At 33.8% G+C, this 84,463-nt stretch carries 78 protein-coding genes, 3 pseudogenes and 1 other annotated feature; of the genes and pseudogenes, 15 read left to right on the forward strand and 66 right to left on the reverse strand.

The window, feature by feature from the left end:
• Positions 1 to 254 precede the first annotated feature (254 nt).
• Positions 255 to 486 (reverse strand) — a binding site (T-box leader).
• Positions 487 to 719: 233 nt separating this feature from the next.
• Positions 720 to 1,358, reverse strand: a complete 639-nt coding sequence (locus tag DT250_RS17685; protein WP_088608616.1) for a pyridoxamine 5'-phosphate oxidase family protein — start codon at positions 1,356 to 1,358, stop codon at positions 720 to 722.
• Positions 1,359 to 1,438: 80 nt separating this feature from the next.
• On the opposite strand from DT250_RS17685, the gene DT250_RS17690 reads away from it, so the two are divergent.
• Positions 1,439 to 2,047 (forward strand): NUDIX hydrolase, encoded by a 609-nt coding sequence (locus DT250_RS17690; protein ID WP_149213432.1) that lies wholly within the window; start codon positions 1,439 to 1,441, stop codon positions 2,045 to 2,047.
• Between the two features lie 88 nt (positions 2,048 to 2,135).
• On the opposite strand, the gene DT250_RS17695 is transcribed toward DT250_RS17690, so the two are convergent.
• The 4 genes from DT250_RS17695 to DT250_RS17710 all read right to left on the reverse strand — a co-directional run bounded on the left by DT250_RS17695 (position 2,136) and on the right by DT250_RS17710 (position 5,607).
• A complete protein-coding gene (locus DT250_RS17695; RefSeq protein WP_149213433.1) occupies positions 2,136 to 2,963 on the reverse strand; it encodes a peptidoglycan-N-acetylglucosamine deacetylase in 828 nt (275 codons plus the stop codon).
• A gap of 117 nt (positions 2,964 to 3,080) precedes the next feature.
• Positions 3,081 to 3,953: an aminoglycoside 6-adenylyltransferase gene (locus DT250_RS17700; RefSeq protein ID WP_149213434.1), complete on the reverse strand. Its 873-nt coding sequence runs from the start codon at positions 3,951 to 3,953 to the stop codon at positions 3,081 to 3,083.
• Between the two features lie 122 nt (positions 3,954 to 4,075).
• Positions 4,076 to 4,747, reverse strand: coding sequence for an O-methyltransferase (locus DT250_RS17705; RefSeq protein ID WP_098856698.1), 672 nt, complete (start codon positions 4,745 to 4,747; stop codon positions 4,076 to 4,078).
• Between the two features lie 140 nt (positions 4,748 to 4,887).
• Entirely contained in the window at positions 4,888 to 5,607 is a 720-nt protein-coding gene (locus DT250_RS17710; protein WP_000818985.1) for a 3-ketoacyl-ACP reductase, read from the reverse strand.
• A gap of 196 nt (positions 5,608 to 5,803) precedes the next feature.
• Here DT250_RS17710 and DT250_RS17715 point away from each other — a divergent pair, with 196 nt between their 5' ends.
• A complete protein-coding gene (locus DT250_RS17715; protein ID WP_149213435.1) occupies positions 5,804 to 6,391 on the forward strand; it encodes a DUF3139 domain-containing protein in 588 nt (195 codons plus the stop codon).
• 23 nt (positions 6,392 to 6,414) lie between these two features.
• Here the strand turns inward: DT250_RS17715 and hitS are convergent, their stop codons facing one another.
• The 3 genes from hitS to DT250_RS17730 are packed head-to-tail and all read right to left on the reverse strand — an operon-like array spanning position 6,415 to position 9,953.
• On the reverse strand, positions 6,415 to 7,488 hold the full coding sequence (hitS, locus tag DT250_RS17720) for an envelope stress sensor histidine kinase HitS (protein WP_149213436.1): 1,074 nt from the start codon (positions 7,486 to 7,488) through the stop codon (positions 6,415 to 6,417).
• Positions 7,485 to 8,162, reverse strand: a complete 678-nt coding sequence (hitR, locus tag DT250_RS17725) for an envelope stress response regulator transcription factor HitR (protein WP_218951295.1) — start codon at positions 8,160 to 8,162, stop codon at positions 7,485 to 7,487. Before hitR ends, hitS begins: the two co-directional genes overlap by 4 nt.
• 30 nt (positions 8,163 to 8,192) lie before the next feature.
• Positions 8,193 to 9,953 (reverse strand): ABC transporter ATP-binding protein, encoded by a 1,761-nt coding sequence (locus DT250_RS17730; RefSeq protein WP_149213437.1) that lies wholly within the window; start codon positions 9,951 to 9,953, stop codon positions 8,193 to 8,195.
• Between the two features lie 240 nt (positions 9,954 to 10,193).
• Between DT250_RS17730 and DT250_RS17735 the strand changes: the two genes are divergently transcribed.
• Positions 10,194 to 10,958, forward strand: a complete 765-nt coding sequence (locus tag DT250_RS17735; RefSeq protein ID WP_088063066.1) for an alpha/beta fold hydrolase — start codon at positions 10,194 to 10,196, stop codon at positions 10,956 to 10,958.
• Positions 10,959 to 11,056: 98 nt separating this feature from the next.
• On the opposite strand, the gene entFM is transcribed toward DT250_RS17735, so the two are convergent.
• Positions 11,057 to 12,319: an enterotoxin EntFM gene (entFM, locus tag DT250_RS17740; protein ID WP_098221780.1), complete on the reverse strand. Its 1,263-nt coding sequence runs from the start codon at positions 12,317 to 12,319 to the stop codon at positions 11,057 to 11,059.
• A gap of 699 nt (positions 12,320 to 13,018) precedes the next feature.
• Between entFM and DT250_RS17745 the strand changes: the two genes are divergently transcribed.
• Positions 13,019 to 13,189, forward strand: a complete 171-nt coding sequence (locus tag DT250_RS17745) for a hypothetical protein (protein ID WP_048543210.1) — start codon at positions 13,019 to 13,021, stop codon at positions 13,187 to 13,189.
• A gap of 41 nt (positions 13,190 to 13,230) precedes the next feature.
• Here DT250_RS17745 and DT250_RS17750 read toward each other — a convergent pair whose 3' ends face one another.
• The gene (locus tag DT250_RS17750) at positions 13,231 to 13,833 is read right to left on the reverse strand and encodes a nitroreductase family protein (protein WP_170968397.1); all 603 of its coding nucleotides are present in this window, start codon (positions 13,831 to 13,833) and stop codon (positions 13,231 to 13,233) included.
• Positions 13,834 to 14,077: 244 nt separating this feature from the next.
• Positions 14,078 to 15,031, reverse strand: coding sequence for a D-alanyl-D-alanine carboxypeptidase family protein (locus DT250_RS17755; protein WP_149213438.1), 954 nt, complete (start codon positions 15,029 to 15,031; stop codon positions 14,078 to 14,080).
• 188 nt (positions 15,032 to 15,219) lie between these two features.
• On the opposite strand from DT250_RS17755, the gene DT250_RS17760 reads away from it, so the two are divergent.
• Complete coding sequence (locus DT250_RS17760; RefSeq protein ID WP_149213439.1) at positions 15,220 to 16,221, forward strand: S66 family peptidase; 1,002 nt, start codon at positions 15,220 to 15,222, stop codon at positions 16,219 to 16,221.
• Between the two features lie 91 nt (positions 16,222 to 16,312).
• Here the strand turns inward: DT250_RS17760 and DT250_RS17765 are convergent, their stop codons facing one another.
• From DT250_RS17765 to DT250_RS17835, 15 genes are all read right to left on the reverse strand, one after another.
• Positions 16,313 to 16,759 (reverse strand): DUF6376 family protein, encoded by a 447-nt coding sequence (locus DT250_RS17765; protein ID WP_087982909.1) that lies wholly within the window; start codon positions 16,757 to 16,759, stop codon positions 16,313 to 16,315.
• Between the two features lie 90 nt (positions 16,760 to 16,849).
• Entirely contained in the window at positions 16,850 to 17,071 is a 222-nt protein-coding gene (locus DT250_RS17770) for a hypothetical protein (RefSeq protein WP_087982911.1), read from the reverse strand.
• Between the two features lie 128 nt (positions 17,072 to 17,199).
• Positions 17,200 to 17,766, reverse strand: a complete 567-nt coding sequence (locus tag DT250_RS17775) for an acyltransferase (RefSeq protein ID WP_149213440.1) — start codon at positions 17,764 to 17,766, stop codon at positions 17,200 to 17,202.
• Entirely contained in the window at positions 17,759 to 18,889 is a 1,131-nt protein-coding gene (locus DT250_RS17780; protein WP_088063063.1) for an aminotransferase class I/II-fold pyridoxal phosphate-dependent enzyme, read from the reverse strand. The genes DT250_RS17775 and DT250_RS17780 overlap by 8 nt, the downstream gene beginning before the upstream one ends.
• A gap of 19 nt (positions 18,890 to 18,908) precedes the next feature.
• The gene (locus DT250_RS17785) at positions 18,909 to 21,470 is read right to left on the reverse strand and encodes a glycosyltransferase (RefSeq protein WP_149213441.1); all 2,562 of its coding nucleotides are present in this window, start codon (positions 21,468 to 21,470) and stop codon (positions 18,909 to 18,911) included.
• A 106-nt stretch (positions 21,471 to 21,576) separates the two neighbouring features.
• On the reverse strand, positions 21,577 to 22,725 hold the full coding sequence (locus DT250_RS17790) for a hypothetical protein (RefSeq protein WP_149213442.1): 1,149 nt from the start codon (positions 22,723 to 22,725) through the stop codon (positions 21,577 to 21,579).
• A 161-nt stretch (positions 22,726 to 22,886) separates the two neighbouring features.
• Entirely contained in the window at positions 22,887 to 24,611 is a 1,725-nt protein-coding gene (gene cydC / locus DT250_RS17795) for a thiol reductant ABC exporter subunit CydC (RefSeq protein ID WP_149213443.1), read from the reverse strand.
• Positions 24,612 to 24,613: 2 nt separating this feature from the next.
• Positions 24,614 to 26,329, reverse strand: a complete 1,716-nt coding sequence (cydD, locus tag DT250_RS17800) for a thiol reductant ABC exporter subunit CydD (protein ID WP_149213444.1) — start codon at positions 26,327 to 26,329, stop codon at positions 24,614 to 24,616.
• Entirely contained in the window at positions 26,329 to 27,345 is a 1,017-nt protein-coding gene (gene cydB, locus DT250_RS17805) for a cytochrome d ubiquinol oxidase subunit II (RefSeq protein WP_000950075.1), read from the reverse strand. Before cydB ends, cydD begins: the two co-directional genes overlap by 1 nt.
• Positions 27,332 to 28,735: a cytochrome ubiquinol oxidase subunit I gene (gene cydA / locus DT250_RS17810; RefSeq protein WP_000448888.1), complete on the reverse strand. Its 1,404-nt coding sequence runs from the start codon at positions 28,733 to 28,735 to the stop codon at positions 27,332 to 27,334. Before cydA ends, cydB begins: the two co-directional genes overlap by 14 nt.
• Positions 28,736 to 29,352: 617 nt before the next feature.
• Positions 29,353 to 30,408 (reverse strand): LLM class flavin-dependent oxidoreductase, encoded by a 1,056-nt coding sequence (locus DT250_RS17815; RefSeq protein ID WP_087982925.1) that lies wholly within the window; start codon positions 30,406 to 30,408, stop codon positions 29,353 to 29,355.
• Positions 30,409 to 30,489: 81 nt separating this feature from the next.
• A complete protein-coding gene (locus tag DT250_RS17820; RefSeq protein ID WP_001205523.1) occupies positions 30,490 to 30,933 on the reverse strand; it encodes a MarR family winged helix-turn-helix transcriptional regulator in 444 nt (147 codons plus the stop codon).
• A gap of 264 nt (positions 30,934 to 31,197) precedes the next feature.
• Positions 31,198 to 31,521 (reverse strand): carboxymuconolactone decarboxylase family protein, encoded by a 324-nt coding sequence (locus tag DT250_RS17825; RefSeq protein WP_046959147.1) that lies wholly within the window; start codon positions 31,519 to 31,521, stop codon positions 31,198 to 31,200.
• A gap of 1 nt (position 31,522) precedes the next feature.
• Complete coding sequence (locus DT250_RS17830) at positions 31,523 to 31,930, reverse strand: tautomerase family protein (RefSeq protein ID WP_149213445.1); 408 nt, start codon at positions 31,928 to 31,930, stop codon at positions 31,523 to 31,525.
• A gap of 42 nt (positions 31,931 to 31,972) precedes the next feature.
• Positions 31,973 to 32,521 (reverse strand): DUF4865 family protein, encoded by a 549-nt coding sequence (locus DT250_RS17835; RefSeq protein ID WP_149213446.1) that lies wholly within the window; start codon positions 32,519 to 32,521, stop codon positions 31,973 to 31,975.
• A gap of 120 nt (positions 32,522 to 32,641) precedes the next feature.
• Between DT250_RS17835 and DT250_RS17840 the strand changes: the two genes are divergently transcribed.
• Positions 32,642 to 33,430: a LysR family transcriptional regulator gene (locus DT250_RS17840; RefSeq protein ID WP_149213447.1), complete on the forward strand. Its 789-nt coding sequence runs from the start codon at positions 32,642 to 32,644 to the stop codon at positions 33,428 to 33,430.
• A 92-nt stretch (positions 33,431 to 33,522) separates the two neighbouring features.
• Here DT250_RS17840 and DT250_RS17845 read toward each other — a convergent pair whose 3' ends face one another.
• From DT250_RS17845 to DT250_RS17895, 11 genes are all read right to left on the reverse strand, one after another.
• Positions 33,523 to 34,476: a branched-chain amino acid ABC transporter permease gene (locus tag DT250_RS17845; protein WP_149213475.1), complete on the reverse strand. Its 954-nt coding sequence runs from the start codon at positions 34,474 to 34,476 to the stop codon at positions 33,523 to 33,525.
• Between the two features lie 49 nt (positions 34,477 to 34,525).
• Positions 34,526 to 35,386, reverse strand: coding sequence for a branched-chain amino acid ABC transporter permease (locus DT250_RS17850; RefSeq protein ID WP_000382797.1), 861 nt, complete (start codon positions 35,384 to 35,386; stop codon positions 34,526 to 34,528).
• A gap of 21 nt (positions 35,387 to 35,407) precedes the next feature.
• Positions 35,408 to 36,109 carry a branched-chain amino acid ABC transporter ATP-binding protein gene (locus DT250_RS17855; RefSeq protein WP_073518033.1) on the reverse strand — a complete coding sequence of 234 codons (702 nt, stop codon included), beginning with the start codon at positions 36,107 to 36,109 and terminating at the stop codon, positions 35,408 to 35,410.
• The gene (locus DT250_RS17860) at positions 36,087 to 36,860 is read right to left on the reverse strand and encodes an ABC transporter ATP-binding protein (protein ID WP_149213448.1); all 774 of its coding nucleotides are present in this window, start codon (positions 36,858 to 36,860) and stop codon (positions 36,087 to 36,089) included. Before DT250_RS17860 ends, DT250_RS17855 begins: the two co-directional genes overlap by 23 nt.
• Positions 36,861 to 36,949: 89 nt before the next feature.
• Positions 36,950 to 38,167 (reverse strand): substrate-binding domain-containing protein, encoded by a 1,218-nt coding sequence (locus tag DT250_RS17865; protein ID WP_149213449.1) that lies wholly within the window; start codon positions 38,165 to 38,167, stop codon positions 36,950 to 36,952.
• A 181-nt stretch (positions 38,168 to 38,348) separates the two neighbouring features.
• Positions 38,349 to 39,344 carry a 3-oxoacyl-ACP synthase gene (locus DT250_RS17870; protein ID WP_149213450.1) on the reverse strand — a complete coding sequence of 332 codons (996 nt, stop codon included), beginning with the start codon at positions 39,342 to 39,344 and terminating at the stop codon, positions 38,349 to 38,351.
• Complete coding sequence (locus DT250_RS17875) at positions 39,344 to 39,760, reverse strand: MaoC family dehydratase (protein WP_149213451.1); 417 nt, start codon at positions 39,758 to 39,760, stop codon at positions 39,344 to 39,346. The genes DT250_RS17870 and DT250_RS17875 overlap by 1 nt, the downstream gene beginning before the upstream one ends.
• A gap of 4 nt (positions 39,761 to 39,764) precedes the next feature.
• The gene (locus DT250_RS17880) at positions 39,765 to 41,255 is read right to left on the reverse strand and encodes an o-succinylbenzoate--CoA ligase (RefSeq protein WP_149213452.1); all 1,491 of its coding nucleotides are present in this window, start codon (positions 41,253 to 41,255) and stop codon (positions 39,765 to 39,767) included.
• A 15-nt stretch (positions 41,256 to 41,270) separates the two neighbouring features.
• Complete coding sequence (locus tag DT250_RS17885; protein WP_149213453.1) at positions 41,271 to 41,876, reverse strand: TetR/AcrR family transcriptional regulator; 606 nt, start codon at positions 41,874 to 41,876, stop codon at positions 41,271 to 41,273.
• Positions 41,877 to 42,005: 129 nt separating this feature from the next.
• The gene (locus tag DT250_RS17890) at positions 42,006 to 42,929 is read right to left on the reverse strand and encodes a CobW family GTP-binding protein (protein ID WP_179952852.1); all 924 of its coding nucleotides are present in this window, start codon (positions 42,927 to 42,929) and stop codon (positions 42,006 to 42,008) included.
• Between the two features lie 103 nt (positions 42,930 to 43,032).
• Complete coding sequence (locus DT250_RS17895; RefSeq protein ID WP_149213455.1) at positions 43,033 to 44,469, reverse strand: flavin monoamine oxidase family protein; 1,437 nt, start codon at positions 44,467 to 44,469, stop codon at positions 43,033 to 43,035.
• 201 nt (positions 44,470 to 44,670) lie between these two features.
• On the opposite strand from DT250_RS17895, the gene DT250_RS17900 reads away from it, so the two are divergent.
• Positions 44,671 to 45,615 carry an L-lactate dehydrogenase gene (locus DT250_RS17900; RefSeq protein ID WP_149213456.1) on the forward strand — a complete coding sequence of 315 codons (945 nt, stop codon included), beginning with the start codon at positions 44,671 to 44,673 and terminating at the stop codon, positions 45,613 to 45,615.
• Positions 45,616 to 45,700: 85 nt separating this feature from the next.
• On the opposite strand, the gene DT250_RS17905 is transcribed toward DT250_RS17900, so the two are convergent.
• From DT250_RS17905 to DT250_RS32310, 3 genes are all read right to left on the reverse strand, one after another.
• Positions 45,701 to 46,714, reverse strand: coding sequence for an AI-2E family transporter (locus tag DT250_RS17905; protein ID WP_087980217.1), 1,014 nt, complete (start codon positions 46,712 to 46,714; stop codon positions 45,701 to 45,703).
• 178 nt (positions 46,715 to 46,892) lie between these two features.
• Positions 46,893 to 48,503: an amidase family protein gene (locus tag DT250_RS17910; protein ID WP_149213457.1), complete on the reverse strand. Its 1,611-nt coding sequence runs from the start codon at positions 48,501 to 48,503 to the stop codon at positions 46,893 to 46,895.
• A gap of 105 nt (positions 48,504 to 48,608) precedes the next feature.
• Positions 48,609 to 48,743 carry a hypothetical protein gene (locus DT250_RS32310; RefSeq protein WP_088121878.1) on the reverse strand — a complete coding sequence of 45 codons (135 nt, stop codon included), beginning with the start codon at positions 48,741 to 48,743 and terminating at the stop codon, positions 48,609 to 48,611.
• Positions 48,744 to 48,925: 182 nt separating this feature from the next.
• Between DT250_RS32310 and DT250_RS17915 the strand changes: the two genes are divergently transcribed.
• Positions 48,926 to 49,345 carry a GNAT family N-acetyltransferase gene (locus DT250_RS17915; RefSeq protein ID WP_149213458.1) on the forward strand — a complete coding sequence of 140 codons (420 nt, stop codon included), beginning with the start codon at positions 48,926 to 48,928 and terminating at the stop codon, positions 49,343 to 49,345.
• Between the two features lie 151 nt (positions 49,346 to 49,496).
• Here the strand turns inward: DT250_RS17915 and DT250_RS17920 are convergent, their stop codons facing one another.
• The 4 genes from DT250_RS17920 to DT250_RS17935 all read right to left on the reverse strand — a co-directional run bounded on the left by DT250_RS17920 (position 49,497) and on the right by DT250_RS17935 (position 52,299).
• Positions 49,497 to 50,099 (reverse strand): nitroreductase family protein, encoded by a 603-nt coding sequence (locus DT250_RS17920; protein ID WP_088121876.1) that lies wholly within the window; start codon positions 50,097 to 50,099, stop codon positions 49,497 to 49,499.
• A gap of 57 nt (positions 50,100 to 50,156) precedes the next feature.
• Positions 50,157 to 50,807, reverse strand: coding sequence for a DsbA family oxidoreductase (locus DT250_RS17925; protein ID WP_088121875.1), 651 nt, complete (start codon positions 50,805 to 50,807; stop codon positions 50,157 to 50,159).
• A gap of 70 nt (positions 50,808 to 50,877) precedes the next feature.
• Positions 50,878 to 51,309, reverse strand: a complete 432-nt coding sequence (locus tag DT250_RS17930) for an Rrf2 family transcriptional regulator (RefSeq protein WP_088121874.1) — start codon at positions 51,307 to 51,309, stop codon at positions 50,878 to 50,880.
• A gap of 120 nt (positions 51,310 to 51,429) precedes the next feature.
• Entirely contained in the window at positions 51,430 to 52,299 is an 870-nt protein-coding gene (locus tag DT250_RS17935; RefSeq protein WP_149213459.1) for a LysR family transcriptional regulator, read from the reverse strand.
• A gap of 97 nt (positions 52,300 to 52,396) precedes the next feature.
• On the opposite strand from DT250_RS17935, the gene DT250_RS17940 reads away from it, so the two are divergent.
• Positions 52,397 to 53,302 (forward strand): DMT family transporter, encoded by a 906-nt coding sequence (locus DT250_RS17940; protein WP_000192803.1) that lies wholly within the window; start codon positions 52,397 to 52,399, stop codon positions 53,300 to 53,302.
• 42 nt (positions 53,303 to 53,344) lie between these two features.
• Here DT250_RS17940 and DT250_RS17945 read toward each other — a convergent pair whose 3' ends face one another.
• The 7 genes and pseudogenes from DT250_RS17945 to DT250_RS17975 form a co-directional block, all read right to left on the reverse strand.
• Complete coding sequence (locus tag DT250_RS17945; protein ID WP_088121871.1) at positions 53,345 to 53,965, reverse strand: YcnI family copper-binding membrane protein; 621 nt, start codon at positions 53,963 to 53,965, stop codon at positions 53,345 to 53,347.
• A 34-nt stretch (positions 53,966 to 53,999) separates the two neighbouring features.
• Positions 54,000 to 55,649, reverse strand: coding sequence for a copper resistance CopC/CopD family protein (locus DT250_RS17950; protein WP_149213460.1), 1,650 nt, complete (start codon positions 55,647 to 55,649; stop codon positions 54,000 to 54,002).
• A 480-nt stretch (positions 55,650 to 56,129) separates the two neighbouring features.
• A pseudogene (locus tag DT250_RS17955) lies at positions 56,130 to 56,261 on the reverse strand (glyoxalase); the annotation flags it as partial.
• A 36-nt stretch (positions 56,262 to 56,297) separates the two neighbouring features.
• Entirely contained in the window at positions 56,298 to 57,311 is a 1,014-nt protein-coding gene (locus DT250_RS17960; protein ID WP_098856673.1) for a CgeB family protein, read from the reverse strand.
• A 251-nt stretch (positions 57,312 to 57,562) separates the two neighbouring features.
• Positions 57,563 to 57,982: a VOC family protein gene (locus tag DT250_RS17965; RefSeq protein ID WP_149213461.1), complete on the reverse strand. Its 420-nt coding sequence runs from the start codon at positions 57,980 to 57,982 to the stop codon at positions 57,563 to 57,565.
• A gap of 83 nt (positions 57,983 to 58,065) precedes the next feature.
• Complete coding sequence (gene brnQ, locus DT250_RS17970) at positions 58,066 to 59,421, reverse strand: branched-chain amino acid transport system II carrier protein (protein ID WP_149213462.1); 1,356 nt, start codon at positions 59,419 to 59,421, stop codon at positions 58,066 to 58,068.
• A 236-nt stretch (positions 59,422 to 59,657) separates the two neighbouring features.
• A complete protein-coding gene (locus DT250_RS17975; protein ID WP_149213463.1) occupies positions 59,658 to 60,350 on the reverse strand; it encodes an FMN-dependent NADH-azoreductase in 693 nt (230 codons plus the stop codon).
• 295 nt (positions 60,351 to 60,645) lie between these two features.
• Between DT250_RS17975 and DT250_RS17980 the strand changes: the two genes are divergently transcribed.
• Complete coding sequence (locus DT250_RS17980) at positions 60,646 to 61,602, forward strand: arsenic resistance protein (RefSeq protein WP_149213464.1); 957 nt, start codon at positions 60,646 to 60,648, stop codon at positions 61,600 to 61,602.
• A gap of 133 nt (positions 61,603 to 61,735) precedes the next feature.
• Here DT250_RS17980 and DT250_RS17985 read toward each other — a convergent pair whose 3' ends face one another.
• Positions 61,736 to 62,983, reverse strand: a complete 1,248-nt coding sequence (locus DT250_RS17985) for a DUF4153 domain-containing protein (protein ID WP_088063035.1) — start codon at positions 62,981 to 62,983, stop codon at positions 61,736 to 61,738.
• Between the two features lie 268 nt (positions 62,984 to 63,251).
• Positions 63,252 to 65,396, reverse strand: a complete 2,145-nt coding sequence (topB, locus tag DT250_RS17990; RefSeq protein WP_088063034.1) for a DNA topoisomerase III — start codon at positions 65,394 to 65,396, stop codon at positions 63,252 to 63,254.
• A gap of 333 nt (positions 65,397 to 65,729) precedes the next feature.
• Here topB and DT250_RS17995 point away from each other — a divergent pair, with 333 nt between their 5' ends.
• The gene (locus DT250_RS17995; RefSeq protein WP_149213465.1) at positions 65,730 to 66,281 is read left to right on the forward strand and encodes a hypothetical protein; all 552 of its coding nucleotides are present in this window, start codon (positions 65,730 to 65,732) and stop codon (positions 66,279 to 66,281) included.
• Between the two features lie 418 nt (positions 66,282 to 66,699).
• Here DT250_RS17995 and DT250_RS18000 read toward each other — a convergent pair.
• From DT250_RS18000 to DT250_RS18020, 5 genes and pseudogenes are all read right to left on the reverse strand, one after another.
• Positions 66,700 to 68,409 (reverse strand): annotated as a pseudogene (locus tag DT250_RS18000) (SH3 domain-containing protein).
• A 139-nt stretch (positions 68,410 to 68,548) separates the two neighbouring features.
• Positions 68,549 to 68,713, reverse strand: a complete 165-nt coding sequence (locus tag DT250_RS18005) for a sulfite exporter TauE/SafE family protein (RefSeq protein ID WP_149213466.1) — start codon at positions 68,711 to 68,713, stop codon at positions 68,549 to 68,551.
• A 218-nt stretch (positions 68,714 to 68,931) separates the two neighbouring features.
• Positions 68,932 to 69,023 (reverse strand): annotated as a pseudogene (locus DT250_RS18010) (BlaI/MecI/CopY family transcriptional regulator); the annotation flags it as partial.
• Between the two features lie 432 nt (positions 69,024 to 69,455).
• A complete protein-coding gene (locus DT250_RS18015) occupies positions 69,456 to 71,111 on the reverse strand; it encodes a multicopper oxidase family protein (RefSeq protein ID WP_149213467.1) in 1,656 nt (551 codons plus the stop codon).
• Between the two features lie 117 nt (positions 71,112 to 71,228).
• The gene (locus DT250_RS18020) at positions 71,229 to 72,512 is read right to left on the reverse strand and encodes an aminopeptidase P family protein (RefSeq protein WP_149213468.1); all 1,284 of its coding nucleotides are present in this window, start codon (positions 72,510 to 72,512) and stop codon (positions 71,229 to 71,231) included.
• A 221-nt stretch (positions 72,513 to 72,733) separates the two neighbouring features.
• Here DT250_RS18020 and DT250_RS18025 point away from each other — a divergent pair, with 221 nt between their 5' ends.
• Together DT250_RS18025 and DT250_RS18030 are read left to right on the forward strand one after the other, a co-directional pair.
• A complete protein-coding gene (locus DT250_RS18025) occupies positions 72,734 to 73,717 on the forward strand; it encodes a F510_1955 family glycosylhydrolase (protein ID WP_149213469.1) in 984 nt (327 codons plus the stop codon).
• A 15-nt stretch (positions 73,718 to 73,732) separates the two neighbouring features.
• Positions 73,733 to 74,452 (forward strand): urease accessory protein UreH domain-containing protein, encoded by a 720-nt coding sequence (locus DT250_RS18030; RefSeq protein WP_222124026.1) that lies wholly within the window; start codon positions 73,733 to 73,735, stop codon positions 74,450 to 74,452.
• A 46-nt stretch (positions 74,453 to 74,498) separates the two neighbouring features.
• On the opposite strand, the gene DT250_RS18035 is transcribed toward DT250_RS18030, so the two are convergent.
• A complete protein-coding gene (locus DT250_RS18035) occupies positions 74,499 to 75,422 on the reverse strand; it encodes a hypothetical protein (protein WP_142293458.1) in 924 nt (307 codons plus the stop codon).
• Between the two features lie 246 nt (positions 75,423 to 75,668).
• On the opposite strand from DT250_RS18035, the gene DT250_RS18040 reads away from it, so the two are divergent.
• Positions 75,669 to 75,899: a DUF896 domain-containing protein gene (locus tag DT250_RS18040; RefSeq protein ID WP_088063027.1), complete on the forward strand. Its 231-nt coding sequence runs from the start codon at positions 75,669 to 75,671 to the stop codon at positions 75,897 to 75,899.
• A gap of 50 nt (positions 75,900 to 75,949) precedes the next feature.
• Here DT250_RS18040 and DT250_RS18045 read toward each other — a convergent pair whose 3' ends face one another.
• From DT250_RS18045 to DT250_RS18075, 7 genes are all read right to left on the reverse strand, one after another.
• On the reverse strand, positions 75,950 to 76,429 hold the full coding sequence (locus DT250_RS18045) for a CcdC family protein (protein ID WP_088063026.1): 480 nt from the start codon (positions 76,427 to 76,429) through the stop codon (positions 75,950 to 75,952).
• 217 nt (positions 76,430 to 76,646) lie between these two features.
• Positions 76,647 to 77,042: a cytidine deaminase gene (locus DT250_RS18050; RefSeq protein ID WP_087982988.1), complete on the reverse strand. Its 396-nt coding sequence runs from the start codon at positions 77,040 to 77,042 to the stop codon at positions 76,647 to 76,649.
• Positions 77,043 to 77,075: 33 nt separating this feature from the next.
• Entirely contained in the window at positions 77,076 to 78,377 is a 1,302-nt protein-coding gene (locus DT250_RS18055; protein ID WP_001983022.1) for a pyrimidine-nucleoside phosphorylase, read from the reverse strand.
• 36 nt (positions 78,378 to 78,413) lie between these two features.
• On the reverse strand, positions 78,414 to 79,595 hold the full coding sequence (locus DT250_RS18060) for a NupC/NupG family nucleoside CNT transporter (RefSeq protein ID WP_000876170.1): 1,182 nt from the start codon (positions 79,593 to 79,595) through the stop codon (positions 78,414 to 78,416).
• 102 nt (positions 79,596 to 79,697) lie between these two features.
• Positions 79,698 to 80,369, reverse strand: a complete 672-nt coding sequence (gene deoC, locus DT250_RS18065) for a deoxyribose-phosphate aldolase (RefSeq protein ID WP_001017444.1) — start codon at positions 80,367 to 80,369, stop codon at positions 79,698 to 79,700.
• A 307-nt stretch (positions 80,370 to 80,676) separates the two neighbouring features.
• On the reverse strand, positions 80,677 to 81,624 hold the full coding sequence (locus tag DT250_RS18070; RefSeq protein ID WP_000356574.1) for a sugar-binding transcriptional regulator: 948 nt from the start codon (positions 81,622 to 81,624) through the stop codon (positions 80,677 to 80,679).
• Positions 81,625 to 82,011: 387 nt separating this feature from the next.
• The gene (locus tag DT250_RS18075) at positions 82,012 to 82,602 is read right to left on the reverse strand and encodes a TetR/AcrR family transcriptional regulator (protein WP_098856664.1); all 591 of its coding nucleotides are present in this window, start codon (positions 82,600 to 82,602) and stop codon (positions 82,012 to 82,014) included.
• 675 nt (positions 82,603 to 83,277) lie between these two features.
• On the opposite strand from DT250_RS18075, the gene DT250_RS18080 reads away from it, so the two are divergent.
• On the forward strand, positions 83,278 to 83,931 hold the full coding sequence (locus DT250_RS18080) for a CPBP family intramembrane glutamic endopeptidase (RefSeq protein WP_149213470.1): 654 nt from the start codon (positions 83,278 to 83,280) through the stop codon (positions 83,929 to 83,931).
• Positions 83,932 to 84,463: the final 532 nt, after the last annotated feature.

Consider the following 84,463-nt stretch of genomic DNA (forward strand, 5'->3'; position numbering starts at 1 on the left):
GTCAATAATTACTAGATTACTCGTTCACTATTGAAGTTCAAAGGTGGTAAAATCATTTCTCGTGTTAGGAAGCTCACACCCTTGGCTTCCCTCTCTGTAAACCGTAAAAATGATTCCGTGTCCTTATCGTTACTTTTTCGTTCATGTTTATTTGTTAACTCATTATACTCGTATAAACAACAAAATCAATACTATTTTTTAATTATTTTTAATTTTCAATCCCTAATTCAATAAAAAAACACACTCATCCCTAGGAAAGGGACGAATGTGTTTTCGTGGTTCCACCCTTGTTCCAATCCAGACTTATTTCCTTCTAGATTGCTCAAGTTCAGATAACGGCTGATTCCGTCAATAATTACTAGATTACTCGTTCACCATTGAAGTTCAAAGGTGGTAAAACCATTTCTCGTGTTAGGAAGCTCACACCCTTGGCTTCCCTCTCTGTAAACCGTAAAAATGATTTCATGTCCTTATCATTACTTTTCGTTCATGTCTATTTGTTAACTTATTATAGTTATCAACTTTTTAAAAAGCAAGCCTATTTTTACTAACTATTTTCAATATCATTTTTTATTATATTTCACAATAACATTTTACAATTGCCGCTCGATTTACCTATTTTGCTATTTCTCCATTTTGTAAATCAACAGTTCATATATAAATATCCCATTCTAAAATACGTAGATATTCACCTTACAAAGATATATTAATAAAGTTTTTTAATACAATCTTTTCGTATAACTTTCTTCTAAAGAACGTGCAACATCTTCTTCTGAAGCATTCACTTTCGCATGCTCCAGCAACATTTTTGCTGCTGAAGGTAATTCTTTTTTATTTAACCAAAATTCTGAATCCCACATCTTAGAACGAATAAAAGCTTTTGCGCAATGAATATAGCATTCCTCTATTTCAACAACAATTCCAAGTAACGGATTGCGTCCATTTGCCTGCATTTCTTGCAAAATTTCTTCATCGTTTGTAATGAATGCTCGGCCGTTTATTCGGAGTGTCTCCCCAAGACCAGGGATCAAAAAGAGTAACCCTACGTGCGGATTTGAAATAATATTCAAAATGGAGTCTATACGACGGTTGCCTGGTCTTTCTGGAATAATAATTTTATTATTATTTAATACGTATACAAATCCAGGTGCGTCTCCTCTCGGCGAAGCATCACACTCTCCTAATTTATTTGCAGTAGATAATACTAGAAAAGGAGATTTAGACAGAAAATCTATGCAATGATGGTCTAATGATGAAATAACTTTTTTCAAAGCTCGCTCACTTGGTCGCCCCAATATTTTTCGTAACTCTTCCTCTGTTGAAATAATCGATTTTATTTCCTTATTCTCTATCCCCACTTATACTCACCCTTTTTCTTTATTTTCCCAAAATTCAATACAAATATTGTATAATAAAATTTGCAGAAAGGGGAATTTAAATGACAGAGTGGTTAACAATATTTGATACTGAAAGAAATATACTTGGGAAGAAATTACGTGATGAAGTGCATCGTGACGGTGATTGGCATGAAACATTTCATTGTTGGTTTGTAGAAAAAGATGCTGAAGATATGTTTTTATATTTTCAATTACGCTCTAAAAATAAAAAAGAAGCTCCGAGTATATGGGATATTACTTCAGCTGGACATATTATGCATGATGAAGATGTACAAATTGGCGGTCTTCGTGAAATTGAAGAAGAACTAGGACTTTTCTTTCAAACTACCGATTTAGCATACAAAGGTATCTTTAAAATAGATTATGAAATTTCAAATCTTACTGATCGTGAATTTTGTCATATGTATTTTCACAATGTCATCAATACACTTTCATTTGCACCAGGTGAAGAAGTAGACGATGTGATGAAAGTACATGCAACTTCTTTTCTACAACTATTAAAAAGAGAGATTTCATCTTTTACGGCTATTTCTGTTTTAAGAAATAAACCGATAACAATAACATTTGAAGATATTTATCCATATGATCTTGCATACTATGAATTTGTTATAGAAAAAGGAAAAGACTTACTAGAAAATCATAGTTTATAAATAAAATAGGACTCCCATTTTAAAGTACTTGGGAGTCCTATTCTTTATAGTGGATGATTGACAATACCCGACCGATTTAAATTCCAGTTTATTTTCTCTCTTTCGATGTTTGGAACATACTTGGCAGCGTTACAAAGCGTGCCCCTTTCGTTTTTAACTGCGGAATAATTTTGTCTAGTGCCTCTACAGATCCTTGCAAATGCCCACCTGGAGTCGAATGCTGGAGTATGACACTGCCAGGAAATGAATTCCCTAACACATTATTTGTAATCGTATCAGCGCTTACTCCTTTCCAATCAACCGTATCAACACTCCATTGTACAATCATAAAATTTTGCTCTGTTGCCCACTTCAATTGATTTTCAAGTATTTCACCGTATGGCGGACGAATAAATTTCGGTGCATAACCAGCTAAACGATTTAATATTTCTTCGGTTTTCATAATTTGATTACGGTACTCAGCATCATTTACTTTCGCTAAATTTGGATGGCTATACGTATGATTGCCAATTACATGCCCTTCATTCGCAATACGTTTTACTACATTCGGAAACTTTTCTGCATTTTCACCAAGCAAGAAGAAAGTCGCCTTCACATTATGTTGTTTTAACTTATCTAAAATTTCCGGCGTAAATTCTAAATCTGGTCCATCATCAAATGTAAGAGCGACTTCCGCTTTATTGTACGGCCCTGAAAATGCGTACGCATATTTTTCGACCCACGAAAATGGTGTCCACGATCCACGCTCATATGCTTTCATTTGTACTGTATATTTTTGAGGGATATATGTGTATGGCAATGAGCTCATATAGTCTCCATAATAAAATGAGTGATATGGCATATAGGCGTACGAAACATCTCGTTCTAGTCCCCATTCATATGGGGCAAACATTTCTGACGAATAAAAATAATACATGATAAAAACCTCCCTAAAATTTCATATGTGATTCATCTGCACTTTGTTAGAGAAATTATTATTCATGAACAAAAATAAGACTGTCCATAATTAGGACAGTCTTACTGCTTTATACAATTAATAAATCGATGCACTATCTTTCGGCAAAGCTTTTACATGTTTTAAATAGCTCGTCACTCTGTCATCATCACCTTGCGGGTATTGATACCCATATGTGTTAGCAATTTCATTCGCTACTTCCCTAAATAAATTACCCATGACAAAGAATGACTCCCATATGTTTTCATATTCTGCATTAGAAAAAGTTCTTTTAAATTGCTCCCACATATCTTTTTCAATATATTGCTCGAAATGCTTCCCAAACTTTCCTGCATTACCTGTAAAGTCTGTTTTCATACCAATATGCCATTCTAGCATTACGATGAACATATCTCGTACTGGACCATCAAGCATCCCTTTCGCATAAGAAAGTTCTTCTCTCCATAGTCCTTTTGCCACATTCGTACTACACCACCAAAATTCATTACAGCAATCTAAAAACTCTTTTTCTGTAGGCTTTTTTATTAAGTAATCTTTATCGCTTGCTGGTGGAAATTCAACAATACAATTATCTTTATCAAGAAGCAGTTTACTTAAACTATCTTGTCCAACAAACTTATTTATCAAATCAAATGGAACGAGCGTTAAATCAATTCGATTTCCATCCATAAACTGCATTAAATACGGAAAATTCCCGTCTTCGTCCGCTGGAATTAATGACATTTCTTCTGGCATTTGTACAATCATTATTTCTCCAAATCTATGAATCCAATTATGATTAGACGTAAAAGATTGTATATCATTTACAACATACATAATATCATAGTCTTGAAAACAATCTCTTTTCACATTTGGATTTACACGTGATCCATTCATGATAACTGCTCGGATTCTTTCATCCTCTTTTGCTGTATTTATAATTAAGTCTAACATTTCTTTTTCAGTTCTCATCTATTCCTTACCTCCAATTTTTATATAAACTTATATTTCCAAGTATGTTGGAGGTCCACGAGGTAGCTGTGTTGTACACGATACATGTTATAATTTTTGAAACATCTTTTTACCACCTTCCGTCATTCTTTTACGACTACCATTACAAACCCATCGTATCCTTTACTTCCGACAGTTTGAAGCGCAGTAGCACTTACACGTGGCTCTGCAGCTATTAATTCATAGAAGCGACGTATCCCTTGTACGCGAGGATCGTTACTCGTATTGTCAATAACTTCTCCTTCACGTACTACGTTATCACCAATAATTATAGTACCAGGGCGTGATAGTTTCAGTGCCCATTCAAAATAAGTAGGATTATTTTGTTTATCGGCGTCTATAAAAATAAAATCAAATGGTTCATAATTCTCATTTTCGATTTGCTGTAAAGAATCTAAAGCTAATCCTGTTCGCACTTCAATTTTATCATTCAAATTGGCACGCTCAATATTGCTACGTGCAATTTCAGCATGCTTTTCACTTGCCTCCAATGTAACAACTCTGCCTCCTGATGGCAATCCCCTTGCAAGCCATACCGTGCTATATCCGCCTAGAGTACCAATTTCCAAAATGTTTCGAGCTCCTTGAATTTGTACTAATAGTTGCAAAAACTTCCCTTGCGTTGGCGATACATCATGTGCTGGTAAATTAGCTGCAGCGTTTGCTTGAAGTACTTCTTCTAATGTAGAATCTTTCGGTATTAATACATCACTCACATATTGATCAACAGCCGTCCATTTCTCAATCGTACTCATGTAAATACCATCCCTTTCAATACTTTTCTACTATTCACATATTATTATACCGAAAATTATGTCTCATAAACAAAAATAAAGAAGGGACATCTACTCCATTACAGAATAAATATCCCTTCTTTTGTTTATGAAATTATCCCTTACGGATTAGTAGACCAAAGTCCTGCTGATTTAATAAATGTACGTTTATTTAATTTCAGCTGCGCTACGATAAACTCTGCAATATCTTCTGCTTGCATTACTTTATCTGGATTTCCATCAGTTAACCCTAAATCTACAGCCATATCAGTTGCTACTGTACTTGGAGTTAAAGCTGTTACACGAATATTATGCTTGCGAACTTCCATCGCTAACGATTCTGTTAAGCCAAGAACACCAAATTTAGAAGCACTGTATGCACTTGTTACAGGTGCACCTTTTTGTCCTGCTGTAGATGAAATGTTAATAATATCACCAGATTGTTGTTCAATCATACTTGGTAAAGCTGCACGAGTTGCATAGTATACACCCATTAAGTTTACTTGAATGATTTTCTCCCAATCAGCAACGTCTAATTCTAAAAACTTACCGAACTTAGAAATACCAGCGTTATTAATTAAAATATCGATAGATCCTAAACCATTTTTTAACGTCTCAATCGCAGTAGTCACTTCTTCGTATGAAGAAACATCAGCAGTCGCAATAACAGCTTTTACGCCTTCTGCTTCTACTTCTTTCGCTACAGCTTTTAAGTTTTCTTCTGAACGAGCTAAAAGACCTACATTTACGCCCTCTTTCGCTAATGCGATTGCTACAGCGCGACCAATTCCTCTACCTGCTCCTGTAATTAAAGCATTTTTACCTTGTAATAATTCTGCCAAGTATAACACTCCTTAATCATCTCAGTTATGTATTATATTAAAATTGTATCTGTGTTTATGTAAAAAGGCAATGATGCACTTTCATGTGCGTAGGTTACTTATAGGTAACTATGGAAAGTTTTTATTGATAAGTCTCATGTTTTTGCCATAATTCATGTAAAATAAAAATAAATCCAGCATAGGAGAGTGTATGTGTATGAAAAGAAAGAAATGGTTCTTGTCACTAACTGCAGTCGGACTATGTATCATATTTTTGGCTATGTACTTTATATTTGGTAATCCACTACATTATAAAGTAATAGAAAAAGATACTAGCGACTATCTCTATACTATACAAGGCTATAAGCAAAAAGAAATACAAAGCATAACCGGAAAATATACTCCCATTTATAATATCGGCTATTATGCAGAGGTAGTATATAAAGACGAACCTTATTTTACATACTCTTATACATACGATAATAATAAGAAAATAATACAAGACAACGGCATTTTAGGAAGACATACTGAGTCATTTAAAAATCTTAATTTAAACTGGTCATTGTTTGACAAGTTAGTAGACGGTATCCATACTAACTTGCAAGAAAGAGGTTTAAGCGAAAAGAAAGATTATTCTATACGCTATGTTCAATTCATTGATATCGATGATGATACAAACGGTGCAGAAGCATATGTTGACTTTAAGAAAGATAAAGAATCAGATTATTCATACCGTATGAATGGCCAAGGAACAGCTTATCAATATAGTTGCAGTAACGGGGAATGTATTTTTAAAGAAAAATAGTGTTAGAAGATATCCTCCTAACACTATTTCTCTTCATAATTCGAAATACACACAATAAATTCTGTTCCATTCCCTTCCTCACTCTCGACTTTTATTTCTCCTTGATGAAGGTCAAGTACCTTTTTTACAATGGCCAAGCCTAAGCCACTTCCTCCATAAGCACGATTGCGTGAAGAATCTGCTTTATAAAAACGTTCAAAAATATGTTGTTTCTGTTCTTCTGATATACCAATTCCCGAATCGCGAATACGTACTTCCACTACTTTCTCATGTTTTTGTAACTGGATTGTAATTGTGCCGCTACTTGGAGTAAATTTAATACTATTATGAATTAAATTAATCCAAACTTGACTCATACTTTCTTGGTCAGCAGTTATATGCACTTTTTCTAAACCAAGGTCTAATTCAATTTCTTTTTCAGCCCAGAGCGGTTCACTATTTAATACAATTTGTTTTAACTGTTGATCTAATCGATAAGTCACTCTTTCTGGTGTATACTCTTCTGACTCTAAAAGAGTTAGTTTAAGTAAATTTTGACTTAGTTTAGATAATCTCGTCGTTTCCGTTTCAATAATGGTAAGATAATGCTTTCGTTTTTCCTCGGAAAGATTGTTATCTTGTAGTGCTCTAGCAAATCCTTTTATAGATGTTAATGGTGACTGTATTTCATGAGAAACATTCGATACAAATTCCTGGCGCATTTTCTCCATCGCATTCAGTTCATCTGTCATATCATTTATACTTTTTACGAGTACACCAATTTCTCCATCATACTTTTCTTCATTTCGTATTTTTACGGAGAAGTCTCCTTTTGCAATTTTTTGTATCGGTTCAATAATAGTCCAAATCATTGCCTCTCGTTTTGGTCTCATTAATATCCCAATCAATGTCCAGATAAGAACAATAAATACAAAACCGACCATATCACTAATTAGAAAGGCCACAAACGACGATACGTTTACTTCAAAAGCATTCAATATACTAGTTGCTACATAAAATGCGATAGACCAAATTATAGTGAGAAAAGAAAAAAGCGCTAATACCGCTCCCGTTACTTTCAACATCTTCAACTTACTCATTCGTTTTCTTTTCCTCATTTACTTACCTCTAAGCGATACCCTAATCCTCTTATCGTTTTAATACTAAACTTCGACTTCTCTTCTTGAAACTTCTCACGTAGTCGATTAATATGAACGTCTAGTGTACGTTCATTCCCTTCAAAATCATATCCCCATACATCTTCAATTAACTGCTCTCTCGCACAAGTTCTTCCTGCTTTAGAACCTAAAGTAAAGAGCAATTCGAATTCTTTTAGCGGTAATGTGACTGTTTGTTCTCCAATTATAACTTCAAATGTTTTGCGATTTAACAGTACATTTCCAACTTGAATCGATTGCGATACTGTAATTTGGTAACGTTTCAGTAGTGCCTTAACTCTCACTACTAGTTCTATCGGATCAAATGGTTTTACAAGATAATCATCCGTGCCAAGGTGAAATCCTTTTACTTTTTGAGACGTTTCCCCTTTCGCAGTTAACATCAAAATCGGAATATCATAGTACTTCCTTAATTCAAAACATAAATCGAAGCCATCCATATTCGGCATCATAATATCAAGAATAACCATATCGACTTTCACTTCATCTATTTTCCGAAGTGCATCTAGTCCATCAATTGCTTCATATGTTTGAAATCCTTCCCGCTCTAAAAAAACAGAAACAAGTTCTCTAATATGCGGATCATCGTCCACTATTAAAATGTTAGGTATCAAAGAAACCATTTCCTTTCTAATTCGCATCCTTTATAATACGCCCTCTTTAATTTTCAATTGTTGCGTTGCAAACTCACGATACATATCATGCGTCTGTAATAATTCATCATGCGTACCACTTCCTGTAAGATTTCCTTTTTCAATAAAGATAATTTTATCTGCATCTACAACAGTAGAAAGTCTATGTGCAATAACTAATGTTGTTCTGCCTTTCATTAAGTTATTTAACGCTTTCTGAACGACAGACTCTGATTTACTATCTAGACTGGAAGTTGCTTCATCTAACATAAGAATTTGTGGATTTCGAAGTAACGCTCGAGCAATTGCAATTCGCTGTCTTTGCCCTCCAGAAAGCTTCACACCACGCTCTCCAACTTCTGTTGCATATACGTTTGGCAAATCATGAATAAATGCATCAACATATGCCATCGCTGCTACTTTTTCAATTTCTGCATCAGTCACTTCACCCTCAACACCGTAGCAAATATTATCACGAATCGTTCCATCAATTAACGGACTATCTTGTGATACGTAACCGATTTGACGTCGCCATGATTGCAATGAATAACTCGTAATTGAGTCTTTTCCTAATTTAATGGCACCGCTAGTTGGCTCGTAAAAACGTTCTAATAGTGAGAATAACGTCGTTTTCCCGCTACCACTTGGTCCTACAATCGCTGTTACTTTTCCTGATTCAATTGTGAAATCAATATTCTTTAAAACTTTCTCTTCTTCGTTATACTCAAAATGTACATTTTCAAGAACGATTGGCTGCTTAGCATTTGTGACTTTCACACCAGTTTCATGATCTTCTACTTCATATTCTAAAATTGTATTAATTCTTTCCGTTGCACCAATTGCCTTTTGGAATTGTGTAAAGAACATAGATAATTGACTCATCGGCATTATAATTTGAACTAAATATAAAATAAATGCTACTAGTTCTCCTGTTGTTAATGCACCGCTAGAAACTCGCATTCCACCATACCCTACGATAATAACAAGTAATGCCATTAAAACAAACGACATAACTGGTGAAATTAACGCTTGCACTTTTCCCTCTTTCAAGCCAAATTGTAATAGCTTTTCAATACCTTTATTTCCAGTTTCATATTCCTTTTTTTCTGTGTTCGAAGATTTCACTAAACGAATTTCTGATAACACTTGTGTTAATACACTTGTAAAAGAAGCCGTTTCATCTTGAAGTGCTTTTGAAATCTTATACATTTTTCGTCCAAGTGGAACTAAGATGAGTACTGATAACGGAATAACCGTTAAAAGTAAAAGTGTCATTTTCCAATCTAAAACAAATAGTACAATTAATGATCCAACAATTGAAATACCGCCTGTTAATAAATTTGACAAATGCTCAGAAATTAACGTTTTCACAACTCCTGTATCATTTGTCATACGGCTAATTGTATCGCCTGTTCTATTTTGATCATAATAAGTTACCGGTAAAATAAGCACCTTTTTCCACAAACGTTCTCTCAGTCCAGCTACAATCTTCTGTCCTATATAATTTAGTAAATATATAGACAATCCCGCGGCTATAGTTTGCATAATAAAGAATGCAATTAGCCCAACAATTTGTCCTGTACTAATTGACGAAAGTGAAAAATTATCTACTAAGCCCTTCGTTAACATCGGTATAAATAAACTTGCTCCAGTAGAAAGTAAACTCATTAATAACGCAAAAGCAAGAATCCCCTTTGGAGGATTTGTATCTTGAATAAGGTGTAAAAACTGCCTCCAGCTCCCTTTTTTCTCCATCTCATTTCTAACTTCCATTTTTGTTCATCTCCTCGTGTTCAACCAAACTGTTCTTTCTAAAAGTAGAATACAATACAAATGTAAACTGAATGTAAACACACTTTTTCTGTTTTTACAAAATATACATACAAACGCATCTTTACAACAGATATAAACATCTGATATTATTACCTGGTACTTAATATTATTCTATGTGAATTATAGATAACTAATTTACAATACTGTATAAATCTCCCGTTATTGAAAGGAGTATCCTTTTTGCAAACAAATATACATTCCGAAAAGGAAACAATCATTTTTATTCATGGATTAGTCGGCAATCGTCGTGCCTTCAAAAAAGAGCATAAGCGATTTTCCGCCTCTTACAACATTATTACTTATGACTTATTAGGTCACGGCGACGATAAAGGAGAAGCTATCGAATTTTCATTACAGCGCCTCGTAGATCAACTATTGAAATTATATGAAAAAGAAGGTATTACAAAAGCTCATATTTGCGCTCTAAGTTATGGCTGTTATATCTCTACAATTTTTGCACAAATGCACCCAGAAAAAGTATTAAGCATTTGTCATATTGGTGGACATTATAATAATCCATCCCTTTTATATAACGTATTTCAAAAATTTTGGGAGAAGCGCGGAGACGAATACTCTAAATGGCTCTCTCAATATGCAAATACCATTTTTCCAAGTGGCATACTAAAGGCAAATCCGTTCGCAGTCATTTCAAGAAATATTTATTACCGTTTCGGATTGCAATTACATTCATCAATTATTTCCCAATCATTACGGCATCGTTTAGAATTCGATTTAAAATCTAAATTAAAATCACTTCCCCACCCTATATTATGGGTAATGGGTGAACATGATCATCTCTATAAATCTTGTCTTTTTGATTTAAAGTCCGTTCTTCCTAACGTTTTATATAAAGAAATACCGTTAGCAGGACATGCAGCAAACTTATTTCGTCCCAACTACTTTCATGACCTATACGCTCGATTTTTAAATGGGAAGTTACAGTAAAAACTACTACATTCCCAATTTACTCAACTATAAAAAGGCTTCCCAAGTTTCCCTGGAAAGCCTTTTCTCTATACGAAAAGTATATAAACTACTTTTTCTTAGTATGCTTTTGTGTAACCTAACATGTGCTTGCTCCAGTAAGAGTTACTTACAGAACTAATACGTACACCAGTTGCATCAGTTTCTGCACTAATGAACTGACCGTTTCCTAAGTAAACACCCATGTGAGAAGGACCTGATTTATAAGTATTTTGGAAGTATACTAAATCACCTGGTTGTGGATTGCTAGTTTTTGTTTTAGAGCTCCAGTATCCAGCAACTGTTTGACGAGCGCCTTTATGACCAGTTTGATTTAATACGTAGTGAATGAATCCACTGCAGTCAAAACCAGCAGGTGTTGTACCAGCAGTTCTGTATGGTGAACCATTTAATGATCTAGCGAATCCAGCGATTGAAGATGTATCTCCACCTGTTGTTGGTTTTTGTACGTCTTTACCTGGTTGTTGAACGTTATTTGTAACGTTGTTTACTCCGCCTTTTACAAACTTAACGAAGTCTGCACTTACGTAACCTGTACGGCCGTTATGGTTAATTTTGTACCAACCATTTTCAGCGCCAGTAACGTTTAATACTTTACCTTGTGTTACGCCACCGATTACAGCGTTGTATGTAGCTGGGCCTGTACGTACTTTTAAAGCACCAGTGTTAACAACATAAGAACCACCAGTTTGAACTGTAGTAGTATTGTTGTTTGTAGTTGGTTGTTTTGTTTCGTTAGATACAGCAGAACCACCTTTTGTTACGAAGTCTTTGCTTACGTATCCAGTTCCACCATTGAAGTTGATTTTAAACCAATCTTGTACTTCTCCAACAACTTGTACTGTTTTACCTTTATTTACAGAGCCTAATACTGTATGAGATGTACTTGGGCCTGTACGTACGTTTAGTGAAGAAACGTTTACTGTGTAAGTACCAGTTCCTTGTTGAACAGTAGTTCCTGTTTTACCACCAGTCGTTACGAAATCACCACTTACATAACCAGTTTGACCGTTTACAGTTACTTTGAACCAACCGTTTTCTTGTCCAATTACTTGTAGTACTTGACCTGATTTCACTTTAGAAATAACGTTATGTCCTGTACCAGCACCTGAACGTACATTTAATACATCAGCTGTTACCGTGTATTTTAATTCAGAAGTTGTTTCTACCTTTTTTGTTTCAGTTACAGTCGTTTGAGTTTGAGTTTGTCCATTAATTTCTTTTAGCGCCTCATTTGAAACTTGTGCCTGAGCAGAATCCATACCTGGAACTGCAACACCCACTACAGAAGCTGCTGCTAAACCTGCAATTACTTTTTTCATAAGTTGTCTTTACTTCCTTTCCCTACTATCCTCTTAAAAAAACTTATAAACTTAATACATTACAATATTATCAAAGTAAAATATTCATTAAGTTCCATTTTTTAACAAGAGTTTTATTTTTCACACAGAGTTCATTTTAAATGAATGAAGTGAATTCCGTGTGAACTTCATGTGAACTTTACCATTAAACTTATTGTTTTTGCAATGCTTTTTTCAATTCTCTTATGTATTTCATTGAAAATTCGACATTTCATTCATTATCTTAATATACATTTTCTATCCACTTTGAAAAACTCTATTCATCGAATCCAATGCAAAGAATGTATTTTCTAGTAAAGTCCCTTACATAAAGCATACTCTTATCATGACAAAAAATGCTTTTTTAATCAATAGTATAATATTTTCAGAAAACTTTTTTTGATACTATCTATCACTTATAAAAGATTTGACGATTTGTAAGATTTAACTTCAAAAATTCTGTTCTAATTTGGCGAAAACACACACACCACTGCCTATTTTTCACTAACTATGGAATTTATAGGATATTTATATTATCATATATATAGTGGTATTTTAACCAATACAAATTTTATTTACCCTACACTGAAACCTATGGAACTTTTACAGGGCGGTACATTGAATTTTGAGATGGAAGTCTTATTGCCCGCAAATAATGGGATTAAAAAAGGAGGTATATTTATGAAAAACATAATAGATGATCCTATAAATAAAAATATAGAATTGTACTCTGCTTTTTTTCAATTCGTTTCAATTATTACCTTACAAAAAATATCAACTATTGAAACACGTAAAAACGAATTAAAAGATCAGATGAAAAATTCCTATCAAAAAAATCCTTATTACTTATAAAAGGTGAACAGGTTGTATCCCTGTTCACCTTTTATCTCGCATTATTTATAAATTTTCACACGATTTTCTAAAGGTTGGTATTCTTTTTCACCTGCAGGTACCACCGGTTTACCAAACGGCATTTGCGCAGTAAGTTTCCAGCTTTCTGGAACTTCCCATTCTTTTCTCACTTCTTCATCAATTAATGGATTGTAATGCTGCAATGTAGCACCAAATCCTTCAATTTCTAAAGCTGTCCAAATTGCAAATTGTAACATTCCTGAGGATTGCTGTGACCACGTTGGGAAATTCTCTTTGTATAATGCAAAGTTTTCTTGCAGTTCTTCCACTACTTGACTGTCTTCAAAGTATAAAACCGTTCCATAACCACTTTTAAATGCATTCATTTTTTCTTCAGTAGATGCAAAGTTATTTTCAGGTACAATTTTTCGTAACGTTTCTTTCGTAATATCCCATAACTTATCATGTTGTTCTCCTAGCAAGACGACAACGCGGGCGCTCTGAGAGTTAAAAGCTGAAGGTGTATGTTTTACAGCATGATAAATCACTTCTTGAATTTTTTCATCAGAAACTACTTGCTCTTTACTAATCGCGTAAATAGATCTTCTGTCTTCAATTGCTGTGTAAAAATCTTTTGCCATCATAATTCCCTCCAATTTTCATTTGAGGCTTTTTCATATGTATACATCATGTTCCGCCTCTTAAAACTTATCATTAATAAGCTTCTAACTTTATACTATCAACAAACAATAATAAACTCAAATAATAACACTCACATTTTTTACCTTTTACTTCCTAATACTAACAATAAAAAGGCAATTTATTGTTACCGATAATAAGTAACAACAAATTGCCTTGCTTATATGATGATCCAACTCAGTATTTCACTTAATTAACTAAGCCAAAAGCATAAGACATTAGCTTGTTCGTCTCTGTAAAACGCTGCGTTTTACCTTTCGTTCCCATTACAACAGTAATAATACGAGTATCACCTTGTTTTGCTGTACCCGTAAAACAATACCCCGCGCTATCTGTAAATCCTGTTTTTAATCCGTCTATTCCTTCTATATATAAAGCTTTATTATTTTTGTTTAACATATCATTTGTACTTACAACATTAATATTATTAAATGCTAACTGACTTTGACGTAAGTGAGTCACTTCTAATATTTCTGGATAGTCTTTTATTAGATGATACGCCAAGTTTGCTACATCAGCAGCTGTCATCTTCGTCTCACTTCCATCAGGTTCTTGTAGTCCTGACGCATTTGCGAATTTAGCATAATCCGACATTTTTAACTGCTTTGCTTTTTCATTCATAAGCTGAACGAAATCTTTCTCCGTCTTAGCCATATGTTCTGCTAAAGCCACAGCCGAATTATTTGCCGATTCAATCATTAATGCATGGTACAAATCTTTAACAGTTAATGTGTCATTCACTTGGACTGGGATTCTCGCACCCTCTGTTTGTGCCGCTTTCGCACTCATTTTCACCGAATCTTCCCAGCGAACTTTCCCATTATGTACATTTTCTAATAGAAGGTACGCTGTCATCATCTTAGACATACTTGCTGGCGCAAAAGCTTCTTTTTCATTATGTTGATAAATAACATCTCCATTACTCGCATCAATAATCATAGCTGCTTTTGCATCAATTTCCGGTGGTATGTACTTTGGTGGCACTACTTTTTCAGCTAATCCTGTTTTAGGTAGTTCTGCCACCTGTAAAGGTTGTCCCTCTATATTTGTTGCACTCTTTTGAGTTCCTTGGAATAAGAACCAACATATCCCTAAAATAATGACTACTAGGATCGTCAGCCTTCCCCATTTTAACCGCTTCATTTCAAAACTCCTTTAGCAAACCTTTTATACACTCACGTTTAACCATAACAATAATTACTTTATATCGTCAAGGTAAAAAGCATATTTATTCATCTAATACATTTATGTTACAATTAAAATACCGAAATATAAGAATATTCAATGTTATATTGTCGTAATTTAACTACTTAATAGAAAGGATTCTTACGATGCTACTTCCAAAAACATTAAAATACGGAGACACAATCGGTATTTATTCGCCCTCTTCACCAGCAACCTACACTTCTCCTAAAAGATTTGAACGAGCGAAATCTTATTTACAACAGAAAGGATTTCACATATTAGAAGGTTCACTAACAGGTCGATATGATTATTATCGCTCTGGCAGTATACAAGAGCGTGCCGAGGAACTGAATGCTTTAATAAGGAATCCTAATGTATCTTGTATTATGTCAACAATTGGCGGTATGAATTCCAATTCCTTATTACCTTATATTGATTATGATGCTTTTCAAAATAACCCTAAAATAATGATTGGCTATTCAGATGCAACAGCTTTATTGCTAGGGATTTATGCCAAAACAGGAATCCCTACATTTTACGGTCCGGCACTCGTCCCCTCCTTTGGAGAATTTGAGCCTTTTGTAGATTATACATACAATTATTTTGTAGAAACATTACTACATGATCAATCGCTTCCTTACAACATAAAACAGCCTTTATTTTGGTCAGATGAATTTATGAATTGGGAAGTGAAAACGAAAGAAAAAGAACTTAAACCAAATAATTGGATTTCCGTAACAAATGGACAAGCTACTGGACGTATTATTGGAGGGAACTTAAATACAATAGAAGGAATTTGGGGTAGTCCTTATATGCCATGTATTCAAAATGGGGATATTTTATTTATTGAGGATAGTTCAAAAGATGCAGCTACTATTGAAAGAAGCTTTTCATTACTTAAAGTTAACGGCGTATTTGATAAAGTTTCAGGTATTATTCTTGGAAAACATGAGCAGTTTGATGATTGTGGTACAAATCGCAAACCTTATGAAATATTATTAGAAGTACTGCAAAATCAAAGAATTCCTTTATTAGCTGACTTTGATTGTTGTCATACCCATCCGATGATCACTATGCCGATAGGTGCTCAAGTGAACATGGATGCAACTAATAAAACAATACATATTTTAGAACAATGGAAGATATAAAAAAACACTTATATTATAGGAAGAAAATATTATAAACTTTTCCATTAGAAAACATAAAAAAGCTCCGTTCATCACAAACGGAGCTTTTTTATTATTGTCCTAAATTTTGAACCTTCTCTTTCAAATCACGAACTTGATCAATCGTCTGCATAAGCTCAGAGTTTTTAAATTGCTCTACATCCACTTTTCCTTCTTCTATCTTCGTCATTGCCGTATCAATTAATGTATTTAACTTTTCGTTATATCCGACGATTTGCTGATGAAGATCCTTTGCTACATCAGGTGGTGTTAATTCATTGAAAGCGGGTATATCTTGTTTAATTTCACTAAGCTTCGTTTCTAACTCTTTTCGAGCTTCGCTATCATTAACAGCCTTTTCAGCTAATGCTGGTGCATCATTTGCAAATGCACTTATTTCATTTACATAGTCTGTCGCTTTTTGAGCATAATCTATGGAGTTCTTTCCTTGCTCTACTAGTGAACATCCCATTAAACCAATTGAAACTATACATACTAATAAAATTGATTTGATTTTCATTTTAGACTCCCTTCGCCTTTATAATTGTCTGCAATTTTCTCTATGCATAACTTCTAGCTAAATTACTTATAACCTTTTTCAAATAGCTATTTACCCTCTTACATGCCCTATTATCGTTACAGCATCTATTTCTATATTTACGCTAATAATATCTTCAATTATATCCATATATCCTTGTCCTATAGCTGTTCCATAGTGTAATGTAAGCCCCTTCTTTTCATACACTGACTTTGGCACCGAAAAAATAAACCTCCTCAAGTTACTTTCATCAGCTGGTTCCATAATTAAAACAATCCCATCCTCATCAAACATATATGCTCGCCCTCCAACTTTACATTCACTATGGCTCAGTATTGCCTTTGTCAGCTAAATTTAAAACATAATAAGTTAAGATACAACTTTGCTGTATCTTAAAAATAAAAAACATTAATTCTTTTTTGTTAAGAATTAATGTTTTTTAAAAAATCATTTTCTGACTCTAGCATCTTTTTTTGACGAGGTTTTATTTTTTTTACGGGAACTCCAGCATAAATATACCAATCATCTAAACTCTCCTTTACCATACTCATCGCACCAACTGCTGTGCCTTCTCCTACAGTTACATTTGGAAAAATAATAGAATCAGCACCAATAATCGTATGCTTTTTTAAAATAACTTTTCCTGTTTTCACATTCCTATATTGATTCGGGACAGTTGGCCCCATTAATGTATTTCCACTGAAATCATCTAGTACTGCATATACGATTGTTTTAGCTGAGATATTTGCAAAGTCATACATTTCAATCCCAACTTCCCCTCCATATAACGCTGTATACGCTGATATATGCGAATAACTTCCAATTGTGATTTTACCACTTAAAATACAAAAATCATCAATTCTTACATTATTACCAACTGATATAACACCTGGATTATATATACTTGCTTTTTTACTAATCAATACATTTTTCCCAACAGATAAAAATCCAATTTTCTTTAACTCTTCTTGACTATAAAAACTATTCATCTGCCGACACCACCTTCTGCCCTAAACAGATTACAATTTGTTCTACTATTTCTTTCGTCATTCCTTCCCATAAAGGTAAACTTACTATTCGTTTGGCTATTTTATTCGTTTCTATTAAATCTGTAGACTTATAAGTTCTAAAAAGAACTTGTTGGTGGCATGATGGTGAAAAGTATAATCTAGCTTCTATTTTCTGTTTTTTCAGTTCTTCTATTACTTGTATGTTGTGAACTTCTTCCGGACAAAGAATAGGCATAAATTGTTGAATAACTGCTTCTGTCTTTTGGAGTTTCCATCCTTTTTTCATTAATCCATTACTTTGTAACAATTGTTTATACCATTCAGAAATACGGGTGCGTTCTTTTAATTTTTGATTCCATTTTTTCATAGTCGCAATCCCAACAGCTGCCGCATATTCAGACATTTTACAATTAAACCCCATCATCGTACATTCACGATTTTTATCAAATCCGAAATTACCCATTCTTTTAATACGTTGTATATCTTCTTCCTTTTTACTATATATGAGCCCTCCTTCACCAATTCCGAACGGCTTTGTTGCATGAAAGCTATATACGATCATACCACTAAAATCCTGACCGTAATGCATACTTCCATTCATTAACCCAAATCCCGGTGCCGCATCTACGACAACCGGAATACCCTTTTTCTCTAATTCTTCATATTTTTCTAAGTCCATCCATGATCCAAAAGTTGCGTACGGGACAACAATCGCAACCTCTTCTTTTAATTCTTCAATCTTATCCCAAAGTACTGTTTTATCCATATACCAATCATCTATTGAAATATCAATAAAATAAGGTTCCAATCCACACCAAATAGCCGCTAATGGAGTCGCAGGGAATGTAAAACTAGGCATGAGGGCATATTTTCCTTTTCTTCTTTTCTTAAGTTGAATAGCGGCCATTAACCCTAATGTTGCGTTTGCCACCGTTGTAACAGCGCCCCTGTTCTGAAAAAATTCCGACATAATTGTTTCTTCAAAACGTTGATTTATAGGTCCATAATTCGTATATATGTGAGATGTATCTATTTCCTTCAATTCGTCCAAATACTCAATTACAGGTACAGTTGAAGCACGCAAAAAAGGAATATTCTCCATATCTATCTATTCCTTCCTATCATTTTCGGACAATATAGAGCGTATCTGTTTCAGATAATCCAAATTTCCTAGCACTTTTCATTCCTTTTCTTTCAGCTACGTTATATAATTCCACCTTAAACCCTGCATTCATTAATCGTTGAATGAATCCCGATTGATTATAAATTCTCACATGATCTTCTTGACCAAAAGCTAATTTTCTCAATTGTGGTGTTACAATTAATTTATTTTCTATAATAGAATCTACATTCATTACGATTGGTACTTGAATAATTCCCCATCCATTTGGCTTTAATACTCTATATAACTCTCGCATTGCTTTGCCATCGTCAAGAACGTGTTCTAATACATGGCTACATAAAATTACATCAAAAGTATTACTATCATATGTAATGCTTGTAACGTCAATTTCCTTCATTAATGGATCCTTTGGTTCTATATCCCCACATACATACGTAATATTTTTATACTCGTTAAACCAATCTCTTAACTTCTCTTCAGGTGCAATATGAAGCATAGTGTATTCTCTACTTAACAAGTCCGTTTCCATTTCAATGTACGCACGATACAACCTTTCACGATCCATTGAACTACAAACTGGGCATATCCCTGTATCTTTATTCCACATCTCAAATTTATATTTCGGAAAATCATAATGTGCTGGCCAAGGTGAAAATTTTTCAAATTGCTGATTGCAATATTGACAATAACAAGATTCTTTCTCAAACATATGAGCGACTAGCTTGTTTAACCCTTTTTTTATCTTTTCATTATAAATTTGATCTAGTTCCCCATTTCTTACCGCATCCTTAACTATAAATCCCGCATTTTCTAAACAATAAGATAAACTCTCTTTATAATCTCTCTCAGAACTTAAAAATCCACTATTATATGCATCTATAATTAATTCAATCCACTCTTCTATTGTCATTAAAATAAAATGTATTTGTTTTTGATTTTGTCCACTATGTTGTCTAAAATAACTAAGAGGTTCTTGTATATAAACTACTTTTCCTTTCCTCATCATATCTAGCCAAGTTGCAATGTCATTAATAGAAGAATAAGCCTTTCCTTTAAAATACCCAAACTTCCCTTCAAACAAATCTCGATTAAACAGAACAGTTGTCGGCTCACCAACTATATTTTTTAAATTTTTTAATATGTAATTTCCTAATTCTTTTCCTTCAAAAAGTGTAGTTTCTTTCGCAATTTTCATATTCAATGTTGAGGGTGGTAATATCTCTCCATTCTCATCAATCAGTTCACGATATGACGTCACAAATGAAATATTTTCTAACGTCAAAAAGTATTTCATCATTCTCTCGATCTTTTCATGATGAAATAAGTCATCATCTAATAAAAAGTTTATATAATCCCCGTTCGCAAGTTCTATACACTTATTAAAGTTTTCAGCAACTAACGGAGTTTCATTTTTAGCATATGTAATACACTCATATTCACGTAAATACGGTTGAATCATAGCATTAACTTCATTATTTGTACTGTCGTCAGAAATAATAATTTCAATATTTTCATATGTTTGATTCAGTGCGCTATTGAGCGCTAATTCCAAGTAATAAGGTCTATTGTACGCGGGAATAAGTATACTTACTTTTGGTAAAGGAGAATTATTATTTATATGTTGTTTTTTCTTTTCTATGTTTATTTTCTTTCTCCTAATTTTTTGATAATAGTCTAATGTATACAATATCGATGATGGAACTATCCTCCTTGCATAATCTAGAAAATTAGTTATCGCTTTGTCTAATTCTTTTTCGTCGGATAAGAAACCATATTTTTTTCCTGCTATAATACTATGTGAAAAATCTTCTAACCCATCCATCATTTTATTAGATTCATTTAACTGTTGATCTGGATGTAATCGAAAGTAACTAAGTGTCTCTGCTATATATACTGCTTTTCCTTTACTTAATAAAGATAACCATGAAGCTATATCTACGTTACATAGATACCGCCTCTTATCAAAAATCCCATACGGTTCTTGTAAATCATTTTTACGAAATAAAACTGTTGTCGGTTCTCCGATATAATTTTTTTGATCCACAATTACCCTATTTGCTAATTCTGTTCCCTCTATAATCGTATCCTCTTCAAATAAACGGACAGTTGAATAAATATGTCGTAGTTCTTGCCCTTTATCATCAATTACTTGGCGATGAGATGTTACAAGCTTAATTTCATTATCTAGATCATTCAAAAAATACTTCATCATTTTTTCAATTTTATTCAAGTGAAATATATCATCATCCATTAAAAAGTTTACATACTCACCGTTCGTTTCATTAAATAACATTAGCGCATTTTCAAATTGTCCGAGAGTTGACCTGTTTTTTATATAAATAATATTTGAATGATTACATAAGTATTTTTGTAACACCTTTTCTGTTTCGTCATTCGTACTATCATCTCCAACTATAATTTCTATATTAGGATACGTTTGTTCTAACACACTACATAACGCCTTTTCAAAGTAGCGAGGTCGATTATACGTAGGAATTAACACACTTACCAACGGAAGTTGATCTACCACCTCTACAGTTCTTTCAATACGAGTTCTCATTTTACTCTCTCACCTCTTCGCATATTATTTGTATACGCGATGCAAAAATCACATTACTTTAACTGTATGGAGCCTATATACTTTTATGCAAATATGAATCGAAATATCATACTTTTCGTTCCTGAATAAACATATTTAATAACGCGGACATTTTATTTGCACCTTTTTTATTCATATGATCACTATCATAAAAATCTTCATCATAAAATAATGGTGAATCAAATAGATCTATGATTTGAAAAGAATATTGTGCTTGAAAATCATTTATAACTTTATAAAAATCTTCTTTTAATTTCTTACTACTACAATTGAAATAATGTGAAGTAACAGGGAAGACAACAATTAGTGGCTTTATATCATTTTTTAACAGTAATTCTAAATATGTTTTAAAAATCGTTTTATTTTCAATTAAAGTATGAGGATACGACAATTTAGCATGTGAAGCTGCTCTCATTTTCCCATGTTCTTCAAAAGGAATATGAAGGGGAGTGGTATTCCATTCAGCATTTATCCAAGGGAGTATCAATGATTCATCTTTTAGTTCGTCTAATAAAATATATTCAAAATGCAAATTAAAAATAGAAAAAAGTTGTTTCGGACTATCTAGATGTGAGAATCCATCAGTGGGTAGAGGAGAATGAACTACAGTATGATGACCGTCTTGAAACAATGGATAATATACTTTGTGAATTCTATATGCTTCAGATGATAACGACATGTCAAAGTAAAAAGAGAAATAGGCTATTCCTATCAAACAATATTGAAATGAATGATCGTTTGATAGAAGTTGTGACGCTATTAAATAATCATAGTATAGATCTTGCGATGGAAGTGTTAATTTTATTGACTTTTTTGAGAGGAACTCCGTACTTATGCCACAATGCGGATAAGACAAGCCGGTAGCAAACAATTCATATGTGGGATCACTCTTTACTTTTTTCATAGACATGTATAAAAACATAAGATCCGGATTTATTTGATATATAGAAATTAATTTATTCCTCCATTCATACATGTATTTTGTTAAATTAATAATTTTTTTACTTTGCACGCCCTTGCTTATCAATTCATTTGTAAGTTTTTCTGCGTCCACTCTCCAAATGACTATATATTGAAAAGAATTTTCTATACGAACAATAGTTGAAACGTCTACAACATGAACTATTGTTTTACATTTATTTTTGTCTAATGCATTTTGAATCCTTCCCCCTGATACTTCATCACTTAAAACAATAATTTTATACTGCTCCTTCATGTATATCCCCTCCATTATATGTATAATATGAAATTCATTTTTCATTCATAATGATCATATACATCTGCAATCCAACATTAAAAAAGAATAGAATATTCATTTCAAAACAAAAATAGCTCCACCATTTGGCGTAGCTATTTTACAATTATTACTTATTCAAACTATATTCCTTTATCTAACTCATAAAGCTTTCGATACTTCTCGTTTTCTTTCAGAAGTTGTTCATGACTGCCTTGCATCACAATTTGACCACGATCAAGGAATATAACTTCATCTACATGTTCAATTCCTACAAGGTGGTGTGTAATCCAAATAACAGTCTTTTCTTCTGTTGCAGAAAACATTGTTTCTATTAAAGATAGTTCTGTCTTTGGATCTAAGCCGATCGTAGGTTCATCAAGTACAATAATTGGAGCCTCTTGCATTAGCGTTCTAGCAAAAGCAACCCGTTGTCTTTCTCCACCAGAAAACCTTTTCCCCATTTCATGCATTTTTGTTTGCAATCCATCTGGAAGAGAAGCTATATGCGAAGCTAATTGTGCTTTCTCTAAAGCTGTCCATATCTCTTCATCCGTAGCCTCTGGTTTACCGATTCGCACATTATTTCCAATTGTCGTATCGAATAAATGCGGCTTTTGATTCAATACAGAAATATATTTTGATAAAAGATTCGTATGAGCATGTTCACTATGCAATAAAACTTCACCATGTAACGGGCTTAGCGCACCTGCTAACAATTTTAACAAAGTAGATTTTCCTGTTCCACTTCTTCCTAAAATGGCGATTTTCTTTCCTGCCTTTATTTGCAGTGATACTTCTTTCAATACAAACTCATTACTATCTGGGTAACTATACGATACATTATTTAATTCAATATCCATATATTTCGATGCAACATAATCTTTATTCTCATGTAATTCCTTTTCATCCTGTAAAACATCATTAGCTTCTACTTTATTTAGACGATGAGCAGATTCTACATATGATGGAATTCGATCGATAGCATCTGAAAGTGGAATTAACGCATTTGTCACAGATAACGTCATTAAGACGAAAGCCGCAATAACGGTAGGTGCAATCTGTTCACTTGCTGCCTCATTTCCAGTCCATATGATCATTGAAATAACTACGATCCCCACTACTAATTGAATGATACTGTCCCGAATATGATTCCAGCGCTTCATTCTTTTTTCCGTTTTTAACAACTGAGCATTTTGCTCTACATACTTATCAATGAATTCATCTTTTCTACCACTTGCTTGCCAATCAGATAACCCAAAAACAGCGTCTGTTAGTTGTTGATACAAACGGCTTCTTCCTTGCTTTAAAGTAACATGATGTTGCTTCATTAAAAGTAATGATACAAACGGAAGAAGAAAAACGATAATAGCCAACATACATGCTGCAATAAGTGCAAATACTACGTCAAATGCTCCGATAACAAGTACGAATATGCTATATACAACTAATGCTAATAGACTAGGAAATATTGTACGTAAATATAGGTTTTGCAAATGCTCTATATCTTCGGATAATATACCTAACATATCGCCCGTTTGAAATCGTGAACGGAAAAATAACGCCTGCGGTTCTACTATTCTGTATAGTTTCGTTCTCATCTTTTCTAATATGCGTAGTACGACATCGTGTCCAACTAAACGCTCTAAATAATGAAATACCGCTTGTCCTATACTAAACGCACGTGTTGCAACGATAGGAACATATACAGCCATTACATTTTCTGGTCTAAGAGCAGATTTAGAGATTAAATAACCTGAAATGAAAAGTAACATCGCACCTGAACTAACTCCAAGAAGACCAAGGAAAATAGTTAAAGTCATTCTACCTTTATTTTGCTGTATATAAGGTTTAATCCAGTTACTCATCTCTATCCCCTCTCTTTCCTTTGAAAATGTAATGCCTCATTCTTTAAAAGTTCTTCATACGTGCCGCTTTTTATCATTTCCCCTTTATTTAAAATAAGAATATGATCCATCTGTTTCATCCAGTGAAGACGATGTGTTGCAAGAAATACTAGCTTACCTTCAAACAGACGTAACATCGCTTGCTTTATTTCAAATTCAGTTTCAATATCAAGATGTGCTGTAGGCTCGTCTAATAAAATAATTGGCTTTTTGCTTAAAAGTGCACGTGCCATAGCGACACGTTGTTCTTGCCCGCCACTAAGCATACGTCCACCTTCTCCAATTCTTTCATACATCCCGTTCGGAAGCGATGTAACGAGTGAACGAAGACCAACTTCATTAATAACGCTTTCCACTTCTGCATCAGTTGTATTTGTTTCATAGAAACAAATGTTATCTTTTAATGAAAACGGGAAAATATAAGGTTGCTGCGGAATATAAGCAATATTCTTTTGCCAATCTTCTCGAGTAGACCCGTCAATTTTCACACCATTTATTATCAGCTTTCCACCCGAAGGAGTTAAAAATCCTGCTAATACGTCAATTAACGTCGATTTCCCTGCCCCACTTTCACCAATTACACCTATAGCGCCGGTGCCTTTCCAAGTAAAATCAATTCCCTCTAATATAGCTTTTTCAGATTCATTATTCTTTACTTTTACATCTTGTAATTTCAAGTTACTAGAGGCATTCCATATTAAACCTACATTAGATTCTTTCATTCCTATTTCTTTTTGTTGCTGTAAAATCTCTTCTATTTGCTCCATTGCAAGTTGTCCATCTAACGTAGCATGATAATTCGCTCCAACTTGTTTAATTGGCAGAAAATATTCCGGAGCTAAAATTAAAATCGTAAGGGCTGGCAATAGTACAATTGTCCCATCTATTAAACGTATCCCTAACCCGACCGCCACAAATGCAATGGATAAGCTCGTAAAGAAATCTAATGCAAAAGAAGAAAGAAAAGCAACTCGCAAAGTACGCATCGTTGCTTTTCTATACCTTTTACTTACTTTTTCAATCTTTCCTTCGTGTTGTTTACTTTTCCCTAAATACTTTAATGTTTCTAATCCTTTTAACGTATCTACAAAATGATTAGAAAGTACTCGATATGTTTCATATTGGCTATCTGCCATTTTCTGCGCTGCTAATCCTAGTAGGATCATAAATGTAATTACGATAGGAATCGTTACAACTAAAATGATTCCAGACTCAATATCTAACGTAAAAACATATAGTACAATTAGTCCCGGTACGATACTACTTCTAATCATTTTAGGAATTGTTAATTCAATATATGTTTTAAATTTCTCAATACCTTCAATCGATAAGGTAACCAGATGACCTGTTCCAGCAGTTTGAACATACCGTGGACCTAATGTGAAATACGCCTCTATTAATTGTTTTCGCAGTAGCGATCCTGTTTTTTCAGCGAAACGTTCCACTAATATTTGCGAAATTCGAACTAGCATATGACGTACTGCAAACGTGATTCCAAAATAAACCGTTTCATTTAACACAGATTGCACTGTTTCTCCTTGAAATAAAAACGTAATAGCCCGTGCTAAAAACACTGTTTGCCCAATAATACTTATAGCTTCTAAAATGCTAATGATTGTTAACACTACATATAAAACTCGGCTACCAGGATACGACGGAAGTCCTCTTTTTCTTTTCATTAGTACTCCAAATCTTTATCTGACTTAACAGGTTGTCTAAACACATAGAAACTCCATATTTGACTTCCCAAAACAAATGGCAATATAGCAATTGAAAAATACGTCATCAGTTTTAGTGCATAATCTCCCGATGCTGCATTATAAATTGTTAAATCGTATATTGACCCTAACGAGCTAATTAAGACACGTGGGAACATGCCGGCAAACACACTCGCACTTAGTAAAATGATTGTTAAACTCGTCATAACGAAAGCCCAACCATCTCTTCTTCTTTTATTTAATAATGTTGACGCACATAATGCTACAAAAGCTCCAATCGGAACCATAATCCACTCTGTACCATGACCAGTGAAAATATCTGTTTTCCATAACCCTACACCGGCAAAAATAAGAAGTGCTATAATTGCAAGCGGTGCAATTTTCAACGCAGCAATACGTGCACGTTCTCTTAACTTACCAGTTGTACGTATAGTAAGGAATTGCAATCCGTGAACAATACATAGCAGAAGGAACATAACTCCTCCAAGTAATGCAAATGGATGAAGTAATGGTAAGAATCCACCTACAGCATTTTTCGTTTCATCAATTGGAATACCTACCATAAAGTTAGCAATTGCAACTCCCCAAAGAACAGGCGGTAGTAAACTTCCTAAAAACATACCCCAATCCCAAAAACCTTTCCATTTATGATTGTCTATTTTCGCACGGAATTTAAAGGAAACCCCTCTTATAATTAAAGCAAGAAGCATAAATACAAACGGAATGTAAAACCCGCTAAATAAAGTTGCATACCAGTGCGGGAATGCCGCGAACATAGCTCCACCAGCACAAACAAGCCATACTTCATTCGCGTGCCAAAATGGGCCAATTGTATTTAAGTAAATTCTTTTCTCTAAATCGTTTTCCCCTAAAAACCTTGAAACTATACCTACACCGAAATCGAAACCTTCAAGTACAAAGAAGCCTACGAATAAAACTGCAATAATGATAAACCACAACTCATTAAGAGATAACATACTCTTCCTCCTTATCAAATGGATCATGGCTTTGAGAATCCTGTTTCGCTTTCTTATTCTCATGTCCTTTAATAATACGAACGAATAAGTAAATAGTGATTCCACCTATAATTAAATATAGTGATGTGAATGAAACTAAAGAGAATAATACTTCTCCGAACGTAACATTTGGAGATACAGCATCTTCCGTTTTCATAACACCGAAAACTACCCAAGGCTGACGTCCCATTTCAGTCATAATCCATCCTACTGTATTACCGATAAACGGTAGTGCAATTGCATACACCATTAATTTTAAATACCAAGTTTTTTCAGCTAAACGATCTTTTCTTGATAAGAACCATCCGTATGCTCCTAGAAGAAGCATAAAGGTTCCACTCATTACCATCGCTCTAAAACTCCAGAACATAGTGTGTACTGGCGGTATATAATCTCCAGGCCCATATTTTTCTTCATATTGTTTTTGAATTTGATTCATCCCTTCTACTTGACCACTAAATTTATCAAATGATAATAGACTTAGCATATAAGGGATTTGAATTTCAAACGAATTTTCTTGCTTCTCTGCATCAATTTTCGCAAATACTGTAAATGGCGCTGGATCCTCACTCGTATTCCATAACGCTTCAGCTGCTGCCATTTTCATTGGATGCGTCTTAATTAATTGTTGTGCTTGCGCATGTCCAAAGAATAATACTAACGCCGTTGTAAGTGTTCCAACAATGATAGAAATGCGGAACGATTTTTTAAACACTTCAGTTTCTTGAGCTTTCGTTATTTTCCATGCACTCACACCTGCAATAAAGAATGCACCAGTTGCAATCGCAGCTGTAATTGTATGCGGGAATTGTACCCATAATTGTGGGTTTTGAATAATCGCTAAGAAATCATTCATCTGTGCACGTCCATCTGCTGCCATTTCATATCCTACTGGCGATTGCATAAATGCACTTGCAGTTAAAATCCAAAATGCTGATAACATTGTTCCAATTGAAAGGAGCCAAATACATAACAAGTGAATTCGCTTCGGTAATTTGTCCTCACCGAATACCCATAAACCTAGGAATGTAGACTCTATGAAAAATGCTAATAAGCCTTCAATTGCAAGTGATGGACCAAACACATCACCTACGAAACGTGAATATGTTGACCAGTTCATGCCAAACTGGAATTCTTGTAAAATACCAGTTACTACACCTACCGCAAAGTTAACTAGGAATATTTGTGTCCAAAACTTCGTCATCTTCTTATAAATTTCTTGTCCCTTTACCACGTATAACGTTTGCATTAACGCAATGATAAAAGCTAAACCAATAGACAGCGGAACAAAAAAGTAATGGAAAATCGTTGTTGATGCGAATTGTATTCGCGCCAATTCGAGCGTTTCCATACTACAATCACTTCCTTCATAATTTTTTATATCGTAATTTCAATTGAGTTGTATGAATAAAACAACTCAAATCTTAGAAATATAGAAAGATAAATTTGTTTATGTACTTTTAGAAAATATAATTTTTCAGTTTTCAAGATAATTACAAAAAAACTTTCTCATAAAATTTACCTTTTCACTATTTCAGTAGTGTTTTATCCGTTAATCGAATTGTATAATATACCTGCATAGTAAATTCAGCTGATTTTTGACGTATTATTGACATCATTTTGTCTGAAATATGTCTTTTGTCATTTTTTTGAATTAGATTTTTTTCATTACTAAAATGTATTTTTCAAATATAAGACTTACTTTCGTATCAATAAAACAATCATTTTTCTCTACATACACTTGACTTTTTCATGAAAAAATGTCCTCTTTACCAATGAGGAAATCAGTTATTTTTTTGTCAAGAGAAAAATGCATCTCTAAAATTCAAATACAAAATAATGTTATTCAAAAATAGAAAATACCCGCCCTCTTTCTAGACTAAAAATTCATTTTTTTGTCATTTTTTCAAACAAAATTAATACATAAAAAAATACCGAGAATCGATTAGACTCTCGGTATTTTTCAAATTATTTTGCTGTATGTTTTCTAACAGCCGGTAAAATTTCAGTAGCAATTAATTCGATATTTTTCTCAATTTTATTAAGTGGCACACCACCAAAATCAATTTGTGCCATAAAACGTTGTTGTCCAAATAATTCATATTGGTAAAGCATTTTTTCAATAATTTGTTGCGGGCTACCAACCATTAATGCGTCACGGTAATCTACTGCATTTGTAAATTGTTGCTTCGGATACCCACCACCACGCAGTGTAAGCATACCAGCATTAATATGAGGATAGTATTCACTAAACGCATCTTGTGAATTTTTTGCTGTATAAAATAAACTCGTTGTTGCAACTGGCAAACTTGCTGGATTAAATCCACTTTGCGCCGCAGCCTCACGATAAGCATCTACTGATCCTTTAAAGTTAATAGCTGGACCACCTAGTGTTGTTATCATCATTGGTACACCCGCACGTCCTGCTTTAATCGCACTAGCTGGTGGGCCACCAACTGCACGCCAAATTGGTAAGTTATTATTTTTAGCTCTCGGAATAACCGATGCATGTGCAAGCGGCGCTCTGAACTGTCCGTTCCATGTTACATGTTCCTCTTTATTAATTTTTAATAAAAGTTCCATCTTCTCTTCAAATAGCTCTTCATAATCATTCACGTCATAACCAAGTAAACTATATCCCCCAATACGAGATCCACGACCAGCCACGATTTCTGCACGTCCATTAGAAATTAAGTCAATTGTAGCAAAATCCTCATACACTCGTACCGGATCAGATGTACTTACTATCGTTGCTGAACTTGCAATTTTTATATTTTTCGTAGCTTGTGCAATAGCTCCTAAAATAACTGTATGAGCTTGCGTTGTAAAATGCGTTTGATGACTTTCACCGACAGCAAATACATCAAGTCCAGATTCATCCGCTAACTTTGCTGTTTCAATTAATTCATGAATTCTTTGTTCTGCACTAATTTTCTCTCCGTTATGTGGATTTAAAACATGATCCCCAATTGAATATAATCCAAACTCTATTCCTTTACTTGTATCCATACGGTATTTTTCCATAGTTGCTCTCTCCTTTAATTCAGTCGTATTCATTTTCTTCAATCACCATCACTTGATTAGTCAATTGATACTGAAAAAAAATTACTCTTGCGGCAATTCTTTTTTTTCACTATGCTTATGAACTTTCGTCATCAGCTCGTATAATATTTTCTGCTCTTCTTCATTTAATACATCATCAAAAAACGATGATTGAAATGCAAGTTGCTCTGGCAACGCTCTCTCTAAAGCTGCTTCCCCTTGCTCTGTAAGACTAATTGTTTTCGTTTTCCAATCTTGTTTCCGTACAATATATCCTTCTTTTTCAAGACGAGTTAACATTCGAGAAATACCGCCTTGTGTAACAGTTACCTTTTCAGCTAACTCCATTTGTGTGAGTGGCTGATACGTACGTATTTGCAAAAGCACATCAAATTGAGCTGTCGTTAAATCAAACCGTTTTAAAAACTCATTTGACATCTGATTACTTTGGTTCGTAAATCGTATTAAACGTAACCATATTAATGACCCTATCGTATTATCACGCATATTTGATCACTTCCTATCGTGAATCTTACTATCACTTTACTACGCAAGTGATAAAAAAGCAAGAGAAAACGTGAAAAATATCTCATTAGAGTATTACATAAATAACGATAAGAAAGAATTCAATGAATTCTTTCTTATCGTTATTCTTAACTTTCCATTTCATTCATTGCTATATTTAAAGCTCCCACCGCTTTCATTAGAGTATTACATAAATAACGATAAGAAAGAATTCATGTTTAAATGAATTCTTTCTTATCGTTATTCTTAACTTTCCATTTCATTCATTGCTATATTTAAAGCTCCCACCGCTTTTGGCCAGCCAACATAAAAAGCCATATGCGTTATTAATGCAATCATTTCATTTTCTGCAATTCCATTTTGTTTGGCCAACTGCAAATGAAATGGTAATTGTTCTGTATGACCAAGACTGATTAATGCCGACACTGTACATAAACTTCTTTCTCTTAATGTTAAAGTGGCATCCCGCCACACTTCCTCGAACAATATCTCTTCACTATAGTGAGCAAATGCAGGTGCCTTTTCTCTCATTTTCTCTTGAATACAATATTCAATGGCTTCATTCATCATTTCACTCCCCCTTCGCTTTTACCAATTGTGCCATTCCTTGACCAAATGACCAATTTTCAGCAGCTGTCTCATTTAGTGTAATAAAAATATCTGCACTTTTTATTCTAGAACATTCAGAAACCTTCAAGGATATCGACTGATACAGATCCCTTTTCTGTTTTATCGTTCTTCCCCGTCCACATGTAATAGAAACATAAATCATATTCTCTGTTCTCTTTTTTCCTCTTTCTAATAAATAATATGGATTATATAAAAAGTGATTTTGTTGATAAGGTAAAAACATTTGAAAAAAATCATTTTCAGGGATGTTAAAATGTTCAATTAATGAAAGATGAATACATTCACCTATCTTTTTGATCTCTTCTTCTTTTAATTTATTTTCATGATAATAAACGTTCACAAAGGGCATACAGTTTCATTCCTTTTTCTTAATTTAACATTCAACAAATTTTCATCGTGAAATGTGCAAAATCTCAAATACTGTAACATCTTTATTCGTTACCATATTAGGCTTTTCATTATAAAATTTGAATTGGCTATATCCCCATTTATCTGGATTATAAATGATTACATTTCCTAAACTCTTTTCTATGTTTTGTACATTCTCATTCATAGTGTTTAATTGAGTCCCTCTCAGTGAATTACTTTGAGAAATACTCCCTGTATACTCAACAGCATATTTACTTTTTTTAAAATCATCACTTAAATTAACAACTAATGGAACACCTATATTTATTTGTTGCCACCCAAAAGATTGTAAAATATTATCGTAATACCCTTCAAAGATAAATTTGTTCATTCCTTTATGACCATTCCAAATATATAAAGGTGCATAACAGTTATAGAAATTCCCTTCCTTACCCGCCTCAGTAATTAAATATGCTTTGAAATTCAATTCTTGAAAACCATCCGTTTTATGCCCATTATCCTTTACCCTTTTTTTAATAATCTCCATGTCATAATCCTTTGGCAAAATGACCTTATATTGCATTCCAATCATGTTTATCACTCACTTTCTATCTTATATACACAATGATAAACCGATGATTGACTAACGTAAAATAGGTATAAATTATGTTTGTTATCATTTATAATGATACCGTATAAGGGGCTGTGATAAATGGAAATAAATGATCTTATTATATTTAAAACTGTAGCCAGTGAAGGTTCTATTAGTAAAGCTGCTAAAGAGTTAGGATATGTTCAGCCAAACGTAACTGAGCGAATCAAAAAATTAGAACAAGAATTAGAAACTCCTTTACTACATAGAGATAACAAAGGCGTTTCCTTATTACCTTCTGGTGACATTTTATTAGACTACACGAATCAAATATTAACTCTAATAGAAGAAGCAAAAGATAAAATTAAAACGACTGGTTCTTCTTATATAATCGCGACGTCACAATCTATTTTGACTAATTATGTAAGTAAGCGTATTAAAGAAAATTTCAGGGATTATCAAATATACGTAGAAAATAGTAGTCATTTGCAAAAATTACTGCATCAACAAAAAGTTGATATGGTCATCACTTATGAAGAGGATCCCGACGAAGCTTTTAAAAAAGTATTTACTACTTCAATTTCTATAGGCTTATTAAAAACGAAAGAAACACGTACCATTGACTATTCGAAGGAACTCTTCTTCGTTAGTAATGACAAAAGGTGCCCTTTTAGAAATAAGACAATACAATTTTTAAAAGAAAATAATTTATCTCAGCGTCAACTTCAACAATTAGATTCTTATTCGCTTATGGAAGAGTTTATTCAGGATGGAAAAGGAATAGCCTTTTTGCCGATTAGAAATGATACATTGGTACCAATTGAAGATGTTCCAATTGAGAAATTAGCTGTTCATTTTTTTACGAATCAACACTCTTTAAAACAAATCCCTGATGAACTATTTGATTAATAGAATAGCTATAAACTAATTACATACACCAATAAAAATCCCTCCTTTACGAATTTAAAAGAGGGATTTTCATATTCTATACAATTGATTTTTCACACATTTTGCTCCACTTCTGCACTTTTCTCCTTCTTACTCCGTTTCATATTCTTCAGCCTCTTAATCGTACCAACTAATCCTTTCGGAAAAACTAGTAATACGACAATATACATGAAACCGAGAATAATTGTCCATCTTTCAAAAATCGGATACGCTGTGGCTAGTTCTGATAAATAATATTTCAGTGATTCAATAATTCCAGCTCCAGCAATTGCTCCAATTAACGTTCCAACGCCTCCAATCATTGTCATCAATAATGCATTTAATGTCATTTCAATTGAAAATACAGTCGTATTAACAAAGCGTAGTGTGATAACAAATAAACCACCGCTAATTGTAGCAACTACCCCTGCAACAATACTAGCAATAATTTTATAATGAAGAACTTTATATCCTAATGCTTCAACACGTTGCTCATTTTGTGAAATTGCCTTTAATACTTTTCCAATAGAAGATTTTGTGAAAAGACGTAACAGAATAAAAATGACAATTAAACATATAAGTGTTACATAATAAAACGTAAAACGATCACGGAATAAGTCTGGTACACCAAATGTAAAACCGTCTCCTCCATGAGTGAGTCCACGCCATTTTTCAGCAAGTACGAAAAACAACTGTGAAATAGCAAGTGTTAACATTGCATAAAAATGACTTTTCAGCCGTAACGAAAGCAAACCGATTATATAACTAACAATTACTGAAATGATAATTGCAGCTACTAGCCCTATTAAAAAGTTCGTTATGGATACTCCTTGCCGATCAAATAAAAGTGCTACCCCATACGCTCCTATTCCAAAGAACATACAATGGCCGAATGATACAATTCCTGTATATCCAAGCAATACATCAAAACTCATTGCAAAAATAGCAAAGATGAAGATTTGAGTGAACAAAATTAACAAGCTCCGTGAATCATTTACGAATGGAAATACACTTAAACAAATGAGCATAAATACTCCGAAGTATACTTTAATTCGATTTGATGTGCTGTTCACCATTTCACCCCTTTTCACTAACAAGTCCATTTGGCTTCACTATTAAGAAAAATAGTAACATTAACATATTGATTGCAAGTGATAAATCCGGTATAAAATACGCTGTAAAGGCACCCGCTAATCCGACAATTAAAGATGCGATTGCTGAACCTTGTACGCTTCCTAATCCTCCAATGATTACTACTATGAAAGCTAAAATCGCATACTGCATACCCATCTCGGCGAAAATAACGCCTGAATACGGCGCTAATAAGAAGCCTCCCAACGCTGCCATCCCTGCTCCTAATAAAAAGACGAAAGAAAATATTGCTTTTACGTTAATACCGAGCGCTTGAACCATCTCTTTATCTATTACACCAGCGCGTATCATTAGACCTATCTTTGTTTTTTTGAGCAATAATAGTAAGGCAATGTAAATGATGATTCCAATTAAAATAACGAATAGACGATATTTAATTAATATAACGCCTTCAAATGTATAACTACCTTGTAACCATAACGGTAATTTAGCACCAATTGGATTTGGCCCCCAAAATACTTTAATACATTCACTAAGTACAAGCATTCCTCCAAGCGTCACAAGAAGCTGGCGAACATGATTTCCATATACCGGTCTAATAAGAAATCTTTCTAAAATGAATCCAAGAAACATCCCCATAGCAATTGCTCCAATTAACGCTAATACATAACTACCTGTCATATTAAATAACCAAACACCTGTAAACGCTCCCCAGGCAAATAAACCACCATGTGCGAAGTTTAGAACGCTCATTAAACCGAAAATAAGTGAAAGTCCTGATGCTAATAAAAAAATGAGCATCCCTGTTGAAATCCCATTTACAAATAAATTGATTAACACATCCATCCTTCTCACCTCAGATTCATGTTAAGAGATTCCTAAATATTTGTGACACATTTCCTTATCCTCTTTTAATTCATGCATAAAACCGTTATGAACAATTCTTCCGTTATCCATAATATAAAAGTAATCACCAATTTGACTAGCCATCATAAAGTTTTGTTCAACGAGTAAAACTGTTGTTTTCTCCTTCATTTTTAAAATAGCTATCATTAATTTTTCTATCATAATAGGGGACAAGCCTTTACTCGGCTCATCAATAAGTAATAAACCATCACTATTAATAAATGCTCTTGAAATTGCTAGCATTTGTTTTTGTCCTCCGCTTAAAAGGCCACTTTTTTTGTGCCAAAACTGCTTTAAATCTGGAAATAGTTCAAGCATCCACTCAATTTTCTCTTCCGCTTCTTCTCCCTTACCTCTAGCAAGAGCGAATGTTTCTTCTACTGTCAAATCGTGAAAAATACCTTGATTTTCTGGTACATACCCTATTCCTTTCCTTGAAATTAAATGTGTAGATAATCCATTTACTTGTGTACTATCATAATAAATTTCACCATGTGCGATATGGTGAAAACCCATAACCGAACGTAATGTCGTCGTCTTCCCTGCCCCATTTCTTCCAAACAGTACAGTAATCGTTCCTTTCTCAACAGCAAGAGATACCCCTTGTAAAATATGAAACTGATCTAAATACGTCTCTATATTATTCACTTGTAATAGTGCCACTATATAATCCCCCTAAATAAGCACTTTGTACACGCTCATCTTTCATCATTTCTTCAGGCAAACCTTCAGCCAATAACTCTCCATGGAATAAAACGATAAGATGGTCTGACAAACCTAGTACCATATCCATTTTGTGTTCAATTAGTACAATTGTACTCTCTGGATGTTTCTTAATATTTTCAATCACTTGTAAAATTGCCGGTACCTCCTCGACTGATATACCTGCCGTCGGCTCATCAAGTAGTAACACATCCGTTTTTAAAGCTAATAACATCGCAAGCTCTAACTTTCGTTTTTCTCCATGCGCTAAATCTCTCGCTAATACATGTTCTTTCTCCTGAAGTAATACCGTTTTTAAGAACCGTCTCGCCTCTCCCACTTGTTGTTTAAATTTTGCCGAACTCGGAAAAAAACTATAGTAATCTTGAACAAATGATTGAACACTTAAACGAACATTTTCAAGTACCGTTAACTCCGGGAATATATTTGTAAGTTGAAAAGAACGACCAATTCCTAATCGAGTTCGATCCGAAATTGATAATTTTGTAATCTCTCGTCCTTTAAAATATACTTCACCCTTCGTTGGAGAAATTTGTCCACTAAGTAAATTAAATAACGTTGTCTTTCCTGCACCGTTTGGTCCAATAATGGAAATGAGCTTTCCTTTTTGTACTGTTAAATTCACATCTTTAATAACATGATGCTCGCCAAAAGATACGCTAAGATTTTTCGTTTCAAGCAAGTGTGTCACGAAATCCCTCCCTTTAAAGCTTTCAGTGTGAAAGAAATACGTATAAAGAGGGTATTCCCTCTTTATACAAAAACAACAGAAAATTCAGTCTATTTATTTTGAACTGGTGGTTCTGTCTCTTTCATCGTTAATTCTCGCTCTAATACTGGCACCGGATAATCAACACCATCTTGCTTTTTCAATGTAATGGAATACAGTGTCTGCATCGCTTGGTGATCCTTTTCTCTAAACTTCATCTTTCCTTTCGGTGTATCAAATTCCATTCCTTCCATTTTCTTAATCAATGTATCTACATCTGTATCACCTTTTGTTTTCTTTAAAGCTTCTACAATTGAAATTGCCGCTGACATTCCCCCTGCTGTAAATAAATCTGGCACCGCACCATTAAATCGTTTTTTATGTTCTTCCACTAACCAATCATTCACCTTATTTTTCGGGAGTGTATGATAATAAACAGAAAAACCTTGCATTCCTACTAACGCATCCATCGTTTTTAATGCCGGTATATCTGGTGCACCGGTAGAAATTTTAATACCTTGCGCTTCCACATTCATATCTTTTAACTGTTTCCAAGGTGAGTTTGCCCCTGCCCAAATGATAAATAAATAATCTGGTTTTGAGCTAATGATATTTTGAATATTTGCAGTGAAGTCAGTCGAATTCGTATCAGCATATTGCTCGTTTACAATATTCGCACCTAATTTCTTCGCTCCAGCTTTAAAAGCTGCAATCCCTTCACGGCCAAATGCATTATCCGGGGCAAACGTCGCAATCTTTACATCTTTTTTTGCAATTGCCGCTGCTCCTGCAATCGCATCTTGCGAAGAACTTCTTCCTGTTCTAAAAATATATTTATTCCAGTTCTTTCCGGTAATACTATCAGCAACTGCCGGTTCAACAACCATTATTTTTTCATATTCTTCAGCTAGTGGTAATACCGCTAATGTATCACTTGAACTAGATGATCCGATTAAAAAATCGACTTTCTCTTCTTCTAATAACTTCGTAGCTTTTTTAACCGCCACCTCTGCTTTTGTTTCCGTATCTTCTACAACAAACTTAATCTTCTTCCCTTCCACTTTCCCAGTTCCACCCGTTGCATAGTCTAACCCTAATTCAAATCCGTTCACTGTTTGTTTTCCATATGATTCTAATGGACCTGTTAATGAAGCAAGAACCCCTACCTTAATCGTCTTTTCATCCTCTGTACTTGTTTTCTTTCCTGAACAAGCTGCCGTTATTAATAACGAACTTAAAACACAACCAGTAGCCATCATTCTTAGCCATTTACGTTTTTTCATCGACATTGTGATCCTCCCCATACTTTACTTTCTGATAGAGTCAAACACGCCAAAGTTACCCATCCGTAATTATGACTTTTCCTTTAAATCATACAAACAAATCTGTTTTAAAAATTTAATGAAGTACCTTTACATTCGCCGCCTCTTTCCAAATACCTCCATTTACCATATATTCATCTAGTATTTTTCACCACCTAATTACAGTCGCTGCCCACGTATACCCAGTCCCGGCACTAACTACTACTGCAATATCTCCAGGCTGTAATTTTCCCTGTTCATTTGCAAAGTGAAGACCAATGCAAGGATCAAGCGCTGACATATGTCCATAATGATCTAAATATACAACTTGTTCTTCTTCTAGCCCTAGTCCCTGTATCAATTCTATTAACATAGAACGTTTTGTATGCAGTGGTAACAATACTTTAATATCTTTAGGAGTTAACCCACTTTTTTTTAACGCCTCCCGAATCACCTTGTCAAAATTAGGGATTGAAACCCGATCTAGACGTTCTTTCATACTATTAGGATCTATTACATCAATATAATGTTGCCGATTCTCAACTGTATCATAGCTCGCAACCTGCTTTGATCCACCTGCTGGAATACGTACATCTTCATGAAATGAACCATCTGTTATAATCGCACTTCCTAATATTTCACCGTTTCTAGCGTCCTTTTTCACTAAAGCTGCACTTCCGCCATCAGCGAAATTAAACATAAAACGTGAGCGTGGATTATCATAATCTACAATTTGAGATTCTTTACATCCACCTACTAATAATATATTTTCAATTGAGTTATCGGAGTAAAGCATATCTTTTGCGACTTTGAGAGCAATAGGAAAGCAAGAACTAACATTCATAATTTCAAAAGCATAAGCATTTTTCAATCCAAGTTCATGCTGAATTTTTGGGGCACTTGACCATACGTGGTAATCTTTATGTGGACTGCCAAAATAAATGACTACATCAATAGATTGAGGCTCTACTTGTAATAATATTGGCTTTGCAGCAGCAATAGCTAAATCTGATGCATGCATCGTTTCATCTGCGACATGTTTTTCATATAATCCAAACTTTTCTATAATAATATTCTCAGGGATACCTGTTTTTTGAGATAGGTCTGCCGCCGTCTCTACGTCTTTTGGGAAGAAAACACCAGTCGCTTCAATCCCAATATTCATTAGACTACTCCTCCTTCTTTTGATACCATCATAGTTGCTACACCAGTTAATACCAAATCTCCTTTTTGGTTATGACACTCCGTTAACAATTTCAAAACTCTCTTTTCTATCATAAATTCTTGTACTGTTGCCGTAGCTGTAACCGTATCTCCTATAAAGACTGGTGCTGTAAATTTAATAGTTTGTTCCATATAAACGGATCCTTTTCCAGGTAAATGAATCCCAAGTAATTGTGATAATAGACTAGAAGTTAGTAAACCATGTGCTATTCTTTGATTAAATCTAGTTTGTTTCGCATACTCATGATCAATATGAATTGGATTAAAATCCCCACTCAAACCTGCAAATAATACAAAATCTGTTTCTGTTATTGTTTTACTACATGATGCCTGTTGACCAGTGCTATACATCGTCATCTCTTCACCTTCTTTTCAATTGATTTGCTAACTGTGCTTTTTGAATTTTACCAGTTGCATTTTTAGGCAATTCCTCTAGAAACACAATTTCTTTTGGAAGTTTATATTTTGCTAGAAATAAACGACAATGTTCAATGACTTCTTTTTCAGTTAATTCACTGCTACTATTTTTCACAATAAAGGCGATTGGAATCTCCCCCCACTTTACATGTTGCCTACCAACGACCGCTACCTCATATACCTCCGAAATCTTATTAATGACCTGCTCTACTTCAAGTGGATAAATATTTTCACCACCGGAAATTATCATATCTTTTTTTCTACCGACAATGTATACAAAACCATCTTCATCAACTTTAGCTAAATCTCCCGTATATAACCAACCATCTTGAATCGTTTCTTCTGTTGCATCTGGCCGATTCCAATACTCTTTCATTACATTCGGCCCTCTTATAAGTAATTCTCCAACTTCACCAACCTCAACTTTATTTTTGCTTTCATCAATAAGTACATACTCACAAAACAGAACTGGTTTCCCAATTGATCCTACTTTACGTCTTGCATCTTCTTCTGAAAGCATAAATACGGTTGGTGATGTCTCAGTCATACCAAAGCCTTGCCCAAATAAAAATCCTCTATCTATAAATTCTCTCATCAACTCTTCTGGACATGGAGCACCACCGTTATAAAACCAGCGAACTGATTGTAAATTTGTAGTTTCAAACTTTACGCAATTAATTAATGCTTGATGAATTGTAGGTACACCCATCACTACAGTTACTTTATGTTTTTCTATCATGGAAAGAGCTGTGGTTGGTTCGAATTTTCTTGGAATAATGATTACGCCACCTGCAAATAAAGTTGGAAATGCGAATAAACCAATCCCACCAATATGAAATAAAGGTAATAATACAATGGAGCGGTCGTGAATAGTTAAGTCAATCGCAAATGTATTATTAAGCGCATTCCAAAACATATTTTCTTGTGTAAGTACGGCTCCTTTCGGTTTTCCTGTTGTACCTGATGTATAACATATAATATAGGATGCGCTTTCATTTATCTCTTCAAAGTTGTCACTTTTTCTATCTTCTATTTCTTTTAAACTTTTAATCGAAATCACTCTTTGGACGTACGATACCTTATACATTGACAGTGCCATATTTTCAAATGTTTCCTCTACAAATAAAACTGTAGTTCCACTATCTTTTAACTGAAAGATAAGTTCATTTTCTGTTAACCGTATATTAAGTGGAACAGCAATACATTCTACCCTAGCTATAGCAAACAAAAGTACAATATATTCCAAGCTATTTTGTGATAAAATACCTATCCTTTCTCCTTTTTGCACATTTAAGTCGTAAATTAAATAGGCTGCTACTTTACTTACATACTCATGTAACTGTTTATATGTCATTTCCTCCTCTTCTGTAATAATGGCAATGCGATCTGGATGTAAATAGGACCGTTTTTCAATCCAATAAGCAATGCCTTGCATATTTTCCCCACTCCCTTATCTCTTTCTCAATCCTTCAAATATTAATGACATCGCTGCTTCAAATACATCTTCCGGAACATCTTTCTCTTCCCAATAACCCCATCGCATTCCGAGAAATTGCCCAATTGACATAAGACAATACGCAATTGTTTCTTTATCAAGTTGTTTAAACTCTCCCGCTTCTATTCCAGCTGATAAACTTTTTAAAAATCCATTTGCGAGCTTTGCATAATACCATCTATATAAGTTATCATCAACAACTACTGCCTGTTGTACAATGTTATATAGATTAGGTCGATCTTTCACCCACCGAAAAAAAGCCTGAAAACCTCTTCTTTGTGCCTCTTCATAACTTGATATTCCCTTCATTTCTTCTTTAATAATTAAGCGTAACTCACGGTTCAATCTGCGAATCAATTCATCAAATATATCTTTTTTAGATGGAAAGTAATTATAGAAAGTTCCGTGCGCTACCTTTGCTTCTTGTGTAATATTCACAATAGAAGCCTCGTAATATCCTTTACTACCAAACACCTCTTCTGCAGCACACAATAATTTCTCTCTCGTCTCTAACCCTTTTGTTGTTAGGTTTTTTATATCCATTATTATTTTTTCTGACACCTGAATCACCTCTTAGATTTGATTATAAGTATATTTCTGAATTTTACAATTATTTTTATTAGACAAAATCCGCAAGCCTTTTTCTACATATAAAAAGGACTAACTGAATTTGAAGTTAGTCCTTTAATCTTAATTAGAATTAAGTTCTACTTTCTCTAACCCTTCAGCCAATTGTTTCTTATCTAGCCCTTCTCCTATTACTACCAAGTTCGTCGGGAAACCGAAATCTTGTTCCAGTAAAGTTGGTACCCCAAATGAATATTGGAATAGGTGCGGGTATTTATCTCCATGGAATTTCACAAATCCTTTTACACGATAAATACTATCTGGTAAATTCGAAAGCCATTCGTATAATTTATCTTGATCAATCGATTTCGTAAATTGATATGTCATCGTTTGTATATGCAAATGCTGTTTGACATGTAGTGTCTCATGTTCCCCATCATTCGTAAATTCAGCTTCTTCTATGTCTTCTAAAGATATATTACAATATTTTGTTTCAAACAATTTCGCATGATTATTTATTGCTTTCACTTCTTCAATTACTTTGTTCTTATCCGCATCTGTTAGTAAATCTGATTTATTAATTAAAATGTGGCTACCAAACTTCAGTTGCTCATGCAATAATTGCTGAACGTTTGCACTTAATACACTTCGATTTAACCACCTTACTGCATCTAAAACGACGACAATTGATTTCACTTCTAGGAAAGGTGCTAAAATTGGTGATACACACGCATCTAACACTTCAATTGGATGTGCAACACCTGTCGTTTCTATATAAATGACATCTGGTCTTTCTTGCTGATATAACGAATGTAATTGTATTTCAAGCTCTTCTTTTAGCGTACAACAAATACATCCTTTCAGAAGCTCTCTTAAAACATTCTCTTTTCCAATAATATCTGTATCTACCGAGTATTCACCAATTTCATTCATTAATACTGCAACTTTTCTATTCTTCTTTTTCTCCGCTAACAATAAATTTTGTAATAATGTTGATTTTCCACTACCTAAAAAGCCACTTAATATATGAATTTCTACTTTTTTCATTTGATCGACCATCCATTTCTTTATTTCAAACGTATTCAAAGCGTAATAATTACGATTTATATTAATCATTTTATTAAAAGAATAGTGATTTGTAAATATACCTTCACTGTTCGTTTACTTCATAAGCAACTCGAATTCCAGACTCTATTGCTCCTTGCATCCATCCATGTGTTAATGTCGTATGCTCTCCTGCAAAGTGTACTTTGCCAGCTGGCGGCGTAATATACGGAAATAACTCTAACTCTTGACCTGGTTCGAAAGCCGTAAATGCGCCGCAAGAATACGGATTTTGGCTCCAGCTAAAAGATGTTCCAGTAACAAACTCACTATAGACGATGTCGCCGTATATTTCCGCTAAATTTTTTAATGCGTAACGAATACGATCTCTTTGCGGGAGACTATCCCACGTTAACGCCTCATCTGCCCACGTATAACTCGCTAAAACGATAGCTGCCCCTGGTTTATGAATACCATAACTCGGATAATATGTAAATCGTATAGGTAAATCTGTAATAGATTTACCGCCACACTGTCTCGCTTTCTCCCAAAATCTACTTTTAAACTCTATCGCAATTTTAGTTGCAGCAATATAATTTAATTCACGAATTGCTCGTCTTTTAAAATAAGAGAATAAATGATATGGCTGAACTTCTACAAATCGTAACGCTGAAAATGGAATTGTGATAATAGCAATTTCGCCTGTTACCATAAATGGATGTAACGTTTGTTCATTTGTTACTTGCATCATCACTTTATTATCTTCCTGTATAATTTTTTCTACTTTATATGACATAAAAATATTATCTTTTAACTCCGGTAAAAATGAATTTGGTAATGTATCCATTCCGCCCGTTATCTCATAATATTTTGTCGTTGAAGTAAAAAAGATCATTTCACGTAATACTTCAATTAAAGACATTCCCATATATGCTTCCATATCTAGAAGTACCCCAATCATATCTATTGCTCCATCTGAATAATACTCACTTAAAAATGATCCGAGCGAATATGTTTTATACTTTTTTTCAACGATAATCCAGTTTTTATTAGAATCTTTTTTTATAAAATTAAGTATTGGTTCTAGCACTACTAACATTAACTCTTCTGCCGTTTTCCCTTTTTTATTCTCTAAAATTGGATATCCAAGTATACTTGGATTTTTTTCAAATACGCTCAATCTCGTTTTAATATTATTCGTATAAATAATATCTGAAGCGGTTTTATTTATAAAAAGATTTAATGGTAATTTAAATTTACGAATGTAAGCTAAAGTTAACTCGTGTGTTTCAGGAATTCGCATTGGCCCTGCATTAAAATATAAGCCTCTGCTAAACGGTTCACGGATCGTATATATTCTTCCGCCTATTCGGTTATTCGCTTCTAAAATTGTTATGCTATGCCCTGATTCTTTCAATAACGATGCTGCAACTAATCCTGAAATTCCTGCACCAGCAATAATAATTTGCTTTGGATTCTTCGTTTTTACGAGCCCCACATTAATAATATGGAGCATTCTTTCCATCGTTAATGGCTGCATCATGCCCTTTTCCCCTTCGATAAAGGATTTTATTGCATTATATTCGGTTCACTTACTTCCTATGTTTCGTGCAAAGAATTGCACGGATACATTTTCAATTACTTGAATATCTTTTATAAAATGTAATAAACTAGATATGACTCTATAGAAGTAAGACGTATTATCTTACATAATAAAATCAATGAAATTGCGAGGAATTTTGAAATGAAAAAAGGGATTAACCGTGTTGTATTAGTAGGAACAGGAGCAGTTGGATGTAGTTATGCTTACTGCATGATTAACCAAGCTGTAGCTGAAGAATTTGTTTTAGTTGATGTAAACGAGGCAAAAGCTGAAGGAGAAGCAATGGATTTAAGTCATGCTGTTCCATTCGCTCCAGCTCCAACTAGAGTATGGAAAGGTAGCTACGAAGATTGTAAAGATGCTGATCTTGTAGTCATTACGGCTGGATTACCACAAAAACCAGGCGAAACACGTTTAGATTTAGTTGAGAAAAACGCGAAAATCTTTAAACAAATCGTTCGTAGTATTATGGATAGCGGATTTGATGGTATCTTCTTAATCGCAACTAATCCTGTCGATATTTTAACTTACGTAACTTGGAAAGAATCTGGTTTACCAAAAGAACGCGTAATCGGTTCTGGTACAACTCTTGATTCTGCTCGTTTCCGCTATATGTTAGGTGAGTATTTCGATATTGGTCCACACAACATTCATGCTTATATTATCGGTGAACATGGTGATACGGAACTTCCTGTTTGGAGTCACGTATCAGTCGGTATTCAAAAACTACAAACGCTTCTTGATAAAGACAACACATACACGCAAGAAGATTTAGACAAAATCTTCATAAACGTTCGTGATGCAGCTTACCATATTATCGAGCGAAAAGGTGCAACTTACTATGGTATCGGTATGTCACTTCTACGTGTTACAAAGGCGATTTTAAACGACGAAAATAGCGTATTAACAGTATCAGCTTACTTAGAAGGCCAATACGGTCAAAAAGATGTTTATATCGGCGTACCTGCTGTTTTAAATCGCGGCGGTGTTCGTGAAATTTTAGAAGTGGAATTAAGTGAAGAAGAAGAATTAAAATTCGATTACTCTGTTCAAGTATTAAAAGAAACAATGGCTCCAGTTCTTTAATCGTGTATGCAAAAAAGCAATCCAATTTATTTTGGATTGCTTTTTTGATTGTTCCTTGAAAACATCAGTTATTTTCTATCATTTCCTATTTTTTAAACTGTTCCTCATTGTTTACATCAAGTACATCTAATAAAAAGATAAAGATTGGTATCCCGATAATAAGCCCCCATATTCCAAGGAAATGTTCTGAGAAGATGAGAATCATAAATGTATAAAAGATTGGCAAATTCGTTTTCGCAGACATAAACTTCGGATTTAAAAAATAACTTTCAAGAGCATGGATTACTGTAATGAACACAAGTATGTATACAACGTACATTACTCCGCCTACGTTATAAGCAATAATACAAAGTGGAAACAAGGAAATGATAACACCAGCAACTGGAATCAAACCGAGTAGAAAGACCATGACGGCCAATACAAGAAGCTGCGGAAATCCTAAAATCACAAGTGCAATTACAGTGAGTACACAATTGACAACTGCAATTAAAAACTGCGCTTCAATTACTTTACCGAACGATCTTGCAAACCTTTCACCAAAATATGCAATCTCCTCATAAAAAACCTTCAGACTACTATCTTTAAATTTCGAAGTAAATGATATGATGCGTTCTTTTTCTAACAAGAAAAATAAACTTAAAATAAGAGAAAGGAGTATTTGCAAACTGACTTTTCCTATATTTGCAATTGATTGATATATGACATCTACACCTTGTTCTATATATTTTGATACTTCCATCCCATTAATAGTTGAAAGTGCATATTTAATGATTTCATTATCAGGTGGGTTTTGAAAAAACAACCTAAACTGATAAATCAATTGGGAAATTTGTATCGTTAGCACAGGTAAATATTTATATAATGTTGTGCCGATAAACGTAACTAATATTATATACAAACATGCGATAACAATTTTCCGATTCACTTTCAATTTCTTTGAAATAAAACGTTGAAACCGATCCATTAAAAATGTCAGTATGAACGTAATTAATATTAAATTAATCATACTTTTTAATCCATATAATACAAGCGCTACTATTATTAAAACGAGAAACCGTTGGAACCCTCTACTTCGAAAGAAATTTTTCACTTCATTCATTAAGATTTAACCTCCCCCTTCAATGGATGGAATTTGAATATATTACATTTTATGAACTTCTATAGACAATCTTTCTTACTAATTGAGAAGAATCCTTTTTTTCTTTTTATATTGTTAGATTCTTTTCATATTAGCCTACCAACATATTTCAGCGGAGCTCTATTTTTCGTTTACCCTTTTACAGTTTTGGTGATCTTCTATTTTTAGACTGCTGCTCATACGCATATCCCATATTGAAGAGTTCCTTTTCACCAAATTGCTTCCCAACAAACACTGCACCTACTGGCTCTCCATTGTTATCATATCCTGCTGGCACCGCTAATTCTGGATAGCCAGCTACAGCTGATAGAAGAACTTCTTCGTTGTTAATCATAACTAAAGCATCCAAACCTTTTTCTACTAAATATCTATCTAGCTCTTTTCTTGCATTTTCTTGACTCGATCGCACTATTTTTTCAAACTCATCTTTCGTTATAGCAGATTTTTCAGATCCCTCGATTAATGTTTGTCCATACTTTATTCGTCTATTACTATCCTTTTTATTAAACGCTATAATCTCTTCTAACGATTTTACCGGTACATTTTTTTGCTGTGCAAGATAATCGTTAACATTATGTTTGAACTCATATTCTAATGTTTGCAGATTATCTACTCCCCCATCGTTTAACTGAATATCATCAGTCAAGATCGCACCTGCATCTTGAAGGTCTTTTCTAATCTTTTCTGCTACTTCTTTTCTATTCTCATCTTGTCGATCTATTGAAAAAAGAACTCCTACTTTTTTCCCTATCAATCCGTCTATTGCTAAGTCCTTCGTATAATCAATGCTTTCTTTATCTTTCATTTTTTCTGTCATAGCATCTTTTTCATCATAACTTACCATTATATTAAATAACGTTGCTGCATCCTTTACCGTTCTTGCCATCGGTCCTGCTATATCAAGTGTTTCAGCTAACGGAATAATGCCAGATCTACTCACCATACCTAGTGATGGACGTAACCCAACTACTGATTGCTGCGTCGCGGGTGCTACAATTGACCCAGTCGTTTCCGTCCCGATTGCAAGTGGTGCAAAATCTGCCGCAACTACTGTAGCAGATCCAGAACTTGATCCCGATGTATCAAACGTAATCGGACCGTATGGATTCAAATTTTGTCCTTTTTTCCCGCTATATCCGCTAGGCATTGTAAAGGATAAATAATTTGCCCACTCAGACATATTCGCTTTCCCTAAAACAAACGCACCTTCTTCTTTCAACTTCTTCACGATTGTCGCATCTTCATCTGCAATCCAATCTTTTAACACACACGTGCCCGCACTTGTCGGCATCACCTTTTCTGTTTGTACATTATCTTTTACGATAACCGGCATGCCGTATAAGTTCGACTTCTTATTTGAAGACCTTTCTTTATCTAACTTTCGCGCTTCTTCCATTGCATTTGGATTAATCTCTGTAACAGCATTTAATGATATTCCATTTTGGTCATGTTCTTGTATTCTAAAAAGATAAATACTCGTTAATTCTTCATATGATAATTTTCCATCATCAATCATTTTTTGAAGCTCGTTCATAGTCGCATTTACAACCTCTTTTTCTTTTATCTTCACATTATCTATGTTAATCCCTTTCAACTGATTATGTATCGGTTTTAACACTCTATCTTTATCATATACGATACGCTCAGGTTCCTTTGGAAAATAATTTTTATACACGTAATATCCTCCGGCACATGTCAATAGGACGATACCCCCAGCAATTGACAGCGTTATCTTTATCCACTTTTTCATGCTGTTTCCTCCGCTCTAAAAGTTGCTCAATTGTATTGAAAAAGAGAGTTATCCTTATAACCCTCTCTTATTAAAATGCTAAATGAAAAAATGAAGAATTTCAATTTAATTCATTCTTTTTTGCATTTGCTTCGCTAATAATTCCTTCACCTGATTATATGTTAACCCTGAATTTTTATTTAAACGTTTTACTTCCTCAACATCAGTACCTACTACTGTATATTTTTTCTCATCATTCATTTTTCCACTTCCCTTTCTACTGCATTATTTCTAATATTTTTCCCCTAAACTCTTATAAATTAATACAAATAAGGAAACTGTACGAAATTCAATAGCCAAAAGAGATTCAGTTACATAAGAGGAAAAGATAAAAAATGTCGAATTTATATACTTGTTGTATTTAAGGACTTGGAGGTTACATTTTGAAAACATATAAGTTTAAACATAACATTCCAACATTAGAAGAGTACAAATATTTGTGTGATTCTGTTGGATGGACCAATTATATGAATTTTGAAGTAGCGGATACTTCACTGAAGAATTCTATTCACTGCATCACAGTGAAAGATAATGAACAAATAATTGGCATGGGGCGAATTGTTGGTGATGGATCTATCTATTTCTATATTCAAGATATAGTAGTTCATCCGGATTATCAGAAACATGGTATCGGGAAAGAAATCATGAATCGTTTAGTTACATACTTACACGAAAATGCCCCAGATAAGGCGTTTGTCGGTTTGTTTGCATCAGAAGGTAAAGAATCGTTCTATGAGAAATTTGATTTTAAGGATTACTCACCAAACATGACGGGGATGTTTACTGTCATTACAAAACAATAAACATAACAGATTTTTAATTGTAAGGAAAAACTTCGATTCATATGAAGGAAATCGTTCTTGCAGTAAGAGTTTAACATTGCATACGAAAGGAGAGTACATATATGGCTAATATGTACTCTCCTTTTATTTAACTTTTTACATATTAAATTTCTTAATAAAATTTCACTACATCTTCAGTAGGTAAGAAAGTTCTTTCTCCTGGTTGTTCATTTGGCTCACCAAACGGCATTTGTCCTACTAAGCTCCACTCTGCTGGAATGTTCCAAGTTTCTTTCACTTCAGCATCTACGATTGGATTGTAGTGTTGCAGGGATGCACCAATTCCTTCAGCCGATAATAACATCCATACAGTATGTTGTAACATTGCATTTCCTTGATGAGACCAGAATGGGAACTGATCTTTATATAATGGTGCATTTTCTTGCATTTTTTCTACTGTTGCTTGATCTTCAAAGAATAACACAGTCCCAACACCTGCATGGAAACCTTTTAATCTTTCTACAGTCGCTTCAAAGTTTTCTGCTGGTACTCGGGCTCTTAGTGTTTCTTTAACAATATCCCAAAACTTTTCATGTTCTCCATCCATTAATAGAACCATACGACCACTTTGCATATTGAAAGATGTTGGTGCGTGTAAAGCTGTTTTTAAAACTTCTTCAATTCTTTCTTTCGTAATTGCATCGTTTTTTGTTACTTTACGAATAGAACGACGGTTCACGATTGCTTCTTTTAAATTTGTTGTAGTTGCTGACATTTTAATTCCTCCAAATATTTGTTTTATAATTTATTTTGTTATTTCATAACAAGCGAATTAGCAATATCCATCTGTATTACATTGCATACCTTCAAATGAATTTGTTTTATCCTTTTTAATTTCTTTATCGATGACTCTTTGTAGCGTTTCTTTACTAGCAAGCCCTTGAATGACTTCATCTCCAATCATGACAGTTGGAACAGCCATAATATTTGCTTCATCATATGCATGCTGAATTGCTTCTTGATGCTTTTCTTTATATTTACGAGTTACTAAAGCATCTTTAAATTCAGCTTCAGGAAGACCTACTTCTACCGCTAATTTTGTTAAAACATCAATATCTTCAATGTTTTGCTCTTCTTGGAAAAATGCGGTGAATACGCGGTGATGATACTCATTTCCTAGTCCACGTTCTTTCGCAAATTGACATCCTTCGAAAGCTAAATGTGTATATGGATGCGGTGAAACACGCGGCAAACGCATATCGATTCCTAACTTCTTCGCAGTTGGAAGAATAAAAGCATCCCATGAGCCTAATTTTTCTGGCTCATTCCATGGATCTATTTTTGAATATGGACTTGGACGTAATTCAAATGGCATCCATTCAATTTCTACATCTTTCTCTTTCGCTACTTCATCTAATGGACCTTTTGCTAAAAAACAAAATGGACATATAAAATCTGAGTATACTTTCATTTTTACAGTCATACTTTTACACCTTACCTTTATAGTTGTAATCAAATCAGTTACATTAATAATAAAAAAATATAAATATGATTTAAGCATTCATTTTTTTTTGCAAAGTTTCAAACAAATGCCCCATCGTAATATTTCTCAAAATTTCTTCCATCGCGGATTGCGCTTGTATTAATATAACTTCTAACACCGCTTGAATATTTGCTCCAATTGGACAATCTGGATTTGGTTGCTCGTGAATATGAAATAGTTTGTCTTCTTCGACTACATTTACTGCATGGTATACATCTAACAATGTGATTTCATGTAAATCCTTTAATAATCCCGCACCACCTGGACCGCGATTTACATATACAAAACCAGCTTGTTTCAAGTACGACATCATTTTACGAATGACTACTGGATTTGTGTTTACACTTTCAGCTATATAGTCTGAAGTACAAAGTGAAGATGGATTGTTTTTCAAAATAGATAAAATATGAACAGCTATAGAAAAGCGGCTACTAATTTTCATCGTGATCACCACCTCGATGTAATCATTATAGTTACAACAAAAAGATAAGTCAATCCTTTTCATAGATTTTTTATAAGCAAATTAAAAAGTGTCCCATTATGATATATGAGACACCTCTTTTTATTCTGCAAATAGCGCTTGAAATTCTTCAATAAATAGCTGCACAGCGATTGAGGAATCCTTTAATGAAGGAACAGCTAAAGCAATTTCTCTCCATACTTGTGGTTCCAATTCTTTCGTTTGCACATTCTGTGGTAAATTCGTTAAAGATAATTCGGCTAATATTGCAATACCTAACCCTTCTTGAATCATATTTAAAGCTGTAGTAACGGTCGATATTACATACTCAGCCCGAAGTGGTACGTTGGCTTGTTTAAACATATCAATAATGGGTGGTTCGTATCCACCCTTACATAATATGATCGGTTCATTCTCTAAATCGCTAATTGCAATAGAGTCCTTCTTACAATGAGGATGATCATCTCTTAAGATAGCAACCATTTTCCCCTTCGTTAATGGGACAATCTCCATCTCTTTATTAGGCAAAATGACAATTCCTATATCAACAACCCTCGATACTAACCAATCTTCAACTTCTTTAATCGTTCCTTCACAAAGAACGACTTCTAAGTTCGGATACTTCTCCTTAAAAAGGTTTATCATTTTGGGTAAGAAATGTGCAGAAGCACTCGGAAAACTCCCAATTCGAATCGTCCCAACTTCGTGTCCTTTCTCCATCGCAACTTCTTGTTCAATCTTCTCTACACCGTTCAAAATCTCTCTAATATGCACAAGAATTCTGTTTCCTACATCCGTAACGATTAGCCCTTTTCGTTTATCACGTATAAGAATCGTAACTCCTAACTCTGACTCAATACTTGAAATCGCATGACTTACAGCTGGCTGCGTCATATTTAACACCCGAGCAGCCTTCGTAAAACTACCTAACTCAACAGTTTTTATTAATACTTGCAGTTGTGTAATGGTCATAACTAATCACTTATACTCCTTATAAAAAAGATTCATTTTATTTATTACAGTCGATATCATATCATAGTGAAATGAATAACAACAAGGAGGTCTTACCGTGACACAGCTTTCTCGAACTAAGACGGCCATAATCCTTACCTTTCTCGTTTTCATGTGGGGAATCAATTGGCCTTTATCTAAGTTTGCCCTGCATTATACACCACCCGTTTTATTTGCAGGCGTTCGAACTTTAATTGGAGGATTCATTTTACTTCTTTTCGCATTACCGAAATACAAAGAGTTACACTTAAAAGAAACTTGGCATTTATACGTTATTTCTTCTTTACTTAACATCATTATATTTTACGGATTACAAACTGTCGGCCTTCAATATATGCCTGCTGGGCTATTTTCCGCCATCGTATTTCTACAACCAGTTTTACTCGGCATTTTCTCATGGATTTGGCTTGAAGAATCTATGTACGGTTTAAAAATTTTCGGGCTTGTTCTTGGATTTATTGGCGTAGGTGTGATTAGCTCTAGTAGTTTAACTGGACATATTTCTATTATCGGAATCCTTCTCGCGATAGGATGCGCGATTGGCTGGGCACTAGGTACAGTATTTATTAAGAAGACTGGTCACCGCGTTAATTCCATTTGGATGGTAACACTGCAGCTTATTATTGGCGGACTTTGCTTAATTGGATTCGGATCAGAGTTTGAAAGCTGGTCTAGTATCGCTTGGAGTATACCGTTTGTTAGTGTACTACTCTTTATTTCATTCTTTGTTATTGCAATGGGATGGCTTGCATACTTCACTCTTGTTGGAGCCGGTGAAGCAAGTAAAGTTGGGGCTTATACATTCCTCATTCCACTAATCGCTATTATTGTAAGTTCAATTTTCTTACATGAGGCCATTACTATTAGCTTATTCATCGGACTATTATTTATTGTTGTGAGTATTTGTTTCGTAAATATAAAGCCGAAAACACTTACTGTAAGGCAGCAGGTTGAAGTGAAATAAAAATGAAAAAGAGCCTGCTGTTTGTAGGCTCTTTCTTATATCTTACCTTTTACGACGTACTACAAAAACACACGCACCTACCGACGATACAATCGCCAAAATAGATAAAACAATCGCTATCAATTGCAGATTACTAGTACCTTCATTCTTTTCTACATTAGACACTTCACCATGTTCCCCTGTTAATGACGTACCTTTTGCAATTGTAGTAAGTGAATGTGGTTTTTCAGCTTTTTCATCGCCTGTCCATTCAACAATTTCTCCGTCTTTATATTGTTGATATGCATCCCAAGCTATTTTTTGTTCTTTATCCGGATTTTTAGCGACGAAAGTAAATCGCTGGAACTGACCGGGTAAAATCCCTTCTCCTGTTGCTTCCCATACTACAGTTTTAACTTTTCCAGCATTATCTTTCTGCTCTTCCACTTTCCATCCTGGCACGGGTTCATACTGTTGAAACTCCACTCCAGACGGTATTTTCAGTGTAACTTTTGTCGTTGCTACATTCTTTTCAACCGGTACTTTTATCGTGTAAGTCTCCCAAGAATTAACGTCCGAAGTCGCTGGCTTCACAGTGACGTGCGCACTAACTGGTAACGAAAAAATGCCCATTGCAATAATTGTTGCGATCATTGTTGTGCCAATTTTTTTTATACGTTTCATTTTCTATTAACTCCTTTTTATTTATACCTTCTCTTTATCTGCCGCCTACTATAAATTTATAATCCGTATCAAAACTATCAAGAGATTTTGTTAATCCGTGCACTTGTATATTCCAGTTTCCTGTCATGTTAATATACATACCTTCCGCTTCATATTCTCCTGGTGACACGGCCGAAACTTTAAATGAACCTTTTCCCATATTCATATCTAATGATTGCGTGGTTAAAATAATTTGCTCCATATCAGTAACAGGTTGTCCGTTCTCATCCTTTAAAGTAATATGGAATGTATTTTGTCCTACTTTATTAGGTCTTACATGTAAAGTAAGTTCATATCCATTATCTAATTGCTTACTCTCTGTAAAAGGTCCAGTTGGAGGCATCGGTGGTGTTTGTACGTTTGTCATAAAAGCTACGATGACGAAAATGATAATTCCAATGATAAACTCTACTTTCACCGTAGCGCCTAATCCTTGCTCCGCTCTCATTTTCCCTTTCACATAGTGAACAATTCCCAATATCCCCATGAAAATGAATAAAAGTATCTTTGCTAATAAAGCTAATCCATACTTCGTATCAAATAACGAGTGGATAGTTGGAATAAAGAATGTACTGTTAAAAAGACCTGTTATTAAAATCACGATGACAGCACCTGTTGCCCACGGCGAAAAACGCTTAATCATATCCCAATACATACTCCACTTGTCATCCTCTTTACGTAAAAGAAGAATAATGGATGATAGACCACCAATCCATAATGATGCTGCAAATAAATGCAGAAAATCCATAACGACAGCAATCTCTTTAAACTTTAAACCATATGCATGACTATTAAATGCTTTCATAACAAGGATCCCAATAAACAATACTATCGGAATGCTCCATACTTTAAACGACGACAGCTTCTCACGCTTCATCGCAAAATAAGTAACAATTATAAGCGAACTATTAAGAACCATTTGAGTAATCCATACATATCCAAAAACAGAAAGCTGTAATGTTTCTTTTAATAGTAATGGATCGAATGCTTCTAACCATGAAACATCAGCATTTATTTTCGCTTGCAATGGCAGATTGAATAATAAGCTAATCAATATACCCAATAATGAGATCCATATTATCTTCTTACTCCTTGATCGAACCGAGGTTGCATTCCCTTTATACATAATAAGATTAAAGAATAGCACTCCTATAAATAGTGAGAAACTTGTATATAGTACTCCACGTTCCATAATCATATCTATTTGCGGGACATATCCCATCTCTTCTACTTGTACGTCGTCTGCTCCCGCTTCTGCTGCCCCAATGCGGAACGGAATAACTCCTTGAATGGGATGCCCATCAGCAGAAATCACTTTCCACTGAATAGAGTAGAGACCGTTTTTCAAATTTTCTTTTAACCCTGCTTCTAATAACTTTTTGTTTTTCTTATCAATATGAGCATCTTTTAAATCTACTCTTGTACCTGAGGTATCTCTTACAAACAATGTATTAAAATTCGAAACTTGTATATCCTCATCGAATTCAATTTTCACTACAGATGGTGCTTTCTTCAACGTTTCATTTTCAGCAGGGTTTGATTTCACAACGTACGCATGAGCAGATGCACTTTTTGGTATCAATATGATAAGTACACACGCAATTAATAGCCATGCCCCTAATCTTCTCATTACTTTCACAATCATTTCACTTCTTTCTTCCTCATCACTATCTTTTCATTCCTTAAACTTCCCAAGTTTCATTCTCCGACGAAATATTAACCTGATTAAATATAAATTTCTATACAGTGTAACTTTTTATTTCTATCTCACCTCTTAACTTCCAATACAATAGTAACTTCCTTCATAGTTATAACTTACATTTTTAAAGTAGGTTTTTATTATATCATAAAATATATTTATGTAAGTTCCTAAAGAAGAAAAGTTATCGTGAATCATTTGTGAAGAAAGTGTGAAATACATAAAGTAAAACTTTTATCAGTGGGTGTTTTTGTTCCCCACTAATTATTAGCCCACGCCAGTCAGACCTTTATGGACGGTAATCCCCCACCTAACTCTCTCATATTCGCAGACTTTTGAGGTGGTAGTCTTATCACCCGCAAATAGCCGAAGAAACAAAAAAAGGCATTACGTTATTACGCAACACCTTTTCTTAATACAATTCTTTTACTTCTCTTCCAGATAATCACCATAATCAATGCTCATTCCTTTTGTATCTGCTGGATTAAGATAAAATAAGCTTCTATCATGCTTATTAATGGGAAGTGTATGCTCTAATGTTCGAATACCTTGTTCTTTAAACATTTTATGTTTCTGCATATCCTATCCCTATTTTTAAATTTCAATTTCTTTTTTAGGATTAACGCTAATTATTTCCAATAAATCTTTTACCCTTTTATCATATGTATGTTCAATTAGTGTTCTTCTAAATCCTTCCATCGCAATTTTATTTCTTTGTGTTGGATTTGCCAAATACCTTTCTGCTTTCTCTATAAAATCAACCGATGAAGTAAATGTCTCAATTTGCACCCCTGGAATATAGCACTTTTCCAAATCTGAACGAATATCCGTCATTTGAAAAGCACCTGTACTAGCTATTTCGAATGTACGATTATTAATGGAACAAGCATTTATTTTTACTCTATTTATATTAAATGTTACATCCTCTATCGATCGATGTATATTCATGTTAATTTTACTTTTTTTATAATATTCCATACTATTTTTATAAACCAAAAATGGTAAAAGTATAATCTTATCCTTCAATAATTCATAGTTTTTTAGTCTATCCCAATTACATCCTATAATTAAGGTGTTTTTAGTCACTAAATACTCTGCAATTGAATCAATAAACGCTAGCCGATTATCAAAAGCAGTCCCTATGAAACTAATATCAAATAAATAATCCTCTTCCGTACGTATCGGCGTATATTCAGGAGGTTCTGCCGCTAAAGGCAAGTAATAAACATTATCGCAACCTAAATCTTTATAAAAATCAATACATCCTGTATCTTGTGTAAAAACATAATCATAATCAAGCACTAAATTTTTTGTCACATCTGTAAAGTAAGGATCATCTGTAAGCCAGAGTGCAGTCGTAAAATTATATTGTTTTAACTCTTGAATTCCCTTACTTATTCCTTCTTCAAAACCATGGAATACAATAATGAGTGAGGGCTGTATCTTTAAAGCTGTTTTCACCAAATTTTTGTATGTTACCATTGTTACATTACCAATTGCTTTTTTCAAACTATTAAATATTGATTCCTCTAACACCGGAAAATATACAGAAGCACCAGATTTAACAAATAATACGTTAAAATTTTCAGCACTATATGAAATCGTCACAAATAGCCACGCTCCAATACATGTAATTAACTATTTATATTATATTGTATTACCTAAAAATATATAGTTGGCTACAAATTAGTCTCCCCTGTAACATATTGCCGTGGAAGAGGAGCATAATCAGCTCATTCTACATCTTTATATAAGATATGACTTTCTTATAAAATGTATAACTTTTTTGTCACCTCACACAAATACATAAATAAAAAGGAGTTACATTATAATGTAACTCCTTTGCTTAAGGTTGAACTTTATTTCTCTTCCGGATAATCACAATACTCAATGATTGTTCCCTCTGTATCCGCTGGGTTAAGATATATTAATCTTCTGCCGTGTTTATTAATTCGAAGTGTATGCTCTAACGTTCGAATACCTTGTTCTTTTAACTCTTCTAAAGCTACATCTAAATCATCGACACGATATGCAACGTGATGAACACCTTTACCTTTTTGTTTAATAAAGCGTGCTATTGGAGATGTCGTATTATTCGTCGGTGCAAGTAATTCTATTCTATCTCCATCCACTTCAAGAATGGCTACTTCGCTTTCAACGCCAGGAGCTTCACTTACGTAACGATCTATTAAAGTTCCTAACAACACCTTTTCATAAAAACGTATCGTGCTATCTATAGCTCGAACTGCGATGCCGATATGATCAATTGTTTTTTTCATTTTATTTCCCCTACTACTTTATTTTCTTTCATTATTAATAGTAACAAAAAAAGTTATAGAAACAAGTTCTATAACTTTTTTATTTAACCTATTTTCTTATTCGCACTAGCTGGTTGAACTTGATTTTTTGCTTTTAAAACGCTAATGCCATATCCGATAAATCCACCGATAATCGCTGGGAAGATCCATCCTAATCCTACTTCTTGCATCGGAAGGAATTTAGTGAACACTCGGCTTACTACTTCAATGTTAACTCCAGCTGCACTTAATCCATCGAATAAGCTGATGATAAATGTTACGATTAAGCTCACTTGATAAACTTCAGCTCTTCCTTTGAATAATGAATGGAAGAATGTTAAGAAAATCAATACGATTGCTAGTGGATAAATTGCTGTTAGTACTGGAACAGAAACTGCGATTAATTGTGTTAATCCTACGTTTGCAACAATTGCACTAAATACACATAGCGTAATTGCAATCGCTTTGTAAGGAACATTTGGGAATAACTTATGGAAAAATGAAGAACATGCTGATACAAGTCCCACACTAGTTGTTAAACACGCTACTGTAATCATTAATCCTAATAATACTCCACCATATGATCCAAAATAGTAGTTAGAAACTTTCGCTAATACTTCTCCACCATTCTCTAAATGTCCAAGCTTTGCAACACTTGAAGCACCCATATAAGAAAGAGCTGTATAGATAATTGCTAAAATAGATGCTGCAATGACTGTCGCTTTTGCACAAACGATCATAATCTGTGTTTTCGTTTTTGCACCTTTTTCTTTAATTGCATTAATGATGATGATTCCAAATACGAATGATGCAAGCGTGTCCATTGTTAAGTATCCTTCTTGGAACCCTTTAAAGAATGCATGTGATGTATAAGCTTCCACTGGTGCTTGCATATCTCCAATCGGATGTATAAAAGCAACGATTACTAAAATACCAATGAAAGTTAACTTAATTGGCGTTAAGATTTTTCCAACAATATCGACAATTTTCGCAGGATTTAGCGAAAAAAAACAAGTGATGCTAAAGAATACAATTGTGAAAAGAATTAAAGGTGTAGAACCTAATCCTTCTGGCATAAATGGTTTAAGACCAATTTCATAAGAAACATTTCCTGTTCTTGGTATTGCAAATAACGGGCCAATCGCTAAGTATAAAACTGTTGTAAACACAATCCCGAACACCGGGTGAGCACGACTTGCTAATGACTGTAAATCATCTTTACCCGAAAAACCAAATGCTAGTACACCTAGTAATGGTAATCCAACACCCGTTACTAAAAATCCAGCATTAGCAATCCATACATTCTCTCCTGCCGATTGCCCTAGCATTGCCGGGAATATTAAATTTCCTGCTCCAAAAAATAGTGCAAATAACATTAATCCAATAACTACTATGAACGAAAACGGTACTTTATTCGCCATAATATAACCCCCCATTCAAATTTCCTTATCTCATTTTCCATTTTTAACTAATTGAATTTTCTGAATCTTCAGTTCAACTATCGACTATTCTTGAACTCATTATAGTTTGCTATATAATATTTTGCAATACTATTTTCAAACTTTTCATTTATTTTATAAATATACATTTTTTAACATAGAAATAGACTAAAAAACCAACATGGTCATCCATGTTGGTTTTTTATATTTACTATCAATTAAAATCTCGCCGCTACTTTTTTAACGTTCTCTAAACCTTCTTCAACAATTTGTTGTGAACGATCTGGATATTGATTGTGCCCTTCAATTACAACAGTCTCTGGATTTGTAATTCCCCAGAACCCAAGTACATTCGTTACATAATTAACTGCCATTTCCATAGGTGCCATTTGTTCTGAAGAGTAATCTGAACCACGCGCACCTAACACAACGACTTTCTTATCACCAGCTAAACCTACTGGGCCATTTGCTGTATATTTAAATGTTTTTCCAGCTTGAGATAAGTATGAAATATATGTGATTAATGGCGCTGGTACTGTGAAGTTCCATAGCGGGAACGCAAATACAACTTTATCAGCTTCTAAAAACTGATTTAAATACTGATCTACCGTTGCTACAGCCTTCTCTTCTTCTGCCGTTAACTCCATTCCTTGACTACGTTTATATCCACCTGAAATAGCGATATTTCCGTAATACGGAAGATCTAATGCAAATAAATCTAACTCCGTAATTTCTGTATTTGGGTTCGCTTCTTTATAAGCACTTACAAATGTTTCATACATTCTTGAACTAACTGCTTGCTCCGCTGGACGATCGTTTGCTTTTACAAATAATACTTTTGACATTGTTTTATTCCCCTCTACTTTTGTATTTTCTTCTTTTTTACCAAATAACGAGCTAAATAATCCCATTTTCTTCACCTAAGCTTTCTTGTCATATTCATTATTTATCATCATAAAAATTCTTATTCTAATAAAAAGTTCCAATTGATACCTTAAGTAAAGATACTCAAAACTTTTTGTTATTTAATTACCTTATGTAAGTGATTGTAATACACACCACTTACTTTAGTCAAGTAACTTTAAATAAAAAATAATATCTCGAATTAAAAATAAAAACCCAAATACAATTTAAACACCCATTGTAACTTTATTGTTTGTATAATGAATGTAGAGAGGGCAATTCATATTTAGAAAGGATTTACTCATGAGCACTATAGAAAAGATTCAAACTTTTATTATTCTTTTTGCTGTTACATGCGGCATCGTACTCGGACAATTTAATTTAATACATATGTATGCAGAGCACTTTATTGTCCCCTTCTTATTTTTCATGCTGTATGGATTATTCCTCAGCATTCCATTGAAAGAAATAAAAAATGGATTCCGTAATTTAAAATTCGCTGGAACGAGCCTTACCATTAATTTTTTATGGACACCTTTACTCGCTTGGGGATTAGGAGCACTATTTCTTTCAGATCATCCGGCACTTTGGGTTGGATTTATTATGTTAATGGTTACTCCATGTACAGATTGGTACTTAATCTTTACTGAAATAGCGAAAGGAAATGTAGCACTTTCTACTGCAATTTTGCCTGTAAATTTAATATTGCAAGTACTACTCCTTCCCATTTATTTATTTTTATTTGCTGGTGTCATGAAGACTGTAGCTGTTTCTGTTTTAGTAGAAAGTATTGTTATCGTAATCGTCTTACCATTTGTACTTGCACACGCTACAAAATTCATTATGAATAAAATGAAAAAAGCTGAAACACTCGAGAATAAACTCATTCCGTTTTTCAGCTCTGCGCAAATTGTATTTTTAAGTTTAGCGATCGTAGCGATGTTTGCATCACAAGGTAAATATTTACTACAAAATATGAATGTTGTTTTATTACTACTCATTCCTGTTCTATTGTTCTTCATCATTAATTTTGTACTGGGACAATTTATCGGACGCATAATGCGTTTATCTTATAAAGATACAGTAAGTTTAAACTTAACAACATTAGCAAGAAACTCACCTGTTGCACTCGCCATCGCTGTAACAGCTTTTCCGGACGAGCCTCTTATCGCACTTGCACTCGTTATTGGACCGTTGATTGAACTGCCAGTACTTGCTTGTGTTTCACAAGTGTTGTTACTTATTAAGAAAAAACAGTAATATACATAAAAAAACGTCCTACTTTAGGACGTTTTTTTATTGTCGAGAAATTATAGAAGTAACGATAATTATCAGCTCTAAGGATTTTATACGTTATAGAAAATTAGCTTGTCGTTACATTAACAAAACCTTTCTAATTAAACATTATAGGAAAAGTAAATATAACGAAAGCTGCCCAAAGTCCGTAGATTGGCAAATACTTCGTAACAGCATCTTGGATAGCTGTCGGTCCTGATTTGTTTTGTAGAAAACGCATATAGGAAAACATAATCCAAATGAGATTTGCCCAAATCAGTATGTTTACGCCTAAAACAGCAAGTCTATTAGGTGTAATCCCGTAAGAAGAAAGCCTAAATACGATGGCTGACAATGCGACAGTGTCAATAATAAGCGCCAGAACAATTAAGGCAAAATTTATATAATCTGAAATGCTCTTTTTCTCGTCTGAATCACTCTCAACGATAGAAAATATAGTAACAGCCAATACACCAAGGAGTATTCCGTTGAAGGCCATTAGGAAATTGCGGTCCAAGAATGGATTTTTCCCGACCCAAATTACCGTTATTAGATAGATAAACAATGTGATCAAGACAAGCGGACTAAAAATTTTAGATATGTATGGTGTAATATTTTTAGCAAGTTTAAGATTCAATGATACTAAGTATGCAGCCACTACAGCGAGAGCGGCAGCTCCAAATAAAACAACATTACTAAAATAGAACTCTCCTATATCCAAGTCAACGAAGCTAAATAATCGCATGGTGAATAATGCTAGTATCATTCCGCTCACTGCCATACTCGCGTAGAGAAGACCATATTCTAAATTAAATTTAATATACGCTAATCTTGTACTACCTTTTGAATATTCATTTCCCGTAAACGCAAGTCCCAATAAGACCCATAACAATATAGGAAGATGTAAATACGCAAGGATACTGCTGTCTTTATAATTTAATGGCAACATATTAAGATACAACCCGGCAATTAGGAACAACGCTGCAAGTAAGTAAATAATACTTTTTTTCGGAGTATTATTGTAAATAAAATAAGCAGCAATAAAGGGAATTACACCAAAAGCCAAGTTAATTGGAGCAATTGCTTCCTGCTCGACAAAGTGGAAAATGATTCTAGTGCTTAGCCCAGCTAGAATAGCTAACATGCCCATGAATAAGAAACCTTTTTGAAACAGCGATATTTTTTCTTTATTTGCCGTCTCCTTGAAATTCAATCTTTCATACCAAGCAGCTAGAAGCTGAGAATCAGGGTTTTCATCCCATGCTTGTGAGAATGACTTTTTAAAAGCTTTCGGGTCTTTTCTATACATTCTCTCCAACTCATGAGGGTTATCCATATTTTCAATAATCAAATTGTGATTGTTCATAGTTTTACCTCCTCTAATAAAAAACAGCGTTGTTAACTTTCTATAAAAAGCACCTCACTGATTTATTATGATATTGATTTTAATACACAATTTATTGTTTTACAATAAATATTTATCAATTACAAAGATTTTTTTATTGTATATTTTATTTTAAATAAAAATATATAGTACTACTTATTCAAAAAAATATCCTATAGAATAGACTTTTTTTAGTGTCTATTCTATAGGATACAGTTTAATTATCATATTTTTTTATTTGTTGAACAACTTAATTCTCAAACACAAAATTAATCTTATTATCTTTCCACTCTAACATCGCATCAAACGTTTTCTCGCCTTTTTTAAAGCCTTTAATTAAATCGGTCTTTTCACCTTTTAAAAGTTTTGTCATATTCTTTTGCGAAATTGTTTTGCTTAATATTTTCTTTGAGATTGTAAAGTCACATTGTGTCGTGTTGTAATTAGAACAACCGTAAAACGTTGACTTATCAATCACATCGCCATCACATTTTTTACAGCTACCAACCTTTTTACCTGTTGTAAATTTCGATCCTTTTCGCTCAATCGATTCAACATGTAATCCAGTAAAATCCCATTTCTCTGACATTTCCACTGCATCTTCAATAATTTTAGCTGATAGCTTTTTCGTTTGTTCCATAAATGTTGCTGGTGATGCTGTGCCTTCACCAATTTCCGCAAGGCGTTGCTCCCATTTCGCTGTCATTTCTGGTGAAGCTAGTATTTTATCACCGATTGCGGTAATTAATACTTTCCCTTTATCGGTTGCATACACTTGGTTCTTCTGCACATCTATATATTTACGGTCTTTCAGCATAGTAATAATACCTGCACGCGTTGCCTCAGTACCTAAACCTTCTGTTTTCTTTAATACTTTCTCCAGCTCTTCATTTTCTAAATACTTACCGGCCGTTTTCATTAACGTAATAAGTTGTCCTTCTGTATAACGCTTCGGCGGCTGTGTTTTTCCTTCTTTCACTTTCACCTTTACAACTTTTCCTTGTTCACCTTCTGCGACAATTGGAAGAATTGTTTCGTCATCTTTATCGTCTTGGAAAATAACTTTACGCCAACCTTCTTGAATTTGCTGTTTTCCTTTTGAAATGAATTCAGCACGTTCGTCTACAAGAGTTGTAATCGTTGTGTAGTCAAAGATTGCTACTTCATAATGCGCCGCAATCAGTCTTCTTACGATCATATCGTAAATTTTCTTTTCATCACCTGATAGTTTGCTTGGATTTGTAACTTGCTCTGTCGGTATAATTGCATAGTGATCTGTAACTTTTTTTTCATTCACATAACGCTTATTATTCATAATCGATTCAATTGGTGCTGGCAATAAACCTTTATATTCATCAAACTGACTTAACTTCTGTAAAATATCAGGGAACGTCGCTGCTTCTCCTTGTGTAACATAGTTAGAATCCGAACGCGGATAAGAAACTATCCCTTTTTGATATAGTGCTTGTGTTATATCAAGCGTCTTTTTCGGTGAAAATTTAAAAGCTTTATTAGCTGTCGCTTGCAGTGCTGATAAATTAAATAAAAACGGGGGCTGAAACTCTTTACGCTCCGTTTTCATTTCTTTTACTACAGCCGGTTTACCTTGGCAAAATGCTGCAATTTTATTTGCCATATCAGGGTCTTTTAAGCGGGATTCACTATCCTTCTCCCATTTCCCCTCATACTTCTTTCCTTCTATATTAAAGGTTGCGAACACTTCCCAAAACGGCTCAGACTTAAAGTTTTCTATTTCTTTTTCACGCTTTACAATTAATGCGAGTGTCGGTGTTTGTACACGACCAGCTGAAAATACATCGTTCATTCCTTTTTTCTTTAGCAAAATACTAAAGACGCGTGACGCATTCATACCAACGACCCAATCCGCACATGACCTTGTATACGCCTCATAGTACGTATTGATTGTATCTGCTTCATCTAATAAATTTTTAAATCCTTGATATATAGCTTGTTTCGTTAAAGATGAAATCCAAAGACGTTTCATCGGCTTTTGCACGTTACAAAGGTTTATAATGTTTCGTACGATTAATTCCCCTTCGCGACCAGCATCGCCCGCGTGAATAATTTCTGTTACCTGAGGGTTATGTAACAACTGTTTCACAACGTTAAATTGCTTATACTTTGACTTTGTTACCTCAAACTGAAAACGCTCTGGAATCATCGGTAATGTATTTAGTGACCATTTCTTCCACTCAGCGTGATAATGTTCTGGATTACATAACTGCGTCAAATGACCAATTGCCCATGTACAGTACGCTCCATTTGGAAATAACTCATTCGCTTCTACTTCTAAATATCCATCTTTCCGGCGATATTTAAATTGTGAAACAAGAGCCAAACCTTGATCTGGTTTCTCGGCAATAATTAATTTCATTTTATAACTCCCTATCTGTATTCCAGTGTTACTTTCATTGTCTATCTGTTTAGAGGCGATGATAAAAGAACAATCTTATTTATCATTCGCGGGTTACTCCCAGTAATGGGATAACTATAATATTATACGCTTATTCTTTATGGCTTCACAATAGAAACTCATTATATAACAATTTCTTTCTCATGCTCACAAATAAAAAAGATGCTCAAAAAATCAAGCACCTACTTACTTACATTTATTAAATTGTGTAGATAATATGCAGATATAAATAAGCATAAGTAATCTCCATACGAACATATGATGAAATGAATGATAGGACAGGGAGGTATCATAATGTTCGCTTACACATCGACTGCCTTAACACTTTGTTGTATCTCGATTCTTATTACATCATATATTTCTAAACGTAACGGTACCCTAATGGAGTATATGGTATTTATTATGTCTTTTAGTATGAGTATCGGTTTAAGTATAGGTTTTTATTTAGGTATTCTTTTTAAAGGAGAATTATTATATTCTACATTGCTTGCTATTTTGATTAGTGGTTGTATCGGTTTTTTAGTCGGTCTACGTTTTCACCTATTTACTGCTTTAGAAGGAATGTTCTCTGGATTAATGGCAAGTATGATGGGAGCAATGATTACAGAAATGTTAAATGCTCAACAAGCTCATAGTATACTGTTCATTAGTCTCTTACTTACGATAACAATAACTATGTCATGTATAATTCAACTTTTATCAGAAACCTTTTCTACTTTTATCGAACGGCGTTTTTTATTATTACTTTCGATCAGCGTAGTAATTGTTCTTACTGTATTCGTAACATTCCCAGATCATACCCTACCGCTCCCCTCTGAACATGAACAACCTATCCATAAACACTAGCAGCTATAATCGATAATTTTATTTTTTAACAAATGAAAATAAAAAACACTTTTGAATCGTCAGCCCCAAATGAAATGTGGTTTACGGATGCGACTTACTTATTATTTGGAGTATTTGTAGATAATAACTATAGTTTAGCTTCTGGCATGGGATCAGGATTAATAATTATACAGAAAACTAATAAATAATAGCTTTGCATTATATAATAAGAGGTCACAGAATTACAATGCTGTGACCTCTCTTTTTCAAATTAATTCATGTCGTAATCTTCACCATCAATTATTTTTCTACTTTTCTACACTTAATGAACCTTCTAAATCTACATGATTGATAGTATATTTTTTCAGTTCATAGATATTCAATTCTCTTAGTTTGATGAGGTATACAATACCCCCATCTTAAAATAAAAAATTCTTACTTAACTAATATATTGTTTTGGATCCATAGCATTGCTCTTCTGTGCATTCCATTCACCTTTATGGATTTCAAAATGTAAGTGTTGTCCTTCAGATTGTCCTGTATTCCCCATTATGTCAAGTTGTTGTCCTTGCTTCACTTTTTGACCTGCAGTAACAGAACGACTCTTTAAATGAGCGTATACAGTTATATATGTTTGTCCGTTAATATTGTGAGAAATAAACACCACATTACCGTAGCTTGTGGAATAATATGAGCGAGTGACTACACCTTTTGCGGCAACAACAACTGGCACTGTTCCTGAAGCAGCAATATCTAATCCGTGGTGCATTTGCCCACCACGTTTCTCAAATCCAGAAGTATATCTTCCTGCAGCTGGTTGAATAAAGTCATTTGTTTTAATTTCATTAGTTGTATTTACCTCTTGGGATTGTCGCTGCTCCTCTGTATCAGTCTCACTTGTTTTTGATAGAAATTTACTTGATACATAACCGTTTTTACCGTTGTAATTAATTTTCCCCCATCCATTTTGTTCAAATAGAACTTGTACTTTTATTCCTTTTGATAAAGCACCGATTACACCATGATTTGTACCAGCACCGCTTCTTACATTTAACATGCTTACGTTAACATAGTAGTCACCAACTGTTGCTCCAGTAGATGGATTACTTGTTTCAGGTTTTGATGGTGTACCCTCTTTAACGAATTTTACATATTCACTGCTCACATAACCAGTTCTGCCATTATGATTAATTTTCAACCAGCCATTTTCACCGCCAGTTACTTGCAATGTTTGTCCGTTTAATACACCACCAATTACACTATGGTAAGTAGCAGGACCTGTACGCACACGTAAAGAAGTAGCGTCTACAATGTATGTACCGTCAGTTTGAACCATAACATTATTTTGTTGTTCATTTGTTTGGTCTACATTTGCATTAGAGCCACTCTTTGAAATGTAATCTTTACTAATATAAGCAGTTTGTCCACTATAGTTAATTTTGACCCAGTCTTGAACTTCACCAGTTACTTGAACAACTTGTCCTTTATGTATAGAGCCTAAAATCGTATGGGAAGTACTTGGACCTGTACGAACACGGAGGGAGGATACATTAACTTTGTAATTCCCACTCGCTACTTAAACTTTTCCATTGTTATTGTCACTTCCATTTGAGCTATCGTCTATTACAAATTGACTGCTTACATAACCTACTTTTCCATTATGGTTAATTTTCAACCAACCGTTGTCTTCTCCAATAACTTGTAAAACTTTCCCTTCATACACGCGCCCCATTATTGCACTAGACGTATTTGGCTGTGTGCGAACACGTAATATATTAGCAGTTACAGTTTTACTACGACTCGTACTTACATTCGTCTTCGCTGATATACCATTTTTCGAAACAAATTCACCACTTACGTAGCCAATTTTTCCGTTATGATTAATTTTCAACCAACCGTTATCTTCTCCAATAACTTGTAAAACTTTCCCTTCATACACGCGCCCCATTATTGCACTAGACGTATTTGGCTGTGTGCGAACACGTAGAACATTCGTGTTTACTGTTACTGGATTTTCATACGTTACTGTATCAGTAGGTTGCTCATGTTTTTTGTCTTTTGGCACTATAGAAGTTTGCGCTTGAGCAGTACCAATAAATGTACTTCCTGTAACAGAAACTACTGCCACACTAGCTAAAATTCTTTTCATAGGTATTAAACACCTTCCCATAAATACATTTAAGTATCATCATATCTTTAGTTTATTATTTTTTATATCAAATGCTTTTCTACTCATGTTGTACTCTTCTTTTCTATCAACCTCTATTTCTAGATATTCAACGGAGGTGTTATTCCATTCTTTCGTAATGTACGAAGGCAATTAAGAAAAAAGGAATCGCAAATCCCAGTTTGTAAACTGTAATGTAAATAAACGCTTGATCTGGATTCGTTGTACCAAGCATTAATAATGCGGTCAAAATTGGACCGATGCACGGTGAGACAAATGAAAGCATCCCCGTTCCTAGTACAATCCATATCTTTTAATCTGCTGCATTCATTTTGCCTCTTTTCACAAAGCACTACACTGTGTAGTTTAAATTCTTAAAAAAAGCCACAAACACTCACCCATAAGTTAGTCGCTGTTTTCCAAAAGGTGACTTTATTTTATCTATCACATACTGTACTACTGATCAGCTAACAATTTTTGATATGTGCTGTAACGTTGTAACATTAATTTTTTCTGCACACCTTTCAGTGTGATACCTTCTGAGCACCAAATAATTTCTATTATTTTTGCTTCAAGCGGTCAAAAAAATAATTTATGCCTTATTCATTTCACTTATAGTTTTGCTTGAACATACCCGCCCTCCCTTCGCACTACGAATTGTAGTATAAAATAAAAAAAGGGTCAAATGTAAGGGGCTATTATCTATCCTTTTTGAACTACAACACATTAAATTTACCACTGTAATTTTATCAACTGATTATACAAAAAATTAGCGATTTCTTCTATTATCTACTTCCAAACCAGAAACGAATATGTTTTTTAAATCCCTAAATAACAAAAATCGCATTTTTTATCTTGTAAACTCTTATACAAGGCATTATCGCTTCCGCTGCCTAAACTTTTATAAAAATAATATGCCCAATACACAACATTACATTTAAAAACAGCTTTTTTCATGCTAAAAATCATTAAAACAGCTATCCCTAAGATAGCTGTTTTATATTATCATCAACTCCATAAATTTTATATTATTCTGGCTTATTAGGAATGTTTGGGTTTGGAACATAATCAGATTTATAATCTGTATATTTCACTTCTGTTACCATCCCGGCGGAAGCATGGTGTAAATCATGACAGTGGAACATCCAATCACCCGGATTATCTGCTACAAAGGCTACTTCATATTCTTCACCTGGTTTTAGGTTCAAAGTATCTTTCACAATTGGAGAACCTTCTATCGGTTTTCCATCTTTACTCAACACCTGGAAGAAGTGACCATGTAAATGCATCGGATGATCGTCCATTTTAGAACGATTTACCAATTTTACTTTTACTAAATCACCCTTTTTTACTGGAATCGGGTCAATGTCTGGAAATACCTTTCCGTTAATTGTATATACCATTTCATTTCCATTCATTTGCGTATTCAAGTCCATATTATATGTGGCAGTATACTGCTGATCTAACGTGAAACTACCTAGTTTTTTAGCACCATATTTCGTTATATCTAATCTTGATAATTTTTCTTTTTCATCTGCTTTATCTTTCATCTCTTTGCTGCCATCATATTCAATAACAGCTTTCATTCCTTTTGCACCTTTATTTGCTGAATGGTCTTCAACATACCATTTCCCAGGATTATTAGCAGTAAATTCAATATCATAACGTTCACCAGGTGCGATTGAAATTACTTGATCCTTTATAACTTTTGGATCGTTTATTGGTTGACCATCTGTCGCAATTACTTTTATATCATGACCGTGAACGTGTATATCATGTGATAGATAACCAGCATTAACGAGTCGAAGACGGACTTTATCCCCCTTATTCACTTTTAATGGTTCTACTAAATCCCCGCTTTTACCATTGATTGTGAATAAGTCATACATACTCATATCATGGCCTTCCATCTTCATATTTCCATGGTCCATTCCTGTCATATTACTAGAGTCTTTTTTATCACTGCCCATGTCCATACCGGAATGATCCATGCCGTTCTTATCTTCATTCTTTTTCGTATTTTCATTATCCTTACTAGATTTATTACCATCTGCTTTTTCTGTTTTTCCTTTTGTCATTTCTTTTAACTGTTTATTAATCTCTTCTTTATCTGTTACCCATTCATCTAACATTAATGTGTAATCTTTATCATATTTTTCCTTTGTATCTTCTACAATGAGCGCTCCATACAAACCTCTATCTAATTGATTTACAGAATCTTGATGTGAATGATACCAATACGTTCCTGGTACGTTCGCTTCAAACTCATAGGTGAAACTTTTTCCAGATTCAACCGCATCTTGCGTCACACCTGGAATTCCATCCATATTATTTGGGACAGGATACCCATGCCAATGAATAGATACTGGTGCAGATAGTTCATTTTTTAATGTCACTTTCACCTTTTCGCCTTTTTTCACCCGAATTTCTGGACCAGGAGATGAGCCATTAAATGTCCAGACTGGAACAATAACACCGTTACTTAATTTTTGCTTTTCTTCTTTCGCTATTAAAGTAACTTCTGGTCCTATTTCAACTTTCAATGGTTTTGTAGCCGTTTCAGTCTGTGGTGTTTTTTTATCGTTCATATTTTTATGATCGTTTGTTGTATTTGTGGTCGCAGAACATGCAGCAATTAAAGATATGACAGAGACTGTAACTGCTGTTAACACAAATCTCTTCATGGAAACCCCTCCTTTTTCTTTTTCAAAATCATTATAAAAAATGATTTTCAAGAAAATATGGAGATATGCAATGAGCTAAATAAAAAGACGCCCAAAATTGAGCGCCTCTTCTAATGATTATTTCGTAACAACTTCATCTTTTTTTATATTTACATTGTTTTCTCTCATAAACGCTTCAATCTCTTCAACTTCTCTAATAATATCTTTTGACAAGTTTTCATGTCCGTCTTTCGTTACAAGAATGTCATCTTCAATACGAATTCCAATTGCTTCTTCTTCAATATAAAGACCAGGTTCAATTGTTATAACCATGCCTTCTTCTAACACTCTATCTTTATATGTTCCTACATCATGCGTATCTAAACCAAGGAAATGGCTAACACCATGATAATAGTATTTTGATAACTCTTCGTCTTCTTGAATTAAACCAATTTCTTTACACTCTTCTGCTAGTACCTTTTTTGTATGCTCATTTAATGCAGCAAACTTTACTCCTGGCTTAATGAGTTCCGTTGTTTCTTTCAATGCTTTTAATACAATATTATACATTTGTTTTTGGCGACTAGAGAATGTTCCATTTGCCGGGAATGTATAACTAATATCAGCGTTATAGTAGTCTTTTTGAGCGCCTAAATCTAGCAGTACTAAATCACCATTTTGAATTTGTGCATCATTGTCTTCATAATGAAGAACTGTAGCATTTTTCCCACTTGCCAAAATTGTATTGAATGCATGATGCTTAATGCCAGATGATTTCAGTGTGAAATCAAATTGAGCTTCTAATTCATACTCCATCATGTCAGCTTTTGCATGCTTAAGTACGTTGTAAATGCCCTCTTTCGTTACAGCAATTGCTTCTTTTATGATTTCAATTTCTTCTTCTGTTTTAAACACTCGTAATTCACAAATATTCGGATATACATTACCAACTAAAACGTGTGGATACTGTTCTCTTACATGTTTAGCAAAAGCAAGCGTTTTTGTCTCCGTACCATTCCACTCACGACGCTCTAAATCTAAATATAGATGCTTCACATTTTCTGTAAAAAGTATATTTGACATTGTCTTTTCAAAGCTATCTAAATATACAACTTTCTTTATACCTGAAATTTTCTCTGCTTCTTTGTTAGAAACTGTTTTACCGACCCATTTTTCCATGACTGGATCCGATTTTTCAATGAACAGTGTTTCTTCAACACTATTTCCAAACTTCTTCAACATGAAAATAACATTTGGTTCCTCGATTCCTGTTACATAGTAAAAATTTCGATTCGGCACAAATTTATAATGTGCATCCGCTGACATATGAGGTGCTTGTCCAGCAAATAAAATAGTAATAGATTCATCTGGTAATGTGTTTACTAATCGTTCTCTATTTTGAGCAAAAAATGTTGATTTCATAATAATCCCCCTAGCGTTCTATGTATACTTGTAAATCTAATTACCCAATACAATTCATTTTATTATTGTTATAATTTTTCGTCAATTGATAGTACTCATAGAAAAAGGAAAATTTTCATTACTAGTGCCCATTCCAATCTAAATTATGCATACCACTCCACAATTTCTTGACATTTATTCCATATACTTAAAATCTCATATATAGGAAAGGAGCTACAACTTTGAAATATTATGTAGCAACAGGGATAGCAATTACTTCTTTGTTCATCATTACAGGATGTTCTAGCAACGCCGAAACAGCACCAGTGAAGAAAGACACGGTGCAATCTCAACGAAAACATACAGAAACAGGAAATACGAGTCCACAAAACTTCTATAAGGAAACTACATCTGGAAAAATCGAGCACATTCATGGAATTGGCTATGCAGGAAATATGCCCGGAGTTTCTATTGCCACTCACAGTGGTATAAAAGTTTATCAAAATGGAAAATGGTTTGAAACTAAGACTGAGCTACATGATTATATGGGGTTTCAGGCAACGAAGAACGGATTCTTTGCCAGCGGCCATCCTGAACCAGGTGCAAATTTAAAAAATCCTTTAGGATTAATGAAAAGTTCTGATGGCGGTAATACCCTCGAGAAGCTAGCGTTTTATGGAGAATCTGATTTTCACAACCTTGCTGTTGGATATAATACGGAAGCAATTTATTTATACAATGAGCGTCCAAATTCTAAATTACAACAAGGTTTTTATTTCAGTACGAACAACGGACAAGATTGGAAAAATAGTAAGTTAAAAGGTCTTTCAAGTACAATTCATTCCTTTTCCGTACATCCTGATCAATCTAGTGTAGTCGCGGTAAGTGCTAAAGATGGTGTTTACTTATCTACAGATTACGGAAATACATTTGAACTATTCTCTACATCACTTGAATCGACAGCAGTTACATTAAGTAATGAAGATGTTTTTTACGCCCCTATCAATAAGCAAATGATAACGAAGAAATCAATTGCTACAAATGAAGAAACAAACATACAAACTCCATCTTTAGATTCTAAAGATGCAATTATGTACATATCACAAAATCCTCAAAATTCATCTGAAATAGTATTTGCTACAATGAAAGCAAATGTGTTCCTTTCTACAGATGAGGGGAAGACTTGGAAGCAGATTACGAAAGAAGGAGCATTTCAATTTAATTAGAAAGGTGAATATAACGTGTTTTCAACAATTAGCGAGTGGAGTTATCAACTCATGTCTCCTTTAATGGATGTCGCGAATGCTACGAAATCAATTCCTCTTTTATTTGCATTTTTATTAGGCATTGTAGGTACCCTTGCTCCTTGCCAATTAACAGGAAACATTAGCGCTATTACACTTTATGGGAATCAATCTTTACAAAAGGGACATGCATGGAAACATATATTGTTATTCATTTTAGGAAAAATAATAGCTTTTACGACACTTGGACTATTAGTATGGTTTTTAGGAAAAGAGATTCAGCAAATATTAACTTTGTATTTCCCATGGTTACGAAAAATAATTGGACCTTTATTAATTTTAATGGGGCTAATGTTGGCAGGTATTATAAAAGGAAGAAGTTTCTTCTCGATCAAATTTATACGAAAACAAAATGAGGTTGGCTCATTTTTACTTGGATTCTTCTTTTCCTTAGCTTTCTGTCCGACTATGTTCGTTCTATTTTTCGGAACGTTAATCCCTTTATCTTTCTCATATAATTATGGTTACTTGTTTCCGACATTCTTTTCGATAGGAACTGCTCTCCCTATCGTTATATTAATGTTCATCATTTCCTACCTTGGATTAAATGGAGCACTACTTAAAAAGAGCCGAAAAATAGGAAAACACATTCAACTTATAGCAGGGGTACTACTCATTTTAGTCGGAATTTATGATATATCCTTATATTGGGTATAAATAAAAAAGGTAAGTTCAAGTGATTTGAACTTACCTTTTTTACAAATTATATTTCACTCTTCTGCATGCCCTTTTGTTTCATCTCCCACTTCTTATACAATAGTACTGCACCAAATAAAAATACCCCTGCAATGAATGAACCTACTGGTAACATTTTTATCATTTCATCAGGAAATACGAGCGGAAGTAAGGGAAATGCATACGCTGCTGGAATACGTACTCCAACTATTTTTAATAAAATAAGCATTAATATCATATTGAATAAAGTAACTACAATCCATGAATCAATTGCAAAATACAATAAAGTTCCAACAGTTGCTGATGTAGTTAATACTACTATTTGTTTAAATGCCATTTTTTCATTGTACATCGGTTTTTGAAGTGATTCATACACAACGACTAGAATTGGCGGAATAACCGCTAATTGTTCATAACCAGTTATCCAACATAAACTGATCCAAACGAAATTTAGTATTAGAAATACAGTCATATATTTATACTGTATATTCACTTTTCGCTCAATACCGTTATTCAATTTAAAAATAAGAACACCCATCATTAAAATAAATGTCAAAACGAAGACTGAGATAACAAATGACCATTCCGTCGCATTTGTTACTAATGGTAATAAACCTGTCGCAATAGATGGTGCTAAATTGGACTGAATAACACGTAAAAACAGCATCATCAATACAAGCGTTAAGCTTACTTTCCCTAAATAGGCTATATCCATTTGATTCACCATAAAACCAATTACAGCTGTTATTGACGGTGCAATAAAGATTTTTTCTGGTTGTCTTAGCCATCCCGGCTCACGGTATGCCCATAAAGCGATTGCCATTGCCGCTATTTCCGGCAAAATGACTTCTGGATCATTTAATAACACACCTGCTATTACCATGGCTAAAATAAATAAAATAGCAATCGTATATGAGATGATTGTTTCTTTCTTTGAAATTACTGCATTCATTATTACATACTCCTTTTTGCTTATTACTCTCATAAAGTAAAATAATAACTTTATATACCCTACTTAGGTATTGTATATTAACATCTTCCCTATTTCAAGTATTTGTGGTTTTTTCATTCTTTATCACCCCACACACTTACAAAACAATGAATGTTTATAAGCATTGACACTTATTAAAAGATACGTTACAATAACTATACATTAGTAAGTAACTAATGTAATTAATTGAAACTAGAGGTGAATCAAATGAAAAACATTTTATTCCGTATTAACGAATTATCAAAAAAAGAAAAAGCATATGGATTAACAGTTGATGAAAAACAAGAACAACAAATGCTGCGTCAAAACTATACAAAAACATTTCGTGGAAGCTTAGATTCCATTTTATTAAACACAAAAATTGTTGATCAACATGGTCTTAACGTTACACCAGCCGCATTACAAGATGCTCAAATACGTTTAAAATTAAGCAAATGAAATCAAAGCTAAAAAAACAATCGTATAAAACATAAAAAGAGCCGGAATTCCTATTTAGAAATTCCAGCTCTTTTTATTGTCTTTTCCAATTTAACATATGAGCGATACATCGCAATTCTCCACGACACAATCATCGCAAATGCAAGTAAGAAAAACATTCCGCTTAACTCTGCTAAATCAATTGATTGACTTAAATACGATTTTAACGCTACTCGTACAGCCAATAAGCCCACTAAAATAAATATGAATGCTTTTGACGGTTTCATATATATATGTTCGTTTCTTATTTCAAACTTAGTTGTTTTAATAAGAAATATAGAGAAAATAAGTCCTATACTAATCGCCTCTACTATTTCTAACGATGTTAATCGAAACTCCGGTAAGAAGTACATCATTGCGCCAGTACTCATAAAAATTGGCGGTAATATAATTTTCTTTTTCGTTACCGGTTTTTTCGCTGCTTTAAAGCGAAGAAACATGACACCAACAGCCATACAAACCGCTACAATACTTGATAAAAGTGCTATCATACTATCCACTCCTATCTATATAATAAACCTATAATTAAGTAAATAAATGCTGCATTATATAATTTCTTCATTTTATTCCTCCTGCTGTAAACTTTCCATATTCGTTGCAATCATTTTACACAAAGTTTATGAACGGAATATGAACAAAATATTACATTCAACTTTTGAAAATAAAAAAGCCATTCCACAATTAATATTTGCGGAATGACTTTTCAACTTATTTTAAATCTTCTATCGAGAAAGCACCTGGAAGTAATTGCTCAACAGTCACTTCTTTTTCATCACCTTTTACATTCGTTAGTAAAACTGTCATTTTCGGTTCACAGAATTCAGCAATTACTTGTCTACAAGCACCACATGGTGATATCGGTCCGTCCGTTTCGCCTGTAATAACTAAGTAACTAAAGTCGCGCTCCCCTTCTGATACTGCTTTAAAGATCGCTGTTCTTTCTGCACAGTTACATAAACCGTAAGAAGCATTTTCTATATTACAACCAGTATAGATTTTACCTTCTTTCGTAACTAATGCTGCGCCAACAGGAAATTTCGAATACGGAATATATGCTTTTGCTAACATCTTATTTGCTTCTTCGATATATTTTTTCTTATCCATATTATTTCCCCCTTAAAGTATGTGTAATTATGATTAGTCAGTAATAACTGTATGAACTAATTTAGGAGCCACTGCTGTTTCAGCAATAGAAATATTTTCATAAATTTTTGCTTTTACATCTTCTACATTTTCACGATTTGCATAGATCGTTACGAATGGCTCGCCTTCTTTTACTGCATCGCCAACTTTTTTACGTAACATTAATCCTACTGCTAAATCGATTTCATCTTCTTTTGTCGCACGGCCAGCACCAAGTAGCATAGCTGCGATACCAATTTCATCTGCAACAATGTTAGAAATAACACCTGAAGTTTTTGCAGGTACATCAATTACATACTTCGCCTGTGGCATTTTTTCTGGATTGTCTACAATTGAACTATCTCCGCCTTGATTGCTTAAGAACTCTTTAAACTTCTCAGTTGCTTTTCCGTTTTTCATAACTTCAATTAGCATTTCACGAGCTTCTTCTAACGTATTTGCTTTTTTCGCAAGTACGACCATTTGACTTCCTAATACAAGTACTAATTCCGTTAAATCTTCTGGACCTTCACCTTTTAACGTATCAATCGCTTCTTTCACTTCTAGAGCGTTACCAATTGCAAATCCAAGCGGTTGTGACATATCTGAAATAACAGCCATCGTTTGACGTCCTACATTATTTCCGATACGCACCATTGCATGTGCTAATTCTTTTGCATCTTCTTCTGTTTTCATAAATGCGCCAGCACCTGTTTTTACATCAAGTACGATTGCGTCAGCACCAGCTGCAATTTTTTTACTCATAATTGAACTCGCGATTAAAGGAATTGAGTTTACTGTTCCTGTTACATCACGTAATGCATAAATCTTTTTATCTGCAGGTGTTAAGTTTCCAGTTTGTCCAATAACAGCTACTTTGTCACGGTTTACAATATCAATGAACTGCTCTTTCGTAATTTCAACGTGGAATCCTTCTACCGCTTCTAATTTATCAATTGTTCCGCCTGTATGTCCTAAACCACGACCAGACATTTTTGCTACTGGTACATCTAAAGCAGCTACTAATGGTCCTAATACTAATGTTGTCGTATCACCAACACCGCCAGTTGAATGTTTGTCTACTTTAATTCCTTCAATTGCTGATAAATCGATCGTTTCTCCAGACTCAACCATCGCCATCGTTAAATCTGCACGTTCGCGATCTGTCATATCTTTAAAGAAGATTGCCATTGCAAGTGCACTCACTTGATAATCAGGAATACTTCCGTCTGTATATCCATTAATAAAGAATTTGATTTCTTCAGTCGTTAATTCTTTGCCGTCACGTTTTTTCGCAATAATATCTACCATTCTCATTACAATCACCATTCCTTTTTATATGATATGAATCTGTTAAAATAATAAGCCTACGATTGTTGCTGATAAGAAACTTACTAATGTTGCACCGAAAAGTAATTTCAAACCAAATCTTGCGACTACATTTCCTTGCTTTTCATTTAAGCTCTTAACTGCCCCTGCAATAATTCCAATTGAAGAGAAGTTTGCAAATGAAACTAAGAATACAGATATAATCGCTGTCGTTCTATCTGAGAAATTAAAGTTTCCTTGTGCTAAATCTGTCATAGCGACAAATTCATTTGATACTAATTTTGTTGCCATAATATTTCCGGCATTAACTGCTTCATGCCAAGGTACACCCATAATAAATGCAAATGGTGCAAATACATAACCAAGAATTTCTTGGAATGAAATACCGATTACACCTTTAAATACTGCATTAATGAATGCGATTAAAGCAACGAAACCGACTAACATAGCTGCTACTGTAATTGCAACTTTAAATCCATCTATAATGTATTCCCCTAATACTTCAAAGAAAGTCTTTTTCTCTTCTTCTTGTACTTCTAACATATCTTCTTCTTCAGTAACTTCATAAGGGTTAATGATAGAAGCGATAATAAAACCACCGAATAAGTTAAGCACTAAAGCGGTTACAACATATTGTGGTTTTAATAACACCATATATGATCCAACGATAGACATTGAAACGGTAGACATTGCAGATGCACATAATGTATACATTCTTTTCTCTGGCAATAATCCTAGTTGTTTCTTAACTGAAATAAACACTTCAGATTGTCCTAAAATCGCAGAAGCAACAGCGTTATATGATTCTAGTTTCCCCATTCCATTTACTTTACTTAATGCTAGACCAATAGATTTCACAATAATAGGTAATACTTTAATGTGTTGCAAAATACCTATTAAAGCTGAAATAAATACGATTGGCATTAATACACTTAAAAAGAACGAAAACTCTTTTTGATTTACTAATCCACCAAATACGAAATTCACACCGTCAGCGGCATATTTTAATAGCTCTCCAAAACCATCTGCTATTCCGCTAATTAATATATTCCCTACACTTGTATTTAATAATAAAAACCCCAAAATGAATTGTAATATAACCATCGTTATGATTGGGCGATATTTGACTTTCTTTCTATCATTACTAGCAAGCCAAGCGATACCTAAAATCAATACGAGGCCAAAAATACCGATTAAATATTTCATAAGCCGTCTCCTCCCATTCGTATCCGCTTACATTTTTTTCAATTGTTAAAGCAATAGATACACTTTACTTTGTGTATCTATTGCTTTTAACTTCATTAATGATTAGTAGTTATCTGTAGCACCTTTTGCATCATTTAATACGATTGCAACACTAGCACTTGCTCCAACGCGAGAAGCTCCAGCAGCTACCATTTTGTCTGCATCTTCACGTGTACGAACGCCACCAGATGCTTTTACACCAACGTTTGGTCCAACTGTTTTGCGCATTAATGCGATGTCTTCAGCAGTTGCTCCGCCAGTTGAGAATCCAGTTGAAGTTTTTACGAAGTCAGCACCAGCTTTTACTGATAATTCACAAGCGCGTACTTTCTCTTCATCTGTTAATAGGCAAGTTTCAATGATTACTTTTACAAGAGCTTTTCCTTTTGCTGCTTGTACTACTTCATAAATATCTTTTTCAACGAACTCGTTATCGCCGTCTTTTAAAGCACCTACGTTGATTACCATATCAACTTCAGTTGCACCTTTTGCGATAGCATCTTTTGTTTCAAATGCTTTTGTTTCAGTAGTGCTTGCTCCTAATGGGAAACCGATTACAGTACAAACATCTACATCATGTCCAGCTAATTCTTCAGCAGCTAGCTTCACCCATGTAGGATTAATACAAACAGAAGCGAATTTATATTCCTTTGCTTCTTCGATTACTTTCATAACATCTTCTTTAGTAGTATTAGCTTTTAAAATTGTATGGTCAATTAACTTTGCAATATTCATTATCTTCACTCCTCATATCTTTTAACAGCTTCATTCTAACTCTTAGTTGAACGAATGTAAATACACTTTTGAAATTTTGTTCATTCTTTTCAAAAAGGAATTTTCTTGTAGTAAATAAAGCGCATTCTAACTAAGAAACAATTCATATTTAAAATCAAAACTTTTATATTAACAATGGTAGTATGTATCTCAATATCCATAATTATTTTTAAAAAGGCAATTTGTATTCAAAAAACACTCCCATAATTCATACATAACAAAATAAAAGGCTTTCTCAAAATTAACATCTTGAGAAAGCCTTTTATTTCTAACCTTTTTGATAATGTAACAATTCTTTTGCTGTATGCTGATCGATAATTAATACATTTGCATACCCGCCACGTAACGCACCATCAATTGCTTTTATTTTTCTATTACCACCAGCAACTAAAATAGAACGTTTCTTTAATTTCAGTTCTTCTAACTCAATTCCAATTGTACGCTGATTAATCTCTTCGCTACTAATCTTTCCGTCTCCATCAAAGAAACGTGAACAAATGTCACCGACCGATTGTTTTTTGAGCAAATTCGTTTCATCCTTATCGAAATAACCTAATCGGAATAATAGTGCTTCGTCTCTCACTGTTCCTACAGTGAAAATTGCAACATTCGCTTGTTTCCCCATTTCGATAATGTGATGAATATGTCGATCCTGCTCTACTAATTCTTTTGTCACTGCATTATCAAATATAACTGGAAGGGGTAGATTTCTTGGTGTCGTTTGAAAAGCATCTGCAAATAAAGCAATCGTTTCATTCGCATATGTATTTACACTCGAATGACTAATACCACCTTTTAACTGAACAACTTCTACACCTTTTACATGTTGTGGTACAATTTTTCTAGCGATTTCATACATCGTCATTCCCCAGCTTACACCAACGATATCACCAGTTTTAACCGTCTTTTCCATATACTCAGCTGCATATTTACTAATATACTCTGTAATCGTTGCATATTCTGGTACTGGAGAAAATACGACATGTGCCTCTAACAAGTTGTACTTTTCTTTCAGTAAATTTCCAACGTTATCTAAATCAGCAAATGGATCGGCTATGCTAATTTGAACAAATCCTTTTTCTTTCGCGTACTTTAATAATCTAGAAATAGTCGGCCTTGAAATATTTAATTTATTAGCAATTTCCTGCTGACTATAATCTGACTGATAGTATAATCTTGCAACTTCAACGCTTAATTGTTGTTTATCTTTATCCATAGTAACTCATTACATATCCTTTCCTGTATTTCCTTTTCGTTACAAGCATTATACAGCTTTATGCAAGAAATTTCGACTACCGAATTTTATCTAACTGAACTTCTACTACACTTAGTATTTAAAATGAAACTTTATTGTATATATTTACAACCTCAACATAGATACACTTGAAACATATAAATCGATTTATATGTAATTCATTCTTTTTTGCTTTTTCTGTAGTAACGATAACAAATCCATTCAATAAGAAACATGAAACATCGTCTAAAAAGTTACCTTTACTAAAAACTATTCAAATACCCCTCATAAACAGAAGATACTGTTTATGAGGGGTATTTATTCAATTTAAGTCTATAAAAATCGGATAAAAACAATGCAAGTTTTCACTTATTTAGAATAAGTGAAAAGATGATGTTTTATTTGTTCAATAAAATAATGATGGTGTATATTATCGTTAGATACTCGACTTGCCATAATAGCTCCCTCCATTGAAGATGCAAGAAAAGAAGCGAGTGATATAATGTCTATATCTTCTTTAAGTTCTTGTTTCTCTATTCCTTCTTTTATGAGAGAAGCCATTAACATTACTGTATCGTCATAACCTTCTGCTGCTGCTTTTTGTAATTCTGGAAATACCCCAGTACTTTCAATTGCGCTATTAAGTAATGGACAGCCTCCAGCAATAGGAGGATTATTAGCTGCATCTTGATATACAAGGAATATTGCAAGGATTTTATCGATTGCTGTCTTTTTATTTTCCATTGCTTTATGAAAATGACTCCACATAATCTCACCACTTTTGTCGTAGGCAGCAAGGACAATTTCTTCTTTATTTTTGAATCTACGATAAATAGATCCTTTAGGTAGTTCAGTAGCTGTCATTATATCCTGGATGGATGTGCGAGTTATCCCATTTGTATTAAATAAATATAAAGATGTTTCAATAATTTTTTCTTTTACCTTATCAACTTTAGTCATGCTTTGTAATCCTCCTAATAAAAACGATCTTAATATTCCAGGTAATGTTTACCCTCTATTTTCTTAATTTTTTTGTAAGTATAAATAAATTTGGAACAGAAATATCTTATGGAAACCTCAAACAATACAGTTTGAAAAGAGGTTAATCAAATTGTATTATCCATATCATTAGAGTGAATTTTCCGCCAAAAACAACATGACCAATTGTTTAATTCAGTCATTTTATTCAACTAATTTTACCTAAAATCGTAGAAGATGTAAAAATATATATTTTAGTGTATAGACATATGATTATTATATATAATCTCTATTAATATGTTTAGCTAAAGTGTTTGAACTACCCCCACTTTCACTTCATATATTAGGATATCTACCGCATTCCTTGCGGTTAAAAGCCTTATCACTTCATTCTTTAAAAAGGAAATCGTTAATAATTAATGAGTACTGAAATTTAATTGTAAATAAGAAACTGACATATAAGTATTTTGTATTTTTGTCATTTTGATTTTGTTAATACTTTGTAAAAAGGATTAACAAAACTAGAAACTTATAGTATTATTAGTTTCCGGACCGAACCGTCCGGTTTTGAATCTTATATAAATATATTTAGAAGGAGAACTTAATGCAGAAAGAAAATTCAAAGATTGTAGGTAATTTAATTAGGAGGATAATAAAATGAACTTTATAAAAATGAATAAAAAAGAACTTACTATGCTAATAATCTTTACACTGTTTGTACCATTTCAAATTGGCTTGTACATATTATTTGGCATATCACTTTTAGCTAATGTCAATTTAGTTGAATCAGAATTTGTTCTTAGTGCCATCAGTTTTACTGTACCTGCTATTATAGGAATAATTTTCTTTAGGAAAGAAATCATTCAAAGTTTTACTTATTTTAAAGAGAAGACAATTTTGAAAATAGTAAGTATTCCTATGGTGGTTTTATTTACGGTAATTGTGGAACAGTCTATTATGCGTTTTCTAGCAACTGGTCAGCCAGAGAACCAAGAACAGCTTCTTGAAACGGGTGCAGAGGTACCTATTATATTTACATTGCTTATATTTGGTATTCTGGGACCAATACTTGAAGAAATTGTGTTTCGTCACATATTAATAAATCGTTTTTCTTATCATATTGGTACTGCTATTGCATCTATCATTTCGATTATTATTTTTACACTTCTTCATACAAACCAACTTTCGGATATTGCTATTTATTTACCTGGCTCGGTGATACTTACTGTGGCTTATCTTATTTCTAAAAGATCCATTGCATATGTTATAGCGATACATATATTAAACAATTGCCTTGCTTTCATTCTATAAGAAATTAGCCTTAGTTCTTTTGCAAAGTAAAAAAATAGAAACAGATATTGATAAATGTGGAGTACAATTTAGACAGTGACTAATGATTTATGAAATTCCTTGTACGTCGAAATACCGCAGTTTGGATGTAAACTGCGGTTTCTTTTATATAGGGGGGCCCACTGCATCACAATTAAACTAAAAAAGGAAATACCATGACTAATATATGTTCTCCTTATATCCCATTACAGTAAACATTTTTGGAAAATATCCAGAATTTTATTAGCGAGTTAGTAGTTGAAGAAAAATTTGTTCCTCAGCCCTTAAGTTATAATACATAAAAATTAAATTGCTTAGTTAAGAGAAAAGATGAAGTATCAATTTTGCTTAAAGTATCTAAACTACCTTGATTTTTTCTTATACAGCAAACTATATCAAGTGATTAAGGAACTCATTTTTGAGGCTCAAGTTAGATATGTATATAAAATTAGTATGAAGGTGTGAAATCAATTATAAAATAGTAGCTTTAGAATAAATGAAAAGAGAAATAAAT

Origin of the sequence: Bacillus sp. AR2-1, assembly GCF_008368755.1 — a bacterium.
Taxonomy (GTDB): Bacteria; Bacillota; Bacilli; order Bacillales; family Bacillaceae_G; genus Bacillus_A; species Bacillus_A wiedmannii.

What these genes read in the sequence shown, in the direction of transcription:
- DT250_RS17690 (WP_149213432.1), top strand. Translation starts at nt 1,439, where the DNA reads ATGACAGAGTGGTTAACAATATTTGATACTGAAAGAAATATACTTGGG.
- DT250_RS17695 (WP_149213433.1), bottom strand. Translation starts at nt 2,963, where the DNA reads ATGTATTATTTTTATTCGTCAGAAATGTTTGCCCCATATGAATGGGGA.
- DT250_RS17700 (WP_149213434.1), bottom strand. Translation starts at nt 3,953, where the DNA reads ATGAGAACTGAAAAAGAAATGTTAGACTTAATTATAAATACAGCAAAA.
- DT250_RS17705 (WP_098856698.1), bottom strand. Translation starts at nt 4,747, where the DNA reads ATGAGTACGATTGAGAAATGGACGGCTGTTGATCAATATGTGAGTGAT.
- DT250_RS17715 (WP_149213435.1), top strand. Translation starts at nt 5,804, where the DNA reads ATGAAAAGAAAGAAATGGTTCTTGTCACTAACTGCAGTCGGACTATGT.
- hitS (WP_149213436.1), bottom strand. Translation starts at nt 7,488, where the DNA reads ATGAGGAAAAGAAAACGAATGAGTAAGTTGAAGATGTTGAAAGTAACG.
- DT250_RS17730 (WP_149213437.1), bottom strand. Translation starts at nt 9,953, where the DNA reads ATGGAAGTTAGAAATGAGATGGAGAAAAAAGGGAGCTGGAGGCAGTTT.
- entFM (WP_098221780.1), bottom strand. Translation starts at nt 12,319, where the DNA reads ATGAAAAAAGTAATTGCAGGTTTAGCAGCAGCTTCTGTAGTGGGTGTT.
- DT250_RS17745 (WP_048543210.1), top strand. Translation starts at nt 13,019, where the DNA reads ATGAAAAACATAATAGATGATCCTATAAATAAAAATATAGAATTGTAC.
- DT250_RS17750 (WP_170968397.1), bottom strand. Translation starts at nt 13,833, where the DNA reads ATGATGGCAAAAGATTTTTACACAGCAATTGAAGACAGAAGATCTATT.
- DT250_RS17755 (WP_149213438.1), bottom strand. Translation starts at nt 15,031, where the DNA reads ATGAAGCGGTTAAAATGGGGAAGGCTGACGATCCTAGTAGTCATTATT.
- DT250_RS17760 (WP_149213439.1), top strand. Translation starts at nt 15,220, where the DNA reads ATGCTACTTCCAAAAACATTAAAATACGGAGACACAATCGGTATTTAT.
- DT250_RS17765 (WP_087982909.1), bottom strand. Translation starts at nt 16,759, where the DNA reads ATGAAAATCAAATCAATTTTATTAGTATGTATAGTTTCAATTGGTTTA.
- DT250_RS17770 (WP_087982911.1), bottom strand. Translation starts at nt 17,071, where the DNA reads ATGTTTGATGAGGATGGGATTGTTTTAATTATGGAACCAGCTGATGAA.
- DT250_RS17775 (WP_149213440.1), bottom strand. Translation starts at nt 17,766, where the DNA reads ATGAATAGTTTTTATAGTCAAGAAGAGTTAAAGAAAATTGGATTTTTA.
- DT250_RS17780 (WP_088063063.1), bottom strand. Translation starts at nt 18,889, where the DNA reads ATGGAGAATATTCCTTTTTTGCGTGCTTCAACTGTACCTGTAATTGAG.
- DT250_RS17785 (WP_149213441.1), bottom strand. Translation starts at nt 21,470, where the DNA reads ATGAGAACTCGTATTGAAAGAACTGTAGAGGTGGTAGATCAACTTCCG.
- DT250_RS17790 (WP_149213442.1), bottom strand. Translation starts at nt 22,725, where the DNA reads ATGAAGGAGCAGTATAAAATTATTGTTTTAAGTGATGAAGTATCAGGG.
- cydC (WP_149213443.1), bottom strand. Translation starts at nt 24,611, where the DNA reads ATGAGTAACTGGATTAAACCTTATATACAGCAAAATAAAGGTAGAATG.
- cydD (WP_149213444.1), bottom strand. Translation starts at nt 26,329, where the DNA reads ATGAAAAGAAAAAGAGGACTTCCGTCGTATCCTGGTAGCCGAGTTTTA.
- cydB (WP_000950075.1), bottom strand. Translation starts at nt 27,345, where the DNA reads ATGTTATCTCTTAATGAGTTGTGGTTTATCATTATTGCAGTTTTATTC.
- cydA (WP_000448888.1), bottom strand. Translation starts at nt 28,735, where the DNA reads ATGGAAACGCTCGAATTGGCGCGAATACAATTCGCATCAACAACGATT.
- DT250_RS17815 (WP_087982925.1), bottom strand. Translation starts at nt 30,408, where the DNA reads ATGGAAAAATACCGTATGGATACAAGTAAAGGAATAGAGTTTGGATTA.
- DT250_RS17820 (WP_001205523.1), bottom strand. Translation starts at nt 30,933, where the DNA reads ATGCGTGATAATACGATAGGGTCATTAATATGGTTACGTTTAATACGA.
- DT250_RS17825 (WP_046959147.1), bottom strand. Translation starts at nt 31,521, where the DNA reads ATGATGAATGAAGCCATTGAATATTGTATTCAAGAGAAAATGAGAGAA.
- DT250_RS17830 (WP_149213445.1), bottom strand. Translation starts at nt 31,930, where the DNA reads ATGCCCTTTGTGAACGTTTATTATCATGAAAATAAATTAAAAGAAGAA.
- DT250_RS17835 (WP_149213446.1), bottom strand. Translation starts at nt 32,521, where the DNA reads ATGATTGGAATGCAATATAAGGTCATTTTGCCAAAGGATTATGACATG.
- DT250_RS17840 (WP_149213447.1), top strand. Translation starts at nt 32,642, where the DNA reads ATGGAAATAAATGATCTTATTATATTTAAAACTGTAGCCAGTGAAGGT.
- DT250_RS17845 (WP_149213475.1), bottom strand. Translation starts at nt 34,476, where the DNA reads ATGCTCATTTGTTTAAGTGTATTTCCATTCGTAAATGATTCACGGAGC.
- DT250_RS17850 (WP_000382797.1), bottom strand. Translation starts at nt 35,386, where the DNA reads ATGGATGTGTTAATCAATTTATTTGTAAATGGGATTTCAACAGGGATG.
- DT250_RS17865 (WP_149213449.1), bottom strand. Translation starts at nt 38,167, where the DNA reads ATGTCGATGAAAAAACGTAAATGGCTAAGAATGATGGCTACTGGTTGT.
- DT250_RS17870 (WP_149213450.1), bottom strand. Translation starts at nt 39,344, where the DNA reads ATGAATATTGGGATTGAAGCGACTGGTGTTTTCTTCCCAAAAGACGTA.
- DT250_RS17875 (WP_149213451.1), bottom strand. Translation starts at nt 39,760, where the DNA reads ATGACGATGTATAGCACTGGTCAACAGGCATCATGTAGTAAAACAATA.
- DT250_RS17880 (WP_149213452.1), bottom strand. Translation starts at nt 41,255, where the DNA reads ATGCAAGGCATTGCTTATTGGATTGAAAAACGGTCCTATTTACATCCA.
- DT250_RS17890 (WP_179952852.1), bottom strand. Translation starts at nt 42,929, where the DNA reads ATGAAAAAAGTAGAAATTCATATATTAAGTGGCTTTTTAGGTAGTGGA.
- DT250_RS17895 (WP_149213455.1), bottom strand. Translation starts at nt 44,469, where the DNA reads ATGATGCAGCCATTAACGATGGAAAGAATGCTCCATATTATTAATGTG.
- DT250_RS17900 (WP_149213456.1), top strand. Translation starts at nt 44,671, where the DNA reads ATGAAAAAAGGGATTAACCGTGTTGTATTAGTAGGAACAGGAGCAGTT.
- DT250_RS17905 (WP_087980217.1), bottom strand. Translation starts at nt 46,714, where the DNA reads ATGAATGAAGTGAAAAATTTCTTTCGAAGTAGAGGGTTCCAACGGTTT.
- DT250_RS17910 (WP_149213457.1), bottom strand. Translation starts at nt 48,503, where the DNA reads ATGAAAAAGTGGATAAAGATAACGCTGTCAATTGCTGGGGGTATCGTC.
- DT250_RS32310 (WP_088121878.1), bottom strand. Translation starts at nt 48,743, where the DNA reads ATGAATGATGAGAAAAAATATACAGTAGTAGGTACTGATGTTGAGGAA.
- DT250_RS17920 (WP_088121876.1), bottom strand. Translation starts at nt 50,099, where the DNA reads ATGTCAGCAACTACAACAAATTTAAAAGAAGCAATCGTGAACCGTCGT.
- DT250_RS17925 (WP_088121875.1), bottom strand. Translation starts at nt 50,807, where the DNA reads ATGACTGTAAAAATGAAAGTATACTCAGATTTTATATGTCCATTTTGT.
- DT250_RS17930 (WP_088121874.1), bottom strand. Translation starts at nt 51,309, where the DNA reads ATGAAAATTAGTAGCCGCTTTTCTATAGCTGTTCATATTTTATCTATT.
- DT250_RS17935 (WP_149213459.1), bottom strand. Translation starts at nt 52,299, where the DNA reads ATGACCATTACACAACTGCAAGTATTAATAAAAACTGTTGAGTTAGGT.
- DT250_RS17945 (WP_088121871.1), bottom strand. Translation starts at nt 53,965, where the DNA reads ATGAAACGTATAAAAAAAATTGGCACAACAATGATCGCAACAATTATT.
- DT250_RS17950 (WP_149213460.1), bottom strand. Translation starts at nt 55,649, where the DNA reads ATGATTGTGAAAGTAATGAGAAGATTAGGGGCATGGCTATTAATTGCG.
- DT250_RS17965 (WP_149213461.1), bottom strand. Translation starts at nt 57,982, where the DNA reads ATGAAAAAAACAATTGATCATATCGGCATCGCAGTTCGAGCTATAGAT.
- brnQ (WP_149213462.1), bottom strand. Translation starts at nt 59,421, where the DNA reads ATGGCGAATAAAGTACCGTTTTCGTTCATAGTAGTTATTGGATTAATG.
- DT250_RS17975 (WP_149213463.1), bottom strand. Translation starts at nt 60,350, where the DNA reads ATGGGATTATTTAGCTCGTTATTTGGTAAAAAAGAAGAAAATACAAAA.
- DT250_RS17980 (WP_149213464.1), top strand. Translation starts at nt 60,646, where the DNA reads ATGAGCACTATAGAAAAGATTCAAACTTTTATTATTCTTTTTGCTGTT.
- DT250_RS17985 (WP_088063035.1), bottom strand. Translation starts at nt 62,983, where the DNA reads ATGAACAATCACAATTTGATTATTGAAAATATGGATAACCCTCATGAG.
- topB (WP_088063034.1), bottom strand. Translation starts at nt 65,396, where the DNA reads ATGAAATTAATTATTGCCGAGAAACCAGATCAAGGTTTGGCTCTTGTT.
- DT250_RS17995 (WP_149213465.1), top strand. Translation starts at nt 65,730, where the DNA reads ATGTTCGCTTACACATCGACTGCCTTAACACTTTGTTGTATCTCGATT.
- DT250_RS18005 (WP_149213466.1), bottom strand. Translation starts at nt 68,713, where the DNA reads ATGCTTTCATTTGTCTCACCGTGCATCGGTCCAATTTTGACCGCATTA.
- DT250_RS18015 (WP_149213467.1), bottom strand. Translation starts at nt 71,111, where the DNA reads ATGAAGAGATTTGTGTTAACAGCAGTTACAGTCTCTGTCATATCTTTA.
- DT250_RS18020 (WP_149213468.1), bottom strand. Translation starts at nt 72,512, where the DNA reads ATGAAATCAACATTTTTTGCTCAAAATAGAGAACGATTAGTAAACACA.
- DT250_RS18035 (WP_142293458.1), bottom strand. Translation starts at nt 75,422, where the DNA reads ATGAATGCAGTAATTTCAAAGAAAGAAACAATCATCTCATATACGATT.
- DT250_RS18040 (WP_088063027.1), top strand. Translation starts at nt 75,669, where the DNA reads ATGAAAAACATTTTATTCCGTATTAACGAATTATCAAAAAAAGAAAAA.
- DT250_RS18045 (WP_088063026.1), bottom strand. Translation starts at nt 76,429, where the DNA reads ATGATAGCACTTTTATCAAGTATTGTAGCGGTTTGTATGGCTGTTGGT.
- DT250_RS18050 (WP_087982988.1), bottom strand. Translation starts at nt 77,042, where the DNA reads ATGGATAAGAAAAAATATATCGAAGAAGCAAATAAGATGTTAGCAAAA.
- DT250_RS18055 (WP_001983022.1), bottom strand. Translation starts at nt 78,377, where the DNA reads ATGAGAATGGTAGATATTATTGCGAAAAAACGTGACGGCAAAGAATTA.
- DT250_RS18060 (WP_000876170.1), bottom strand. Translation starts at nt 79,595, where the DNA reads ATGAAATATTTAATCGGTATTTTTGGCCTCGTATTGATTTTAGGTATC.
- deoC (WP_001017444.1), bottom strand. Translation starts at nt 80,369, where the DNA reads ATGAATATTGCAAAGTTAATTGACCATACAATTTTAAAAGCTAATACT.
- DT250_RS18070 (WP_000356574.1), bottom strand. Translation starts at nt 81,624, where the DNA reads ATGGATAAAGATAAACAACAATTAAGCGTTGAAGTTGCAAGATTATAC.
- DT250_RS18075 (WP_098856664.1), bottom strand. Translation starts at nt 82,602, where the DNA reads ATGACTAAAGTTGATAAGGTAAAAGAAAAAATTATTGAAACATCTTTA.
- DT250_RS18080 (WP_149213470.1), top strand. Translation starts at nt 83,278, where the DNA reads ATGAACTTTATAAAAATGAATAAAAAAGAACTTACTATGCTAATAATC.